Origin of the sequence: Pantoea phyllosphaerae (assembly GCF_051025595.1) — a bacterium.
Lineage (GTDB): Bacteria > Pseudomonadota > Gammaproteobacteria > Enterobacterales > Enterobacteriaceae > Pantoea.
Genome location: NZ_JBPFDE010000004.1, coordinates 113514 through 227457, shown reverse-complemented (window position 1 = coordinate 227457; position 113944 = coordinate 113514). Strand labels below are relative to the sequence as shown.

Annotated in this window: 109 protein-coding genes and 3 tRNA genes (2 of these 112 only partly in view); 53 read left to right on the top strand and 59 right to left on the bottom strand. The window is 58.9% G+C overall.

Annotated features, from left to right (window positions below; genetic code table 11):
• From ubiU to ACR6A7_RS08090, 3 genes are all read left to right on the top strand, one after another.
• Positions 1–66, top strand: partial view of a ubiquinone anaerobic biosynthesis protein UbiU gene (gene ubiU / locus ACR6A7_RS08100; RefSeq protein ID WP_434124312.1) — the end only. 930 nt of this gene lie to the left of the window's left edge; the window shows 66 of its 996 coding nt (coding positions 931–996); the start codon falls outside the window, past its left edge; its stop codon occupies positions 64–66.
• 10 nt (positions 67–76) lie between these two features.
• The gene (locus tag ACR6A7_RS08095; RefSeq protein ID WP_434124311.1) at positions 77–958 is read left to right on the top strand and encodes a U32 family peptidase; all 882 of its coding nucleotides are present in this window, start codon (positions 77–79) and stop codon (positions 956–958) included.
• Between the two features lie 116 nt (positions 959–1074).
• On the top strand, positions 1075–2085 hold the full coding sequence (locus ACR6A7_RS08090; RefSeq protein WP_434124310.1) for a luciferase-like monooxygenase: 1011 nt from the start codon (positions 1075–1077) through the stop codon (positions 2083–2085).
• A gap of 18 nt (positions 2086–2103) precedes the next feature.
• Here ACR6A7_RS08090 and ACR6A7_RS08085 read toward each other — a convergent pair whose 3' ends face one another.
• Positions 2104–3006, bottom strand: a complete 903-nt coding sequence (locus ACR6A7_RS08085; RefSeq protein ID WP_434124309.1) for an AraC family transcriptional regulator — start codon at positions 3004–3006, stop codon at positions 2104–2106.
• A 179-nt stretch (positions 3007–3185) separates the two neighbouring features.
• Here ACR6A7_RS08085 and ACR6A7_RS08080 point away from each other — a divergent pair, with 179 nt between their 5' ends.
• A complete protein-coding gene (locus tag ACR6A7_RS08080) occupies positions 3186–3932 on the top strand; it encodes an SDR family NAD(P)-dependent oxidoreductase (protein WP_434124308.1) in 747 nt (248 codons plus the stop codon).
• A gap of 54 nt (positions 3933–3986) precedes the next feature.
• On the opposite strand, the gene ACR6A7_RS08075 is transcribed toward ACR6A7_RS08080, so the two are convergent.
• The 17 genes from ACR6A7_RS08075 to rlmE form a co-directional block, all read right to left on the bottom strand.
• Positions 3987–5876 carry a DEAD/DEAH family ATP-dependent RNA helicase gene (locus ACR6A7_RS08075; RefSeq protein ID WP_434124307.1) on the bottom strand — a complete coding sequence of 630 codons (1890 nt, stop codon included), beginning with the start codon at positions 5874–5876 and terminating at the stop codon, positions 3987–3989.
• A gap of 16 nt (positions 5877–5892) precedes the next feature.
• Entirely contained in the window at positions 5893–5949 is a 57-nt protein-coding gene (gene yrbN / locus ACR6A7_RS08070) for a protein YrbN (RefSeq protein WP_100229640.1), read from the bottom strand.
• A 104-nt stretch (positions 5950–6053) separates the two neighbouring features.
• Positions 6054–6938, bottom strand: coding sequence for a lipoprotein NlpI (nlpI, locus tag ACR6A7_RS08065; RefSeq protein ID WP_033749316.1), 885 nt, complete (start codon positions 6936–6938; stop codon positions 6054–6056).
• A 131-nt stretch (positions 6939–7069) separates the two neighbouring features.
• Complete coding sequence (gene pnp, locus ACR6A7_RS08060; RefSeq protein ID WP_434124306.1) at positions 7070–9205, bottom strand: polyribonucleotide nucleotidyltransferase; 2136 nt, start codon at positions 9203–9205, stop codon at positions 7070–7072.
• A gap of 307 nt (positions 9206–9512) precedes the next feature.
• Complete coding sequence (gene rpsO / locus ACR6A7_RS08055; RefSeq protein ID WP_033749314.1) at positions 9513–9782, bottom strand: 30S ribosomal protein S15; 270 nt, start codon at positions 9780–9782, stop codon at positions 9513–9515.
• Between the two features lie 118 nt (positions 9783–9900).
• Positions 9901–10845, bottom strand: a complete 945-nt coding sequence (gene truB / locus ACR6A7_RS08050) for a tRNA pseudouridine(55) synthase TruB (protein WP_434124305.1) — start codon at positions 10843–10845, stop codon at positions 9901–9903.
• Positions 10845–11252, bottom strand: a complete 408-nt coding sequence (gene rbfA, locus ACR6A7_RS08045; protein ID WP_033749639.1) for a 30S ribosome-binding factor RbfA — start codon at positions 11250–11252, stop codon at positions 10845–10847. Before rbfA ends, truB begins: the two co-directional genes overlap by 1 nt.
• 65 nt (positions 11253–11317) lie before the next feature.
• Entirely contained in the window at positions 11318–14005 is a 2688-nt protein-coding gene (gene infB, locus ACR6A7_RS08040) for a translation initiation factor IF-2 (RefSeq protein ID WP_434124304.1), read from the bottom strand.
• A gap of 17 nt (positions 14006–14022) precedes the next feature.
• The gene (nusA, locus tag ACR6A7_RS08035; protein ID WP_434124303.1) at positions 14023–15510 is read right to left on the bottom strand and encodes a transcription termination factor NusA; all 1488 of its coding nucleotides are present in this window, start codon (positions 15508–15510) and stop codon (positions 14023–14025) included.
• A 24-nt stretch (positions 15511–15534) separates the two neighbouring features.
• A complete protein-coding gene (gene rimP, locus ACR6A7_RS08030) occupies positions 15535–15987 on the bottom strand; it encodes a ribosome maturation factor RimP (protein WP_033749310.1) in 453 nt (150 codons plus the stop codon).
• A 209-nt stretch (positions 15988–16196) separates the two neighbouring features.
• A tRNA-Met gene (locus ACR6A7_RS08025) sits at positions 16197–16273 on the bottom strand.
• Positions 16274–16331: 58 nt separating this feature from the next.
• Positions 16332–16418 (bottom strand) — tRNA-Leu (locus ACR6A7_RS08020).
• A gap of 48 nt (positions 16419–16466) precedes the next feature.
• Positions 16467–16796 carry a preprotein translocase subunit SecG gene (gene secG, locus ACR6A7_RS08015; RefSeq protein WP_033749638.1) on the bottom strand — a complete coding sequence of 110 codons (330 nt, stop codon included), beginning with the start codon at positions 16794–16796 and terminating at the stop codon, positions 16467–16469.
• A gap of 216 nt (positions 16797–17012) precedes the next feature.
• Positions 17013–18347 (bottom strand): phosphoglucosamine mutase, encoded by a 1335-nt coding sequence (glmM, locus tag ACR6A7_RS08010; RefSeq protein WP_434124302.1) that lies wholly within the window; start codon positions 18345–18347, stop codon positions 17013–17015.
• Positions 18348–18354: 7 nt separating this feature from the next.
• Complete coding sequence (gene folP, locus ACR6A7_RS08005) at positions 18355–19188, bottom strand: dihydropteroate synthase (protein WP_434124301.1); 834 nt, start codon at positions 19186–19188, stop codon at positions 18355–18357.
• Positions 19189–19269: 81 nt separating this feature from the next.
• Positions 19270–21195, bottom strand: coding sequence for an ATP-dependent zinc metalloprotease FtsH (ftsH, locus tag ACR6A7_RS08000; RefSeq protein ID WP_033749306.1), 1926 nt, complete (start codon positions 21193–21195; stop codon positions 19270–19272).
• Between the two features lie 112 nt (positions 21196–21307).
• Positions 21308–21937 (bottom strand): 23S rRNA (uridine(2552)-2'-O)-methyltransferase RlmE, encoded by a 630-nt coding sequence (gene rlmE / locus ACR6A7_RS07995; protein ID WP_033749635.1) that lies wholly within the window; start codon positions 21935–21937, stop codon positions 21308–21310.
• Between the two features lie 126 nt (positions 21938–22063).
• On the opposite strand from rlmE, the gene yhbY reads away from it, so the two are divergent.
• Positions 22064–22357 carry a ribosome assembly RNA-binding protein YhbY gene (yhbY, locus tag ACR6A7_RS07990; protein WP_434124300.1) on the top strand — a complete coding sequence of 98 codons (294 nt, stop codon included), beginning with the start codon at positions 22064–22066 and terminating at the stop codon, positions 22355–22357.
• A gap of 121 nt (positions 22358–22478) precedes the next feature.
• On the opposite strand, the gene greA is transcribed toward yhbY, so the two are convergent.
• Positions 22479–22955 (bottom strand): transcription elongation factor GreA, encoded by a 477-nt coding sequence (gene greA, locus ACR6A7_RS07985; protein WP_103793785.1) that lies wholly within the window; start codon positions 22953–22955, stop codon positions 22479–22481.
• Positions 22956–23205: 250 nt separating this feature from the next.
• Between greA and dacB the strand changes: the two genes are divergently transcribed.
• Genes dacB through pmrB form a run of 3 tightly spaced genes read left to right on the top strand, consistent with a single transcriptional unit; the run spans position 23206 to position 26360 of the window.
• Complete coding sequence (gene dacB, locus ACR6A7_RS07980; protein ID WP_434124299.1) at positions 23206–24639, top strand: serine-type D-Ala-D-Ala carboxypeptidase; 1434 nt, start codon at positions 23206–23208, stop codon at positions 24637–24639.
• 3 nt (positions 24640–24642) lie between these two features.
• Complete coding sequence (pmrA, locus tag ACR6A7_RS07975; protein WP_434124298.1) at positions 24643–25305, top strand: two-component system response regulator PmrA; 663 nt, start codon at positions 24643–24645, stop codon at positions 25303–25305.
• Positions 25302–26360, top strand: coding sequence for a two-component system sensor histidine kinase PmrB (gene pmrB, locus ACR6A7_RS07970; protein ID WP_434124296.1), 1059 nt, complete (start codon positions 25302–25304; stop codon positions 26358–26360). Before pmrA ends, pmrB begins: the two co-directional genes overlap by 4 nt.
• Here the strand turns inward: pmrB and ACR6A7_RS07965 are convergent, their stop codons facing one another.
• Positions 26361–28595: a TonB-dependent siderophore receptor gene (locus ACR6A7_RS07965; RefSeq protein ID WP_434124295.1), complete on the bottom strand. Its 2235-nt coding sequence runs from the start codon at positions 28593–28595 to the stop codon at positions 26361–26363.
• Positions 28596–28871: 276 nt separating this feature from the next.
• On the opposite strand from ACR6A7_RS07965, the gene fes reads away from it, so the two are divergent.
• The 3 genes from fes to ACR6A7_RS07950 are packed head-to-tail and all read left to right on the top strand — an operon-like array spanning position 28872 to position 34264.
• A complete protein-coding gene (gene fes, locus ACR6A7_RS07960; RefSeq protein WP_434124294.1) occupies positions 28872–30083 on the top strand; it encodes an enterochelin esterase in 1212 nt (403 codons plus the stop codon).
• A gap of 40 nt (positions 30084–30123) precedes the next feature.
• On the top strand, positions 30124–30342 hold the full coding sequence (locus tag ACR6A7_RS07955; RefSeq protein ID WP_434124293.1) for an MbtH family protein: 219 nt from the start codon (positions 30124–30126) through the stop codon (positions 30340–30342).
• Positions 30335–34264, top strand: a complete 3930-nt coding sequence (locus ACR6A7_RS07950; protein ID WP_434124292.1) for an enterobactin synthase subunit F — start codon at positions 30335–30337, stop codon at positions 34262–34264. Before ACR6A7_RS07955 ends, ACR6A7_RS07950 begins: the two co-directional genes overlap by 8 nt.
• Positions 34265–34435: 171 nt before the next feature.
• On the opposite strand, the gene ACR6A7_RS07945 is transcribed toward ACR6A7_RS07950, so the two are convergent.
• The 3 genes from ACR6A7_RS07945 to fepD are packed head-to-tail and all read right to left on the bottom strand — an operon-like array spanning position 34436 to position 37199.
• On the bottom strand, positions 34436–35236 hold the full coding sequence (locus ACR6A7_RS07945; protein WP_434124290.1) for an ATP-binding cassette domain-containing protein: 801 nt from the start codon (positions 35234–35236) through the stop codon (positions 34436–34438).
• On the bottom strand, positions 35233–36213 hold the full coding sequence (gene fepG, locus ACR6A7_RS07940; RefSeq protein WP_434124289.1) for an iron-enterobactin ABC transporter permease: 981 nt from the start codon (positions 36211–36213) through the stop codon (positions 35233–35235). Before fepG ends, ACR6A7_RS07945 begins: the two co-directional genes overlap by 4 nt.
• Complete coding sequence (fepD, locus tag ACR6A7_RS07935) at positions 36210–37199, bottom strand: Fe(3+)-siderophore ABC transporter permease (protein ID WP_434124288.1); 990 nt, start codon at positions 37197–37199, stop codon at positions 36210–36212. Before fepD ends, fepG begins: the two co-directional genes overlap by 4 nt.
• A gap of 144 nt (positions 37200–37343) precedes the next feature.
• On the opposite strand from fepD, the gene entS reads away from it, so the two are divergent.
• The gene (gene entS, locus ACR6A7_RS07930; protein ID WP_434124286.1) at positions 37344–38594 is read left to right on the top strand and encodes an enterobactin transporter EntS; all 1251 of its coding nucleotides are present in this window, start codon (positions 37344–37346) and stop codon (positions 38592–38594) included.
• On the opposite strand, the gene fepB is transcribed toward entS, so the two are convergent.
• On the bottom strand, positions 38589–39554 hold the full coding sequence (fepB, locus tag ACR6A7_RS07925; protein WP_434124285.1) for a Fe2+-enterobactin ABC transporter substrate-binding protein: 966 nt from the start codon (positions 39552–39554) through the stop codon (positions 38589–38591). The genes entS and fepB overlap by 6 nt on opposite strands.
• 177 nt (positions 39555–39731) lie before the next feature.
• Here fepB and ACR6A7_RS07920 point away from each other — a divergent pair, with 177 nt between their 5' ends.
• From ACR6A7_RS07920 to ACR6A7_RS07900, 5 genes are read left to right on the top strand one after another with little or no spacing between them, the layout of a single operon-like run.
• Positions 39732–40910, top strand: coding sequence for an isochorismate synthase (locus tag ACR6A7_RS07920; RefSeq protein WP_434124284.1), 1179 nt, complete (start codon positions 39732–39734; stop codon positions 40908–40910).
• 10 nt (positions 40911–40920) lie between these two features.
• On the top strand, positions 40921–42537 hold the full coding sequence (locus ACR6A7_RS07915) for a (2,3-dihydroxybenzoyl)adenylate synthase (RefSeq protein WP_434124283.1): 1617 nt from the start codon (positions 40921–40923) through the stop codon (positions 42535–42537).
• Between the two features lie 17 nt (positions 42538–42554).
• The gene (locus tag ACR6A7_RS07910) at positions 42555–43406 is read left to right on the top strand and encodes an isochorismatase family protein (RefSeq protein ID WP_434124282.1); all 852 of its coding nucleotides are present in this window, start codon (positions 42555–42557) and stop codon (positions 43404–43406) included.
• The gene (dhbA, locus tag ACR6A7_RS07905; RefSeq protein ID WP_434124281.1) at positions 43406–44164 is read left to right on the top strand and encodes a 2,3-dihydro-2,3-dihydroxybenzoate dehydrogenase; all 759 of its coding nucleotides are present in this window, start codon (positions 43406–43408) and stop codon (positions 44162–44164) included. Before ACR6A7_RS07910 ends, dhbA begins: the two co-directional genes overlap by 1 nt.
• A 3-nt stretch (positions 44165–44167) precedes the next feature.
• Positions 44168–44584, top strand: coding sequence for a hotdog fold thioesterase (locus tag ACR6A7_RS07900; protein WP_434124280.1), 417 nt, complete (start codon positions 44168–44170; stop codon positions 44582–44584).
• Between the two features lie 39 nt (positions 44585–44623).
• Here ACR6A7_RS07900 and cgtA read toward each other — a convergent pair whose 3' ends face one another.
• The 3 genes from cgtA to rplU all read right to left on the bottom strand — a co-directional run bounded on the left by cgtA (position 44624) and on the right by rplU (position 46611).
• A complete protein-coding gene (gene cgtA, locus ACR6A7_RS07895; protein WP_434124279.1) occupies positions 44624–45796 on the bottom strand; it encodes an Obg family GTPase CgtA in 1173 nt (390 codons plus the stop codon).
• Between the two features lie 230 nt (positions 45797–46026).
• The gene (gene rpmA / locus ACR6A7_RS07890; protein ID WP_006121751.1) at positions 46027–46284 is read right to left on the bottom strand and encodes a 50S ribosomal protein L27; all 258 of its coding nucleotides are present in this window, start codon (positions 46282–46284) and stop codon (positions 46027–46029) included.
• Between the two features lie 15 nt (positions 46285–46299).
• Entirely contained in the window at positions 46300–46611 is a 312-nt protein-coding gene (rplU, locus tag ACR6A7_RS07885) for a 50S ribosomal protein L21 (protein ID WP_033749281.1), read from the bottom strand.
• Positions 46612–46867: 256 nt separating this feature from the next.
• Here rplU and ispB point away from each other — a divergent pair, with 256 nt between their 5' ends.
• Together ispB and ACR6A7_RS07875 are read left to right on the top strand one after the other, a co-directional pair.
• Positions 46868–47839 carry an octaprenyl diphosphate synthase gene (gene ispB, locus ACR6A7_RS07880; RefSeq protein ID WP_033749280.1) on the top strand — a complete coding sequence of 324 codons (972 nt, stop codon included), beginning with the start codon at positions 46868–46870 and terminating at the stop codon, positions 47837–47839.
• A gap of 249 nt (positions 47840–48088) precedes the next feature.
• On the top strand, positions 48089–48391 hold the full coding sequence (locus ACR6A7_RS07875) for a helix-turn-helix domain-containing protein (RefSeq protein ID WP_434124278.1): 303 nt from the start codon (positions 48089–48091) through the stop codon (positions 48389–48391).
• A gap of 62 nt (positions 48392–48453) precedes the next feature.
• On the opposite strand, the gene murA is transcribed toward ACR6A7_RS07875, so the two are convergent.
• From murA to mlaF, 7 genes are all read right to left on the bottom strand, one after another.
• A complete protein-coding gene (gene murA, locus ACR6A7_RS07870) occupies positions 48454–49713 on the bottom strand; it encodes a UDP-N-acetylglucosamine 1-carboxyvinyltransferase (protein WP_434124277.1) in 1260 nt (419 codons plus the stop codon).
• 66 nt (positions 49714–49779) lie between these two features.
• Positions 49780–50037, bottom strand: coding sequence for a BolA family iron metabolism protein IbaG (gene ibaG / locus ACR6A7_RS07865; RefSeq protein WP_033749277.1), 258 nt, complete (start codon positions 50035–50037; stop codon positions 49780–49782).
• Between the two features lie 115 nt (positions 50038–50152).
• On the bottom strand, positions 50153–50458 hold the full coding sequence (gene mlaB, locus ACR6A7_RS07860) for a lipid asymmetry maintenance protein MlaB (RefSeq protein WP_033749276.1): 306 nt from the start codon (positions 50456–50458) through the stop codon (positions 50153–50155).
• Positions 50459–50460: 2 nt separating this feature from the next.
• A complete protein-coding gene (gene mlaC, locus ACR6A7_RS07855) occupies positions 50461–51093 on the bottom strand; it encodes a phospholipid-binding protein MlaC (protein WP_434124276.1) in 633 nt (210 codons plus the stop codon).
• A 13-nt stretch (positions 51094–51106) separates the two neighbouring features.
• Positions 51107–51649 (bottom strand): outer membrane lipid asymmetry maintenance protein MlaD, encoded by a 543-nt coding sequence (mlaD, locus tag ACR6A7_RS07850; RefSeq protein ID WP_434124275.1) that lies wholly within the window; start codon positions 51647–51649, stop codon positions 51107–51109.
• A 4-nt stretch (positions 51650–51653) separates the two neighbouring features.
• Complete coding sequence (gene mlaE / locus ACR6A7_RS07845; RefSeq protein ID WP_033749272.1) at positions 51654–52436, bottom strand: lipid asymmetry maintenance ABC transporter permease subunit MlaE; 783 nt, start codon at positions 52434–52436, stop codon at positions 51654–51656.
• A gap of 4 nt (positions 52437–52440) precedes the next feature.
• Positions 52441–53256: a phospholipid ABC transporter ATP-binding protein MlaF gene (gene mlaF / locus ACR6A7_RS07840; protein WP_033749271.1), complete on the bottom strand. Its 816-nt coding sequence runs from the start codon at positions 53254–53256 to the stop codon at positions 52441–52443.
• 225 nt (positions 53257–53481) lie between these two features.
• Here mlaF and ACR6A7_RS07835 point away from each other — a divergent pair, with 225 nt between their 5' ends.
• The 11 genes from ACR6A7_RS07835 to npr all read left to right on the top strand — a co-directional run bounded on the left by ACR6A7_RS07835 (position 53482) and on the right by npr (position 61473).
• Positions 53482–54462, top strand: coding sequence for a calcium/sodium antiporter (locus tag ACR6A7_RS07835; protein WP_434124273.1), 981 nt, complete (start codon positions 53482–53484; stop codon positions 54460–54462).
• Between the two features lie 17 nt (positions 54463–54479).
• Entirely contained in the window at positions 54480–55466 is a 987-nt protein-coding gene (gene kdsD / locus ACR6A7_RS07830) for an arabinose-5-phosphate isomerase KdsD (protein WP_434124272.1), read from the top strand.
• Between the two features lie 13 nt (positions 55467–55479).
• Positions 55480–56046: a 3-deoxy-manno-octulosonate-8-phosphatase KdsC gene (gene kdsC / locus ACR6A7_RS07825; protein WP_434124271.1), complete on the top strand. Its 567-nt coding sequence runs from the start codon at positions 55480–55482 to the stop codon at positions 56044–56046.
• Complete coding sequence (gene lptC / locus ACR6A7_RS07820) at positions 56043–56621, top strand: LPS export ABC transporter periplasmic protein LptC (protein ID WP_434124270.1); 579 nt, start codon at positions 56043–56045, stop codon at positions 56619–56621. The genes kdsC and lptC overlap by 4 nt, the downstream gene beginning before the upstream one ends.
• On the top strand, positions 56590–57138 hold the full coding sequence (gene lptA, locus ACR6A7_RS07815) for a lipopolysaccharide ABC transporter substrate-binding protein LptA (RefSeq protein ID WP_033749266.1): 549 nt from the start codon (positions 56590–56592) through the stop codon (positions 57136–57138). The genes lptC and lptA overlap by 32 nt, the downstream gene beginning before the upstream one ends.
• Before the next feature lie 5 nt (positions 57139–57143).
• Positions 57144–57869 (top strand): LPS export ABC transporter ATP-binding protein, encoded by a 726-nt coding sequence (lptB, locus tag ACR6A7_RS07810; protein WP_033749265.1) that lies wholly within the window; start codon positions 57144–57146, stop codon positions 57867–57869.
• A gap of 47 nt (positions 57870–57916) precedes the next feature.
• Positions 57917–59350, top strand: coding sequence for an RNA polymerase factor sigma-54 (gene rpoN, locus ACR6A7_RS07805; protein ID WP_434124269.1), 1434 nt, complete (start codon positions 57917–57919; stop codon positions 59348–59350).
• Between the two features lie 21 nt (positions 59351–59371).
• Entirely contained in the window at positions 59372–59659 is a 288-nt protein-coding gene (gene hpf / locus ACR6A7_RS07800) for a ribosome hibernation promoting factor (protein ID WP_048784682.1), read from the top strand.
• A gap of 156 nt (positions 59660–59815) precedes the next feature.
• Entirely contained in the window at positions 59816–60295 is a 480-nt protein-coding gene (gene ptsN, locus ACR6A7_RS07795; protein WP_033749262.1) for a PTS IIA-like nitrogen regulatory protein PtsN, read from the top strand.
• Positions 60296–60349: 54 nt separating this feature from the next.
• Positions 60350–61204 carry an RNase adapter RapZ gene (gene rapZ, locus ACR6A7_RS07790; RefSeq protein WP_033749261.1) on the top strand — a complete coding sequence of 285 codons (855 nt, stop codon included), beginning with the start codon at positions 60350–60352 and terminating at the stop codon, positions 61202–61204.
• Entirely contained in the window at positions 61201–61473 is a 273-nt protein-coding gene (npr, locus tag ACR6A7_RS07785) for a PTS phosphocarrier protein NPr (RefSeq protein WP_434124268.1), read from the top strand. Before rapZ ends, npr begins: the two co-directional genes overlap by 4 nt.
• Positions 61474–61476: 3 nt before the next feature.
• On the opposite strand, the gene mtgA is transcribed toward npr, so the two are convergent.
• Positions 61477–62196, bottom strand: a complete 720-nt coding sequence (gene mtgA, locus ACR6A7_RS07780) for a monofunctional biosynthetic peptidoglycan transglycosylase (protein ID WP_434124266.1) — start codon at positions 62194–62196, stop codon at positions 61477–61479.
• A gap of 883 nt (positions 62197–63079) precedes the next feature.
• Complete coding sequence (gene arcB / locus ACR6A7_RS07775) at positions 63080–65422, bottom strand: aerobic respiration two-component sensor histidine kinase ArcB (protein ID WP_434124265.1); 2343 nt, start codon at positions 65420–65422, stop codon at positions 63080–63082.
• An 848-nt stretch (positions 65423–66270) separates the two neighbouring features.
• Between arcB and gltB the strand changes: the two genes are divergently transcribed.
• Together gltB and ACR6A7_RS07765 are read left to right on the top strand one after the other, a co-directional pair.
• Positions 66271–70740 (top strand): glutamate synthase large subunit, encoded by a 4470-nt coding sequence (gene gltB / locus ACR6A7_RS07770; RefSeq protein ID WP_434124264.1) that lies wholly within the window; start codon positions 66271–66273, stop codon positions 70738–70740.
• A 54-nt stretch (positions 70741–70794) separates the two neighbouring features.
• Positions 70795–72213: a glutamate synthase small subunit gene (locus ACR6A7_RS07765; protein WP_434124263.1), complete on the top strand. Its 1419-nt coding sequence runs from the start codon at positions 70795–70797 to the stop codon at positions 72211–72213.
• Between the two features lie 51 nt (positions 72214–72264).
• Here ACR6A7_RS07765 and sspB read toward each other — a convergent pair whose 3' ends face one another.
• From sspB to zapE, 5 genes are all read right to left on the bottom strand, one after another.
• Positions 72265–72750: a ClpXP protease specificity-enhancing factor gene (sspB, locus tag ACR6A7_RS07760; RefSeq protein ID WP_434124262.1), complete on the bottom strand. Its 486-nt coding sequence runs from the start codon at positions 72748–72750 to the stop codon at positions 72265–72267.
• Positions 72751–72753: 3 nt separating this feature from the next.
• Positions 72754–73395: a stringent starvation protein SspA gene (sspA, locus tag ACR6A7_RS07755; RefSeq protein WP_033793297.1), complete on the bottom strand. Its 642-nt coding sequence runs from the start codon at positions 73393–73395 to the stop codon at positions 72754–72756.
• A gap of 327 nt (positions 73396–73722) precedes the next feature.
• A complete protein-coding gene (gene rpsI / locus ACR6A7_RS07750; RefSeq protein WP_031375459.1) occupies positions 73723–74115 on the bottom strand; it encodes a 30S ribosomal protein S9 in 393 nt (130 codons plus the stop codon).
• 15 nt (positions 74116–74130) lie between these two features.
• Complete coding sequence (gene rplM, locus ACR6A7_RS07745) at positions 74131–74559, bottom strand: 50S ribosomal protein L13 (protein ID WP_033793286.1); 429 nt, start codon at positions 74557–74559, stop codon at positions 74131–74133.
• 228 nt (positions 74560–74787) lie between these two features.
• Complete coding sequence (gene zapE / locus ACR6A7_RS07740; RefSeq protein WP_434124261.1) at positions 74788–75915, bottom strand: cell division protein ZapE; 1128 nt, start codon at positions 75913–75915, stop codon at positions 74788–74790.
• A 176-nt stretch (positions 75916–76091) separates the two neighbouring features.
• Here zapE and zapG point away from each other — a divergent pair, with 176 nt between their 5' ends.
• The 3 genes from zapG (at position 76092) to degS (ending at position 79133) form a co-directional block, all read left to right on the top strand.
• Positions 76092–76493, top strand: coding sequence for a Z-ring associated protein ZapG (zapG, locus tag ACR6A7_RS07735; protein WP_033749631.1), 402 nt, complete (start codon positions 76092–76094; stop codon positions 76491–76493).
• Positions 76494–76602: 109 nt separating this feature from the next.
• On the top strand, positions 76603–77973 hold the full coding sequence (gene degQ / locus ACR6A7_RS07730; protein ID WP_434124259.1) for a serine endoprotease DegQ: 1371 nt from the start codon (positions 76603–76605) through the stop codon (positions 77971–77973).
• Positions 77974–78065: 92 nt separating this feature from the next.
• A complete protein-coding gene (gene degS, locus ACR6A7_RS07725) occupies positions 78066–79133 on the top strand; it encodes an outer membrane-stress sensor serine endopeptidase DegS (protein WP_434124258.1) in 1068 nt (355 codons plus the stop codon).
• A 179-nt stretch (positions 79134–79312) separates the two neighbouring features.
• Here degS and epmA read toward each other — a convergent pair whose 3' ends face one another.
• Positions 79313–80290, bottom strand: coding sequence for an elongation factor P--(R)-beta-lysine ligase (gene epmA, locus ACR6A7_RS07720; RefSeq protein WP_434124257.1), 978 nt, complete (start codon positions 80288–80290; stop codon positions 79313–79315).
• Positions 80291–80424: 134 nt separating this feature from the next.
• On the opposite strand from epmA, the gene ACR6A7_RS07715 reads away from it, so the two are divergent.
• A complete protein-coding gene (locus tag ACR6A7_RS07715) occupies positions 80425–80949 on the top strand; it encodes a lipocalin family protein (RefSeq protein ID WP_033749248.1) in 525 nt (174 codons plus the stop codon).
• Positions 80950–80982: 33 nt separating this feature from the next.
• Here the strand turns inward: ACR6A7_RS07715 and ACR6A7_RS07710 are convergent, their stop codons facing one another.
• Both ACR6A7_RS07710 and efp read right to left on the bottom strand, forming a co-directional pair.
• A complete protein-coding gene (locus ACR6A7_RS07710) occupies positions 80983–81117 on the bottom strand; it encodes an entericidin A/B family lipoprotein (protein ID WP_033749247.1) in 135 nt (44 codons plus the stop codon).
• Positions 81118–81336: 219 nt separating this feature from the next.
• Positions 81337–81903, bottom strand: a complete 567-nt coding sequence (gene efp, locus ACR6A7_RS07705; protein WP_033793280.1) for an elongation factor P — start codon at positions 81901–81903, stop codon at positions 81337–81339.
• A 41-nt stretch (positions 81904–81944) separates the two neighbouring features.
• On the opposite strand from efp, the gene epmB reads away from it, so the two are divergent.
• From epmB to ACR6A7_RS07680, 5 genes are all read left to right on the top strand, one after another.
• Complete coding sequence (epmB, locus tag ACR6A7_RS07700) at positions 81945–82973, top strand: EF-P beta-lysylation protein EpmB (RefSeq protein ID WP_434124255.1); 1029 nt, start codon at positions 81945–81947, stop codon at positions 82971–82973.
• Positions 82974–83033: 60 nt separating this feature from the next.
• On the top strand, positions 83034–83657 hold the full coding sequence (locus ACR6A7_RS07695) for a response regulator (RefSeq protein WP_434124254.1): 624 nt from the start codon (positions 83034–83036) through the stop codon (positions 83655–83657).
• Positions 83654–86758, top strand: a complete 3105-nt coding sequence (locus ACR6A7_RS07690) for an ATP-binding protein (RefSeq protein WP_434124253.1) — start codon at positions 83654–83656, stop codon at positions 86756–86758. Before ACR6A7_RS07695 ends, ACR6A7_RS07690 begins: the two co-directional genes overlap by 4 nt.
• 101 nt (positions 86759–86859) lie before the next feature.
• Positions 86860–87294 (top strand): DUF1090 family protein, encoded by a 435-nt coding sequence (locus tag ACR6A7_RS07685; RefSeq protein ID WP_434124252.1) that lies wholly within the window; start codon positions 86860–86862, stop codon positions 87292–87294.
• Between the two features lie 61 nt (positions 87295–87355).
• On the top strand, positions 87356–89461 hold the full coding sequence (locus ACR6A7_RS07680; protein WP_434124250.1) for a fimbria/pilus outer membrane usher protein: 2106 nt from the start codon (positions 87356–87358) through the stop codon (positions 89459–89461).
• Positions 89462–89504: 43 nt separating this feature from the next.
• Here the strand turns inward: ACR6A7_RS07680 and ACR6A7_RS07675 are convergent, their stop codons facing one another.
• From ACR6A7_RS07675 to ACR6A7_RS07660, 4 genes are all read right to left on the bottom strand, one after another.
• Entirely contained in the window at positions 89505–89858 is a 354-nt protein-coding gene (locus ACR6A7_RS07675; protein WP_434124249.1) for a DUF4156 domain-containing protein, read from the bottom strand.
• Positions 89859–90053: 195 nt separating this feature from the next.
• Positions 90054–91703 (bottom strand): chaperonin GroEL, encoded by a 1650-nt coding sequence (groL, locus tag ACR6A7_RS07670; RefSeq protein ID WP_103793737.1) that lies wholly within the window; start codon positions 91701–91703, stop codon positions 90054–90056.
• Positions 91704–91748: 45 nt separating this feature from the next.
• Positions 91749–92042, bottom strand: a complete 294-nt coding sequence (locus tag ACR6A7_RS07665; RefSeq protein ID WP_033749242.1) for a co-chaperone GroES — start codon at positions 92040–92042, stop codon at positions 91749–91751.
• 235 nt (positions 92043–92277) lie between these two features.
• The gene (locus ACR6A7_RS07660; protein WP_434124248.1) at positions 92278–92736 is read right to left on the bottom strand and encodes an FxsA family protein; all 459 of its coding nucleotides are present in this window, start codon (positions 92734–92736) and stop codon (positions 92278–92280) included.
• Between the two features lie 347 nt (positions 92737–93083).
• Here ACR6A7_RS07660 and aspA point away from each other — a divergent pair, with 347 nt between their 5' ends.
• From aspA to ACR6A7_RS07630, 6 genes are all read left to right on the top strand, one after another.
• Entirely contained in the window at positions 93084–94520 is a 1437-nt protein-coding gene (gene aspA, locus ACR6A7_RS07655) for an aspartate ammonia-lyase (protein ID WP_033793295.1), read from the top strand.
• A 101-nt stretch (positions 94521–94621) separates the two neighbouring features.
• Entirely contained in the window at positions 94622–95923 is a 1302-nt protein-coding gene (locus tag ACR6A7_RS07650; protein ID WP_434124247.1) for an anaerobic C4-dicarboxylate transporter, read from the top strand.
• A gap of 78 nt (positions 95924–96001) precedes the next feature.
• On the top strand, positions 96002–96316 hold the full coding sequence (gene cutA / locus ACR6A7_RS07645) for a divalent cation tolerance protein CutA (RefSeq protein ID WP_434124246.1): 315 nt from the start codon (positions 96002–96004) through the stop codon (positions 96314–96316).
• Positions 96292–97992, top strand: a complete 1701-nt coding sequence (locus tag ACR6A7_RS07640; protein WP_434124245.1) for a protein-disulfide reductase DsbD — start codon at positions 96292–96294, stop codon at positions 97990–97992. The genes cutA and ACR6A7_RS07640 overlap by 25 nt, the downstream gene beginning before the upstream one ends.
• A 53-nt stretch (positions 97993–98045) precedes the next feature.
• Positions 98046–98627 (top strand): division control transcriptional repressor DicD, encoded by a 582-nt coding sequence (gene dicD / locus ACR6A7_RS07635; protein WP_434124244.1) that lies wholly within the window; start codon positions 98046–98048, stop codon positions 98625–98627.
• A gap of 107 nt (positions 98628–98734) precedes the next feature.
• Positions 98735–98810: transfer RNA gene (locus ACR6A7_RS07630), tRNA-Phe, on the top strand.
• Positions 98811–99052: 242 nt separating this feature from the next.
• Here the strand turns inward: ACR6A7_RS07630 and ACR6A7_RS07625 are convergent.
• The 3 genes from ACR6A7_RS07625 to ACR6A7_RS07615 all read right to left on the bottom strand — a co-directional run bounded on the left by ACR6A7_RS07625 (position 99053) and on the right by ACR6A7_RS07615 (position 101597).
• A complete protein-coding gene (locus ACR6A7_RS07625) occupies positions 99053–100222 on the bottom strand; it encodes a Gfo/Idh/MocA family protein (protein WP_434124243.1) in 1170 nt (389 codons plus the stop codon).
• A 10-nt stretch (positions 100223–100232) separates the two neighbouring features.
• Positions 100233–101156, bottom strand: coding sequence for a TIM barrel protein (locus ACR6A7_RS07620; protein WP_434124242.1), 924 nt, complete (start codon positions 101154–101156; stop codon positions 100233–100235).
• Between the two features lie 135 nt (positions 101157–101291).
• Complete coding sequence (locus ACR6A7_RS07615) at positions 101292–101597, bottom strand: hypothetical protein (protein ID WP_434124241.1); 306 nt, start codon at positions 101595–101597, stop codon at positions 101292–101294.
• A 296-nt stretch (positions 101598–101893) separates the two neighbouring features.
• On the opposite strand from ACR6A7_RS07615, the gene ACR6A7_RS07610 reads away from it, so the two are divergent.
• Entirely contained in the window at positions 101894–102925 is a 1032-nt protein-coding gene (locus ACR6A7_RS07610; RefSeq protein WP_434124240.1) for a Gfo/Idh/MocA family protein, read from the top strand.
• Between the two features lie 21 nt (positions 102926–102946).
• On the top strand, positions 102947–103831 hold the full coding sequence (locus ACR6A7_RS07605; protein ID WP_434124239.1) for a sugar phosphate isomerase/epimerase family protein: 885 nt from the start codon (positions 102947–102949) through the stop codon (positions 103829–103831).
• Between the two features lie 4 nt (positions 103832–103835).
• Here the strand turns inward: ACR6A7_RS07605 and ACR6A7_RS07600 are convergent, their stop codons facing one another.
• The gene (locus tag ACR6A7_RS07600; RefSeq protein WP_434124237.1) at positions 103836–104849 is read right to left on the bottom strand and encodes a Gfo/Idh/MocA family oxidoreductase; all 1014 of its coding nucleotides are present in this window, start codon (positions 104847–104849) and stop codon (positions 103836–103838) included.
• A 98-nt stretch (positions 104850–104947) separates the two neighbouring features.
• Between ACR6A7_RS07600 and ACR6A7_RS07595 the strand changes: the two genes are divergently transcribed.
• The 3 genes from ACR6A7_RS07595 to ACR6A7_RS07585 all read left to right on the top strand — a co-directional run bounded on the left by ACR6A7_RS07595 (position 104948) and on the right by ACR6A7_RS07585 (position 107228).
• Positions 104948–105967, top strand: coding sequence for a LacI family DNA-binding transcriptional regulator (locus tag ACR6A7_RS07595; protein ID WP_434124236.1), 1020 nt, complete (start codon positions 104948–104950; stop codon positions 105965–105967).
• Between the two features lie 89 nt (positions 105968–106056).
• Positions 106057–106923: a glutathione-dependent disulfide-bond oxidoreductase gene (gene yghU / locus ACR6A7_RS07590; protein WP_434124235.1), complete on the top strand. Its 867-nt coding sequence runs from the start codon at positions 106057–106059 to the stop codon at positions 106921–106923.
• Positions 106924–106934: 11 nt separating this feature from the next.
• Positions 106935–107228, top strand: coding sequence for a DUF1330 domain-containing protein (locus ACR6A7_RS07585; RefSeq protein WP_033793244.1), 294 nt, complete (start codon positions 106935–106937; stop codon positions 107226–107228).
• A 224-nt stretch (positions 107229–107452) separates the two neighbouring features.
• Here the strand turns inward: ACR6A7_RS07585 and ACR6A7_RS07580 are convergent, their stop codons facing one another.
• From ACR6A7_RS07580 to ACR6A7_RS07560, 5 genes are all read right to left on the bottom strand, one after another.
• Positions 107453–107767 carry a DUF5862 family protein gene (locus ACR6A7_RS07580; RefSeq protein ID WP_434124234.1) on the bottom strand — a complete coding sequence of 105 codons (315 nt, stop codon included), beginning with the start codon at positions 107765–107767 and terminating at the stop codon, positions 107453–107455.
• Positions 107768–107963: 196 nt separating this feature from the next.
• The gene (locus tag ACR6A7_RS07575) at positions 107964–108278 is read right to left on the bottom strand and encodes a DUF5862 family protein (protein WP_434124233.1); all 315 of its coding nucleotides are present in this window, start codon (positions 108276–108278) and stop codon (positions 107964–107966) included.
• Between the two features lie 88 nt (positions 108279–108366).
• Positions 108367–108729, bottom strand: a complete 363-nt coding sequence (locus tag ACR6A7_RS07570; RefSeq protein ID WP_434124232.1) for a DUF5862 family protein — start codon at positions 108727–108729, stop codon at positions 108367–108369.
• Positions 108730–109081: 352 nt separating this feature from the next.
• Positions 109082–110173: a YncE family protein gene (locus ACR6A7_RS07565; RefSeq protein ID WP_434124231.1), complete on the bottom strand. Its 1092-nt coding sequence runs from the start codon at positions 110171–110173 to the stop codon at positions 109082–109084.
• Between the two features lie 127 nt (positions 110174–110300).
• The gene (locus ACR6A7_RS07560) at positions 110301–111218 is read right to left on the bottom strand and encodes a LysR family transcriptional regulator (protein WP_434124230.1); all 918 of its coding nucleotides are present in this window, start codon (positions 111216–111218) and stop codon (positions 110301–110303) included.
• A gap of 86 nt (positions 111219–111304) precedes the next feature.
• On the opposite strand from ACR6A7_RS07560, the gene ACR6A7_RS07555 reads away from it, so the two are divergent.
• A complete protein-coding gene (locus tag ACR6A7_RS07555; protein WP_434124229.1) occupies positions 111305–112381 on the top strand; it encodes a tartrate dehydrogenase in 1077 nt (358 codons plus the stop codon).
• Here the strand turns inward: ACR6A7_RS07555 and ACR6A7_RS07550 are convergent.
• Both ACR6A7_RS07550 and ACR6A7_RS07545 read right to left on the bottom strand, forming a co-directional pair.
• On the bottom strand, positions 112378–113706 hold the full coding sequence (locus tag ACR6A7_RS07550; protein ID WP_434124228.1) for a glycoside hydrolase family 28 protein: 1329 nt from the start codon (positions 113704–113706) through the stop codon (positions 112378–112380). The two genes, ACR6A7_RS07555 and ACR6A7_RS07550, sit on opposite strands and share 4 nt — an antisense overlap.
• Before the next feature lie 103 nt (positions 113707–113809).
• Positions 113810–113944, bottom strand: the 3' end of a protein-coding gene (locus ACR6A7_RS07545) for a carbohydrate ABC transporter permease (RefSeq protein WP_434124227.1). The gene runs 681 nt beyond the window's last position; only the last 135 of its 816 coding nucleotides appear in the window; its start codon lies beyond the right edge, outside the window — the gene reads right to left on this strand; the stop codon is at positions 113810–113812.

Below are 113944 nucleotides of genomic sequence, written 5' to 3'. Positions count from 1 at the left end.
GCGCTTGATGAGCTCTCCGAAGGCTCGCAGACCACGCTTGGCGCTTACCACCGTGAATGGCAATAAGGAGAAGAGAATGCAATACGCAATCGGTCCGGTGCTGTGGTACTGGCCGACAGAGCAGCTGGCGAGCTTTTACCAGCAGGCGGCGAGCAGCAGCGCGGATATCATCTACCTCGGTGAAGCGGTGTGCAGCAAACGGCGCGCCACCTCGTATCAGCGCTGGATGGAAATGGCGCGCGAGCTGGCGGCCAGCGGCAAGCAGGTCGTACTGAGCACGCTGGCGCTGCTGCAGTCGCCTTCGGAGCTGAAAGAGCTGAAGCGCTACGTCGATAACGGCGAGTTTCTCATTGAGGCCAACGACGTCGGCACGGTGAATATGGCGGCCGAGCGCGGTCTTCCCTTTGTCGCCGGGCCAACGCTTAACGTCTATAACGTCGAAACCCTGCACCTGCTGGTAAAAGAAGGAATGACGCGCTGGTGCATGCCGGTGGAGATGTCGCGCGACTGGCTGCTGCAGCTGCTGCAGCAGAGCGAGGAGCGCAACATCCGCAGCCGGTTCGAAGTCGAGGTGCTGGGCTACGGCTATCTGCCGCTGGCGCTCTCGGCGCGCTGCTTTACCGCCCGCGCCGAACATCGCGCCAAAGACGACTGCCAGACCTGCTGCATCAACTACCCTAACGGACGCCGCGTCCACTCGCAGGAAGGTCAGCAGGTATTTGTGCTGAACGGTATTCAGACCATGAGCGGCTACTGCTACAACCTCGGCAACGACCTGGCTGGCATGCGCGGCTGGGTCGATATTCTGCGTCTGTCGCCGCAAAGCACCGCGACGCTGGATGAGATTGCCCGCTTCCGCGCTAATGAAGAGGGGCTGTCGCCGTTAATGATGGCCAACAGCAATGACTGCAACGGCTACTGGCGTAAAGTGGCCGGCATGAGGCTGCTGACATCCTGAAAGGCACATACAGGCTAGCCGCCTGCCTTTGTTAGCAGTTTTAATATGGGCATTATTACGCAATACTGGTCGGTGCAGGTTAATCATCACCTGCGCCATACCCAACTGGAGTGCCCATGTCTGATAAAAAACCCCTTCGTCTTTCCGTGCTGGATCTGGCGCCGATTCCACAGGGTTCTACCCCGCGCGATGCCTTTCATACCTCGCTGGCGCTGGCGCGTCAGGCGGAAGCGTTGGGCTATGAACGTTACTGGCTGGCCGAGCACCATAATATGACCGGCATCGCCAGCGCGGCGACCTCGGTGCTGATCGGCTATCTGGCGGCCAACACCACGACGCTGCATCTGGGATCGGGCGGCATTATGCTGCCAAACCATGCGCCGCTGGTAATCGCCGAACAGTTCGGCACCCTGGCGTCGCTCTATCCCGGCCGCATCGATTTAGGCCTCGGCCGCGCGCCGGGCTCCGACCAGCGCACCATGATGGCGCTGCGTCGCCACCTCTCCAGCATCCATGCGGACACCTTCCCGGATGATGTTCAGGAGCTGCTTAACTGGTTCGACGCTGACGAAGATGCGCAGCCGCCGGTTCAGCCTGTGCCTGGCCTGGGCATGAAGATCCCGGTCTGGCTGCTTGGCTCCAGCCTCTACAGCGCACAGCTCTCGGCGCAGCTCGGCCTGCCATTCGCCTTTGCGTCGCACTTCGCGCCCGATCAGCTGTTCCAGGCGCTGCATCTCTATCGTGAAAAATTCCAGCCTTCGGCGCGTCTGGACAAGCCGTACGCCATGGTCTGCATCAACGTTGTCGCCGCCGACAGCGAGCGCGACGCGCGTTTCCTGTTTACCTCGCAGCAGCAGCAGTTTATCAACCTGCGCCGCGGCAAGCCGGGCCCGCTGCCTGCGCCGGTGGAAAACATGGATAATCTGTGGTCGCCGTCGGAACAGTATGGCGTGCAGCAGGCGCTGAGCATGTCGCTGGTGGGCGATGCCGATAAAGTGCGTCACGGCCTGGCCGGGCTGATGCGCGAGACTCAGGCGGACGAGATTATGGTCAACGGCCAAATTTTCGATACTGAGGCACGTCTGCGCTCCTTCGCCATTGCGATGGAAGCGGCCCGCTCGCTGTAAACGCTTCTGCGGTGGGCGCTACGCTTCCGGCCCCACCGCCAGCTGGCGCACGTCGCGCGCGGGAGATCGGCCGTAAAAACGGCTGTACTCCCGGCTGAACTGCGACGCGCTCTGGTATCCCACGCGATAGCCCGCCGTTCCGGCATCCAGCTTCTCTATCATCATCAGCCGTCGCGCCTCGTTGAGACGCAGCTGCTTCTGATACTGCATCGGCGTCATTGCGGTGACCGCTTTGAAATGATGGTGCAGCGAAGAGGCGCTCATGCCGACGCTGCTGGCAAGCCAGCCGATTTTCAGCGGCTGTTGAAAATTCTCCCGCAGCCAGCGCGCCGCGCGCGCCACCTTGTTGCCCGGCCGCTCCGCCAGCGCCATATTGAGGATGCGGCCCCCTTCCGGACCGGTCAGCAGACGATAGAAGATCTCCTGCTCGATAAGCGGCGCCAGCGCGGCGATATCCTGCGGCTGATCCAGCAGGCGAATCAGACGGATAACCGCATCCACTAGCAGCGGCGACACTTTGTGTGCCGCGATGCCGCGCTCGGTGCGCGCTTCCACCAGCGGCGAAGTGAGCGGAAACGTTTCGAGATAGCGCATCAGTCTCTCTTCGTTTATTGCGATGCCGATGCCAAGGTTCGGCTTCTCAGGCGTGGCGACCGTGACGCAGGAGCGTACCGGCATATCCATCGTCACCAGCAGCAGATCGCCGGGGCCGTAATGAATGATCTCCTCCCCCATCCGCAGCGCTTTTCCGCCCTGCGCCACCAGCGCAAAGCTGGCCCATTGCGCATGATAGGTCGGTTCGGACGGCCGGGAGCTACGGCCGAAAAAGAGAAAATCAATCGCACTGTCGTGACGGCCATCGTCGGCCGCATGACGCGCGATAAGCTGCGCCAGAAGCGCCAGCTGCGCCGGTTCCGCCATATCCTCTCCTTAATCTCCGCGAGTGAGCTGTGGCTGATATGTTACCCGAAGCGGTAACGAACGCAGCCGCCTCGCCGCCAGATTTGCAGGATCGTGCAAGAGACTTGCAGGATTGCGCTACCGCCCATTCGGCCTGAAAGCGCATATTTTGCACACGCATACGCAGGTGGAGAGACAAAATGAAAGCACTTGACGGAAAAATTGCGCTGGTGACGGGCGCCTCAAAGGGCATTGGCGCAGCGATTGCTACGGCGTTCGCTGCAGCTGGCGCGCGCGTAGTGGTCAACTACCGCCAGGATGAGGTGGGCGCGGCAGATGTGGTGAGCGACATTCGCACCCTGGGCAGCGAAGGGCTGGCGGTGCAGGCAGATATTTCCCGCGAAGCGGACGTCGAGCAGCTGTTCGACACCACGCTGGCCTGCTTTGGTGCGCCCGATATTGTGGTCAATAACGCCGGTCAGTTCCATCACGGCGAGTTTAGCGCCCTGAGCCTGCTGGAGATGCAGCAGCAGCTTAACGTGAATCTGCTGGGTACGCTGCTGGTTTGCCAGCAGGCGGCGCGGCGTTTTCCGCCGCACGGCGGCTGCATCATCAATCTCAGCGCGCTCAACAGCCAGCAGAGCACGCCGGGCTCTGTGCTCTGGGCGACCACCAAAGGCGCGATCGATACGCTGACGCAGGGGCTGGCGCGCGAGCTGGGCCCGCGCAATATTCGCGTTAACGCGCTGGCGCCGGGCATCATTATGACGGAAGGGCTGCTCTCCGCGAAGAAGCTCAATCCGCAGCTCAAGGCGCAGTTACTGGCGGCGACGCCGCTTGGGCGTTTCGGCCTGCCGGAAGATGTGGCGCAGGTGGCGCTGTTTCTCGCCTCGGAAGAGGCGGCCTATATCAGCGGCGAGCGTGTGCTGATTGCGGGCGGCGCGTAAGGCAAAAAAAAGGGAAGCCCGGAGGCTTCCCTTTTTATCAATCAGCGAGGCTGATTAGAACTCGCGACGACGCGGCGCTGCAGCAGCGCCTTCTTCGCGACGCGGACCGCGACCGCCTTCACGGTTGAAGCTGCGTCCGCCTTCACGACGCTCGGAAGAGAAACGACGTCCGCCTTCGCGACCACCTTCACGGTTGCCGCCGCCACGACGCTCGCCGCCGAAATCACGGCCGCCGCCGCGGCGTTCGCCGCGCGCTTCGCTCTGCTGCTGCGCATCGCCCAGCAGCTGCATATTCATCGGTTTATTGAGAATACGCGTGCGGGTGAAGTGCTGCAGGATATCGCCCGGCATGCCTTTCGGCAGCTCGATAGTTGAGTGGGTGCCGAACAGCTTGATGTTGCCGATGTAGCGGCTGCTGATGTCGCCTTCGTTGGCGATAGCGCCGACGATGTGACGCACTTCAACGCCGTCATCACGGCCCACTTCAATGCGGTAGAGTTCCATTTCGCCAACGTCGCGACGTTCGCGACGCGGACGATCGCCGCCTTCACGGTTGTCACGCGGGCTGCGACGGTCATCACGACGGTCGTCACGATCGCGGAACTCACGACGCTGCGGACGCGGCGCGTCCGGCTGGACGATCAGCGGGCGTTCGCCCTGCGCCATTTTCAGCAGCGCGGCGGCCAGCGTTTCCATATCCAGCTCGTCCTGCGGAGAGAGTTTCTCCAGCAGCGCACGATACTGGTCCAGATCGCTGCTTTCCAGCTGCTGCTGTACGCGTGCGGCGAATTTCTCCAGACGACGGGTGCTCAGCAGTTCGGCATTCGGCAGTTCCACTTCTGGAATGGTCAGCTTCATGGTGCGCTCAATGTTGCGCAGCAGACGACGCTCGCGGTTCTCGACGAACAGCAGTGCGCGACCCGCACGACCGGCACGGCCGGTACGACCGATACGGTGAACGTAAGACTCAGCGTCCAGCGGAATATCGTAGTTAACGACCAGGCTGATGCGTTCCACATCGAGACCACGCGCCGCAACGTCGGTAGCGATCAGGATATCGAGGCGACCATCTTTCAGGCGCTCCAGGGTCTGCTCACGCAGTGCCTGGTTCATATCGCCGTTCAGCGCGGCGCTGTTGTAGCCGTTGCGCTCCAGCGCTTCAGCCACTTCCAGCGTCGCGTTTTTGGTACGCACAAAGATAATAGCGGCATCAAAATCTTCCGCTTCCAGGAAACGCACCAGCGCGTCGGTTTTACGACCGTACGCCGTCCAGTAAGACTGGCTGATGTCCGGGCGCGTGGTAACGCTAGACTGGATGCGCACTTCCTGCGGATCTTTCATGAAACGTTTGGTGATGCGGCGGATCGCTTCCGGCATGGTCGCTGAGAACAGCGCGGTCTGATGACCTTCCGGGATCTGCGCCATGATGGTTTCAACGTCTTCGATGAAGCCCATACGTAGCATTTCATCAGCTTCGTCCAGCACCAGGCCACGCAGGTTAGAGAGATCCAGCGTGCCGCGTTTCAGGTGGTCGAGCAGACGACCCGGGGTGCCGACTACGATTTGCGGGCCCTGACGCAGCGCGCGCAGCTGCACGTCATAACGCTGGCCGCCGTAAAGGGCCACAACGTTGACACCACGCATATGTTTAGAGAATTCGGTCATCGCTTCGGCAACCTGAACCGCCAGCTCGCGGGTCGGCGCCAGCACCAGGATCTGCGGTGCGCGAAGAGAAGGATCAATGTTGTTTAACAGCGGCAGCGAGAACGCTGCGGTTTTACCACTGCCGGTCTGCGCCATGCCCAGTACGTCACGGCCCGCCAGCAGGTGAGGAATACACTCAGCCTGGATCGGAGAAGGCTTAACATAGCCCATGCCGTTCAGTGATTCGAGGATGTCGGCGTTCAGGCCCAGGTCAGCAAAAGTGGTTTGGATATCAGTCATGTAGTACACGTGCCTCTTAGATTGCGGCGGCCAGTCTACATAACTCGTCGTGAAAATTTTCAGTCATTTTCATCAAAAAGTGTGAACCGGCTCAAATTAGAAGTTTTGACGAACAGAAAAGCCCTCATCCTGAAGATGATGACTTTACAGGTAGTTCAGGCAATAAAAGTTCGTCAGCTATTGCTGGTCAGATTCTGATAAATCGTCTTGTGTCTGGCCGAGTTGCGCCAGTTCCAACAATGCGTATCGGTGTTCAACAAAGTTATTGACGTTGTTGGCCACCGCCAGTTTGAACAGCGCTTTCGCGTTGTCCTTCTCCCCCAGACTTAGGTAGTGCTTACCTAAATAGAAGTTGGTTTCACTGAGATGTTCAGCGAGCGAGGTGTTATCCGTTGCGTCTGCCTTGAGACGTTCCATCAGCGTGCTTTCACTGATGTCGCCAAGGTAGAATTCGACAATGTTCCATCCCCATTGATCGCGGGCCGCTTTGTCGTAACGCTGCTGCAGCGCAACTTTCGCCTTATCAGCATCCATCTCACGTTCGTCGAGATAGAGCCACAGGCTGCGGAAAGGATCGTTGGGATCGTCTTGATAAAACGCCAGCAGATCATCTTGCGCTAACTTGTATCGACCGCCGTAATAGAGGGCGATACCACGGTTTAAATGCGCATAATTGTAAGTTGGATCAAGCTCAAGTACAGAATCAAACGCTTCATAGGCAGCATCAAAATTGCCTGCCTGCGTTAAATATATGCCGAGATAGTTAAACACTTCCGGCATATCTGGTCTTATAGACAGCGCTTGCGAGAAATCGTTCCGCGCGAGTGCTCTCAGACCGAGACTATCATACAACACTCCGCGCTCATATAATAGCTGTGCGCGTTCATCATCGGTAAGGGCGCGACTGGCAAGAATTTGTTCCATTCGCGCCAGAATCACTTCCTGCTGCAGTGTGGGCTGTAGAGGTACTGCAAGAACTTCGTTCTTACGCCAATTGGAGTTGCTGCATCCTGCCAGCGTGATAGCTGTCGCAACAAAACACCAGCGCAAAAAAGGCTTCATTTCCCACTCCCGAATACAAACATTAGGACAACGCTCCTGTTATCCGCCTGCTGTGCACAAGGATTCCCGCCCTCGCGATGACACAAACGCCTCTCCCATCCGCAATGGGATAAGGAGAGGCAAACAGGGAATTACTCTGCGTCTGGCGCGCTGGTCACGGCAGCTTCTTCGCCCTGAGGCTTAGACTCTGTCGCTTCTTTGATGCTCAGACGGACGCGGCCCTGACGGTCCACTTCCAGTACCTTAACCGGCACTTCCTGGCCCATCTGCAGATAGTCGGTCACTTTCTCTACGCGCTTGTCCGCAATCTGAGAAATGTGTACCAGACCTTCCTTGCCGCCGCCGATGGCGACGAAGGCGCCAAAGTCGACGATACGGGTCACTTTACCGCTGTAAACACGGCCCACTTCGATCTCGGCGGTAATTTCTTCGATGCGACGAATCGCCTCTTTCGCCTTCAGACCGTCGGTCGCCGCGATTTTCACGGTGCCGTCGTCTTCGATTTCGATGGTGGTGCCGGTTTCTTCGGTCAGCGCACGGATCACGGAACCGCCTTTACCAATCACATCTTTGATCTTGTCTGAATTGATCTTGATGGTGTAAATGCGCGGCGCGAACTCAGAGATCTCTTTGCGCGGCGTGCTGATTGCCTGCTCCATCACGCCCAGGATGTGCAGACGCGCACCTTTGGCCTGATTCAGCGCAACCTGCATGATTTCGCGGGTGATGCCTTCGATTTTGATGTCCATCTGCAGCGCGGTGATACCTTCACGGCTACCGGCTACTTTGAAGTCCATATCGCCGAGGTGATCTTCGTCGCCGAGGATGTCAGACAGCACCACGAACTTCTCATCTTCTTTCACCAGGCCCATCGCGATGCCTGCAACGGCCGCTTTGATCGGCACGCCAGCATCCATCAGCGCCAGAGATGCACCGCACACGGAAGCCATAGAAGAGGAGCCGTTAGATTCGGTGATTTCAGAAACAACGCGTACGGTGTACGGGAACTCTTCCTGCTTCGGCATTACAGCCAGCACGCCGCGCTTCGCCAGACGACCGTGACCAATCTCACGACGCTTCGGCGAGCCGACCATACCGGTTTCGCCTACCGAGTACGGAGGGAAGTTGTAGTGGAACAGGAAGCTGTCGGTGCGTTCGCCCATCAGCTCGTCCAGGTTCTGCGCGTCGCGCGCGGTACCCAGCGTCGCGGCGACCAGCGCCTGCGTTTCGCCACGGGTGAACAGCGCCGAGCCGTGCGTGCGCGGTAGTACGCCGGTGCGCACGTCCAGGCCACGGATCATATCTTTTTCACGGCCGTCAATACGCGGTTCGCCGTTCAGGATACGGGTACGCACCACGTTCTTTTCCAGGCTGTGAACGATGTCGCCGATTTCAGCATCATCCAGCGTTTCGTCTTCAGCCAGCAGCGCAGCGATGGTTTCGTCTTTGATGACGCCAACCTGGGTGTAACGCTCTTGCTTGTCAGTAATGCGGTAAGCGTCGCTGATGCGCGCTTCAGCCAGGGCGGCAACGCGTGCGATCAGCGCGTCGTTAGCCGGCTCAGGCTGCCAGTCCCAGCGCGGTTTACCCGCTTCGGCGACCAGAGAATTGATGTTTTCGATAACGGTCTGCTGCTGCTCGTGGCCAAACACCACTGCACCCAGCATCTGATCTTCGGTCAGGATATCCGCTTCGGACTCAACCATCAGTACCGCGTTCTGCGTACCGGCAACCACCAGATCCAGACGAGACTGTTTGATTTCGTCAGCGGTCGGGTTCAGCACATACTGGTCGTTGATGTAGCCGACGCGCGCGGCACCGATCGGGCCGTTGAACGGCAGGCCTGACAGCGCCAGTGCGGCAGAGGCGCCGATCATCGCGACGATATCCGGGTTGACCTGCGGGTTTACGGAAACCACGGTGGCGATAACCTGAACTTCGTTAACGAAGCCTTCCGGAAACAGCGGACGAATCGGGCGGTCAATCAGACGCGCAATCAGGGTTTCGCCTTCGCTTGGACGGCCTTCGCGACGGAAGAAGCTGCCCGGGATACGGCCAGCCGCGTAGGTACGCTCCTGGTAGTTCACGGTCAGCGGGAAGAAGTCCTGACCGGGTTTGGCTTTTTTCTGGCCAACAACGGTAACAAATACAGCGGTGTCGTCCATGCTGGCCATAACGGCTGCGGTGGCCTGGCGCGCCATCATGCCGGTTTCCAGCGTGACGGTATGCTGACCATATTGGAATTGACGTACGATCGGGTTCAGCAAAATGAATTCCTTAACTTCGGGGCAGCGCCTTTCTGGCGTGCCATGGATTACCGATCTTCAGTTGCATCCTCGCGACTAATGACAACCCTTAACCGAATCTGCGGTAAAGCCTCTCATTAGCCGCGCGAACCTCTGCAAACGAAGATCACTCACTGCAACAATACATGAGTTTGGTCCGGATTGCTGCGCATTGCTCGAAAAAAGGGGCCATAAAGGCCCCCTTTTCGTGAAACTCGCACGAATCTGATCGCAAGACGCGTTTTTTCGCAAACTCTCTGCGCTACATCCTTGATCAGATTCTTCAGACTTAGCGACGCAGACCCAGGCTTTCGATCAGGCTGGTGTAGCGTGCAACGTCTTTACGCTTCAGGTAGTCCAGCAGCTTACGACGCTGAGATACCATGCGCAGCAGACCGCGACGGCTGTGGTGGTCTTTCTTGTGCTCAGAGAAGTGACCCTGCAGGTGGCTAATCTGGGCAGTCAGCAGTGCAACCTGAACTTCAGTTGAGCCGCTGTCGTTAGCGCCACGACCGTATTTAGCAACGATCTCTGCTTTAGCTTCTACGCTTAGAGACATAATAAACTCCAGTAATAAATGAATGTATGGGCGCCGATCTCTAATTCAGCTACCCGCTTTAAAGCCGCGCTATTCTACTCTTCGCCCGAGAGCAACGCAAATACGACGTTGCGTAACGTTACGCCGGATACTCCACCACCAGGCGACGCGGCGCGACGCGTCCGTCAGCCGCGATTTCCGCCATGCCGATAAATTTATGCGCATCGCCTTCGGTAACGCGCACCAGCCCCTGCTGCGGCGCATCCGCTGCCTGAACCGGCATGCCCTGTTTAAAATAAGCGGCGACGGCGGAAGGCAGATTAACGATGGGAAATGCGTCCGCCGGGCTATCCATCGGCAGTAAAAGCGCGTCGAGCGGCGCGTAATCAGGTATTTCCGCCGCGTTTACCGTCGCCGCGACGGCCTGCAGCTGCTCCAGCGTCATCATCTTTTCGATCGGATAGCGCGCCACCTGCAAACGACGCAGCATAATGACATGCGCGCCGCAGCCGAGCTTCTCGCCCAGATCGTCGATAATGGTGCGGATATAGGTGCCTTTGGAGACGTGAATTTCCAGCTCCAGCTCATCGCCTTCCCAGCGAATAAACTGCAGCTCAAAGACGGTAATCGGACGCGCTTTGCGCGGCACGGTCACCCCTTCACGCGCGTACTCATACAGCTTTCGGCCTTGATACTTCAGCGCCGAAAACATGGTCGGCACCTGCATCGTCTCGCCGCGAAAGCTCTCCAGCGCCGCGTCGAGTTGATCCTGGCTAAAGGAGACCGTGCGCGTTTCGACGATATTGCCGTCGGCGTCGGACGTATCGGTGCGCTCGCCGAGGCGCGCAATGACGCGATAACGCTTATCCGAGTCGAGCAGATACTGGGAGAACTTGGTCGCTTCGCCGAGACAAATCGGCAGCATGCCGGTCGCCAGCGGATCGAGCGCGCCGGTGTGGCCCGCCTTGTTAGCGTTAAACAGACGTTTAACTTTTTGCAGCACATCGTTGGACGACGCGCCCTGCTGCTTGTCGAGCAGGAACACACCGTGGACGTCGCGACCGCGACGACGAGGACGACTCATCAGTCCTCCTTGTCATCTTCCGCCGGGTTTTCACCGCGGCGCTCGACGTCGTTTTTGATGACGTTCGACACCAGGTTCGACATGCGCATACCTTCAATCAGCGAATTGTCGTAGAAGAAGGTCAGTTCCGGCACGATACGCAGACGCATCGCTTTGCCGAGCAGAATACGGATATAGCCAGAGGCTTCTTTCAGCGCCTTCAGGCCATTTTTAACGGCCTCTTCGTCTTTGTCGTTAAGGAAGGTGACAAACACTTTGGCATACGCGAGGTCGCGCGACACTTCCACGCCGGATACCGTCACCATCATGCCAAGACGCGGATCTTTAATCTCGCGCTGCAGAATGATGGCAATCTCTTTTTGCAGCTCCTGCGACACGCGCTGCGGACGGCCAAATTCTTTCGCCATAATCATCTCTCCAAAATAATTCGGGAGGCCAGCGGCCTCCCAAATTGCAACACATCGCGTAATGCTTATTCGATGGTGCGCTTAACTTCGATCACTTCGAACACTTCGATCATATCGCCAACGCGAACGTCGTTGTAGTTCTTCACGCCGATACCACACTCCATGCCGTTACGCACTTCGTTGACGTCATCCTTGAAGCGACGCAGAGATTCCAGCTCGCCTTCATAGATAACCACGTTATCGCGCAGCACGCGGATCGGGTTGTGACGCTTGATGTTGCCTTCGGTAACCATACAGCCGGCAATCGCGCCGAATTTCGGTGACTTGAACACATCGCGCACTTCAGCCAGACCGATAATCTGCTGTTTGAACTCCGGCGCCAGCATGCCGCTCATCGCCGCTTTTACTTCGTCGATCAGATTATAGATGACGGAGTAGTAACGCAGGTCGACGTTTTCAGCATCGATGACGCGACGCGCAGAGGCATCGGCACGCACGTTGAAGCCGAGAATGATGGCGTTGGACGCCGCAGCCAGCGTGGCGTCGGTTTCGGTAATACCACCCACGCCCGAACCGATGATCTTCACCTTCACTTCGTCGGTGGAGAGTTTCAGCAGCGAGTCGGAGATCGCTTCCACAGAGCCCTGGACGTCGGACTTCAGCACGATGTTCAGCTCGGAAACTTCGCCTTCGGTCATGTTGGCGAACATGTTCTCCAGCTTCGCCTTCTGCTGACGCGCCAGTTTGACTTCGCGGAACTTGCCCTGACGGTAGAGCGCAACTTCACGCGCTTTCTTCTCGTCACGCACCACGGTCGCTTCGTCGCCCGCTGCCGGCACGCCGGAGAGACCGAGAATTTCCACCGGAATAGACGGACCCGCTTCCATGACTTCGCGGCCCAGCTCGTCGCGCATCGCACGCACACGGCCATATTCGAAGCCGCACAGCACGATGTCGCCTTTGTTCAGGGTACCTTCGCGCACCAGTACGGTAGCAACCGGACCACGGCCTTTATCCAGGAAGGATTCGATTACCACGCCGCTTGCCATGCCTTCGCGAATCGCGGTCAGCTCCAGCACTTCCGCCTGCAGCAGAATCGCATTCAGCAGGTCGTCGATACCGGTACCGGCTTTCGCAGAGACGTTGACGAACATGTTTTCGCCGCCCCACTCTTCCGGAATGATGCCGTACTGCGTCAGTTCGTTCTTGACGCGATCCGGATCGGCTTCCGGCTTATCGATTTTGTTGACGGCAACCACAACCGGCACACCCGCCGCTTTCGCGTGCTGGATTGCTTCGATGGTCTGCGGCATCACGCCGTCGTCAGCCGCCACCACGAGGATAACGATATCCGTCGCCTGCGCACCACGCGCACGCATCGCGGTAAACGCGGCGTGGCCCGGGGTGTCGAGGAAGGTGATCATGCCGTTGTCGGTTTCGACATGGTAAGCACCGATGTGCTGAGTAATGCCGCCCGCTTCGCCCGAGGCGACTTTGGTCGAACGGATGTAGTCCAGCAGCGAGGTTTTACCGTGGTCGACGTGGCCCATGATGGTCACAACCGGCGCGCGAGATTCCTGCGCGGCATCGGTATCGCGATCGCTCATTACCGCTTCTTCCAGCTCGTTCTCGCGGCGCAGGATCACTTTGTGACCCATCTCTTCCGCCACCAGCTGAGCCGTTTCCTGGTCGATGACCTGGTTGATGGTCGCCATGGCACCCATCTTCATCATCGCTTTAATGACCTGCGAACCTTTCACCGCCATTTTATTAGCCAGCTCGGCTACGGTGATAGTTTCGCCAATAATGACGTCGCGGTTAACAACCTGAGCCGGTTTGTTGAAGCCCTGCTGCAGTGCGCTTGGCTTGCGGTGTTTACCGCCTTTGCCGCCACGAATCTGCGCGCGCGCTTCTTCGCGATCGGTTTTGGCTTCAGAATGCTTGTTGCCTTTCTTCGCCGGACGCGTCGCTTTAGCTGTGGTGCGCGCGCGTGCGCGACCCGCTTCTACCTGACGGTCGTTCTCGTCTTCCGCCTGACGGGCATGAGTCGAGGTAGTGACGTGATAGTCGCCTTTATCCTCTTCTTCAGGTTTTTCCCACTCAGCTGATTTTTCTTCAGCCAGGCGGCGCGCTTCTTCAGCGACGCGGCGCGCGTCTTCTTCGAGCTTACGGCGCGCTTCTTCTTCCGCTTTACGCTTCAGTTCAGCCGCTTCGGCTTCGCGACGGGCTTTGTCGGACTGCGCAGCCTTGGTCATATCGTCGGTTTGATGATTCGTCACTTTTTCTTTTTCCGCTGCTTCACGCTTCGCCTTTTCAGCGGCTTCGCGCTTGGCTTTCTCTTCGGCTTCACGTTGCGCTTTTTCTTCAGCTTCGCGACGGGCTTTTTCTTCAGCCTCGCGTTGCGCCTTTTCTTCCGCTTCACGCTGAGCCTGGGCTTCTGCTTCTGCCTGTTCAGCTTCCGCATCACCTTTCACGTAGGTGCGCTTTTTGCGGACTTCGATTTGCACCGATTTACTTTTACCCCCGGTGCCTGGGATATTCAAGGTACTGCGCGTCTTACGCTGCAATGTTAACTTGCCAGAGCCGGTCTGACCATGCTCGCGATTGAGGTGAGACAATAAAGTTTCTTTCTCTTGCTGCGTGACCGCGTCGTTCTCCGACTTGCGGATCCCTGCGTCAGCAAATTGCTGAACCAGGCGATCGACCGGGGTCTGAATCTCTGCGGCCAGCGATTTTACGGTTACATCTGTCATGCTGTTCCTTCCTGTTATTACGCGTCATCGCCGAACCAGCAGATATTTCGCGCGGCCATAATCAGCGCGCCGGCTTGCTCATCATTCAGCCCTTCAATATCCGTCAGGTCGTCGACACCTTGCTCGGCGAGATCTTCCAGCGTGCAAACGCCTTTCGCCGCCAGGCGGTACGCCAGCGTACGATCCAGGCCGTCGAGATTCAGAAGATCCTCAGCGGGCTCCTGATTACCACGGCTCTCTTCTTTCGCCAGCGCCAGGGTGGTTAACGCATTTTTGGCTCGTTCGCGCAGGGCTTCTACGGTCTCTTCGTCCAGACCATCAACGTCCAGCAGCTCGTTGATCGGCACGTATGCCAGCTCTTCCAGCGAAGAGAAGCCCTCTTCCACCAGTACGGTGGCGAACTCTTCGTCGATGTCGAGATGTTTAGTAAACATATCAATAGCAGCATGCGCTTCGGCCTGGTGTTTCGCCTGCAGATCATCGACGGTCATCACGTTCAGCTCCCAGCCACTCAGCTGGGAAGCCAGACGCACGTTTTGGCCGTTACGGCCGATCGCCTGAGCCAGATTGCCGGCTTCAACAGCGATATCCATGGTGTGGTTATCTTCATCAACCACGATTGACGCCACGTCGGCCGGAGCCATGGCGTTAATAACAAACTGCGCCGGGTTGTCGTCCCACAGCACGATATCGATACGCTCGCCGCCCAGTTCGCTGGATACAGCCTGGACGCGCGCGCCGCGCATGCCGACGCAGGCGCCGACCGGGTCGATGCGTTTATCGTTGGTTTTCACCGCAATCTTAGCGCGTGAACCCGGATCGCGAGCTGCCGCTTTAATTTCAAGCACTTCTTCGCCGATTTCCGGCACCTCGATGCGGAACAGTTCGATCAGCATCTCTGGCTTAGAACGGGTCACGAACAGCTGCGCGCCGCGCGCTTCCGGACGGACGGCATAAAGCACGCCGCGAATACGGTCGCCCGGACGGAAGTTCTCACGCGGCAGCATATCTTCACGCAAAATCACCGCTTCGGCGTTGCTGCCGAGATCCAGGGTGATGTTGTCGCGATTCACTTTCTTCACTACGCCGGTGATGATCTCGCCTTCATGCTGGCGGAACTGATCGACCACCATCGCGCGCTCAGCTTCGCGCACTTTCTGCACGATAACCTGCTTCGCCGTCTGGGTGGTGATGCGGTCAAAGGTGACCGATTCGATCTGATCTTCAACGTAATCGCCCAGATTGAACGCTTCATCCTCGAAGCGGGCTGCCTCCAGCGTGATCTCGCGCGTCGGCTGCGTTACTTCTTCTACCACTTCCCAACGGCGGAAGGTGTCGAAGTCGCCGCTTTTGCGATCGATGCTGACGCGAACGTCAATCTCTTGCTCGTATTTCTTCTTGGTTGCAGTTGCCAGCGCGCTCTCCAGCGCTTCGAAGATTTTCTCACGCGGCAGGGCTTTTTCGTTAGAAACGGCTTCTACAACAGCTAAGATCTCTTTGTTCATCCTGGTTAGCCTCAATCCGGACTTTTAAAAGTGGGGGACCAGGTTCGCTTTCTGAATATTACTCAGCGCGAACACCTCGTCTTTACCCTCAACGGTCACCGTCACCATCTCGCCGTCGACCGACTTGATGATGCCCTGCCATTTACGACGGTTTTGTACCGCCATACGCAGGACCAGACTGACTTCTTCGCCTGTATACCGCACGTAGTGTTCTGCAGTAAACATCGGGCGATCCAGTCCCGGTGAGGAGACTTCAAGGTTGTAAGCCACGGTGATGGGATCTTCCACATCCAGCACCGCGCTTACCTGGTGGCTGACATCCGCGCAATCATCGACATTGATGCCATCTTCACTATCAATATAGATGCGCAGGGTTGATGTGCGACCACGAACGAATTCGATACCGACCAGTTCGTAGCCGAGCGCTTCTACCGGAGCCGATACCAACTCTGTCAATTTTTGCTCTAATGTGGACAAGCCCACCCCCAAGACATAAAAAAAGGGCTTAATAGCCCAGTGTTGCGATTTCCTGATAACAAAAAACCCCGAAAATTCGGGGCTTTTTGTGACTGGACCCTGTACGCCGCTAAGCGGCTCGGCACCGTCCAGAAGAATTTTTTTCAAAACTCGCTGCGATGCGTCCGTCGATGCACACAGTATATTTGAAAAAGAACTCTAAGGGAAAGTGGTTGCGGGGGCCGGATTTGAACCGACGACCTTCGGGTTATGAGCCCGACGAGCTACCAGGCTGCTCCACCCCGCGTCCGAAAACGTGACGAATGTTACGCTGATCTTGCGATATTTGCAAGTAAAACCAGATTTGGTACCGAGGACGGGACTTGAACCCGTAAGCCCAATCGGGCACTACCACCTCAAGGTAGCGTGTCTACCAATTCCACCACCTCGGCACTGTTCAGACCGCGACTTGAATCTGTCGCGTCGCAAGCATGACGAACTTATTTCGGGATATCGTTACCCGGCGTTGCCGGTTGTGCAGGCTGGGTCGTTGACTGCGCCGGCGCTGACAGATTTTCCCACTCGCTTCCTTTTGAAGTCTTATTGGTGTTCAGGTTACCCAGAACAAGGCTGATGATGAAGAACAGCGCCGCGAGAATGCCGGTCATGCGAGTCATGAAGTTACCTGAACCCGTAGAACCAAACAGCGTTGCGGATGCGCCTGCACCGAATGAGGCTCCCATATCAGCGCCTTTACCTTGCTGCAGCATAATCAAACCCACGAGGGCGATGGCCACAATAAGGAAGATAACTAAAAGAGCTTCGTACATAATCAACCTGTTTCCTTGCGCGATTACCGCACAGTTAAGCTTCAGCCAGTATAGATGGGCCGTGTCGTCATCACCCATCAGAAGCGGGTGTGAATACTAACCAAAGGCGCCCCCCTCTGCAAGGGTAATTTTCTTCGCTGCGATCGACTGCGGAAAAAAGCGCCATCCTGATGATTTTAACGGCGGATCGGCGTAAAACCGTCCGCCGTTTGCGCCTTAAACTGCTTTAACCTGCTCGGCGATACGATGCGCCAGCTCGGTGACCTGCGCTTCGTTTTCCCCTTCGACCATCACGCGAATCAACGGCTCGGTGCCCGATTTACGCAGCAGCACGCGTCCGCGTCCCGCCAGCGTCTTTTCCACCTCCGCCGTCACGCTTTTTACCGCCTCGTCTTCCAGCGGATCGCCGGTGCCGCTGAAGCGCACGTTGACCAGCACCTGCGGCAGCATCTTCATGCCGCTGCACAGGTCATGCAGACTCATATGGTTGCGCACCATTGCAGTGAGCACTTGCAAACTTGCTACAATGCCGTCGCCGGTGGTGGTTTTATCCAGCAGAATAACGTGGCCAGAGTTCTCCGCACCGAGACGCCAGTGTTTTTCCTGCATCTTTTCCAGCACGTAGCGGTCGCCCACTTTGGCGCGGGCGAAAGGAATGCCAAGCTGCTTCAGCGCCAGCTCAAGGCCCATGTTGCTCATCAGGGTGCCGACCACGCCACCGCGCAGCTGCCCCTGACGCAGCCCTTCGCGCGCAATGATGTAGAGGATCTGGTCGCCATCGACCTTCTCGCCCAGATGGTCAACCATCATGATGCGGTCACCGTCGCCGTCGTAAGCCAGGCCGATATCTGCCTTCTCCGCCAGCACGCGCTGCTGCAGCATGCTCAGATCGGTTGCGCCGCACGCTTTGTTGATATTCATGCCGTCAGGCTGAGTAGCGATGGCGACAACGGTAGCGCCCAGCTCGCGCAGCACGTTCGGCGCAATGTGGTAGGTGGCGCCGTTGGCGCAGTCGACCACGATTTTCAGGCCGTTAAGGCTGAGCTCGCTCGGAAAGGTGCCCTTGCAGAACTCAATATAGCGGCCGGCAGCATCTACGATGCGGCTGGCGCGCCCCAGCTCGGCGGACTCAACGCAGGTTAGCGGCTTCTCCATTTCCAGCTCAATCGCCTCTTCTACCTCGTCCGGCAGCTTGGTGCCTTCGGCGGAGAAGAATTTAATGCCGTTGTCGTCAAACGGGTTGTGCGACGCGGAGATGACGATGCCCGCTTCGGCGCGGAAGGTGCGCGTCAGATAGGCGATGGCGGGCGTCGGCATCGGGCCGGTAAAGGCGGCGGACAAGCCCGCTGCAGCCAGGCCCGCTTCCAGCGCCGACTCCAGCATGTAGCCAGAGATACGCGTATCTTTACCAATCAGCACTTTTCGTGAGCCGTGGCGCGCCAGCACCTTGCCCGCTGCCCAGCCCAGCTTCAGTACAAAGTCAGGGGTAATCGGCGCTTCGCCAACCTTGCCGCGAATGCCGTCCGTACCAAAATATTTACGATTACTCATGCCTTAATTATCCTTTTGCTCTCCGTGTCGCCTCGACAACGCGCATCGCTTCGACCGTCTCTTTAACGTCATGTACGCGAACGATCTGCGCGCCCTGCATCGCAGCGATCGTTGCGCAGGTCAGGCTGCCCGTCAGTCGCTGCGAAGGCCCGACGTTCAACAGCTGACCAATCATAGATTTACGCGACATGCCCACCAGCAGCGGCAGCCCGAAATGGTGAAAATGGCCAAGGTGGGCCAGCAGCTCATAGTTGTGGTTGAGATTCTTACCGAAACCGAAGCCCGGGTCGAGCAGCAGATATTCTTTTTTGATGCCCGCAGCCACGCAGCGCGCGATTTGGTCCACGAAGTAAGCATCCACTTCACTTACCACATCGCGATACTCCGGCGCCTGCTGCATCGTGCGCGGCTCGCCCTGCATATGCATCAGGCAAACCGGCAAATTAGCCGCCGCTGCCGCTTCCAGCGCGCCGGGTTCCGAGAGCGAGCGAATATCGTTGATGATGTGAGCGCCCGCTCGCGCCGCTTCGCGGATGACCTCGGCTTTTGAGGTATCAACCGAAATCCACACCTCGAAACGCTGTGCGATCGCCTCTACTACTGGAATAACGCGCGCCAGCTCCTCCTCAACGCTTACCTCATCCGCTCCCGGACGGGTCGATTCGCCGCCGACATCGATAATAGTCGCGCCCGCGTTAACCATTTCATTGGTATGCGTCAGCGCCTCGACCAGCGTGTGATGTTTTCCACCATCGGAGAAGGAGTCCGGCGTGACATTCAAAATTCCCATCACATGGGGAAACGACAAATCGAGATGGGTATCACGAGCGTACAACTTCATGGGGAAAATCTCCTCTGATGACCTGATTACGGATGTAAAAAACCCCGGACCAGCCGGGGTTTTTGCAAGGGTGAAACCCTGTTATTTGTCGAACTGCTCTGACATGGTGTTGCCAGGATTCGGCGTGCGCGGTTCATCGACCGGACGCGGCGCCTTCGGCGTGCCGTTGCTGTCGGAGTTGCTGCCCGGATCTTCCCAGCCTGCTGGCGGACGCACTTCGCGGCGCGCCATCAGGTCGTCGATCTGCGGCGCATCAATGGTTTCATACTTCATCAGCGCGTCTTTCATCGCGTGAAGGATGTCCATGTTCTCGCTCAGAATACGGCGCGCGCGCTGATAGTTGCTGTCGATCAGGTGTTTAACTTCCTGGTCGATAATGCGCGCGGTTTCGTCAGACATATGTTTCGCTTTCGCCACGGAACGGCCAAGGAACACCTCGCCCTCTTCTTCCGCATAGAGCAACGGACCCAGCTTTTCAGAGAAGCCCCACTGCGTCACCATGTTGCGCGCCAGGTTGGTGGCCACTTTGATGTCGTTAGAGGCGCCGGTGGAAACGTGTTCCGCACCGTAGATAATCTCTTCAGCCAGGCGGCCGCCGTACAGGGTAGAGATCTGGCTTTCCAGCTTCTGACGGCTGGCGCTAATGGCGTCGCCTTCAGGCAGGAAGAAGGTCACGCCGAGCGCACGTCCGCGCGGAATAATCGTGACCTTATGCACCGGATCGTGCTCCGGGACCAGGCGGCCGATAATCGCGTGGCCCGCTTCGTGATACGCGGTAGATTCTTTCTGCGCTTCCGTCATCACCATGGAGCGGCGTTCCGCACCCATCATGATTTTGTCTTTCGCTTTCTCGAACTCCACCATCGATACCACGCGCTTGTTGCCGCGTGCGGCAAAGAGCGCCGCTTCGTTCACCAGGTTGGCGAGATCCGCACCGGAGAAGCCCGGCGTACCGCGCGCGATAATACCTGCGTCGATATCGGTCGCCAGCGGCACACGGCGCATATGCACTTTCAGAATCTGTTCGCGGCCGCGCACGTCTGGCAGCCCCACGACAACCTGACGGTCAAAGCGGCCTGGACGCAGCAGCGCCGGGTCAAGAACGTCAGGACGGTTCGTCGCGGCAATAACGATAATGCCTTCGTTGCCTTCAAAACCATCCATCTCAACCAGCATCTGGTTCAGGGTCTGTTCACGTTCATCGTGACCGCCGCCTAAACCTGCGCCGCGCTGACGACCGACGGCGTCGATCTCATCGATAAAGATGATGCAAGGAGCGGCTTTCTTGGCCTGTTCGAACATGTCGCGCACGCGAGATGCGCCGACGCCCACGAACATTTCCACGAAGTCAGAACCCGAAATGGTGAAGAACGGCACTTTCGCTTCACCCGCGATCGCTTTTGCCAGCAGGGTTTTACCGGTACCCGGCGGGCCCACCATCAGCACGCCTTTGGGAATTTTACCGCCCAGCTTCTGGAAGCGGCTCGGTTCGCGCAGATACTCGACCAGTTCGCCTACTTCCTCTTTCGCTTCGTCACAGCCTGCCACGTCAGCGAAAGTGGTTTTGATCTGATCTTCCGTCAGCATACGGGCTTTACTCTTGCCAAAGGACATTGCGCCTTTGCCACCGCCGCCCTGCATTTGACGCATAAAGAAGATCCACACGCCAATCAGCAGCAGCATTGGGAACCAGGAGATGAAGATCGAAGCCAGCAGGCTCGGTTCTTCCGGCGGTTCGCCGACTACTTTGACGTTTTTGGTCAACAGGTTATCGAGTAACTTGGGATCGTTGACAGGAATGTAGGTCGTGTATTTATTACTGTCTTTCTTGATTACGTTAATCTCACGCCCGTTAATACGTGCCTCGCGGACCTGATCCTGGTTCACTTCCGACAGGAAGGTTGAATAATCAACCCTACGGCCATTCGACTCGCTGGGCCCAAAGCTCTGGAATACTGACATCAGCACGACCGCGATGACTAACCAGAGAATCAGGTTTTTCGCCATGTCACTCAAGGGATTAACCTCATATTACAACGGTGTTAACAGACAGCGTAGGGTACTATATATCCTTCATACATGGAATCGCGGCTGGTGGGCTGCAACTTCATCAATTGGGCTATAGTTTGCGCCCTGTCGCCACAATGTACACTTCGCGCGAACGAGATCGCGAAGCGTCCGGCTTACGAATTTTCACTTTCGTAAACAGGGAGCGAATTTCCCGCAGGTATTCATCGAAGCCATCTCCCTGAAACACTTTCACTACAAAACTGCCGCCCGGTGCCAGGATATCCCGACACATTTCGAGCGCCAGTTCAACCAAATACATCGACCGGGGAATATCGACTGCCGGCGTCCCGCTCATGTTGGGCGCCATATCCGACATGACCACCTGCACTTTTTGATCGCCGACGCGATCGAGCAGCGCTTTGATCACCGATTCTTCACGAAAATCGCCCTGAAGGAAATCGACGCCGACGATAGGATCCATCGGCAGAATATCGCAGGCGATAACACGTCCCGAAGAGCCAATCTGCTGGACAACATACTGCGACCAGCCGCCGGGTGCCGCCCCCAGATCTACCACGGTCATACCGGGTTTGAAAAGCTTGTCACCCTGTTGTATTTCATCAAGTTTAAACCAGGCGCGCGAACGCAACCCCTTTTTCTGTGCCTGAAGCACATATTTATCGCTAAAGTGTTCCTGTAACCAGCGGCTGGAGCTGGCCGAACGCTTTTTACCCGTCATAATTTTCTCAACTAAATCGTCATCGCAGCGAGAAACCTGCACGCAATGGGTTGCGTTGATTTGGTGATAACCCCGAGATGGCGGTAGAATGAACCGTTTTCAATCCCTGAGTAAGCAAAAAATACGATGAATCTAAGTACCAAACAAAAACAGCACCTGAAAGGCCTCGCCCATCCACTGAAACCGGTGGTCATGATCGGTGGCAACGGCCTGACCGAAGGCGTGCTGGCCGAAATCGAATCCGCGCTGGAACATCACGAACTGATCAAGGTGAAAATCGCCTCGGAAGACCGTGAAACCAAACAGCTGATCGTTGAGGCTATCGTGCGTGAGACCAACGCCGGCAACGTGCAGGTGATCGGCAAAACGCTGGTGCTGTATCGCCCTTCTAAAGAGAGCAAGATTTCTCTGCCGCGCTAACGGCGTCGCCGGGCAACCGGCCAGAGAAAGTGCCATGCTCCCGCATGGGTTAAAAGGCCGCATCGCGGCCTTTTCCATTCTTTACATAATGCTTCGACGCTTTTCAAAGCGTAGCTCTCTCTTAAAGGTATTCCACTTTAAGAATTTCATACTCAACATCGCCGCCCGGGGTTTTGATGATGGTCACATCGTCCACCTCTTTGCCTACCAGACCGCGCGCCATCGGCGAGTTGACCGAAATCAGATTTTGCTTAAAGTCCGCTTCGTCGTCGCCCACGATGCGATAGGTCGACTCTTCGTCGGTATCGGTGTTGAGCACGGTAACGGTCGCGCCAAAGATCACGCGGCCATTGTTCGGCATGGTGGTGACGTCAATAACCTGTGCGTTGGAAAGCTTGGCTTCGATCTCCTGAATACGGCCTTCGCAAAACCCCTGCTCTTCGCGCGCGGCGTGATACTCCGCGTTCTCTTTCAGATCGCCGTGCTCACGTGCTTCAGCGATTGAGGCGATGATGCGCGGGCGTTTAACGGTTTTCAGCTCATTCAGCTCTTCGCGCAGCTTTTCGGCGCCCCTTAACGTCATCGGAATCTGATTCATTTAAGCTCCTCGCTCTCTTTCCTGTTTTAACGGCGTCATCCTGACCAGTGTCCACAGAAAAACCGGTTCTGCAGGGCCTGACCCTCGTTTTGCAAATAAAAGAATCCTGACCCGGAAAAGGTTCCAGGCCAGAACAGGATTTTGCATTTTGATACGTATTTTAACCCAGAGTTCCCTGCGGGTCATCGTTTACTTTCCACCGTAACGGGACGTAGTATTGACGGCTTCACCTGCCAGTTACCGCGAGATTATGCGATTTTCACGACTTGTTACCGGACTAACCTGTGCGTTTATGCTGCAGGCACAAGCAGCGCCCGTAGATGAATACATGCAGTATTTGCCGGATGGCGCCAATCTGGCGCTGATGGTGCAGAAAATAGGCGCCAGCACCCCCATAATCGATTATCACGGCAAACAGATGGCGCTGCCCGCCAGCACCATGAAGGTGATTACCGCGCTGGCGGCGCTGCTGGAGCTGGGCGGCGACTACCGCTTCCAGACCACGCTGGAAACCAAAGGCGCCATCAGCGACGGCACGCTAAACGGCGATCTGGTCGCGCGCTTTGCCGGCGATCCGACGCTGAGCCGTCAGGATCTGCGCAATATGGTCGCTATGCTCAAAAAGCAGGGCATCACCCATATCAAAGGCAACCTGGTGATCGACACCTCGGTATTCGCCAGCCATGACATGGCGCCAGGCTGGCCGTGGAACGATCTGACGCAGTGCTTTAGCGCGCCGCCGGGCGCGGCGATCGTCGATAAAAACTGCTTCTCCGTTTCGCTCTACAGCGCCAGTACGCCAGGCGAAACCGCCTTCGTGCGTATCGCCTCTTACTATCCTGCCCATATGTTCAGCCAGGTACGCACCCTCGGCCGCAACAGCGGAGAAGCGCAGTATTGCGAGCTGGACGTGGTGCCGGGCGAGCTCAACCGCTATACGCTGACCGGCTGCATGCGCCAGCGCGCTGAGCCGCTGCCGCTGGCGTTCGCCGTACAGGATGACGCCGCCTGGGCTGGCGAAATCCTGAAGCAAGAGCTGCGTCAGGCCGATATCGACTACAGCGGGCACCTGGTACGCCAGACGCAGGTCACGTCACCGGGCACGGTGCTGGCGTCAACCCAGTCCGCGCCGCTGCATTCGCTGTTGCGTACTATGCTGAAAAAGTCGGACAACATGATTGCCGACACGGTGTTCCGCACTATCGGCCATCACTATTTCAACGTGCCGGGCACCTTCCGCGCCGGATCGGACGCTATCCGCCGCATCCTGCGCGAGAAAGCCAACATTGATTTAGGCAACAGTATTCAGGTGGATGGATCGGGGCTGTCGCGCCACGATCTCATCGCGCCGGACACCATGATGCAGGTGCTACAGTACATTGCGAAAAACGATGCGACGCTCGATTACATCTCTATGCTGCCGCTGGCGGGCCACGACGGCACGCTGCAATATCGCGGCGGTCTGCACGAAGCGGGCGTAGATGGCAAAGTGTCGGCGAAAACCGGCTCGCTGCAGGGCGTCTATAATCTGGCTGGCTTTATTACCACCGCCAGCGGCGCGCGCGTCGCCTTTGTACAGTACCTGTCGGGCTATGCGGTGCCGCCACAGGATCAGCGCACGCGACGCATTCCGCTGGTGCGTTTCGAGAGCCGTCTCTATCGGGATATTTATCAGAACAACTAACGCATGAAAATATTGATCGTTGAGGACGATGTACTGCTGCAGGGCGGCCTGAGCCAGGCGCTGGGCAGCCAGGGTTACGCCGTTGACTGCGCCGGGAGCGCCGCCGAGGCGGACGGGCTGCTGCACAGCGCGCAGTACAGCCTGATTGTGCTGGATCTCGGCCTGCCGGATCGCGACGGCGGCGATCTGCTGCGACAGTGGCGGCGAGCGGGCGTCGATCTGCCGGTGCTGATCCTGACCGCGCGCGACGCGCTCAGCGATCGCGTCGAGGGGCTCGACGCCGGTGCCGACGACTACTTGATCAAGCCGCTGGCGCTGGCGGAGCTGCAGGCGCGCGTGCGTGCCCTGATCCGCCGCTATCAGGGCCACAGCGACAACCTGCTGCGCCAGGGCGATCTTACGCTGAACCTCTCTTCGCAGCAGGTGCTGCTGGAGAACCAGCCGCTCGACGTCACGCCCAAAGAGTTCGCGCTGCTGACGCGCCTGCTGATGCGCATCGGACAGAATGTGCATCGGGAAACGCTGCAGCAGGATCTCTACAGCTGGCAGGATGATACCGGCTCTAACACGCTGGAGGTGCATATCCATAATCTGCGCCGCAAGCTGGGCAAAGACCGCATTAAAACCGTGCGCGGCGTCGGCTATCGACTGGAGAACCGCGAATGAACAGCATGCGTCAGCGCCTGCTGATTATGCTGGCGCTGATTCTGCTTACCTGTCAGATCATGAGCGCCTTCTGGCTGTGGCACGAAAGCCGCGAGCAGATCAGCTTTCTCGTCAACGAAACCCTCTCCGCCAAGGCGCGCAACGATCGCGTCGAAAATGAGATCCGCGAAGCGATCGCCTCGCTGCTGCTGCCTTCTGTCGTCATGGTCGGCCTGACGCTGGTGCTCTCGTTCTGGGCGATTAGCTGGATCGTGCGTCCGCTGCGCGCGCTGCAGACCAGCCTGGCGCAGCGCTCCGCCGACAATCTGACCCCGCTCGCCATTCAGTCCGATATGGAAGAGGTGGTGGCGGTAACCGGCGCGATTAACCAGCTGCTGGCGCGCCTCGATCACACGCTGCAGCAGGAGCGGCTGTTTACGGCGGACGCCGCGCATGAGCTGCGTACCCCGCTCGCCGGGCTGCGCCTGCATCTTGAGCTGCTGCAGCAGCAGGGCGTGCCGCACAGCGAAATGCTGGTGGCGCGCATCGATCAGCTGATGCATACCGTCGAGCAGCTGCTGATGCTGGCGCGCGCCAGCCAGGCGCTGGCCAGCGGGCATGCGCAGGCTATTCACTGGCAGGCGGACATTTTGCAGCCACTGCAGCCGGAGATGCGCGAGCTGGTTGAACAGCGTCAGCAGCAGCTTATCTGGCCAGGCAACGCGGTGGCGGAAAGCCAGGGCGAACCGGTGCTGCTGCGTCTGCTGCTGCGCAATCTGCTGGAGAATGCCTCGCGCTATAGCCCAACGGAGAGCCAGATTGAAATCAGGCTCGAAGAGCGCGACAGCCAGATCGTGCTCAGCGTGATCGATGAGGGGCCGGGCATCGATCCCGACGCGGCGGAAGAGCTGACCAAAGCGTTTCGCCGTCGCGATCAGCGCTACGGCGGCAGTGGCTTAGGATTGAATATCGTGCTGCGCATTCTGCAGATGCACTATGGCGAGCTGAAGCTGATCAATCGCAGCGACCGCAGCGGGCTGATCGCCCGCTGCGTGCTGCCGTTACGGCTTAACTGATTAGAACCGCGTATTCAGGCTGACGTACCAGGTACGGCCTGATTCGTTATAGGTATTCGCGCCCGCGCCGTACAGATACGAGTTGGTGTTGGCGTTGCCGGTGGTCTGGGCATTGCCCTGGCGGTAGTGGCGCTTATCGAACAGGTTATCAATACCGAGCGTTACGCTGGCGTATTTATTGACGTCATAGGTGCCGCTCAGGCCGACTACCGAGTAAGGACTTACCTCGTCGGTGGCGCTGCCGGTGACCGCATTGCCTTTGTAGTCATACTTCTTCGGCACCTGCTTGCCGTACCAGGTGAGGGTGGTTTGCAGCGACAAATCCTGCGTCGCCTGCCAGCTCAGCGTGGAGTTGAGCGTATAGTCGGGAATAATCGACAGGCGATCGCCGGTCTCTTTATTCTTGCTCTGCAACATATAAGTGAAGTTGTTATTCCATGCGATGCTGTCGGTCACGGGGATATTCACCGTGCCCTCCAGCCCTTCCACCACCGCTTTCGGCACATTCTCCCACTTATAGATGTCGGTGGTGCCGTTCGAGGCTTTGCCGGACGGCCCATAGCCTGCTTCGATCTTGTTGCGATAGTCGTTGCGGAACCAGGTCAGACCCGCCTGATAGCCTTCATGCTTCCACTCCAGGCCAATCTCTTTATTAATGCTGTTTTCCGCTTTCAGGTCTCTGTTGCCCTGCAAATAGCAGGCGCCGGTGCTGGCGGCGCAGCCCTGTCCGTTGCTGTAGAGCAGATAGTTGGGGTTGGTCTGATAAAGGCTCGGCGCTTTATAGGCGCGGCCGATGCCCATCTTCAGCGTGAAATCGTCCCCTAAGCCCTGGGAAAGGTTAAGCGACGGGCTCCAGTTATCGCCGACGATCGAGTGGTGATCGAAGCGCAGGCTCGGCGTCAGCATGGTGCTGTCGGTCAGCTCCATATTGTCTTCGGCAAACAGCGAGAAGATTTCCGCCTGCGAGTACGGGCTGCGGCCAGAGCTGGAGATGCCTGGCACCGCCCCGTTCGAAGCCGCCTGGGTGGTCGATGAGGGATCTTTCATCCGCTGCTGGTTCCACTCGGTGCCGAGGGTGGCGGTCTGATTCACCAGCAGGTCGAACGGCACGCTGATCTCGCTGTGCAGCAGCACATCGTCCAGCTCGATGGTGTTGAAGCCGCTGTTGGAGAAGATGCCTTCGGTGCCGCCCGCCAGCCCTTCGTTGATGCGCGAGTTGCGGGTATTTTCATAGCGTGCATAGCTGTTGGTGCTGATGCCGTTATCCCAGGCGCCGGTCCACTTCACGGCAAAGTTCTGCCGATAGAGGCGGTTGGTCTCTTTGCCGTACAGGCTTTTCACCAGCGCGCTGGTGTTGGTGTTCTGGGTGTCGCCTGAATAGAGGTTACCCTGGCGGCTGTAGCCCGCCTGAAACTCCAGCGCCTGCATCGGCGCGAACGCCCAGCGCAGCAGCGCGTTAATATCTTTATTGACCACCCCTTCGCGCCCGCCCGGATAGCTGCCAGCGTAGGTGCCGGTGCGATCCGCCGCGTGTCCTTCGTTGATGTCGTAGGCGTCCGCCTGGGTTTTCGCCAGATTGCCGTAGAGTCGGAAGCTGACGTCGTCGCCCAGCGGCCCTTCCAGGCTGAAATTGGTGCGGCGCGTCGCGCCCTCGTCCTTATGCTCCGGCACGTTGTAGTAGGCGTTCCAGGAGCCGTGCCACTGCTTGTCGTCATACTTTTTGGTAATGATATTCACCACGCCGCCCGCCGCGCCGTTGCCATAGCGCACCGCTGCCGGGCCGCGAATCACCTCAATACGCTCGATCATCTCCGGCGGCACCCAGTTAGTATCGCCGCGCGTGTCGCGTTCGCCGCGCCAGCCGAGACGCACTGAGTTGCGGCTGGAGACCGGCATGCCGTCCACCAGAATCAGCGTATTTTCCGGCCCCATGCCGCGAATATCGATCTGGCGATTGTTGCCGCGCTGGCCGCTGGTGGAGTTGCCGGTCAGATTGACGCCCGGCATGGTGCGGATAATCTCCGATACGTCGCGCGCAGGCGGACGCTTTTTAATCTCGTCGGCGGTGATGGTGGAGACGCCCGGCGCCTGCAGGTTCTGCTGCGCCGCGCTGACCACCAGGGTATCGCCGACCTCGGCAGTTGAAGCGGTGCGGGCATCGGCAGCCTGTGCGCTGGTCGCGGCCAGGCCGAGTTCAATGAGAATGGCTAATGACAAACGGGATAATGTAGGCATTTTTTATATTCCTGGATTGCCTGCGGAAACCTCACCGTCTCCTGCGGGCGCGCCGGTAAAAGGGTCTTTCCTTGCGAGCAAGCATTCCAGCCGCGCCCAGGCTCTCCCTGGCGGAACATCCGTCTGACAACACAGGCTGATGAGGCTGGCGGAACGCGCGCGCTCCTTGATGTCGGAGCGGGAAACACCCTATTGCAAATGCAAATAATTATCAATAGTATTCTTCATAACATCTGCGCACCTTCAGGTGCGCCTGGCCCAGTAAATAAGCGCTCTATGACGTGGTTAACCAACGAAACCGGCAGTGAATCCTGGTGGCGAACATTACAGCAGCAGGGGCTTCCCTTAATCGAACCCGCCGAGCGCGGCGAATGCGGCGTCACCTTTTTCTGGCGCGATCCGCAGGGAAGTGAAGCCACCTCCTCTATCCGTCGCGTCTGGATCAATATCACCGGCGTCACCGATCATCACCAGCGTGCCGCGCCCCGCTCGCTCAGCCGCCTCCCCGGCACCGACGTCTGGTTCTGGCGCACCCAGTTGCCTGCCAGCTGGCGCGGCAGCTACTGCCTGATGCCCGACAGCGATCCCGCCGACTTTGCAGGCGAGCCAGATATGGCGACGCTGCGCGCCTGGTGGCGCGAAAAATTCCCTACCGCCCAGGCGGATACGCTGAACCCGCAGCGCGGCTGGGCGGGCGGGCGCGGCATGCACGTCTCGCCGCTGCATCTGCCGGACGCGCCCGATCAGCGCGTCTGGCAGGCGGTCGACAGCGGTCGCGCGCCCGCGCTGCCGCTTCAGCACCATATCTGGCAGAGCGCGCGCCTCGGCAATCGCCGTTCGGTGTGGATCTACGCCACCGGCGAGGCGCAGCCGACCGAACGTCCGCTGGCGCTGCTGCTGGACGGCCAGTTCTGGGCAAACAGCATGCCGGTTGCCTGGCCGCTGCAGCAGCTCACCGACGCCGGCGAACTGCCGCCGGCGGTCTACGTCATGATCGACATCATCGACCGCGAGCACCGCAGCCGCGAACTGCCCTGCAATCCCGACTTCTGGCTGGCCCTGCAGGAGGAGCTGCTGCCGCAGCTGCAGGGCTGGGCGCCGCATCGCGTCAGCGCCGCCGAGACGCTGGTGAGCGGACAGAGCTTCGGCGGGCTGTCGTCCGTCTACGCCGCGCTTAACTGGCCGCACTGCTTCGGCGGCGCCATCAGCCTCTCCGGTTCGTTCTGGTGGCCGGAGCGCGGCCAGCCCAACGGCAGGCTGATCCAGCAGCTGCAGCAGGGCGACTACCGTCTCGCGCCGTCGCGCATCTATCTGGAAGCGGGACGCCGCGAACAGCTGATATTCAAAGCAAACCAGCAGCTTCAACAGGACCTGTCCGCCGCTGGGCATCAGGTCGTTTTTCATCCGGTCGACGGGGGCCACGACGCGCTGTGCTGGCGCGGCGGGCTGCTCAATGGACTGAAAGCAATGTGGCAACATCTTCTTTAAATCGCCTGGCTAGCCCGACTGTTGCGGGCAGGAGACCGATATGCAACCTAATCCCTTTGACGATCCGCAGCAGGATTGTCTCGTGCTGATCAACGATCGCCAGCAGTACAGCCTCTGGCCCGCTTTTCGCGCCCTGCCCGCGGGCTGGCGCAGCCTCTTCGGCCCGCAGCCGCAGGCGGAGTGCCTGAGCTGGCTCAACGCAAACTGGCGCGATATCCGCCCGGCCCACCCGAGCGCAAACCGGAGCGACCATGTCTGAGACGCTGATGAACCCACGCCATACTGACCAGAAAATCCTGCCGCTGGTGGCGGCCCAGCCCGGCATCTGGATGGCCGACCAGCTGTCGCAGCAGACTAACGCCTGGGCGGTCGCGCACATTGTCGAGCTGCGCGGCGAGCTGGACAGCGCGCTGCTGAGCAAAGCGATCGTCGCCGGCATGCAGGAGGCGGATACGCTAAACATGGCGTTCGGCGAGCATGAAGGCGAGGCGGTGCAGTGGCCGTCGCCGCAAACCTTTACTCTGCCTGACATCGTCGACCTGCGTCAGCACGCCGACCCAGACGCCGCCGCGCACCAGCTGATACGCGTCGATATGGCTGGCGATCTGCGCGTGCTGAGCGGCGTGCCGCTGTGGCATCACCAGCTGATGCGGCTGGGAGAGCGGCGCTGGTTCTGGTATCAGCGCTATCATCATCTGGTGGTGGACGGCTTCAGCTTTACCGCTCTGACGCGCCGCATCGCCAACCTCTATACCGCCTGGATGCGCAACGACACGCCGGAACCGACGCCTTTTACCCCCTTCAGCGAGGTGGTGGAGGAGTATCAGCGCTATCAGGCGTCGCCGAACTGGCAGCGGGATCGCGACTTCTGGCGCGAAAAGAGCGCGCAGCTGCCGCCGCCCGCCTCGATCTCTCCCCTGCCGCTGGCCGGACAGCGCGCCAGCACCGCGCTGCTGCGCCACACTTTCTCACTGGATAGCGCGCGCTTTCAGACGCTGGTACAGCAGATGGACGTCAGCGCAGCCGACGCCGCCTTTGCGCTGGTGGCGCTCTGGCTGGCGCGCCTGAGCGGCCAGAATGATTTCGCCGCCGGCTTTATCTTTATGCGCCGCATCGGCTCGGCGGCGCTCTGCGCCACCGGGCCGGTAATTAACGTGCTGCCGATGGCGGTGCATTACGATCCCGCCCAGCCGCTCGCCGCGCTGGCGCAGCAGCTGGCCGCGGAGGTGAAAAAGATGCGTCGCCATCAGCGCTTCGACGCCGAGCAGGTGCAGCGCGACGCCGGACGGCTCGGCGACGGCGATCCGCTCTACGGCCCGGTAATTAACCTGAAGATGTTCGACTATCAGCTCGACTTCAACGGGGTGGAGGGGATAACGCATCAGCTCGCCTCCGGGCCGGTGCGCGACCTGGAGATTGCGATCTACCTCAGCGAACAGGGCGCGCTGACGCTGGAGCTGCTGGCGAATGCGGAACGCTATCAGGAAACCGCGCTGACGCAGCACATCAGCCGTTTCGATCTGCTGCTGCGACAGCTGGCGGCACAGCCGGATCGCCCCTGCGGCGAGCTGGATCTGCTGACCGAGGCGGAGCATCAGCAGCTGGAGAAGGTTAATCAGACCGCAATGGCGCTGCCAGCGGCCACGCTCGACAGCCTGCTGCAGGCGCAGGCGCGGCGTACCCCCGACGCCTCCGCGCTGGCGGACGATAGCCACCGGCTCAGCTACCGCGAGATGCGCCAGCAGGTCGAGGCGCTGGGCCAGCAGCTGATCGCCAGCGGCGTGCGGCGCGGCGATATCGTCGCCGTGGCGCTGCCGCGCGCGGTCTTTCTCTCGCTGGCGCTGCAGGCGATCCTCAGCGTCGGCGCCACTTACCTGCCGCTGGATACCGGCTATCCCGACGACCGCTTGCAGATGATGCTGGAGGATGCCGCGCCGAAGACGCTGATCGTCAGCCGGGCGCTGGCGTCGCGCTTCGCCGCCCTGTCGCCGGTTGCGCCGCTCTTCTATGACGCGCTGCTGCCCGATGTGGCCGCGCCTGCACCTGCGCAGCCGCCGCGCCCGCAGGACGGCGCCTATCTTATTTATACCTCCGGCTCGACCGGTCGGCCGAAAGGCGTGCTGGTCGGCCATGAGGCGATCGTCAACCGTTTGCTGTGGATGCAGGCGAGCTACCCGCTCGATGCCGCTGATGTGGTGCTGCAAAAGACCCCCAGCAGCTTCGACGTCTCGGTCTGGGAGTTTTTCTGGCCGCTGCTGACCGGCGCGCAGCTGGTGATGGCGCCGCCGGAGGCGCACCGCGATCCTGACGCGCTGCAGCAGCTTTTTGCGCGCTATCGCGTCACCACCACCCACTTTGTGCCCTCGATGCTGGCGGCCTTCGTCGCCTCGCTGCAGGACGGGGATGCGGTGGCGCGCTGCGCCAGCCTGCGCCGCGTCTTCTGCAGCGGCGAAGCGCTGCCGACCGATTTGTCGCGCCAGTGGGAGGCGCTGACGCAGACGCCGCTGCATAATCTTTATGGCCCGACCGAAGCGGCGGTAGACGTCAGCGACTATCCCGCCTTCGGCCCGGCGCTGGCGGCGGTAGAGGGCGCCAGCGTGCCGATCGGCTTCCCGGTCTGGAACACCGGCCTGCGCATCCTTGACGCGCGCCTGCAGCCGGTTCCGCCGGGCGTCGCGGGCGATCTCTATCTTACCGGCGTGCAGCTGGCGCACGGCTATCTCGATCGTCCCGATCTTACCGCCAGCCGTTTCGTCGCCGATCCGTTCGGCGACGGCACGCGCATGTACCGTACCGGCGACGTGGCGCGCTGGCTGGCGAACGGCGCGGTGGAATATCTGGGCCGCAGCGACGATCAGCTGAAGATCCGCGGCCAGCGCATCGAGCTGAACGAAATCGATCATGCGCTGGCGGCGCTGCCCGGCGTGCAGCAGGCGGTGACGCACGCGGTGGTGCTGGGCAGCGCCGACGCGCAGCAGGGCGACGCGCGCCAGCTGGTGGGCTATGTGGTGGCAGAGCGGCCGATTGACGCCGAGGCGATGCGCGCTGCGCTGGCGCAGCAGCTACCGGCGCATATGGTGCCGGTGGCGATCGTCGCGCTGGAGGCGCTGCCGCTCAGCAGCAACGGCAAGCTGGATCGCAAGGCCCTGCCGCTGCCGCAAAGCCGTACGGGCGAAGGCGGTCGCGCGCCGCTGCCGGGGCTGGAGACGCAGCTGGCTCAGGCGTTCGCCGCGCTGCTGGAACGCGATGCGGTCGGCGCGCAGGAGGATTTCTTCGCCCTCGGCGGCCACTCGCTGCTGGCGATGCGGCTGGCGGCGCAGCTGCGGCGCCAGCTGAAGCAGCCGGTTTCCGTCGGCCAGATTATGGTTGCCTCGACGGTGGAGAAGCTGGCGGCCCTGCTGAGCGATGCGCAGACCGCGCAGACCGCCGGTTTTGAGCCGGTGCTGCCGCTGCGCCTCGGCAGCGGACCCACGCTGTTCTGCTTCCATCCGGCGTCGGGCTTCGCCTGGCAGTTCAGCATTCTGCAACGTTACCTGGACGCGCGCTGGTCCATCGTCGGCATTCAGTCGCCCGACGCCAGCGGCCCGCTGAATCAGGCGACGCATCTGGATGAGGTGTGCGACGCGCATCTCGCCACGCTGCGGCAGCATCAGCCGCAGGGCCCTTACTATTTCCTCGGCTATTCGCTGGGCGGCACGCTGGCGCAGGGCATCGCCGCGCGGCTGGAGGCGCTCGGCGAAGAGGTGGCGTTCCTCGGCCTGCTTGATACCTGGCCGCCGGAGACGCAGAACTGGGATGAGCAGCGCGGCGAGAACCAGCTCGATCCGGCGGTGCTGGAGGAAGTTAACCGCGAGCGCGAGCAGTTTGTCGCCGCGCAGCGTCAGCAGGCGGGCGAAGGGTTAGAGGCGATGTTCGACGCCATCGAGGCCAACTACGCCAGCTCGGTGCGGCTGCTGGCGACGGCGCGTAGCGCGCGCTTCGGCGGTCGCGCCACGCTGTTCCTCGCCACCGAGACGCAGCAGCCGGGCCAGGATGCGCGTCGCGCCTGGGCGCCCTATGTCGGCGAGCTGGAGGTGCGGCCGCTGGCGTGCGCCCACGTCGAGATTATCTCACCGCGCATGTTTGAGCAGATCGGACCGCAGTTGCAGCAGTTACTGATGGTGTTTTCTAAAGGCAGCTGATTAGCTCGAAAAGTGGATGTTATGGCCCGGAGAGCAAAGCGTCCCGCGACAGGGATGTCGCGGGCCGAGCGAGCAGGGATGCGTAAAGCGACTTTGCGATCGGGCCATATCATCCGCTTTGGCACCTCTCTCCTAAGCCATCCCTATTCAGTGCGGTTGTTAGCCAGCGCCTCAGCTGCGCCCGCGTCCCAGCGGCACAATCATCGGCGTATGCGCCACCGGATCCTCAACGATAACGCAGCGCAGGCCGTAGACCGCCTCAATCAATTCCGGCGTAACAATCTCCGACGGCCTGCCCTCGGCGACAATCTGGCCGCTGCGCATCGCGATGAGATGCGTGGCGTAGCGGCACGCCTGATTCAGATCGTGCAGCACCACCACCAGCGTGCGGCCATGCTGCTGATTGAGATCCTGCATCAGCTCCAGCAGTTCGATTTGATGGGTAATATCGAGCCAGGTCGTGGGTTCGTCCAGCAGCAGCAGCGGCGTCTGCTGCGCCAGCACCATGGCGATCCAGACGCGCTGGCGCTGACCGCCGGAAAGCTGATCGACCGGCTGCGCGGCAATATCCGCCACGCCGGTTGCCTGCATCGCCTGCTGCACCGCCGCCTCATCCTCGTCGCGCCAGCGGCCGAACAGCGGCTGATGCGGATAGCGCCCGCGCGCCACCAGCTCGCTGACGCTGATGCCGGAGGGGGTCTGCGAACTCTGCGGCAGCAGGCCGAGACGCCGCGCCACCTCTTTAGTGGAGAGGCGCGAAATCACCTCGCCGTCGAGCAGCACCTGCCCCTGCAGCAGCGGCGCCAGGCGACTCAGCGCGCGCAGCAGCGTCGATTTGCCGCAGGCGTTGGGGCCGATGATCACCGTCAGTTCGCCATCCGGAATCGCGACCGACAGCCCTTCCGCCACAATCTTCTTCTCGTAGCCCAGCGTCAGCGCCTCGCCCTGCAGGCGCGCAATCCTCTCTGTCATTGGCGTCGCGCCTCCCTGACCAGTAGTGCAATCAAATAAAGCCCGCCAAGGCTGACGGTAATCACGCCGACCGGCAGCTGATAGGGCAGGAAAAGATGCTGCGCCGCATAGTCCGCCGCCAGCAGCAGCAGCGCGCCGCACAGCGCCGCCAGCGGCAGCGCGCCTTTGATGCCGCCGCACAGGCGACGAGCGATCTGCGGCGCCAGCAGGGCGACAAATGAAATGGGACCGGCCAGCGCGGTGGAGGCGGCGGTCAGCACCACGCCGAGCAGCATCAGCCACAGCCGGCTGCGCTCCACCGGCACGCCCAGCGCGCAGGCGGTGTCGTCGCCCATCTCCAGCAGGCGCATCCGCCGCGCCAGCAGCGCGGTCAGCAGCAGCGCCGCCGCCAGCACGGCGACCACCGGCGCGGTTTTCGCCCAGGTGATGCCGTTAAGCGATCCGGCGCTCCACAGCCCGGCGCTGAGCGCCGCCTCCAGCGAGGCGCTGATAATCAGCCAGCCGTTGAGCGCCATCAGCAGCGCACGCACGCTGATGCCGACGATAATCAGCCGGAAGGTCTCTACGCCGTTGCGCCAGGCGAACAGGTACACCACGCCAGCGGTCAGCACGCCGCCCAGCAGCGCCGCCAGCGTCATCGCCTCGCTGTTCTGCTGAAACAGCACCAGCGCCACCAGTACGCCGCTATAGGCGCCGGTATTGAAGCCGAGAATATCGGGGCTGCCGAGCGGGTTGCGCAGCAGCGACTGAAAAATTGCGCCGCTCACCCCGAGCGCCGCGCCGAGCAGCAGCGCCATCGCCACGCGCGGCAGTCGCCACTCCAGCACGATCAGCTGAAGGTTGCGCGCCCCCTCGCCGGTGACCAGCTGCCAGAGCTGCGCGCCCGTCACCGGCAGCGCGCCGCGCGTGACGCCGAAAAAGGCCAGCAGCGCGCAGGCCGCCAGCAGCCAGATGGCGTGCATCATTGCCCGACTCATACCTGCCCTCTCCCCAGCTTGCGGCGCACCAGCACGATCAGCATCGGCGCGCCGATCAGCGCGGTGACTACCGAGACGCGCAGTTCGCCCGGCACCATCAGGCGCCCCAGAATATCGGCGCTCAGCAGCAGGCAGGGAGTGATCAGCAGCGTGCCGGGCAGCATCCAGCGGTGGTCGTTGCCCCACAGCCAGCGGGCCAGATGCGGCGTCATCAGCCCGACAAAGGCGACAGGGCCGACGGCGGCCGTGGCGGCGCCGCTCAGCAGGGCGATAGCCAGCAGCCCGAGCAGCTGGGTACGCGCCACGCGCGTGCCGAGCGCCGTCGCCAGGTCGCCGCCCATGCTCAGGGTATTGAGCGCGCGCGCCAGCAGCAGCGCGATCAGCGCGCCGACCGCCACCGCTGGCCAGGTGGCGCGCAGCACGGCAGCGCTGCGAATATCCAGCGAGCCGCTGTGCCAGAAGCGCAGATGATCGTAAATATCGGGGTTAAGGAGAGACAGTCCGGATGTCAGCCCCTCCAGCACCGCGCCGAGCGCCACGCCAGCCAGGGTCAGGCGCACCGGATTAACGCGGCCGCCGCCGAGCGCGCCGGTCAGCGCCACCAGCAGCGACGCCAGCAGTGCGCCGACGAAGGCGAAGCCGAGCCAGTCGGCCGGCGAATCCGCGCCGAACAGGGCGATACCCAGCACCACGGCGAAGCCTGCGCCCGCGTTGACGCCGAGAATGCCGGGATCGGCGAGCGGATTGCGCGTCAGGCTCTGCATCAGCGCGCCCGCCAGCCCGAGCGCACCGCCCGCCAGCAGACCGGCAAGGGTGCGCGGCAGACGCGCTTCGCGCACGATAACGCAGTCGGCGCTGCCGCAGTGGGTCGTCAGGGCAAGGGAAACATCATGAATGGCGATCGATTTGGCGCCGAGCATCAGGCTGAGCGCGAGCAGGAGCAACAGCAGCACTCCTGAGGCGGCTATTGCGGAGAGTTGGCGCATAACGTTCCGAACCTTCACTGTTCACTGACGCAGCGAACGCGTCAATTTGATAATGATACTTGTTATCGTTATTACTCGTATTTTTGTATGTTACCATGATTCGCCTCAACCGTAGCGAGGAAAACCGCAGCAAAAGGCGACGCAATGAACAAACCCTCCCATCTCATCGATCTCAGCCTGTTGAAGACGCACCCCGCTTTTCGCGCCGTCTTTATCGCCCGTTTTATCTCTATCGTCGCGCTCGGCATGCTGGCCGTCGCCGTGCCGGTGCAGATCCAGCAGCTGACGCATTCGCCTGCGCTGGTGGGGCTTGCGGTCACCCTGGCAGGTGCAGGCATGTTCGTCGGACTGCTCACCGGCGGCGTGCTGGCAGATCGCTACGAGCGCAAACGGCTGATCCTGATTGCGCGATCCACCTGCGGCCTCGGCTTCGTGGCGCTGGCCGTTAACGCCTCGCTGCCGACCCCATCGGTCAGCGCGGTCTTTTTGCTCGGCCTGTGGGATGGCTTCTTCGGCGCAATCGGCGTCACGGCGCTGCTGGCGGCGACGCCAGCGCTGGTGGGGCGCGAAAACCTGATGCAGGCGGGCGCCATTACCATGCTCACGGTGCGCTTCGGCGCGATTCTTTCGCCCGCCGTCGGCGGCCTGGTGCTGGCGCACGGCGGCGCGGCGTGGAACTACGGCCTCGCCGCCCTGGGCACGCTGCTCACCGTGCTGACCCTGCTGCGGCTGCCCGTGATGCCGCCGCCGCCGCAGCCGCGCGAACATCCGCTGCGGGCGCTCGCCAGCGGCGTGCAGTTTTTGTTTGCCGCGCCGCTGGTCGGCATGGCGGCGCTGATCGGCGCGCTGGTAACCCTGGCGAGCGCGGTGCGCGTGCTCTACCCGGCGCTGGCGTCGCACTGGCAGGTCAGCCTCGATGAGCTGGGCCTGATGTACGCCGCCGTGCCGCTCGGCGCGGCGCTGGGGGCGCTGACCAGTGGGCGGCTGGCGCAGACGCCGCAGCCAGGCAAGGTGATGTTAGCCAGCGCCGTCGCCGCTTTCCTCGCGCTTGGCGCCTTCAGCCTGATGCCGCAGTTTGCCCTCGGCCTGGCCTGCCTGGCGGCGTTCGGCTACTGCAGCGCCGTTAACAGCCTGGTGCAGTACCAGCTGATCCAGTCGCTGACGCCCGATGCGCTGCTGGGGCGCATCAACAGCCTCTGGACGGCGCAGAACGTCACCGGCGATGCGATCGGCGCGGCGATGATCGGCGCGCTGGGGTCATGGCTGCTGCCGCAGCAGGCCGCCGCGCTGTTCGGTTTCGGCGCGGCGCTGCTGGGAGGCGTGATGTGGATGCTGATGGCGAAGCTGCGACGCTATCAACCGCCAGCGCCGACGCTGGCGGAAGAGGCGTCATGATTTAACAAACAGCTGCGCCAGACGCGTCAGCAGATGGCTGGCGCTGTAGTAGTCAAGACGGAAGGTGTCGGCCCCTAGCGCGTAAACCTGCTGCTGCTTCACCGCCGCGGTTTGCGCCAGGAAGGGGTTCTGCATCAGCTGTTTCGCCCCTTGCTCCTCCGCGGCGAACAGCAGGAAGGTATTGCCGTTCAGGCCGCTGGCGACGTTCTCGCCAGAGAGCTGAATAATATCTTTGCGCTGTCCCATACTGTGCGTCTGCTGCAGATCCGCAGGCGGCACGGCGAGCGTAAAGCCGAGCTGCTCCAGCAGCTTGCCCTGTGCTGATTCGCGGGTCCACAGGTTTACCGCGCGGCCGCCGCCGTTAAACACCATGGCGGAAACGGGCTGCGGCGGCAGCGTGATTTTCTGCTTCAGCGCCGCCTCCTGCGCATCGAACGCCTTCACGCGCGCCGCTGCCTCCGCCTCGTGGCCGGTCGCTTTGCCGAGCAGCGTCACCAGCTGCTGCCAGCTTTTATCGTCATAGTTCACTACCAGCGTCGGCGCGATAGCCGAGAATTGATCCACCAGCTTGAGCGCGGAGTCGTTGCCGGTCGCGCTGACGATAATCAGATCCGGCGCTTCGGCGGCCACCGCTTCGGCGCTCGGCTCGCCAATATAGAGCCGCTTGAGATTTTTACGCTTCGCGACGTCGCTCCACTGACGGAAAAAGCCCTTCTCGTCCGCCAGTCGGCTGCCCGGCGCGGTCGCCCCGCTGGCGATGACCGGCGCGTCGATCGCCAGCAGCGAGCCGGTCAGGGTGACGCTGGTAGAGACGATGCGCTGCGGCGCGTTCTCCAGCGTGACGCTGCCGCCGACGCTTTGCAGCGTGCGCGGCCAGCCGCCTTCCGCCCGCGCTTGAGGGTGAGCCAGCACGGTCATGAAAGCCAGCGCGGCCACCGTGGTAAAAATCCGCTTAAACATAAGATTCAGTCCACTTTTTACTGTAATCCAACCTTCTGTCACCTCTACGCATCACGCTGAGATCGCACGCTCACTGCCGCGAATTTATTGACACTCCAGCCTAATCAACGTAGGTTACAGAACCACAATACAAATGATAATCATTATTAGTTATCTTATCATTTATAGGTGAAAATTATGGTGGAAACGTTGACGTTTGGAAATCCCCTGCTTGAGGATTTCTCCGCGCTGTGCCGGGGATTTATCTTCACCTCCCCGTGGCGCAGTATCGCTACGCAAGGCTGCTACACCACGATCGCCGCGCCGGCGGTCGATGGCGACGCGCTAAACGGCGACTTTCAACAGCAGCTGCGACGCCACTTCGCATCGGCAAAAAAACAGGGCATCGCCCACCCAGTCCTGGTCGGCGCCATCCCCTTCGACGTCAGCCAGCCCGCCGCGCTGTTTATTCCGGAATCGCATCAGACTTTTAAGCGCGCCGATCTTCAGGCTGCGCTGCCCGCCGTTCAGGCGCCGCTGCCGCAGGTACGCCGCCGCGCCGCCATGCCGGAGCACGCGGTGTTTACCGCCATGGTGGCAGAGGCCGTGGCCGCTACGCAGCGCGGCGAGCTGGATAAAGTCGTGCTGTCGCGCCTGATGGATATCGTGACGGAGCAGCCGGTGGATATCGCTGCGCTGATGCAGCGCATCGTGGCGCAAAACCCGAACAGCTATCACTTTCACCTGCCGCTGCCGCAGGGCGGCTCGCTGGTGGGCGCCAGCCCGGAGCTGATGCTGCGTAAAGAGGGGCGTGATTTCCGCTCCTGTCCGCTGGCTGGCTCTGCGCGACGCGACGCCGACGCGCAGCGCGACAGGGCCGCGGGCGACGCCCTGATGCAATCAGCGAAAGATCGCCACGAGCATAAGCTAGTGACTGACGCGATGCGCGCGGTGCTGCAGCCGCGCAGCCGCCTGCTCTCGGTGCCCGCGACCCCTTCTCTGCTGACCACCGCCACGCTGTGGCATCTGGCGACGCAGATTGACGGTGAGGCGCTCGATGAGCAGGAGAATGCGCTGTCGCTCGCCTGTCTGCTGCATCCGACGCCAGCGCTGAGCGGCTTCCCGCACGCGCGCGCGCAGCAGCTGATCCAGACGCTGGAGCCGTTTGACCGCCGTCTGTTCGGCGGCATCGTCGGCTGGTGCGACGAGCAGGGCAATGGCGAATGGGTTGTGACTATCCGCTGCGGCACCGTGCACGGCGCGCGCGTGCGCCTGTTCGCTGGCGCGGGCATCGTGGCCGATTCGCAACCAGAATCAGAATGGCGCGAGACGGGTGTCAAACTCGACACCATGCTGCGCGCTTTTGGACTGCAATAAAGGAAATACCATGTCGATCCCCTACCATCGCTGGCCAGACGATCTGGCGGCGCGCTACCGCGAGAAAGGCTACTGGCTGGATGTGCCGATGACCGATATCCTGGCGCGCCATGAAAACAGCGACGCTATCGCCGTTATCGAAGGCGATCTGCAGCTGAGCTACCGTCAGCTGGCGCAGCGCAGCGACAACCTCGCCGCGGCGCTGCAGCGCCGCGGGCTGAAAAACGGCGACACCGCGCTGGTGCAGCTCGGCAACGTCGCCGACTTCTACGTCACCGTTTTCGCCCTGTTCAAGCTGGGCGTCGCGTCGGTCTACGCGCTGTTCAGCCACCAGCGCACCGAGCTGCAATCCTACGCCGCGCAGATCGAACCTGCGCTGCTGATCGCCGATCGCCGCCATGGGCTGTTCGCCGACGACCGCTTTATCGACGCGCTGTGCGCCGATTGTCCGTCGCTGCGGCAGGTGATCCTGCGCAACGACAGCCAGCCGGAAAACGGGCTGGAAGCGCTGATGGCGGAGGCCGCGAACGCTTTTCAGCCGACGCCGACCGCCGCCGACGAAGTGGCGTTTTTCCAGCTCTCCGGCGGTAGCACCGGCACGCCGAAGCTGATCCCGCGCACCCACAACGACTACTACTACAGCATCCGCGCCAGCGACGAGATCTGCGCGGTCACCGCCGACACGCGCTATCTGATCGCCCTGCCCGCGCCGCATAATTTTGCGATGAGTTCGCCTGGCGCGCTGGGCGTCTTCTACGCGGGCGGCCAGGTGATTCTGGCCGAGGATCCCAGCGCGACGAACTGCTTCCCGCTAATCGAAAAACACCAGGTCACTGACACCGGCCTGGTGCCGCCCGCCGTCAGCCTGTGGCTGCAGGCGATCCAGGAGTGGGGCAGCAACCGGGCGCTGGCGTCGCTGCAGCGGATGCAGGTGGGCGGCGCCAAACTGGGCGAGACGCTGGCGGCGCGCATTCAGAGCGAGATCGGCTGCCGGCTGCAGCAGGTGTTCGGTATGGCGGAAGGGCTGGTGAACTACACCCGGTTTGACGACGACGAGCGCACCATTCTCACTACTCAGGGCCGTCCGATTTCGCCGGACGATGAGGTCTGGGTAGCCGACGAGAATGGCGATCCGCTGCCGACCGGCGCCATCGGCCGCCTGATGACGCGCGGTCCCTATACCTTCCGCGGCTACTACAACAGCCCGGCGCACAACGCCGCCAGCTTCGACGCCGACGGTTTTTACTGCTCGGGCGATCTGATCGAGATTAATCCGCAGGGCTACATCACCGTGCAGGGACGCGAGAAAGATCAGATTAACCGCGGCGGCGAAAAGATCGCTGCCGAGGAGATCGAAAACCTGCTGCAGCGCCATACGGACGTGATCCATGCGGCTCTGGTATCGATGCATGACGAGCTGATGGGCGAAAAAAGCTGCGCCTTTATCGTCGCGCGCCAGCCGCTCAAGCCGGTGGCGCTGCGCCGCCATCTGCGCGAGCTGGGCGTCGCCGAATATAAGCTGCCTGACCGTATTACCTGCGTAGATGCGCTGCCGCTGACGCCCGTCGGCAAAGTAGACAAGAAACGCCTGCGCCAACAGCTTGCCGATCAACAAGCGCAAGCCTGACCTGTTCCGGAGATTTTATGGCTATTCCAAAACTGACCTCATATTCGCTGCCTGCCGCCGCCGAGCTGCCCGCCAACAAGGTGAAATGGGCGCTGGAGCCGCAGCGCGCCGCCCTGCTGATTCACGATATGCAGGCCTACTTTCTTAACTTCTGGGGCGAAAACAGCCCGCTGGTCAATCAGGTGGTGGAGAACATCGCCCGCCTGCGCGCCTGGTGCAAGTCGCAGGGCATCCCGGTGTTCTACACCGCGCAGCCTAATCAGCAGAGCGATGAGGATCGCGCGCTGCTGAACGATATGTGGGGGCCGGGCCTGAACAAACATCCCGAGCAGCAGAAGATTGTCGATGCGCTGGCGCCCGACGCCGAGGATCAGGTGCTGACTAAGTGGCGCTACAGCGCCTTTGTCCGCTCGCCGCTGGAGTCAATTCTGCAGGAGATGGGACGCGATCAGCTGATCATCACCGGCGTGTACGCCCACATTGGCTGTCTCACCACCGCGACCGATGCCTTTATGCGCAACATCCAGCCCTTTATGGTGGCGGATGCGCTGGCGGACTTTAGCCGCGAGGAACATATGATGGCGCTGACCTATACCGCCGGACGCAGCGGCAAAGTGGTGATGACCGCAGATGTGATGCCGCTGCCGCTCAGCAAGGAGGATCTGCGCGCGCTGGTTCTGCCGCTGCTGGAAGACGATGACGTGCCGGAAGATGATGAGAACCTGATCGACTACGGTCTCGATTCCGTGCGCATGATGGCGCTGGCGGCGCGCTGGCGTCAGGCGCATGGCGATATCGACTTTGTCAGCCTGGCGAAAAATCCCACTATCGACGGCTGGTGGGCGCTGCTGTCACGGGAGCCTGCATAATGAGCCAGCGCTTCGACTTCAGCGGTAAGCAGGTGTGGGTAACCGGCGCAGGCCAGGGCATCGGCTACTGCACCGCGCTCGCCTTTCACGCCGCGGGCGCGCAGGTTCAGGGCTTCGATCTGCGCTTTCACGACCTCGACTACCCTTTCGCCTGCCATACGCTTGACGTGGCCGATGCAGGACAGGTGAAAACGGTGTGCCAGCGCCTGCTGGCGCAGCAGCCGCGCCTCGACGTGCTGGTGAACGGCGCGGGCATCCTGCGTATCGGCGCCACCGACGAGATTTCCGCCGCGGATTTCCAGGCCTGTCTGGCGGTCAATGTAGGCGGCGCCTTCAATATGTTCCAGCAGACGCTGCCGGTATTTCGCCAGCAGCGTGCAGGCGCCATCGTCTCTGTCGCCTCTAACTCGGCGCACGCGCCGCGTATCGGTATGTCGGCCTACGGCGCCTCAAAAGCCGCGCTGCGCAGCCTGACCCTGACCGTCGGCCTGGAGATGGCACCCTATGGCGTGCGCTGCAATATCGTTTCGCCCGGCTCGACCGACACCGAGATGCAGCGCAGCCTGTGGCATACGCCGACCGCCGAGCAGGAGATGATCGACGGCTTCCCGGATCAATATAAGCTGGGGATCCCGCTGCGGAAGATCGCCACGCCGCAGGAGATCGCCCATAACGTGCTGTTCCTCGCCTCGGATCTCGCCAGCCACGTCGCGCTGCAGGATATCGTGGTGGACGGCGGCGCGACGCTGGGAGCCTGACCGATGGCGATCTGGAAACGCGAAACCGATCTCAACGCGCTGAACGCTATCGGTGAAAATTCGCTGGTGGCGCATATCGGCATCCGCTTTACCGCCATCGGCGACGATTACCTGGAGGCGGTTATGCCGGTCGATGCGCGCACCCATCAGCCGTTCGGCCTGCTGCACGGCGGCGCGTCGGTGGTGCTGGCGGAGTCGATGGGCTCGATCGCCGGCTATCTCTGCACCGAAGAGGGGAAAAGCGTGGTGGGCATCGAGGTCAACGCCAGCCATCACCGCCCGGTCTCCAGCGGTGAAGTGCGCGGCATCTGCCGTCCGCTGCATATCGGCTCACGCAATCAGGTGTGGCAGATTGAAATCCGCAACGCGCGCGGCCAGCTCTGCTGTTCGTCGCGCCTGACGGTGGCGGTGCTGGGGTAATGAAAAAGGGACAGCTTTCGCTGTCCCTTTTTTCTGGCATTAACGCTGGTAGATGATTTCGACGCCTTCGTCGTCATCTTCGTCCCAGTCGTCATCCCACTCTTCATCTTCTTCTTCAACCACGTTTTCCATCGCTTCACGGTGATAGTCATCCCACATGAACTCGACTTTCTCGGGTTTCTTCTCTTCTTCTTCCGCTTCTTTCGGGTTGGCGTTGATGAAGCTCATCACGTCCCAGCAGAGATCCTGCACGCCCTGACGGCTTGCGGCGGAGATAAGATAGTATTTCTCTTCCCAGCCCAGCGCTTCGGCAATCGCTTTAGCGCGCGTCTGCGCTTCCTCTTCGCCAATCACGTCGATTTTATTGAACACCAGCCAGCGCGGCTTGTTGAACAGCTTGTCGCTGTACTTCTCCAGCTCGCCGAGGATGATGCGGGCGTTTTCCACCGGATCGGACTCGTCGATCGGCGCGATGTCGATCAGGTGCAGCAGCACGCGGCAGCGCTCGAGGTGCTTGAGGAAGCGAATACCGAGGCCAGCACCATCGGCAGCGCCTTCAATCAGGCCCGGAATGTCAGCAACGACGAAGCTCTGCTCGCTGTCCATACGTACCACGCCCAGGCTTGGCACCAGCGTGGTGAACGGATAATCCGCCACTTTCGGCTTGGCCGCAGAGACGGCGCGGATAAAGGTCGATTTGCCGGCGTTCGGCAGGCCCAGCATGCCAACGTCGGCCAGCAGCATCAGCTCCAGCTGCAAATCGCGCTTCTCGCCCGGCGTGCCCATGGTTTTCTGACGCGGGGTACGGTTTACCGAGGATTTAAAGCGCGTATTGCCCAGGCCGTGCCAGCCGCCTTTAGCGACCATCAGCTTCTGCTCATGGCGCGTCATATCGCCCAGCGTTTCGCCGGTGCCCTGGTCGATCACGCGGGTGCCGACCGGCACCTTAACGATAATGTCCTGACCGCGTTTGCCGGTACAGTCGCGGCTCTGGCCGTTCTGACCGCGCTCGGCGCGGAAGGACTTCTCAAAACGGTAGTCAATCAGGGTATTCAGGTTCTCGTCGGCAACCAGATAGACATCACCGCCGTCACCGCCGTCACCGCCGTCCGGACCGCCTTTCGGAATATATTTTTCACGGCGGAAGCTGACGCAGCCATTGCCGCCATCGCCGGCAACCACCAGGATTGTCGCTTCATCAACAAACTTCATTTTCTTTCTCCGTCACACAATCGCCCGCGCGCCCCTACAGGGCTGCGAACGGGTCCGCCAGGGTCTGTCTGCGCCGACCGGCGGCGGATAAATCAGGACTGATTTACATCAGGCGTACATAAAGTGTACAGCAATACAGAACGACAGGTCGCAGAATGTAAAAAGCCCCGCAATGGCTGCGGGGCTTTTATTCGTGCGTTCAGACAGTCGCTGTCTGCGTCACGACAACCTTACTCAGCAACGATGCTGATGTATTTACGGTTGTTCGGACCTTTCACTTCGAATTTAACTTTGCCGTCTGCGGTAGCGAACAGGGTGTGGTCACGACCACAACCTACGTTGTTACCGGCATGGAACTTGGTGCCACGCTGACGAACGATGATGCTACCTGCCAGAACAGATTCGCCACCGAAACGTTTTACACCCAGACGTTTTGCATTGGAGTCACGACCGTTACGAGTCGAGCCACCAGCCTTTTTATGTGCCATTTGTCAGATCTCCTCTTAAGCGCTGATGCCAGTAATTTTCACATCAGTGAACCACTGACGGTGGCCAGCCTGCTTACGGTAGTGCTTACGACGACGAAACTTAACGATTTTAACTTTCTCGCCACGACCGTGAGCAACGATTTCAGCTTTGATAACGCCGCCTGAAACCAGTGGCGCGCCGATTTTCACGTCTTCGCCATTTGCGATCATCAGCACCTGGTCAAACTCAATGGTTTCACCGGTTGCGATGTCCAGCTTTTCCAGGCGAACGGTCTGACCTTCGCTTACTCGGTGTTGTTTACCACCACTTTGGAAAACCGCGTACATATAAAACTCCGCTTCTGCGCATGCCTTTCGTTCATCAGGCGGCGCGATAAATATTCACAATAGGGCGCGAATTCTACGCAAATCTCCAGCAGAAGACAAGAGCACTTTGCACTCTCTTGCAGAAAAAAAACACAGGCCGATCGCAAACGTTTCTCATCCGGAAAATTCAAGTACAATCAGTAACAGATTACCTGAACTCAGGCTGGTTAAAGCACGTACCATGAGCCGTTGAAACGAGTCAAAGCTGAACAGACGAATGAACTTAGAACAAATTAATGAATTAACCGCGCAGGATATGGCGGCCGTCAACCAGACCATCCTCGACCAGCTGAATTCCGAGGTCTCGCTGATTAATCAGCTTGGCTATTACATCATCAGCGGCGGCGGCAAGCGCATCCGTCCGATGATCGCTGTGCTTTCGGCACGCGCGCTAGGCTACCAGGGCGAGCTGCACGTCATTAACGCGGCGCTGATCGAATTTATCCACACTGCGACGCTGCTGCATGACGACGTGGTGGATGAATCCGATATGCGTCGCGGCAAAGCGACCGCTAATGCGGCGTTCGGCAATGCGGCCAGCGTGCTGGTCGGCGACTTTATCTATACGCGCGCCTTCCAGATGATGACCAGCATGGGCTCGTTGCGTATTCTGGCGCTGATGTCCGAAGCGGTGAACGTGATAGCTGAAGGCGAGGTGCTGCAGCTGATGAACGTCAACGACCCGGACATCACTGAAGAGAGCTATATGCGCGTAATTTACAGCAAAACGGCGCGTTTGTTTGAAGCCGCTTCGCAGGCATCCGCTATTCTCGCCGACGCCACGCCGGCACAGGAAAAAGCGATGCAGGATTACGGACGCTTTCTCGGCACCGCTTTCCAGTTAATCGACGATCTGCTCGACTATAGCGCCGACGGCGCCACGCTGGGCAAGAATACCGGCGACGATCTCAGTGAAGGCAAACCGACCCTGCCGCTGCTGCATGCGATGCATAACGGCACGCCGGAACAGACGAAGATGATCCGCGAGGCGATCGAACAGGGCAACGGCCGTCATCTTCTTGAGCCGGTGCTCGCCGCCATGCAGCAGTGCGGCTCGCTGGAATGGACCCGCAAGCGCGCCGAGCAGGAAGCGGATAAAGCGATTGCGGCGCTCAGCGCGCTGCCGGAATCGCCCTGGCGCAGCGCGCTCGAAGCGCTGGCGCATATGTCTGTCCAGCGCGATTTCTGACTTCCCTTCGGAGCTGCCGCCGCAGCTCCGCTGTTTCCCCCTTCCCGCTTCACTTTTTTCCGAAAATGCATCACTTCTGTTGCCGCGCTTTTGCGTCAAGGCGCTCACTTCTCGCGACTGGCCCAAAAATTACTGGAAACAACAAGAAACTTTCTGGTATAAAAATTCCACAACATTCCAGATAAGAGAAAAGAGCACGGTCCCTCACTGCACTGGGAATATTCACGCAAGGAACAAGGAGAATGCGATATGCAAAAAAGGAGTGAAGACTGGCATCCCGCCGATGTAATTGCTGCGCTGCGCAGACGCGGCACGACGCTGGCGGCGTTGTCACGCCAGGCGGGCTTGAGTTCATCTACGCTGGCCAATGCCCTTTCGCGTCCCTGGCCGAAAGGAGAGTGGCTAATTGCGGAGGCAATTGACGTCCATCCCGCCGAGATCTGGCCAAGCCGCTACTACGATCCGCACACCCATCTGCTGCTGGATCGCAAAAAGCGTATTCGATCCCCCGCCGGAGACGAGAAGCGCAAGCAGGATCCCGCCAGCGCCTGAGGATCGAACAGGCAAAAAAAACCAGCCGCGCTGCCGTGGCTGGTTTTTTATTCGCGCGGCGTTTACTCAGCGCTCACGCGTTCAATCTGCGCGCCCATCGCCTTCAGTTTATCTTCGATGTGCTCATAGCCGCGATCGATATGGTAGATGCGATCCACCAGCGTCGTGCCTTCGGCGATGCAGCCTGCCAGCACCAGGCTCGCCGACGCCCGCAGATCGGTTGCCATCACCTGCGCGCCGGAAAGTTTTTCCACGCCGTGGCAGATGGCGGTATTGCTCTCAATTTCCGCGTGCGCGCCCATACGGATCAGCTCGGGAATATGCATAAAGCGGTTTTCAAAAATGGTTTCGGTGATGACGCCCGTGCCTTCCGCTACCAGGTTAAGCAGGGTGAACTGCGCCTGCATGTCAGTTGGGAAGCCCGGGTGCGGCGCCGTACGTACGTTGACCGCTTTAGGGCGTTTGCCGTGCATATCCAGGCTAATCCAGTCGTCGCCGGTTTCGATGTCGGCGCCCGCATCGCGCAGCTTCGCCAGAACGGCGTCCAGCGTATCCGGCTGGGTGTTGTGACAGAGCACTTTACCGCCTGAGATGGCTGCCGCCACCAGGAAAGTGCCGGTTTCGATGCGGTCCGGCAGGACGCGATAGACGCCGCCGCCCAGGCGTTCAACGCCTTCAATGGTGATCTTGTCGGTGCCTGCGCCGCTGATCTTCGCGCCCAGCGTAATCAGGAAGTTGGCCGTATCGACAATTTCCGGCTCGCGCGCCGCGTTCTCGATAATGGTGACGCCGGTAGCCAGCGTCGCCGCGCTCATGATGGTCACGGTCGCGCCTACGCTCACTTTATCCATCACGATATGCGCGCCTTTCAGGCGGCCGTCGACAGAGGCCTTAACGTAGCCCTCTTCCAGCTTGATTTCAGCGCCCAGCTGCTCCAGGCCCGTAATATGCAGATCGACCGGACGCGCGCCGATGGCGCAGCCGCCCGGCAGAGAGACCTGGCCCTGGCCGAAGCGCGCGACCAGCGGACCGAGCGCCCAGATAGAAGCGCGCATGGTTTTCACTAATTCGTACGGCGCGCAGAAAATATCGACCTTGCTGGCGTCGACGTGGACGGAGCCGTTGCGCTCAACTTTCGCACCCAGCTGGCTTAGCAGCTTCATTGTGGTATCGATATCGCGCAGCTTCGGCACGTTCTGGATCTCGACCGGCTCTTCAGCCAGCAGCGCAGCAAACAGAATCGGCAGTGCGGCATTTTTCGCCCCGGAAATGGTGACTTCACCACTCAGGCGGGTGGGGCCTTGCACACGAAATTTGTCCATTAACACGGCTCTCAATTAACTAAAGACGGGAAGAGCTCGCCAGCGGCGAGCGCCCATGATGAAGGCTCAAAAACCGTTAAGTTTACGGTCGCGCGCCCATTCAGCAGGGGTATAAGTTTTAATGGAGACAGCATGAATGCGGTTGTCGGCGATATATTCCATCAGCGGCGCGTAAACGGCCTGCTGTTTTTTCACGCGGCTCAGCTCGCCAAACATTTCACCTACGGCAATGACCTGAAAGTGGCTGCCATCGTTGCTCATCACATGGACTTCGTCCAGCGGCAGCGCTTTCATCAGCACGGCCTGAATTTCACTGTTTTCCATTGCTCATTACTTAAGTTGTAAAGAATAAAGGGTGACATCTTAGAGGAAAGCGGCGGACTCTTAAACATGCAAAAGCCCCTGCCAGAAACAGGGGCTTAAGAGTGTGGGAAAGCGGTCAGCTGCTTTTTTCCGCAGAAACAATAATCTGCTGAAGATTGTAGAGAGTAATCAGCGACTGCAATTTCTCGCTGATGCCGCTAAAACGCGGCGTGACGCCCTGAGCGCGGGCGATTTCGCGCAGGTGCACCAGCAACGCCAGACCGGCTGAGTCGACGCGCGCCAGTCCGGAAACGTCGATAATCTCTGCTTTGTCGATCAGCGTGTCACGCTGCTGCCAGAGCGCCAGCAGCGTATCGCGGTTCAGTTCGCCGTACAGCGACAGCGTGCTGGCGTCACGCTGCCAGCGTAATGACTCATGCATCGTTACTGTTTATCCAGCGTAATCGGCTGTGCCGCAGAGCTTTTCAGCTGTGCTGTCAGGCCATCAATGCCTTTGGTACGCAGCAAGTCGCCCCACTCGTTCTGTTTAGTGGTGATCATGCTGACGCCTTCCGCCACCATGTCATACGCCTGCCAGTTGCCACTCTGGCTGTTTTTACGCCACTGAAAATCCAGGCGAACAGGCGGACGACCGTTGGGGTCCACGATGGTGACGCGAATCGCAACGATATTCTTGCCGTCGAGCGGCTGCTCCGGCTGAATCTGGTAAGTCTGACCGTGATAAAGCGCCAGCGCCTGGCCGTAAGCCTGAGCCAGATAGTCGCCAAATGCGGCGAAATAGGCATCGCGCTGCGCTGGCGTCGCCTCACGATAGTAGCGGCCCAGCACCAGCGCGCCGGCGTACTTGATTTGCACATAGGGCAGCAGCTCCTGACGAACGATATCGCGCAGGTAATTAGGATTCTGCTTGATTTTTGGCTGCTCGTTTTTAAGACGCGTAAAGGTCTTGGCCGCCGCCTCATTCATCAGCTTGTAAGGATTGCTTTGGTCGACGGCATTTGCCGTGGCCAGCGGCGCAACCACCAGCATGGCAATCATCAGGAAACGTTTAAACATCGTTTTTTACCTCTCAGGGTTGAGCCGGGGCAGCAGGCGCACTCTCGTCGCCCTGCGTACCCTTGTTATCCGCATCGTTTTTCTTGTCACCGCTCTTGTACAGGAACTGACCTATCAGGTCCTCCAGTACCATTGCCGATTTGGTATCGCGCAGCGTGTCGCCGTCTTTCAACATCGCCGAGCCCAGCTCGGGATCGTCAAAGCCCAGATTCAACGCTAAAAACTGCTCGCCGAGTAAGCCCTGGGTGCGGATCGCCAGCGAGCTGGTATCGGAAATCTTGTCGGCGTACTCGTCGCTGATCGCCATGGTGACGCGCGGTAACAGCGTTTTAGGTTCCAGGGAGATATCAGTGACGCGGCCGATCACCACGCCGCCGATTTTAACCGGCGAGCTGACTTTCAGGCCGCCGATATTATCGAAGGTAGCGTAAAGCTGCCAGGTCGGCTGCGTGCCGAGCGACTTAAGATCCGCCACGCGCAGGCAGAGAAACAGCATCGCCACCAGCGCCAGAAGCATAAACACGCCAACCCAAATTTCGCTTTTTTTGCTTTGCATTGCATTAGTTCCCAAACATCAGTGCTGTCAGCACAAAATCCAGACCGAGTACCGCCAGCGAGGCGTGCACCACGGTGCGCGTCGTCGCGCGGCTAATCCCTTCAGAGGTCGGAATCGCGTCGTAACCGTTAAACAGCGCGATCCAGGTGACCGTCACGGCAAAAACGGCGCTTTTAATAATGCAGTTGATGACGTCAGTACGAAAATCGACCGCGTTTTGCATCGCCGACCAGAAAAAGCCGGGATCGATGCCTTTCCAGCTCACGCCGACCAGCGCACCGCCAGCGATGCCGACGGCGGTAAAAATTAGCGTCAGAAGCGGCATGCTGATAAAGCCCGCCCAGAAGCGCGGCGAGACAACGCGGCGCAGCGGATCGACCGCCATCATCTCCATACTGGAGAGCTGTTCGGTCGCCTTCATCAGGCCAATCTCCGCCGTCAACGCCGATCCGGCCCGGCCGGCGAACAGCAGCGCGGTCACTACCGGTCCCAGCTCGCGCAGCAGCGACAGCGCCACCAGCATGCCGAGACTGGTTTCCGCGCTGTAGGTGGTCAGCACCAGATAGCCCTGCAGCCCCAGCACCATGCCAATAAACAGCCCGGACACGACGATAATCAACAGCGATAAGACGCCGACGCTGTAAAGCTGTTTGATCAGCAGCGGCGTGTGTTTACGAAAGGCGGGTTTCCCTACCAGCGCGTGAAACAGCATTAAACCTGCCCGACCAAAGGTGGAGCAGGTATTGATTCCCCGGCGTCCTAATGACGCCAGCGCCTTTAACAACATTGGCTTACACTCTCCCTGAGCCGGTTAAGTCGGCAAGATAGTCCCCGGCGGCAAACCGGAACGGGACAGGTCCGTCCGCGATCCCATCCAGAAACTGACGCACGCGCGGGTCAGGGTTTTGCCGCAGCTCCGGTGTACTGCCCTGCGCAATGATTTTCTGGCCTGCCACAATATAGGCTCTGTCGGCGATGCTGAGCACCTCTGGCACATCGTGCGATACCACAATGCAGGTGAGGCCCAGCGAATGGTTGAGCTCGTCGATCAGCTTGACCAGCACGCCCATGGTAATGGGATCCTGGCCAACAAACGGTTCGTCAAACATGATGAGCTCCGGCTCAAGCGCGATAGCGCGCGCCAGCGCGGCACGCCGCGCCATGCCGCCAGAGAGTTCTGCCGGCTTCAGCTGCGCCGCGCCGCGCAGTCCTACCGCTTCCAGCTTCATCATCACCGTGCTGTGCAGCAGCGCAGCGGGCAGTTGCGTATGCTCGCGCAATGGCCAGGCCACATTTTCATATACCGTCAGGTCGGTGAACAGCGCGCCGGACTGGAACAGCATGCTCATCTTTTTGCGGGTTTCGTAAAGCTTCGCGCGGGACAGGCTGGGAATATTTTCACCACGAAACCAGATTTCCCCCCGATCGGGCTGCAGCTGGCCGCCAATCAGGCGCAGCAGCGTCGTTTTGCCTATGCCCGACGGCCCCATAATGGCCGTTACTTTTCCCTTTGGCACCGTCAGCGAAATATCGTCGAAAATCGGACGATCGCCGCGTGTAAAACTGACGCCACGAACCTCAACCAGGTTCGTTTCCTGTTGGTCCATTATTACCTCTTCTGTGGATCGGGCGTTATAAAGCCTACGATGGTAGCCTGTAATGCGCCAGTGCACGATAGCATTACAGAAACTTACCGCCTTCATTTGGCGAAAGCGGGCATAAAATTTACTTTTGCCGCTCAGACGGTCAAAATCAGCGCCTGTTTCTGATAACAGAAGCTGAAACCTGCCGCACAAGACGTGACGGCAACGCCTTTCATCCAAGGATTTTCCATGTTCGTAGCCGCTGCCCTGCTGATCGTTGGTTTGATTTTACTGGCTTATGGCGCCGATCGCCTGGTGTTTAGCGCCGCGATACTGTGTCGATCCTTTGGTATTCCGCCGCTGATCATCGGCATGACGGTCGTCAGTATCGGCACCTCGCTACCGGAGATGATCCTCTCTTTTTCGGCGGCGCAGCATGGCCAGATGGATCTCGCCGTTGGCACCGCGCTGGGTTCCAATATTACCAATATTTTACTGATCCTTGGCGGCGCGGCGCTACTGCACCCTCTGAATATCTACTCCAATCTGATCCGGCGCGAGCTGCCGCTGATGCTGCTGGTTTCGCTGCTCAGCGGCCTGATGCTGTTCGATAACTATCTGAGCCGCCTTGACGGCCTCGGCCTGATCGCCATCGCCATCGCCTATTTGCTGGTGGCAATCCGCTTCGCGCGCCGCGCCGAGCGGGACAATAGCGATACCCTGACACGCGAACAGCTCGCAGAGCTGCCGCGCGAAGAGAGCGGCAACACGGTAGCCTTTCTCTGGCTGGCGGTCGCGCTGATTATTTTGCCCATGGCGACGCGCATGGTAATCGACAACGCCACCGCCTTTGCCGATTATTTCGGCGTCAGCGAGCTGGTAATGGGCGCCACGCTGATCGCAGTAGGCACCAGCCTGCCGGAGCTGGCGACGGTGCTGGCGGGCGCGCTGAAAGGCGAGGACGATATCGCTATTGGCAATCTTATCGGCGCCAACATTTATAATATCGCCATCGTGCTGGGCTTACCGGCGCTGATCAATCCCGGTAGCGTGGACGAGCACGCCTTTGCGCGCGATTACTGGGTCATGCTGGCCGTCAGCGCGCTGTTCGCCCTGCTCTGCCTGCAGCGCCGCCGTCGCATTGGCCGCGTCGCAGGCGCTTTCTTACTCTGTGGTTTCATCGTCTGGGGCGCGCTTTTATGGGTTCAGCCCGCCTTCCTCGACGGATAACAAAGGACAGATTTGCCATGTCAACTCAGCTTTCAAACGCGAATTTCGACTTTCAGACGGCGGGAAAAGCGGTACTGCGCATCGAGCGTGAAGGTCTGGAGCAGCTGGACCAGTATATTAATGACGACTTTACCCGCGCCTGCGAGATGATCTATCGCTGCCAGGGCAAAGTGGTCGTCATGGGCATGGGCAAGTCGGGCCATATCGGCAAGAAGATGGCCGCCACCTTCGCCAGTACCGGTACCCCCGCCTTTTTCGTGCATCCCGGCGAAGCCAGCCACGGCGACCTGGGGATGGTCGGCCGCAACGATGTGGTGCTCGCTATCTCAAACAGCGGCGAGTCCAACGAGATTCTGGCGCTGATCCCGGTGCTGAAGCGTCAGCATGTGCCGCTTATCTGCCTTACCGGCCGCCCCGAGAGCGCCATGGGCCGCGCCGCCGACGTGCATCTGTGCGTAAAAGTCCCCCAGGAAGCTTGCCCGCTCGGGCTCGCCCCAACCAGCAGCACCACGGCGACGCTGGTCATGGGCGATGCGCTGGCGGTGGCGCTGCTGGAAGCGCGCGGTTTTACCGCGGAAGATTTCGCGCTGTCGCATCCAGGCGGCGCGCTGGGCCGCAAACTGCTGCTGCACGTCAGCGACATCATGCATAGCGGCGACGAAATCCCGCACGTGACGCGCGACGCCTCGCTGCGCGACGCGCTGCTGGAGATTACGCGTAAAAATTTAGGGCTGACGGTTATTGTCGACGATCTCATGAAGATCGAGGGCATTTTTACCGACGGTGACCTGCGCCGCATTTTCGATATGGGCATCGACTTTCAGAAGGCCACTATTTCGGAAGTGATGACGCGCGGCGGCATTCGGGTGCGCCCTAATATGCTGGCGGTCGAAGCGCTGAACCTGATGCAAAACAAAAACATTACCGCTGTGCTGGTGGCCGATGACGATCGTCTGCTCGGTGTGGTACATATGCATGACATGCTGCGCGCTGGCGTAGTCTGAACAGGAAATAAGAATGTCGGTAAATACTCCCCTGGTAGAAACCTGCTACGGCCCGGTCAGCGCGGAGGTGATGGCGCGCGCCGGTCAGATTCGCCTTCTGATTTGCGACGTCGACGGCGTGATGTCCGACGGCGTGATCTATATGGGTAATAACGGCGAAGAGCTGAAGGCTTTTAACGTGCGCGACGGCTACGGCATCCGCTGTTTGCTAACCTCTGATATAGAGGTGGCGATTATTACCGGACGCAACGCGCGTCTGATGGAGGATCGCTGCAAAACCTTAGGCATTCGTCATCTTTACCAGGGACAGTCCGATAAGCTTTTGGCCTATCGCGAACTTCTGGATAAACTGTCGCTTTCCGATGAGCAGGTCGCCTATATCGGCGATGACCTCATCGACTGGCCGGTGATGGCTCGGGTAGGACTGAGCGTGGCGGTAGCGGATGCGCATCCGGTATTGCTGCCGCGCGCCCATTACGTTACGCACATTGCAGGCGGACGCGGCGCAGTACGCGAACTTTGCGACCTGATTTTAATGGCGCAGAACAAATTTGAGGATGCCAAAGGGCAATCAGTATGAGTAAAAGCAGGCGTTGGATAACGCTGATTCTGGCCTTGATTGCGCTGGTGCTAATCGGCTGGAACCTGACCAGTCAGGATGAAAGCAGCGCGCCGGTCGCCGCTAACGACCAGGAGCCGACCTATACCAGCGCGAATTCGAACACCGTGGTCTACAACCCCCAAGGGGCGCTGGCTTACAAACTGGTGTCCGATAAAGTGACCTATTTCGCGGCGGATGAAGTGAGCTGGTTCGACAAGCCGGTTATGACCACCTACGACGAAAATAAAATGCCGACATGGTCGGTGCGCGCCGATAAAGCCAAATTAACCAAAGATCGTATGCTTTATCTGTATGGCCACGTCGAGGTGAATACCCTGACGCAGGATTCACAGCTGCAGCGCATCAAAACGGACAACGCGCAGGTCAACCTCATCTCGCAGGACGTGACCTCCGACGATCAGGTTACCTTGTTCGGGCGCGGTTTTAACTCTACCGGCATGAAGATGCGCGGGAATCTACGGACGAAAAACGCCGAGTTGATTGAAAAGGTCAAAACTTATTATGAAATTCAAAATGCACAACAACAGCCTTAAGTTTTTCCTGGTCGGCGCTCTGCTGGCGGCCAGCTTGCCCGCGCTGGCGGTGACCGGCGACTCGGACAAACCCGTTAACATCGACTCCGAAAACCAGGCGCTGGACCTGCAAGGCAATGTGGCGACCTTTACCGGCAACGTCATCGTGACCCAGGGAACGATCAAAATCACCGCCGATAAAGTGGTGGTAACGCGGCCTGGCGGCGACAGCAATAAAACCATCGTGGATGCCTACGGCAATCCTGCCACCTTCTATCAGATGCAGGATAGCGGCAAGCCTGTGCAGGGCCACGCCGCTAAGCTGCACTATGAGCTGGCGAAAGATTTTGTCGAGCTGACCGGCAACGCTTATATCGAGCAGCAGGACAGCAACATCAAAGGCGACCGTATAACCTATCTGGTCAAAGAGCAGAAAATGCAGGCCTACAGCCAGGGTCAGAGCAAGCGCGTCACCACCGTGCTGGTGCCGTCGCAGCTGCAGGACAAGAACGCTAACAGCCCGAAAAAGAGTAACTGATCGCTATGGCCACTTTAATCGCAGAAAATCTGGCGAAGGCGTATAAAGGCCGTCGCGTGGTGGAAGATGTCAGCCTGCAGGTGAAATCGGGCGAGATCGTCGGCCTGCTTGGCCCTAACGGCGCGGGCAAGACCACCACCTTCTACATGGTCGTCGGCATCGTACCGCGCGATGCGGGTCGCATCGTGATCGATGAGGATGATATCAGCATCCTGCCGCTGCACGCCCGCGCGCGTCGCGGCATCGGCTACTTGCCGCAGGAGGCGTCGATTTTTCGCCGCCTCAGCGTCTACGACAACCTGATGGCGGTGCTGCAAATTCGCGACGATCTCACCGAAGAGCAGCGTCAGGATCGCGCTAACGAGCTGATGGATGAGTTCCATATCGCCCATCTGCGCGACAGCATGGGTCAGGCGCTGTCGGGCGGCGAGCGCCGCCGCGTCGAGATTGCGCGCGCGCTGGCCGCTAATCCTAAATTTATCCTGCTGGATGAGCCCTTCGCCGGCGTCGATCCCATCTCGGTTATCGATATAAAAAAAATCATTGAGCATCTGCGCGACAGCGGGCTTGGCGTGCTGATTACCGACCATAACGTACGTGAAACCCTGGCGGTTTGCGAACGCGCCTATATCGTCAGCCAGGGGCGTCTTATCGCTCACGGCACGCCGAATGAAATTCTTGAAGATGAGCAGGTTAAACGGGTTTATTTGGGCGAAGAGTTCAGACTCTGATAAGGTGTCGTTAATACGATGTTTGCTTAGGAAATCCCGTCCTGAATATGAAGCAAGGTTTGCAACTCAGGTTCAGCCAACAGCTGGCGATGACTCCGCAGCTGCAGCAGGCCATTCGGCTGCTGCAGCTCTCTACGCTTGAGCTGCAACAAGAGCTGCAGCTGGCGCTGGAGAGTAATCCGCTGCTGGAACAGGCTGAAATGCATGAAGAGATCGACAGCCGCGACTATCAGGAAGATGAGGTGCTGGACACGCGCGAGGCGCTTGAACAGAAAGAGCTGCCGGACGATTTGCCGCTCGACGCCACCTGGGACGAAATGTATACCGCAGGCACCCCTTCCGGCACCGGTACTGACTATCAGGATGATGAGCTGCCGGTCTATCAGGGCGAAACGACTCAGTCGCTGCAGGATTACCTGATGTGGCAGGTAGATTTAACGCCCTTTACCGATACCGATCGCGCTATCGCCACCTCGATCGTCGACGCCATCGACGATACTGGTTATCTTACCGTTTCGCTTGAGGAGATCCTCGACAGCATGGGCGATGAAGAGCTGGCGCTGGATGAGGTCGAGGCGGTGCTGAAGCGTATTCAGCGCTTCGATCCGGTGGGGGTTGGCGCGCGCGATCTGCGCGACTGCCTGCTGGTGCAGCTTTCCCAGTTCGCGCCGACCACGCCGATGCTGGCCGAGGCGCGCCTGATCGTCAGCAATCATCTCGACCTGCTGGCCAACCACGATTTCCGCAGCCTGATGCGCGTCACCCGCTTCAAAGAAGTTGTGCTGAAAGAGGCGATGCTGCTGATTCAGTCGCTGGATCCGCGTCCTGGCCAGTCGGTGCAGACCGGCGAGCCGGAATATGTCATTCCCGATGTGCTGGTGCGTAAGGTCGGCAAGCGCTGGACGGTGGATCTCAACGCCGATAGCGTGCCGCGTCTCAGGATCAATCAGCATTACGCCGCTATGGGCGGCGCGGCGCGGAACGACAGCGACAGTCAGTTTATCCGCACTAATCTGCAGGAAGCGCGCTGGCTGATCAAAAGTCTGGAAAGCCGCAACGATACGCTGCTGAAAGTCACGCGCTGCATCGTTGAGCAGCAGCAGGCCTTTTTCGAACAGGGCGAAGAGTTTATGCGTCCTATGGTGCTGGCGGATATCGCCCAGGCCGTGGATATGCATGAGTCCACCATCTCTCGCGTGACCACGCAGAAATACCTGCACAGCCCGCGCGGCATCTTTGAACTTAAATATTTTTTCTCCAGCCATGTGAATACCGAAGGCGGCGGCGAAGCCTCTTCTACGGCGATCCGCGCGCTGGTGAAAAAATTAATCTCGGCGGAGAATCCCGCTAAACCCTTGAGCGACAGCAAGCTCACCACCATGTTATCTGAACAGGGCATTATGGTGGCGCGCCGGACCGTCGCTAAATATCGCGAGTCTTTATCTATCCCGCCCTCCAACCAGCGTAAACAGCTGGTTTGACCGAAATGAGAAGGAAGACCTATGCAGCTAAACCTCACTGGGCAAAACGTTGAAATCACTGAACCACTGCGTGAGTTCATCAATACGAAATTTGCCAAACTGGAACACTACTTCGATCGTATTAATCAGGTTTATATTGTTCTGAAAGTGGAAAAGGTCACTCAGGTTGCAGAGGCGACTTTGCACGTCAACGGCGGCGAGCTGCACGCCACGTCGGAAGCGGAAGATATGTATGCGGCGCTTGACGGACTGGTGGATAAACTCGCCCGTCAGCTCACCCGGCATAAAGACAAACTGAAAAAACACTAACCTTCACGCTTGCAGCGCGCCTGTCGCGCGCTCAGGGCGGTCAGGATGGGGCGGATTTACCGCCCCGTTTTGCCATCTGTGCAAGCGCCACGGGATACCGCGCGGCTGTTTAGCGCGGCAGGCCCGCGGCTCTGTGAACTCGCAAGTGAAACGACAATGAACAACGATCTGACACTGGAACTGAGCACCGTGCTGACGCCGGACTGTACGCGCAGCGGCGTACACTGCCAGAGTAAAAAGCGCGCGCTGGAAATTATCAGCGAGCTGGCAGCGAAGCAGCTTAATCTGCCGCATCAAACGCTGTTTGAAGCGATCCTGACCCGTGAACGCATGGGCAGCACCGGTATCGGCAACGGTATCGCCATTCCGCACGGTAAGCTGGAAGAGGACACGCTGCGCGCCGTCGGTGTTTTTATCAGTCTCGACCAGCCTATCGCATTCGATGCGGTAGATAACCAGCCGGTCGACCTGCTGTTTGCGCTGCTGGTGCCAGCAGATCAGTGCAAAACCCATCTGCACACCCTGTCTCTGGTCGCGAAACGCCTGGCGGATAAGACCGTGTGTCGCCGCCTGCGTGCGGCACAGAGCGATGAAGAACTCTACGCCATTATTACAGAAGCTCCAGAGGAGCAGTAACGCGCGCTGCGCTTTTACCGGCGTGCGCGCCGGTTTAAAACGGGAGAGAAGGTCATGGTGCTGATGATCGTTAGCGGTCGGTCAGGCTCAGGAAAGTCGGTGGCGCTTCGCGCGCTGGAAGATATGGGGTTCTACTGCGTTGATAACCTGCCCGTGGTGCTGCTGCCCGAGCTGGCGAATTCGCTGGTGGAGCGCAATATTTCGGCCGCCGTCAGCATTGATGTGCGCAATATGCCGGAGTCGCCAGAGGTATTCGAACATGCGCTGAACAATCTGCCGGATGCCTTTTCGCCGCAGCTGCTGTTTCTGGACGCCGATCGCAATACGCTAATCCGCCGCTATAGCGACACGCGCCGCCTGCACCCGCTCTCCAGCAAAAATCTGTCGCTGGAAAGCGCTATCGATGAAGAGAACGATCTGCTGGAGCCGCTGCGCTCCCGTGCCGATTTAATTATCGATACCTCTGAAATGTCGGTCCACGAGCTGGCCGAGATGCTGCGCACGCGCCTGCTGGGCAAGCGCGAACGCGAACTGACCATGGTATTTGAGTCTTTCGGCTTTAAGCACGGCATCCCCATCGACGCCGACTACGTTTTCGACGTGCGCTTTTTGCCCAACCCGCACTGGGATCCCAAACTGCGGCCGATGACCGGCCTCGATCGCCCGGTGGCGGCGTTTCTCGATCGCCATACTGAAGTACACAACTTTATCTATCAGACGCGCAGCTATCTTGAGCTTTGGCTGCCGATGCTGGAAACCAACAACCGCAGCTATCTGACCGTTGCCATCGGCTGCACCGGCGGTAAACACCGTTCGGTCTATATTGCCGAACAGCTGGCGGATTACTTCCGCTCACGCGGCAAAAACGTGCAGTCACGCCATCGTACGCTGGAAAAACGCAAATCATGACCGTCAAACAAACTGTGGAAATCAAAAATAAGCTGGGCATGCACGCGCGTCCGGCCATGAAGCTGTTTGAGCTGGTACAGAGCTTTGATGCCGACGTGCTGCTGCGTAACGAATCCGGCACCGAGGCGGAGGCCAGCAGCGTCATCGCCCTGCTGATGCTCGACTCGGCGAAAGGCGGCCATATTGAGATTGAAGCCAGCGGCCCGGAAGAGCGTCAGGCGCTGGCTGCCGTCATCGAACTTTTCGAGGCTGGCTTCGACGAAGAGTAAAGGCTAGTTGAGATGATGGCGCTGTAAAAAGCCTTCTCCACCTAGCTGGCGCATCTGGCGCATAATCCACTGCTGACGCTGCCGCACATAGCCTGAGGGGGCGTCAGCGCGAAAACGGATGGGGTTCGGCAGCACCGCCGCCAGCAGCGCCGCTTCCGACAGGGTTAATCGACTGGCAGGCTTGTGAAAATAGCGCTGCGCCGCCGCCTCCACGCCGAAGGTACCCTGACCGAACTCAGCGATATTCAGATAGACCGTCAGGATGCGACGCTTGGTCCAGACGGTTTCGATGCCGACCGTTAAACCCGCTTCCAGCCCTTTCCGCACCCAACTGCGTCCATCCCAGAGAAAGAGATTTTTCGCCGTTTGCTGCGACAGCGTCGAGGCACCGCGCATTCGCTCGCTTTCGCTGTCCAGCGCCGTTTCAATCGCGTCGACGTCAAAACCCCAGTGCTCGGGAAACTTTTGGTCTTCTGCGGCGATCACCGCCAGCGCCATCCAGGGCGATATGTCGTCATGCCCCGCCCAGTCGGCGTGCGCGACGTAATGAAAATCGCCGCGCAGCCAGGCACCAATTTGCCGTTCCGCCATTACCGCTGAAAACGGCACCGGCAGAAAGGAAAACAGAATAATTCCTGCGACCCAGATACCGACTACAGCGATCGCTGCGCCAGTAACAGCGCGCTTAAGGCGTTGCCAGCGCTTTCCTTTATTCTTGCTCATGCAATCTTCTCTTACCTGTTCCCTGCATTAATCAATTTCCGACGTGATGAAAGCCGCGTCTTGGTCAAAATCGCTGAAGAAGTGCCAAAAGATGCGCGTAAGATAACCGCCACCACGAGATTTTACCGCCAAAATATTAAAACAGATCCAGTGACATCAAGCACTTCCGCAAAAAAGGAATCGGTTCCATACCTGCTGCATGCTTATCCCTTTTTACGCCCTTTACTTAATTATTTGTGATAAGCGCCGCCTTGAATGATTCAACTTTCTAAACTGTGCCAGATTCCGCACTGTTGCGCTTTTCACCAATTGAAGCTAACGGTTACACAGCTGACAACTTTATGCCCTAAGTTTGATTTCCCGCATACTGGCTCAACCATTAAAACTGACGCGTCAACCGCTGTAAATTTACAGGACTCAATTCAAAACTGGAACTTTAAAGGCGCGCTTTCCAAAACGTTTTGGATAAGATTGAGATAAGTGCATTTTAAACCTTATATTTCATTGAGTTATCATGACTATGGCTACCAAAAACCGCTTTAAGCCTTTTTCCCTGGCTTAAGGCCATGTTCCGGTGGTTGCGGCTACCGAAAACCGCACAAAAAATGCAACAATTGGTCAAAATGAGCGCAATGCAACGCAGAAATTAATTCCTTACTTGACTGTGTTGCCAAATTAATGTTTTCTGTATTTAAACGCTGCTCAACATCACACATTTTAATGAATCTTTACCTGGTCATTGATGAATTTGCTAAGGTGATGGCAGACGTTAACCGATACCACGCTGCTGCATTTAAACGCCTCCAAGTAGAGCAACAGCGACTTTTTCCCTGGTGTTGGCGCAGTATTCGCGCACCCCGGTCTTCGACTGGGGTCATTTTTTTTAGCCCCCCTGGTTTTCTCTTTCCACCACCCAGTCGCGCAATACCTGAACATCATGGCGCCATTCGCGCTTGAGCTCTTCGACCCATTCTCCTACGTTGTCCCACCATGCCGGCAGCTCCGGGCTTTGAATCTGTTTAGCCACCTGCTGCAGGTGCTGTAGCCCAACCGATCCCGCCGCGCCTTTGATTTTGTGCCCCTCTTCCGCAATACCTTTCTGGTCGCGCGCCATCAAATTTGAATCGAGCACCTCCAGATAGCCAGGCATCATCTGTTCGAACATTGTCAGGCTCTGTGTAATCAGGCTGGGGCCCACTAGTTCAATATATTGTTCCAGCATAGGCACATCCAGCAGCGCGCGCGTCTTGCCATCGATTTCCGGGTGGTCAGCACCCGCCTCTTCGTTCTGATGATCCCAGAACTTTTTGATCATGGCGGTCAGCGCCGGCACGGAGAGCGGTTTGCTCAGCACATCGTCCATACCGGCCTCCAGATACTCTTTTTTGTCTTTGAGCACGTTGGCGGTGAGCGCCACCAGCGGCGGCAGGCTAGCGTCCGGATAGCGCTGATGGATAGCGCGCGAGACGTCGAGACCCGTCATATCCGGTAGCTGGATATCCAGCAGGGCGAGATCAAATTCCAGCGGATCAAACATCTCCAGCGCAGCCTGGCCGGTCATGGCGACCTCGACGCTGCAGCCAAGCTTCTCCAGCACTGAACGCGCCACGATCACGTTCAGTTCGATATCTTCCACCAGCAATACGTGCAGCGCTGGCAGCGGCATGCTGCTGTCTCTGCTGTCATCCTCTACCTCTTCGGCCACGCGCGGCGCCTTAATCAGTACGGTAAAGCATGAGCCCTGCCCCGGCGCGCTGCGTACGGTAATATCGCCGCCCATCGCCTGCGCCAGACGACGCGATACCGCCAGCCCGATGCCGGTGCCAGTCGCAGGCTTGCCGCCGTGCTGATCTTTTACCTGGTAATACATGGCGAAGATCTTGTCCTGCTCTTCCTGCGGAATGCCCTGCCCCGAGTCTTCAACCTCAAAGCGCAGCGTCTCGTTCGATTCATAGGCGACGCGCACCACAATTTCGCCCTGCTGGGTGAACTTCACTGCGTTGCCGATCAGGTTCCACAGGATCTGACGCAGGCGCGTGCCGTCGGCGCAAATCTTGTGCGGCAGCGGCAAATCAGGCGCCATCACGAACTTAAGCCCTTTCGGCTGCGCCAGCAGCCCGGAAAGGTTCTCCAGATCCGCCAGGAAGCCGGTGAAGTCGAGCGGCTGGTTATCCAGCTGCACCTTGCGGCGCTCGATCTTGTCGACCTCAATGACGTCATTGAAGATGTTGCCGAGCGTAATGGCAGAGACGTGAATGGTTTTCAGGTATTTCAGCTGCTCCTGATTGAGATCGGTATCAAGCAAAATGCGGCTCAGGCCGACAATGCCGTTAAGCGGCGTACGCAGCTCGTGGCTGATCGTAGAGATAAAGGTGGTTTTCTCCCGGCTGGCGTTCTCCAGCGCGTCCTGGTAGCGCTTACGCTCGGTAATATCGCGGCCAAAGCCCATCAGGCCGCTGCGTTTGCCGACGCGGTCGTAGTAGGGCACTTTACGAATTTCAAAACAGGCTTTGCGCCCGTCCGGGTACTGCAGCCACTGCTCATAAGTGAGCGATACGTTATGGCGGAAAACTTTTTCATCCGTCTCCAGCACTTTGGTAGCCGCGTCGTCGTCGTAGATATCGCGCGGCGTCAGGCCAATCAGCTGCTTTTCGCTTTTGCCGGTCAGCAGCTCCATAGCGCGGTTACAGCCGGAGAACTGCTTGTCGATATTGCGGTAGAACACCAGATCGGGCGAAGCGTCGAGAAAAGAGCGAAGAAATGAAGATTGCTGTTCCAGTTCGATCTGCGCCTGTTCGCGGCGTGCCATCTCCTCGCGCAGCTTATCCATTACCTGCTCGCGCGCCTGCTCCGCCTTGATACGATCGTTAATTTCCTGATTGAGCTGGGTGATGGTCTCTTTCATTTGCTGATTGAGCTCTAAATCACGGGTGCGCATCTCCTCCAGCTTATCCACCAGCCGCGACAGACGCTGACGGGACTCCTCCAGCTGATCGACCACCACCGAGAGAAAGTAAACCGCCCAGGGTGTAATCAGCAGCCCGAAGAACACCGAACGCACCACGTCGATGCTTTCGACATGGCCGCGCAGCACCATGGTCACCGCCATCTGTACCACCATCGCCAGCACCACCAGCGCCGACGCCAGCAGCAGCGAAAAACGCACCAGTCCCAGCTTAACCATCAAATCAACATAATACTGCGCCAGCAGGCGAATCTGTTTCATACGAACTCCCTGGAAAAGAACAGGTTCATCATAACGTAATTACGCGACTGATGGCGCGGCGAAGCGCCGGAAAACGCGCGTTATGCCCCGTTATGGTGCATCTGACGCCACGATTGCCGACGATGCCTGCGCTGGCGCTAAATCACTTGACTAATTGCACCAACCGAATAATCTGGAGGGCCGCCTGCTTCTCGGCGACTGTGATCCAACCCTCTCTTTTTCTTTATTGACAGCCTCCCGTTGTCCCGCCCCCCTTTTTTCATTTGAATAGAAATTCATTTTAATTGCGTGAATAGTCGCACGCAGCCTGATTAATTTTACTTATGGCGCTGGCTCATTTGCGGCAAAAAGGCTGTTATAAGAAAAACAGATACATGATGTGCGGGAAATCTGCTATTCAGCACATTCTGCTGTCAAAGCACATCAAACCAGCACGCCTAAGGGATATGACCGCTGCATGACAGTGAGACAGTTCACATTTCGGCCGGGCAGACGCAGTGGCCGATCACCGCTTTTTTCGCATTAAAGACGATAAAATTCATATATTTAATTGATAACTCCTCGCTAAAAAGACGACCAGGAATGCTATTTGACCTTATTCCGCTTTCCCGATAAGTTGGAAATCCGCTGGAAGCTTTCTGGACGGGTACTCAACTCGTCATATTTATGCAGTAACAGAGATTCCCCCTGTAACAAGACCACGATGCTTGTGACAACGACGCCAAAGGCCAGACAGATGGGGCGACACAGGAGTGCAGCGCACGATGCGCGCCAGCCTGTCGCTTAGCACTTTCTGCGCCCGTAGCCCGACCAAAGGGAATCCACAGAGCCTGGGGAGGTTCACTGAAATGTTGTATGACAAATCCCTTGAAAAGGATAACTGTGGTTTCGGCCTCATCGCCCATATAGAAGGCGAACCTAGCCATAAGGTAGTGCGTACCGCTATCCATGCGCTGGCCCGTATGCAACACCGTGGCGCGATCCTTGCCGACGGCAAGACCGGCGACGGTTGTGGTCTGTTATTACAAAAACCTGACCGCTTCTTCCGCGTCGTTGCGGAAGAGAAAGGCTGGCGCCTGGCGAAAAACTACGCCGTAGGCATGCTGTTCCTTAGCCATGATGAGGAAGAGGCTCAGGCGAGCCGCCGCATTGTGGAAGAGGAAGTGGTCCGTGAAACCCTCTCTGTGGTCGGCTGGCGCGACGTGCCCGTCAATCAGGACGTCCTGGGAGAGATTGCCCTCTCCTCTATGCCGCGCATTCAGCAGCTCTTTATCAACGCCCCGGCCGGCTGGCGTCCGCGCGATATGGAGCGTCGCCTTTATATGGCGCGCCGCCGCGCGGAAAAGCGTATCGAACAAACCGATGATAAAGCGTTCTATATCTGCAGCTTCTCAAACCAGGTCAATATCTATAAAGGCCTGTGTATGCCGGCCGACCTGCCTCGCTTCTATCTCGATCTGGCGGATCTGCGCCTGGAATCGGCTATCTGCCTGTTCCACCAGCGCTTCTCCACCAATACCGTGCCGCGCTGGCCGCTGGCGCAGCCGTTCCGCTATATGGCGCACAACGGCGAAATCAATACCATTGCCGGTAACCGGCAGTGGGCGCGCGCGCGCGCCTATAAATTCAATACGCCGCTGATCCCCGACCTGCAGAACGCCGGGCCGTTCGTTAATGAAACCGGCTCCGACTCCAGTTCGATGGACAACATGCTGGAGCTGTTCCTGAACGGCGGCATGGACCTGGTGCGTGCGATGCGCCTGCTGGTGCCGCCCGCCTGGCAGAACAACCCGGATATGGATCCGGAGCTGCGCGCCTTCTTCGACTTCAACTCCATGCATATGGAGCCGTGGGACGGCCCGGCGGGCATCGTCATGTCCGACGGCCGCTACGCCGCCTGTAACCTTGACCGTAACGGCCTGCGCCCGGCGCGCTACGTGATCACCAAAGACAAGCTGATTACCTGCGCCTCCGAAGTTGGCATCTGGGATTATCAGCCGGATGAAGTGGTGGAGAAAGGCCGCGTCGGTCCGGGCGAGCTGATGGTGATCGACACCCGTATCGGGCGCATCCTCCATTCGGCGGAAACCGACAACGATCTGAAGAGTCGCCATCCCTATAAAGAGTGGATGGAGAAAAACGTTAAGCGTCTGGTGCCGTTCGAAGATCTGCCTGACGACCAGGTTGGCAGCCGCGAGCTGAACGATCCGCTGCTGGCGACCTATCAGAAGCAGTTCGGCTACAGCAGCGAAGAGCTCGACACTATTATTCGCGTGCTGGGCGAAAACGGCCAGGAAGCGGTCGGCTCGATGGGCGACGACACGCCGTTCGCCGTGCTCTCCAGCCGTCCGCGCATTATTTATGACTATTTCCGCCAGCAGTTCGCGCAGGTGACCAACCCGCCGATCGATCCGCTGCGTGAAAACCATGTGATGTCGCTGGCGACCAGCATCGGCCGCGAAATGAACGTCTTCTGCGAAGCGGAAGGTCAGGCGCATCGCGTCAGCTTTAAGTCCCCTATCCTGCTGTGGTCAGACTTTAATCAGCTGACCACCATGGAAGGCGAGTACTATCGCGCCGACACGCTCGACTGCACCTTCGACCCGGCGACGCAAACCCTGGAACAGGCGATGCACGTGCTGTGCGATGAGGCTGAACGCATGGTGCGCGACGGCACCGTGCTGCTGGTGCTCTCCGATCGCGCCATCGGCGAAAACCGCCTGCCGGTTCCGGCGCCGATGATCGTCGGCGCGGTGCAGACGCGTCTGGTTGAGAAAAACCTGCGCTGCGACGCCAACATTATTGTTGAAACCGCCAGCGCGCGCGATCCGCACCATTTTGCCGTACTGCTCGGCTTTGGCGCGACGGCTATCTATCCCTATCTGGCCTATGAGTCACTGGCGAAGATGGTTGACAGCAACGTGATCGAAAAAGATTATCGCGCGGTAATGCTGAACTACCGTAACGGCATCAATAAAGGCCTTTACAAGATCATGTCCAAGATGGGCATCTCGACCATCGCCTCCTATCGCTGCTCGAAACTGTTCGAAGCGGTGGGCCTGCATGCCGATGTCTCGCGCCTCTGCTTCCAGGGCGTGGTCAGCCGCATCAACGGCGCCAGCTTCGCCGACTTCCAGCAGGATCTGACCAACCTGGCGAAACGCGCCTGGCTGCAGCGCAAGCCGCTGGACCAGGGCGGCCTGCTGAAGTATGTGCACGGCGGCGAGTATCACGCCTATAACCCGGACGTGGTGGGTACGCTGCAACGCGCGGTAGAAAGCGGCGAATACAGCGACTATCAGGCCTATGCGAAGCTGGTAAACGAGCGCCCAGTGGCAACGCTGCGCGATCTGCTGGCGCTGCAGCCAGGCACTGAATCCGTTCACATTGATGAGGTCGAGCCGACCAGCGAGCTGTTTAAGCGTTTTGACACCGCGGCGATGTCTATCGGTGCACTCAGCCCAGAGGCGCATGAGGCGCTGGCCGAAGCGATGAACTCGCTCGGCGGCTACTCTAACTCTGGCGAAGGCGGCGAAGATCCGGCGCGCTACGGCACCAACAAAGTTTCGCGTATCAAGCAGGTCGCTTCCGGCCGCTTCGGCGTGACGCCAGCCTATCTGGCCAATGCCGACGTGATTCAGATTAAAGTGGCGCAGGGGGCGAAGCCAGGCGAAGGCGGCCAGCTGCCGGGCGACAAAGTCACGCCGTATATCGCGAAGCTGCGCTACTCCGTGCCGGGCGTCACGCTGATCTCCCCGCCGCCGCATCACGACATCTACTCGATCGAAGATCTGGCGCAGCTGATTTTCGACCTGAAGCAGGTGAATCCTAAAGCGATGATTTCGGTGAAGCTGGTCTCTGAACCAGGCGTCGGCACCATTGCAACCGGCGTAGCAAAAGCCTATGCCGACCTGATTACCATCGCCGGCTATGACGGCGGCACCGGCGCCAGTCCGCTAAGCTCGGTGAAATATGCGGGCTGCCCGTGGGAGCTCGGCTTGGTGGAAACCCAGCAGGCGCTGGTCTCCAACGGTCTGCGGCATAAGATCCGTCTGCAGGTCGACGGTGGCCTGAAAACCGGCCTCGACATTATTAAGGCGGCGATCCTCGGCGCGGAAAGCTTCGGCTTCGGCACCGGTCCGATGGTAGCGCTGGGCTGTAAATATCTGCGTATCTGTCACCTGAACAACTGCGCAACCGGCGTAGCAACCCAGGACGACAAGCTGCGTAAGAATCACTATCACGGCCTGCCCTTCAAGGTAACCAACTACTTTGAGTTCATTGCGCGTGAAACCCGCGAGCTGATGGCGAGCCTGGGCGTGAAACGCCTGACTGACCTGATCGGCCGCACCGATCTGCTGAAAGAGCTGGACGGCTTCACCGCCAAACAGCAGAACCTGGATCTCTCGTCGCTGCTGAAAACCGCGACGCCAATGCCGGGCAAAGCGCTGCACTGCACCGAAGGCAGCAACCCGCCTTTCGACAAAGGCGAGCTGAATAAAGCGCTGCACGACCAGGCGATGCCGTTTGTAGAAGCGAGACAGAGCAAGACCTTCTTCTTCGACATTCGCAACACCGACCGCTCCGTCGGCGCGACGCTCTCCGGCGCTATCGCGGCGATCCACGGCGATCAGGGGCTGGCGGCGGATCCGATCCGCGCGCACTTCTCCGGCACCGCCGGTCAGAGCTTCGGCGTATGGAACGCTGGCGGCGTCGAACTGACGCTGACCGGCGACGCCAACGACTACGTCGGCAAGGGAATGGCTGGCGGCATGCTGGCAATCCGTCCGCCGGTCGGCTCGGCGTTCCGCAGCCACGAAGCGACCATTGCGGGCAACACCTGCCTCTACGGCGCGACGGGCGGCAAGCTGTTTGCCGCAGGCCGCGCGGGCGAGCGTTTCGCCGTGCGCAACTCGGGCGCGATTACGGTGGTAGAAGGGATCGGCGACAACGGATGCGAATATATGACCGGCGGCATCGTCTGCGTGCTGGGCCGCACCGGCGTTAACTTCGGCGCCGGCATGACGGGCGGCTTCGCCTACGTGCTGGATGAAGACGGCGAGTTCCGCAAGCGCGTCAACCCGGAGCTGGTGGAAGTGCTCAACGTCGACGAGCTGGCGATCCATGAGGAACACCTGCGCGGCCTGATCACCGAGCATGTACAGCACACCGGCTCCAGCCGCGGCGAAGAGATCCTCGCCAACTGGCCGCTCTGGTCGTCGCGCTTCGCGCTGGTTAAACCGAAGTCCAGCGACGTCAAAGCGTTGCTGGGTCACCGCAGTCGTTCCGCAGCCGAGCTGCGCGTGCAGGCACAGTAATAGTTTGCTCCGTCCGGCGCGGCCCGCCGGACGGGATAGCCGTAAGAGGTTACGATGAGTCAAAACGTATATCAATTTATCGACCTGCAGCGCGTTGACCCGCCAAAGAAGCCGCTGAAAATTCGTAAAATTGAGTTTGTCGAAATTTATGAGCCCTTCTCTGACAGCCAGGTAAAGGCGCAGGCCGATCGCTGTCTCTCGTGCGGCAACCCTTACTGCGAGTGGAAGTGCCCGGTTCATAACTACATTCCTAACTGGCTGAAGCTGGCGAACGAAGGCCGCATTATCGAAGCGGCGGAGCTGTCGCATCAGACCAACAGCCTGCCGGAAGTGTGCGGACGCGTCTGCCCGCAGGATCGTCTGTGCGAAGGCTCTTGCACCCTGAATGATGAGTTTGGTGCGGTCACCATCGGCAATATCGAGCGCTACATCAACGATAAAGCGATGGAGATGGGCTGGCGTCCCGATATGTCGCACGTTAAACCGACCGGCAGGCGCGTGGCGATTATCGGCGCGGGTCCGGCGGGCCTCGCCTGCGCGGACGTGCTGACGCGCAACGGCGTCAAAGCGGTGGTTTACGATCGCCATCCGGAAATCGGCGGCCTGCTGACCTTCGGCATCCCGTCGTTTAAGCTGGAAAAAGAGGTGATGATCAAGCGCCGCGAACTCTTTACCGGGATGGGCATTGAGTTTCAGCTGAATACAGAAGTGGGCCGCGACGTGCAGATGAGCGACCTGCTAAACAGCTATGACGCCGTCTTCCTGGGCGTCGGCACCTACCAGTCAATGCGCGGTGGTCTGGAAAACGAAGATGCGCCGGGCGTCTATGACGCGCTGCCGTTCCTGATCGCCAACACGAAGCATACGATGGGCTTTGCGCAGCAGGAGGAACAGCCTTACATCAGTATGGAAGGCAAGCGCGTCGTGGTGCTGGGTGGCGGCGATACCGCGATGGACTGCGTACGTACCTCAATCCGTCAGGGTGCGACGCACGTTACCTGCGCCTACCGCCGCGACGAAGCCAACATGCCGGGCTCGAAGCGCGAGGTGAAAAACGCGCGTGAAGAGGGCGTGGAGTTCCAGTTCAACGTGCAGCCGCTGGGCGTCGAAATCAACGCCAGCGGTCGCGTCAGCGGCGTCAAAGTGGCGCGCACCGAGATGGGCCAGCCGGATGCGGCAGGACGTCGCCGCGCGGAAATCGTGCCGGGCTCCGAGCATGTGCTGCCCGCAGACGCGGTCGTCATGGCATTCGGCTTCCGTCCGCACAAAATGGAGTGGCTGGCCGACTTCAGCGTAGAGCTGGACGGTCAGGGACGCATTATCGCGCCGGAACAGGCTGAAAGCGCCTTCCAGACCAGCAACCCGAAAATCTTCGCCGGCGGCGATGCGGTGCGCGGTTCAGATCTGGTGGTGACGGCGATTGCTGAAGGGCGTAAAGCCGCCGAAGGCATCATGGACTATCTGGAAGTGTAAGGTTCACACAGCAACAAAAAAGCCGGCTATCGCAGCCGGCTTTTTTACAGGTTATTTCACCACCCGCAGCGACGGGCGATTGCCGCGCGGCGGCGGATCGTCATCCGGTGAGGGATCGTCTTCGCTGGCGTCGTCCGGGCGGTCGCCATCGATCACAGACATCACCGGATCGACCGGCGTCTCTTCGACCTCCTGCGCACCCAGCTCGTAGGCGGGTTCTGGCTCAAACATCGTGCCCGCGCCGTTTTCACGCGCGTAGATTGCCAGAATAGCGGCCATCGGCACGGAGACCTGGCGCGGCACGCCGCCGAAACGCGCGTTGAAGCGCACTTCGTCGTTACCGAGTTCCAGGTTGCCGACCGCACGCGGCGCAATATTCAGCACAATCTGTCCATCGCGCGCGTATTCCAGCGGCACCTGAACCCCTTCCAGATTGATGTCGACCACCAGATGCGGCGTAAGCTGGTTGTCGAGCAGCCAGTCATAGAACGCGCGAAGCAGGTAAGGACGGCGGGCTGAGAGTTGCGACATTTCCATAGGTTAGCCCCGGGCTTGCAGGCGCATTTCACGTTCCGCTTCCGTCAGAGAAGCGAGGAAAGAGTCACGCTCAAATACGCGATTCATATAGCCTTTCAGCTCTTTCGATCCAGCGCCAGCCAGATCAATGCCCATTGACGGCAAACGCCACAGCAGCGGTGCGAGGTAGCAGTCCACCAGGCTAAACTCTTCGCTCATAAAGAACGGCGTGCGGGCGAACAGCGGCGCAATCGCCAGCAGCTCTTCGCGCAGCTGTTTGCGTGCGGCTTCCGCTTCCTGGCCGCTGCTTTTTTCGATGATGTGCATCAGGCTATACCAGTCCTGCTCGACGCGGTGCATCATCAGACGGCTTTCGCCGCGCGCAACCGGATAGACCGGCATCAGCGGCGGATGCGGGAAACGCTCGTCCAGATACTCCATGATGATACGGGATTCATACAGCGTCAGTTCGCGATCTACCAGCGTCGGCACAGTGCGATACGGGTTGAGGTCAATCAGATCCTGCGGCAGGTTATCCATTTCGACCTGCTCGATCTCTACACTAACGCCTTTTTCAGCCAGTACGATGCGTACCTGATGGCTGAAAATGTCAGTAGGACCGGAAAACAGCGTCATTACCGAACGTTTGTTGGCAGCGACAGCCATGAAAACCTCCAAGTTTGTTCACAAAAAGTTACTGCGAATAGCCAACCACACGGCGACTCACCTGCTCAATCGTTCGCTCACAGCCCGCGTTAGATCTGTCTTTCCGACATCCTGAGGGTTGACCGACATCACACGCCGACTGATGGGCGCAAAGTGACACAGAGTTTACCAGATTTTGGGCAGCTTGTGGGCGAGGATTCGAGATTTGCGGGGAATTTGCGAGCAGCGCGGGGGTTTTACGCGTTTTTTGACGTGATGGGCCAGGAAATAAAAAACCCGCCGAAGCGGGTTTTTTGTGCCAATCGCAGCAGCCGAAGCCGCAAACAATTAACGCTTGGAGAACTGCGGACGACGGCGTGCTTTACGCAGACCGACTTTCTTACGTTCAACCTGACGTGCGTCACGGGTAACGAAGCCCGCTTTACGCAGTTCAGCACGCAGAGATTCGTCGTACTCCATCAGAGCGCGGGTGATGCCGTGACGGATCGCACCTGCCTGACCAGAAATACCACCACCTTTAACGGTGACGTACAGATCGAATTTACCAACCAGGTCCAGCAGCTCCAGCGGCTGACGAACGACCATGCGGGCAGTTTCGCGACCGAAATACTGCTCCAGAGAACGTTGGTTGATAACGATGTTGCCACTGCCCGGCTTGATAAATACGCGAGCGGTAGAGCTTTTGCGGCGACCAGTGCCGTAGTTTTGAGTTTCAGCCATTGCCTGTAATCCCGATTAAATGTCAAGAACTTGCGGTTGCTGTGCCGCATGGGTGTGCTCGTTGCCCGCGTAAACTTTCAGCTTACGGAACATTGCACGGCCCAGCGGGCCCTTCGGCAGCATGCCTTTAACCGCGATTTCAATCACACGCTCAGGACGGCGAGCAATCATCTCTTCAAAGGTCGCCTGTTTGATACCACCGATGTGGCCAGTGTGGTGATAGTAAATCTTGTCAGTACGCTTGTTGCCAGTAACGGCGACTTTGTCAGCGTTCAGAACGATGATGTAATCACCAGTATCAACGTGCGGAGTGTATTCCGCTTTATGCTTACCACGCAGACGGCGCGCCAGTTCAGTCGCCAGGCGACCCAAGGTTTTGCCAGTTGCGTCAACAACATACCAGTCACGCTGTACGGTTTCTGGTTTAGCTGTAAAAGTTTTCATCGAAAAGCTTACCCAAATTAAGTTACACGTTGGTGAAAACCCAAACGCTTAAGTAAACGGTTGAGGCTCACACGACCATTTTGACCAGCAAGCCCACCCCTTCGGATAGAGTTACCGGAGCACAACGGATTCGGGAAATAAATCCAGTTGCTGTAACGTGGGGTCGCAAGATTATAGAGAAGTCGATTGCAAAAATCGAACCCTATTTGATCTTTTTCTTGCGCGCCCTTAAGGCAGATGCGGCAGCCGCAGATACTCCTCGCTCTGCATCTCCTGCAGGCGCGACAGGCAGCGCTGATACTCAAATTTCAGTCGCGTACCCTGATAGATTTCGAACAGCGACGTTTCCGCCGCGACCACCAGTTTGACGTGGCGCTCGTAGAACTCATCCACCAGCGCCAGAAAGCGGCGCGCCTGATCTTCGGTTTTATAAATCATTACCGGTACGTCGTAGAGCAGCACGCTGTGGAAACGGCGCGACAGCTCAATATAGTCATGCTGGCTGCGCCCTTCTCCGCACAGCGTCAGGAAGTCGATCGCCAGCACCCCTTCGCTGACGCCCAGCGTCGCCATCTGGCGGTGGTTAATCTCCAGCACCGGCGCATCATCGCGCGCGCTGCCCGCCAGCGCCTTAAACATGCGCTCCATTTCGGCGTGCGTCGCCTCGTTCAGCGGCGAGTTCCACAGATGCGCCGAGGTCAGGGTGCGCAGCCGGTAGTCAATGCCGGCATCGACGTTCATCACGTCGCAGTGCTGTTTAATTTGCTCAATTGCCGGCAGAAAACGCGCGCGCTGCAGGCCGTTGCGGTAAAGATCGTCTGGCGGAATGTTCGAGGTTGCCACCAGCGTAATGCCGCGCGCGAACAGCGCTTCCATCAGGGTGCCGAGCAGCATGGCGTCGGTAATATCTGAGACAAAAAACTCGTCGAAGCAGAGAATGTCAGTTTCGGCTTTAAAGCGGTCGGCGATAATGAGCAGCGGATCGCTCTCTCCCTGCAGCTGGGTTAGCTCTTCATGCACGCGCAGCATAAAGCGATGGAAGTGCAGGCGCAGCTTGCGGTTGCCAGGAATAGACTGAAAAAACAAATCCATGACCCAGGTTTTGCCGCGTCCTACGCCGCCCCACATATAGAGGCCGCGCACCGGCGCCTGCACGTCGGTTTTCTCTTTGCCCATCAGTCGGGAGAGGCGGCCAAATAGTCCTTTGCCGCTGGCGGGCGGTTCGGGCTGACGCGCGAGTAAGGCCCGCTGAACGGCGTCCAGTCGGGTGATGGCATCGCGTTGTACATCATCGGGTTTAAAGTCGCCCTGCGACAGCGCTTGCTCATAGCGCGCAAGCGGAGATGAGGTTTGCATTGGTTCTCTCAGAATCCCTGAAAAGGTCTTATTCACAGATCGGTTGATGAAAAAAAGGCCGCTCTACACTAAGGCATGCCGCCTCAGAGTTCCACATCCATAAGATTAACGGGTATAGTGACTATTATTGAAATGGTGGATGCCCTACAAACAACGGAAATTACATGGGAGTCATTATGACCTGGGAATACGGGTTAATTGGTTTAGTCATTGGCATTATTGTCGGCGCGGTTGCCATGCGTTTCGGTAATAAAAAACTGCGCGAGCAGCGCAGCATGCAGTACGAGCTGGAGAAGTCCAAAGCAGAGCTGGCGGACTACCGCGAAGAGCTGACCAACCACTTCGCGCAGAGCGCCGAGCTGCTGGACAACATGGCGCGCGATTACCGCCAGCTCTATCAGCACATGGCGAAAGGATCGAACGATCTGCTGCCGAACCTGCCGGGCGAGAAAAACCCTTTTGCCTATCAGCTGACCGAAGCGGAAGCGGATAACGATCAGGCACCCGTCCAGATCCCGCGCGACTACTCCGAAGGCGCCTCTGGCCTGCTGCGTGGCGAACGCGCCGCGCGCGACTAGTCTTATTGGGGCGTAATCCGGTTGCGCCCCGCATTTTTGCGAACCCAAACCCTGAATCAGCTGTCACATACGTTTACTCCCCACTTTTCGCAGCGAGAGCGTTCTAGCAATGAAAAAACAAGCACGTCTGTTAAGCGCATTAGCCTTGAGTATCGGAATGAGCCTGGCCGCCACGCCTGCGGCGATGGCGACCTTGCCCGCGCAGATTCAGGGCCAGCCGTTGCCGAGCCTGGCGCCGATGCTGGAAAAAGTGTTGCCGGCGGTGGTCAGCGTCCATGTTGAAGGCACGGAAACCGCCAGCCAGGCGCAGGATATTCCGGAGCCGTTAAAACGCTTCTTCGGCCAGGGGCCTGGCGGCGATCAGGCACAGCCGTTCGAAGGCCTGGGCTCCGGCGTGATTATCGACGCCGCTAAAGGTTATATCCTGACCAATAACCACGTGGTCAACGGTGCGGACAAAATCAGCGTGCAGCTTGGCGACGGCAGCGAATATGACGCGAAGCTGATCGGTCATGACGAACAGACCGATATCGCGCTGATTCAGGTCGAAGGGGCGAAAAACCTGACGCAGGTGAAAATCGCCGACTCCGATCAGCTAAAAGTGGGCGACTTTGCGGTGGCGATCGGCAACCCGTTCGGGCTGGGTCAGACCGCGACCTCCGGCATCATCTCTGCGCTGGGTCGCAGCGGACTAAACCTCGAAGGGCTGGAGAACTTTATCCAGACCGACGCGGCAATTAACCGCGGCAACTCCGGCGGCGCGCTGGTTAATCTCAACGGCGAACTGATCGGCATCAACACCGCGATTCTGGCATCGAGCGGCGGCAATATCGGCATCGGCTTTGCGATTCCGAGCGACATGGCGATGAACCTGGCGCAGCAGCTGATTAAATATGGCGAAGTGAAGCGCGGTCAGCTCGGCATCAAAGGCACCGAGATGACGGCGGATATCGCCAAGGCGTTTAACGTCGATGCACAGCGCGGCGCGTTCGTCTCGGAAGTGCTGCCGCAGTCCGCCGCGCAGAAAGCGGGCATCAAGTCAGGCGATATTATCACCTCGATTAACGACAAGCCGATCACCAGCTTTGCCGAGCTGCGTGTGAAAGTGGGCACGACCGCGCCAGGCGAGAAAGTGAAGCTTGGCCTGTTGCGTGACGGCAAGCCGCTTTCGGTAGAGGTGACGCTGGAGCAAAGCGCACAGTCCACGGCCAGCGCGCAGCTCATGTCCCCTGCGCTGCAGGGCGCGATGCTGAGCGACGGCGCGACCAAAACCGGCGACAAGGGCGTGAAGATCGACAGCATTGAAAAAGGCACCCCGGCTGAGCAGGTCGGTCTGCAGAAAGACGATGTGATTGTCGGCGTTAACCGCACGCGCGTCACCAGCCTGGCTGAAATGCGCAAAGTGCTGGAAGGCAAACCGCCGGTGCTGGCGCTGAACGTGGTGCGCGGCGACGAGTCTATCTACCTGCTGCTGCGTTAATTCCTGCTACAGGCGAACAACACAAGCGCGTGTTTGTTCGCCTTTCTCGTGCTATTCTGCCCTGCGATCTCCCCCTGGCGTAAGTTAACACCATGTTTCCTAAACTTTTGCGTTCAGTGGTGCTGGGCCTGATTGTCGCCGGCATTTTGCTTGCGGCCCTGCCCGCACTGCGTATGGGCGGCACCAGCGCCCTTCTCGACCGTGACGACAGCGAAGACCAGACGCCTTTCAGCTTTAACGCCGGCGTCCGCCGCGCCGTGCCTGCGGTGGTCAACGTCTACAACCGTAGCGCCCACGGCGGCAATAATAATCGCGGCATCACTACGCTCGGTTCCGGCGTGATCATGAACGCCAAAGGTTATATCCTGACCAACAAGCATGTGATTAATAACGCCGATCAGATTATCGTGGCGCTGCAGGATGGGCGCTTTTTTGAGGCCAATCTGGTCGGCTCCGACGCCATGACCGATCTGGCGGTGCTGAAAATTACCGCGTCCAGCCTGCCGGTGATCCCAATTAACCCGCACCGCGTGCCGCATATCGGTGACGTGGTGATGGCGATCGGCAACCCTTATAACCTCGGACAAACCGTTACGCAGGGCATTATCAGCGCCACGGGCCGCGTCGGCCTGAGTTCATCAGGACGCCAGAACTTCCTGCAGACCGACGCCTCAATCAACCAGGGCAACTCGGGCGGCGCGCTGATTAACTCGCTGGGCGAGCTGATGGGCATCAATACCCTGACCTTTGATAAAAGCAATGACGGCGAAACGCCGGAAGGCATTGGCTTCGCCATCCCGACCGCGCTGGCGAGCAAGATTATGGATAAGCTGATCCGCGACGGCCGCGTTATCCGCGGCTATATCGGCATTACCGGACGCGAGCTGCCTGCGCTGCACAACCAGGGCAGCGGCATCGATCACGTGCAGGGCATTATCGTCAGCGTGGTGACGCCGGACGGACCGGCGGAAAAAGCGGGCATCCAGGTCAACGACGTGCTGCTGAGCGTGAACGGCAAGCCAGCCCTCTCCGCGCAGGAGACGATGGATCAGGTGGCGGAGATCCGCCCAGGCTCAGTGATTAAAGTCGAAGTGCTGCGCAACGATCGGAAGCTGACGCTGCCGGTGACCATTCAGGAGTTTCCCGACAGTGGGAATTAACCGAACGTCTTTCCGGCCGCACCGGCATTAAAACGCGGGTAGCGGGAACCGAAGAGCAAAGCGTCCCGCGACAGGGATGTCGCGGGCCGAGCGCGCATGGATGCCTTGAGCGACTTTGCGATCGGTTCCCGCTACTCGCGTAATCGCCCTGCCCAGAAGAAAGCGTCCCGCTATCTTGTTTAGCTGCGATCCACCGGAAAAGCGATAACCTCGCTCAGCGAATCCGCCTTCAGCGCCAGCATAATCAAACGATCCACCCCCAGCGCCACGCCGGAACAGGCGGGCATGCCGTGCGCCAGCGCATCCAGCAGATAAGTGTCGACCGGATGCTGCGGCAGTCCGCGCGCCGCGCGCCGCCGGTTATCCTGCTCAAAGCGCTGACGCTGCTCGCGGCTGTCGGTCAGCTCGCGGAAGCCGTTCGCCAGCTCAACGCCTTTATAGTAGACCTCGAAACGCTCCGCGACGCGGTGATCCTCGGTGCTGATTTCGGCCAGCGCCGCCTGGCTGGCGGGAAAATGATAAACGAAGGCTGGCTTATCGATGCCGATCTTCGGCTCCACGCCCAGCATAAACAGCAGCATCAGCAGGGTATCGCGATCCTCTTCGCGGTTCGCCAGCTCGCCCTCGCCCAGCTTCTCCGCCGCTTCGCGCAGCTGCGCTTTATCGGCCGATAGCGGGTCGAGATCGAGATAGCGAATAAATGCCTGCTGGTAGGAGAGCGACTCCGCGCTGTCGCACTCCAGCACCTGCTGCAGCAAATCGTCTACCTCGTTCATCAGGCGATACATATCGTAATGCGGGCGATACCACTCCAGCATGGTGAATTCAGGATTATGGTGGCGCCCCGCCTCTTCATTGCGAAAACAGCGGCTCATCTGATAGATGGGCCCGCTGCCTGCCGCCAGCAGACGCTTCATATGATATTCCGGGCTGGTCATCAGCCAGAGATCGCGTCCCTGCGTCGCGCCGGGACCGACAAAGCGCGTCTGAAAGGGCACCAGATGGATATCGGTGACGGTCGCCTGGCTCATCGCTGGCGTATCGACCTCAAGGACGCCGCGATCGGCAAAGAAACGTCGAATTTCCGCGAGAATAGCGGCACGTTTCAACAAATTGGCAATGGGTGCGCTCGGCTGCCAGCTTGCCGTTTCGCTCATGGTGATGACTCCTTATACAAATAAGGGGTGGAAGTCTACCTGCATTGTTTCCGGCAGACAATCAGCCGTCCTGAGCCAGAGAAAAATCGCAGCGGCAACTATACTTACTCTGTTCAACCACAAAGGAATCGCTTATGTCCCCATGGAAAACCTTCATCGCAGGCCTGGGCTCAATGCTGTCAGTAGCCTGCTCTACCACGCCGCCGAAAAACGTTACCGTCGTCGAAGGGTTCGACAGCCAGCGCTATCTTGGCACCTGGTATGAGATCGCGCGACTCGATCACCGCTTCGAGCGCGGCCTGGAACAGGTCACGGCGACCTACAGCCCGCGCGACGACGGCGGCCTTAAGGTGATCAACCGCGGCTACAAACCGCAAAAGCAGAAATGGCAGGAGAGCGTAGGTAAGGCGTACTTTACCGGCGACCCGCAGCGCGCCGCGCTAAAAGTCTCTTTCTTCGGCCCCTTCTACGGCGGCTATAACGTTATCGCGCTGGACAAGGATTACCGCTATGCGCTGGTGTGCGGTCCGAATCGTCACTATTTATGGATTCTCTCGCGCACGCCGCAGCTGGATGAGGGCGTGAAGCAGAAGCTGGTGGAACAGGCGCGGCAGGCCGGTTTCCCGGTCGAGGATCTGATTTGGGTTAAGCAGAAATAACCGGTACGACAGGATCGTACCGGCTTGAAGATATTACTGCGCGGTACGCTGAATAGCCTGGCCGCCCGCTTCTACGTCTTCGCCGACACCACGCGTGGTATTACAGGCGGACAGCAGAGAAGAGAGCACCAGCACTGAGAAAATCGCAACAATACTTTTCTTTAACATGGCAATATCCTTTTTGTGGTTGCAGTCAAGTACAGCGCTTTAAGCATAGACCGCTTATGGCTAAACGTACTGAAACACACCGAAAAAAGGTTATTGGGCGGAACGCTTTGCCGCGCACGGAATGGCGCAGCAGGGTGGATATCATCTTCGTCGCGGCCATGAAAAGTCTTGCAGGCGCGCTGAGATGAAAAAGGCGCATCTCAGGATGCGCCTTCGCACTTATTTTACGCGTGAAACGTATTCGCCAGAGCGGGTGTCCACTTTAACCACTTCGCCAATCTGAACGAACAGCGGCACTTTAACCACGGCGCCGGTCGCCAGTTTAGCAGGCTTGCCGCCGGTACCAGCGGTATCGCCCTTCAGGCCCGGGTCGGTCTCAATCACTTCCGCTTCGATAAAGTTCGGCGCCTGAACGGCGATGGCTTTGTTGTTCCACAGAGTAACGATACACTCTGCGTTGTCCTGCAGCCACTTCTGCACGTCTTCCAGCACTTTCGACTCAACCTGGTACTGTTCGAAGGTTTCCGGATGCATAAAGTAGAAGAAGTCGCCGTCGTTGTAAGAGTACTGCAGCGTCATATCAATAACGTCCGCGCCTTCAGCCGAATCGGTAGACTTGAAGGTTTTCTCAACGCGCGTGCCGGTCAGCAGACGACGCATTTTAACGCGTGCGAATGCCTGGCCTTTACCTGGCTTAACAAACTCGCTGGATTCGATGGCGTAAGGTTCGCCTTCGAACATGATTTTAAGACCGGAACGAAAATCGTTGCTAAGATAAGTCGCCATAAAGGCCCTCTGTAAATATTGAACTGGTAATAGCCAAAAAAATGGCACACATTGTAACCCTAAAAACCCCTTCCAGAGAAGATTGGTTGCAGCAACTTGCTGATGTTGTCACCGAACCTGATGAATTATTGCGACTTTTAGGCCTTGAACACCATGCGGAACTGGCCGCTGGTCGCGATGCCCGTCAGCTTTTCGCGCTGCGCGTGCCACGCGCCTTTATCGCGCGCATGACGCCTGGGGATGCGCAGGATCCTCTGCTGCTGCAGGTGCTTACTCAGCGCGAGGAGTTTGTCCAGGCTCCTGGCTACAGCGCCGACCCGCTCGACGAGCAGAGCAGCGTGGTGCCGGGCTTATTGCATAAATACAGAAATCGCGCGCTCCTGCTGGTCAAAGGCGGCTGTGCGGTTAACTGCCGCTACTGCTTCCGCCGACACTTTCCCTATCAGGATAACCCTGGCAATAAGCGCAGCTGGCAAACGGCTATCGACTATATCGCCGCCCATCCTGAACTGGACGAAATCATCTTCTCCGGCGGCGATCCGCTCATGGCGAAAGATCATGAACTGGCGTGGCTGATTGAGGCGCTGGCGCAGATCCCCCACCTCAAACGACTGCGTATCCACAGCCGCCTGCCGGTGGTGATTCCGGCGCGCATTACGGACGGGCTGTGTCGGATGCTGGCGGAAACGCGCCTGCAGGTATTGATGGTGACCCATATCAACCATGCGCAGGAGATCGACGCTTCGCTGGTCGCCGCGATGCAGCAGCTGAAGCGGGCCGGCGTAACCCTGCTTAACCAGAGCGTGCTGCTGCGCGGCGTCAACAACGACGCTCAGGCGCTCGCCAAACTCAGCAACGCGCTGTTCGATGCGGGCATTCTGCCCTACTACCTGCACGTTCTGGATAAGGTGCAGGGCGCAGCGCACTTTTACGTTTCCGATGAAGAGGCGCGCGCGCTGGTACGCACGCTGCTGACGCAGGTGTCCGGCTATATGGTGCCGAAGCTGGCGCGAGAAATTGGCGGCGAGCCGAGCAAAACGCCGCTCGACCTGCAGCTGCGTCAGGAATAGTATTTCCAGCAGCGGGCAGCAACCCGCTTTTAACAGGCGCTCACAAACAAGGATGTATGTATGCCAAAGATACTGGTGGTCGATGATCATCCGGCTATCTGCTTTGCTGCAAAAGCAGTGCTGGAACATGAAAAAGATTTTGAAGTTGTTACCTCGCATGGTGGCCAGCTATTGAATCTCATTCGCCAGCATGCGCCGCAGCTTCTTATCCTGGATATTGCGCTGGATAACGAGGACGGCCTGCTGCTGATTCCGCGCATTCGTCAGCATTATCCTGAATGTAAAATATTAATTCACAGTGGTTTATCTGTTCATCTCTATGCCGAGCGAGCATTACGTGCGGGCGCTGAAGGTTTTATCAGTAAGCAAACCTCGCTAAATGATTTGCTCCCCGCATGTCATTTAATTCTGAAGGGCTATGTTCTTTTTCCTGCGCAGAGCTTTACCTTGCCGCATACCGTAAAATATGGTGACAGACAGGCATTTCTCGCCGCGCTGTCTAATCGCGAGCTGGTTGTTTTGCGTCTTTTTCAGGAAGGCAAAACCAATAAAGCTATCGCAGAGCAGCTAACGCTAAGCCACAAAACGATCAGTACCTACAAGGCGCGCATTCTGGATAAAAGCGCAGCGACTTCATTTGACCAGCTGATCGTCTGGCTGCAAGGGGATTCACACGCTAAATGAGAATCCTTGTACTGCTTATGCTGCTGTGGTGCGCGGTTTCGCAGGCTAAGGAGAATCGCGAACTGCTGGCCCATACGTCGTTTTCCCTTAGCAATCCTGGCCTGAGCCAGCGGGAATGGCAGTGGATAAATAGTAGAAAGACGCTGCGATATGCTGCATGGAGGCCGGTTAAACCCCCTTTTGAGCTTATTTCCGGACGTCAGGACTATAGCGGCATCGTTGCCGACTACCTGGGCATTATCACAGCCAGCCTGCACATTCCTGTAACGATAACGTTTTACGCCAGTAAAGAAGAGGCGCTCCAGGCGCTGAAGCTGGGTACAGCCGACATTATTGCTTTTGCTCAGCCCGTCTCATCCTTTTCTGGTCTGACGCTCAGTCGGCCCTGGACGTCGTCGCCGTCGGTCGTCGTCAGCCGGAGCAAGCATAAGCAACAGGCTGGCAGCGCGCTGCGAGTCGGCATTGATCAAGATGATGCTCGTTTGACTGAGAAAAAAAACGATTTTCCTGCCGCTCGCTGGATTCCTTTTAAATATCCGCGTCAGGCGCTTGAAGCGCTGGCATTCGGCAACCTCGATTTTTATCTTGGCAGCCAGGTCACGACGCAGTACCTGATTAATCTGGAAAATTTGCAACAGCTGGATGTACAGATACGCAGCAATGTTCCCCCACTGACGTTCTCTTTTGCCGCTATACGCGAACAGCGTACCTGGATCACCATCATCGATAAATTGATGGCGCATATCCCGCAAGCTACGCATCTGGAAATTCAGCAACGCTGGGGAGGTGACAACTTGCGCCATAGTCAGTCTCCTGCGCTACTAAGCTCGCTGGAAAAAAAGTGGCTGAGCCAGAATCAGCGAATCAACGTTGTTGTTCCTGAAAACAACTTTCCCGTTAGCTATTTTGATCGTCGCGGTCAGTTAAAAGGCATTGTTGCTGATTTACTGGCATTGATGCAGCAGCGTATCGGCGTTGAGTTTGTCATTAACCGTAAGCCCTACCCGGCTGATGCTCTGGCGTCGGTGAAGAAAGGTGAAAGTCAGCTTATGGCCGCAACGTCACTGTATAGTGCCCAGCAGCACGACCTGCTGACCTCACGCGTGCTGCTCTACTCATCGCGCGTTCAGGTTGTCCGCCGCCAGGCGCTGTCTGCGGGCATCCCCCGGCGTCTGGCTTTTTTGTATGGCCAACAGAACGAGGACAAATTGCATCAGTACTACCCCGGCAGCCAGCTCACAGGCGTGCATAGCTGGCGACAGGGGCTGGATAAGATCGTTAAAGGAGAAGCGGATGCGATGGTCATGCCGCTAATTATCGGCGGCCCCCTGGTCGCCGAACACTATGACCGACAGCTGAAGATGACCCAAGGTCAGTGGTCTGAACCGCTGCGCATGGTAATGGCAACCGCCAAGAATGACTATACACTGGCCAGCATACTGGATAAGACGCTGATGAGCCTGCCGCCTGAAGAGTTGAATGCGATTATCAGTAAACGCCGCAAACCACCCGCCCCCCTCACCCGGGCCGGAATTCCTAGCGCCGTTCCCGCGTGGCTGCCGCTAGTGACAATGCTTCCTTTCCTCGGTATTGCCTGCTGGCTGTTCTGGCTATGGCGGCAACAGCATAAAGCGCTCCAGCTGGCTCATCAACGCGCGCAACAGCAAAGTACCTTTATAACCATACTGAGCCATGAAATGCGTAACTCTGTCAGTGCGGTCAATGGCGTACTGGAGCTATTGCGCCAGCAGCTGCCTTTTGAGAGCACCGAACAGCTGTCGTTGCAAATCGCACATGAAGCCGCAGGATCGCTACTCAGCCTCACTAATGACATGCTGGACCTCACCCGACTGGAGACGAACCGGCTGATTTTACGACCTGAGGCTCTGTCGCTACGCGCGCTGCTTGAGTCTGTTGCAGCGGTCTACGAACGTATCGCGTGTCAGAAAAAATTGCGGCTGCGGCTACTGCTCGATACAACGCTGAACCGCAAAGTGCTGGCCGATCCGATTCGCCTGCGGCAAATTCTGGATAACCTGCTTGGGAATGCAGTGAAATTTACTCACAGCGGCGATATCAGGCTGGAGACGCAATGTAATGTCATATCAAATAACAGGCTCCACCTGACGGTATACATAAAAGACAGTGGCGAAGGAATGGATGAGGCCACCTGCCAGCGCCTGTTTCATCCTTTTACACAGGGGACACAAACAGGAAATGTGCAGGGAAGCGGTATGGGACTCTATATTTCCCGTTCTCTGGCACGCATGATGGGCGGTGATATCCAGCTACAAAGCCGGCCGGGAGAAGGCTCGGTATTTAGCCTGACTCTTCAACTCATTATGTTAGACGAACCTGACTTCGACATTCCAGCCGCCGTCCTCCCTACCCAACTGGCAGCCAGCAAAGAGCAAAAGCTGTGCATACTTATCGTTGATGATCAACCCGCAAATCGTTTTTTGCTGCTGCATCAGCTGCGCTGGTTGGGTCATGAGGCGATTGAGTGTGAAGAGGCCAGCCTTGCGGGCGAGCTGGTGCAGCAGCATCATCCGCAGCTAGTGATCACCGATCGCTGTATGCCGCAGCAGGGCGGATTTGAACTGACCCAAAACCTGAAAAGTCGCTGGCCTGAGCTGATTATTTGGGGTATTTCAGCGGAGTGGGAAGCGCCAGCCCTGGAAGCTGCGGCTGAGGCTGGCATGACGGCCTGTTTATCCAAACCGTTAACGCTGGAAATCTTACAGCAGCATCTCTCCTGCCTGGAGCAACCGGCGCCCAAACTCTGGTCGCCTGCAGCGCTCCCCTCTGCGCTTCTTAACGACGCTAACCTGACCCCGTTTCTCATGATGCAAATCAGTGCGCTGGATGAAGCGCTTGGCCACATCGCCAGCTGGCAGCGTAGCGGTCAGCCTGAGTTATCTCCGACGCTGCACCGTTTATATGGCGGCATGGTATTGCTTGGCGCAACGAGAATAGCCTCTCTTTGCCAGCGTCCCTATAGCCAGCCTGAAGAGCTGGATGAGCTAATTGAAGCCGCACAGGCATTGCGTCAGGAGCTGAGCAGGACTACAAAACATAGCGACAATCCTACAGCAAAGTGAGTCGGCTCGTACATTGAGCCGCCTCGTCCTGCCTCCTATTATCTCGCTCACCAGAGGACGCCAGGGTGGCCCTCGGAGCGAACTTAATCAGGAGCATGACGATGAAAAAATCAACGGCTGTAGCACTCACTCTTATTATGGCAATGGGCGCGGCGAGCGCGGCGCAGGCGTCGGTGGCATACTGTACTGCTATCAACAGCGCCAAACTGAAAAAAGAAATCAGCATGGCGACGAAATTTGGCAACACAGCCAAAGCCGCTGCGCTGGAACAAGCGCTGGCGAACATTGAAACTACCTGCGCCGCAAAAGAGCTGAGCGAAGCCCAGCAGAAAGTCACCAAACTGGAGAAAAAGCTGGTTAAAGCGCAGGGCGATTTAGCTGAAGCGCAGGCGGATTTGCAGAAAGCTCAGGCTCAGGGCAAAACCAGCAAAATCGTAAAATACCAGAACAAGATTGCTGAAAAACAAGCCAAAATTGAACAAATCACGGCTGAGCTGGAACAGGCGCGCGCGACGCTCGCATCGCTGAATAGCTAATCCCCCGCGTTCGACTTGTCAAAACGGAAGCTATCGCTTCCGTTTTTTATAATTCATGAGAATGGCACATCTCTTCCTCTTACTTTGCCTGCTCTTTTGCAGCCTGCCTGCCTGTGCTGAAGAAAAAACAGACCTTTACGTTAACCAGCATTACAAAGGCAGGATCACGCTTAAACAGGTGAAGCGGCGTCCCTGTCTTACGCGTGAACTGCTTGAAGAGTGGGGCATCACGTCGACAATGTCAGATCAACCCATCTGGACATCACAGGGTTGTCTGAACCCGCAATCTCCTGCCCTCGCCGGCCAGATCTTTCGCTATCGACCTGAACTCCACATGCTGATCCTGACGCTGCCGGAAGAATGGTTCACGCCGCAGTCCGGCGGTGTTACGACCAGCCGCTGGGATGACGGTATCAATGCCCTATTTACCAGCTATAGCCTGAACGTTGATCGTGAGCGTGCATTGAGCGAGTGGGATGAAGGTGGAGAAAGCATGACGCTGGATTTTAGCAGCGGTCTCAATGTTGGTCCCTGGCGACTGCGCTACAAAAACAATATCTGGCGCGATCCCAGCGATCACGGTTCCAGTACGCGATCGATGGCGCTGTGGCGTAGTATTACACCGCTGCGCGCCCGCTTTACCCTTGGCGATACAACCTCTTCTGATGCCATATTCGCTTCCCTTCCGATGCGAGGCATATCGCTGGTCAGCGATGAAAGTATGTATCCTGCTAGCTGGCGACGTCAGGCTCCCTGGATAACCGGTTATGCGCGTTCAGAAGCCACCGTGACGCTCTACCAGGGCGGGATGCAAATTTATCGTACTCAGGTTAATCCCGGCCCCTTCACGATTTATGACTACCTTCCCACAACCAGCAGCACCAGCTCCACTATCACTATGCAAATTGAAGAGAGCGACGGAACTGAGCATACGCGTTTGCTCCCCTGGGTTTCCTTGCCAAACCTGGTGCATAAAAACGTGGTCAAATATGAGGCACTGGCGGGACACTATCGCCCACAATATAAAAACACCTTGCCGCAGCCAGCTTTCTGGCAAGGAACGGTTTCCGCCGGTTTAGCTGAAAATTTAACACTTTTTGGCGGCTTTCAGTCTTCGGCCGATTACTACAGCGTGGCGAGTGGTGTGGGGGTAAATATAAGAACCGACAGCACCCTGTCGCTCGACGTGACGCACGCTGTTGATAGCGGAAAAAACACACCGGCCACGGGCTCAATCTGGCGGCTACGATATGCGAAAGCCTTTTTTGCCGATAGTTTGAGCCTGAACGGCCTGGCTGCCTACTATCCGGCGGGAGGGCATTTTCATACGCTGGGCGAAAAAATCAGTCAGACAAATTATACCAGCGCCAGCCTGGACAACCGGCGCTGGCGGGCTGAACTTAATCTCAGCCGTCATTTTTCAGAAGATTCAACGCTTACGGTTGGCTGGGCACAGCAGTCAGGACTCGCGCCGGGCAGCCATACCAGAAGCGCCTCTCTTGATTTCAATACGCTCTGGCAAGACATAGACATCAGTCTGAGCGTCAGCCATAGCCGCTACGGCCATGCTTCAGCCGAAAACAGCGTAGAGCTGAGTTTAAGTTTTCCGCTCTCTTTCGGTTCCAGTTACCTTACGGCCAGCCATGTTACGAAACTGGAGCGCGCAGGTGCGGTAACACAAGGCGTTGAGCTGGATGGTACTTCCTTCAAAGATTTCAGCCTGCGATACGGTATGGGTGCCTATACGACGCGGAAAGGCAACGAGAGTCTTACCGGTAACCTGGGATACAGATATAACGCAGGGGAAGTCAATTTCAGTTTTGAAAATGGCAGCAGACAGCGGGCCCTCCACGGCGACTTAAGCGGTAGCCTGGTATGGCATGACGGGGGCATCACGGCCGGTCAAACGCTGGGAGAGACGATGGCGCTTGTGTCCATGCCGCCAGCAGCGCACGCCGGTGTCTACAATCAGTTCGGCAGTACCAGTGACGCTCAGGGCAACCTACTGGTCAGTTACATGACTCCCTGGCGCGTCAATAATATTTCTCTTGATACGTCAGGCGTGAGAAAAGAGATGACGTTTGAGGTCAGCAGACTGGAGGTGGTCCCAACGCTGGGTGCCATCGTACGGGCGAACTTTGTGCCAGCTCCCCCCATCACCCACTAGGCAGAAAAAATGTGGCACCAGCAAAACAGGTGCCATCTTAAGGCTATTTAGCCGGGCACTTATAAACCTGCCCGTTCATTTTGCTGTCCAGAGGCGCGAAAGCGGACCACATGTTTTGCGTTGGGCTGGTGGCACCGTAAATCACATTGCCGCCCATTTCCGCCGCGCGGTTGCGCAGATCGTTGGCTGCGCCGCGCAGCGAGCTGCCCTCGCCGCCGGAACCGCTTAGCCAGTTACTCTGTGAACCGGTGACATTACCCAGAAGCTGACAGTCGCTGCCCGGTTGTTGATCGGTGAAGGTGACACGTTCGCCGCCAGCGCTCAGCTGATGAGAGCTGCTACATCCCGTCAGCAACAAGGTACCGACCGCCAGTCCGAGCAAGAGGTTAATCCGCATTGTAATCCCCATTTATTATCATCAGTATCGGGCGGCAGCGTAGCAGAAAAGTATCTCTTTTTTCTGAACATTCATTGCCCTGAGCCCGCAAAGCCGAAGGTTTGCGCCCTTACTTATACCCTTTTCATCTGCAAAAGAAAAACCCCCGACCGTTTCCGATCGGGGGTTTTTCAGAGAGCAAAAGCGTCAGGGCAATTACATCATGCCGCCCATACCGCCCATGCCACCCATGCCGCCTGCGCCAGCACCTAAATCAGGCGCGTCGCTTTTCGGCAGGTCGGTCACCATGCACTCGGTGGTGATCATCAGACCAGCAACAGAGGCCGCGTACTGCAGCGCAGAACGGGTCACTTTGGTTGGGTCCAGGATACCGAAGTCGATCATGTTGCCGTATTCTTCAGTCTGCGCGTTGTAACCGTAGTTGCCGTCGCCCGCTTTCACGTTGTTAGCGACAACAGACGGCTCTTCGCCGGCGTTAGAAACGATCTGACGCAGCGGCGCTTCCATTGCGCGCAGCGCAACTTTAATACCGACGTTCTGATCTTCGTTCTGACCACGCAGATCGGCCAGCTGTGCTGCAACGCGAACCAGCGCTACGCCGCCGCCTGCTACCACGCCTTCTTCTACCGCAGCACGGGTGGCGTGCAGGGCATCTTCAACGCGGGCTTTCTTCTCTTTCATTTCAACTTCAGTGGCTGCGCCGACTTTCAGAACGGCGACGCCGCCTGCCAGTTTCGCTACGCGCTCCTGCAGTTTTTCTTTGTCGTAGTCAGAGGTCGCTTCTTCGATCTGCTGACGAATCTGGGTTACGCGGCCCTGAATCGTCGCCTCTTCACCCACACCGTCGATGATGGTGGTGGTGTCTTTGTTGATCACAACGCGTTTTGCCTGGCCCAGATCTTCCAGCGCCGCTTTTTCCAGCTCCATACCGATCTCTTCAGAGATAACGGTACCGCCAGTCAGGATAGCGATATCCTGCAGCATCGCTTTACGACGGTCGCCGAAGCCCGGCGCTTTCACCGCAGCCACTTTCACGATGCCGCGCATGGTGTTGACCACCAGCGTTGCCAGTGCTTCGCCTTCAACATCTTCAGCGACGATCAGCAGCGGTTTGCCAGCTTTAGCAACGGCTTCCAGCACCGGCAGCATTTCGCGGATGTTGGAGATTTTCTTGTCAGCCAGCAGGATGAACGGTGATTCCAGTTCAACTGCGCCGGTTTCCGGCTTGTTGATGAAGTACGGAGAGAGGTAGCCGCGGTCAAACTGCATACCTTCAACCACGTCCAGCTCGTCCTGCAGACCGGTGCCTTCTTCAACGGTGATCACGCCTTCTTTACCCACTTTTTCCATCGCCTGGGCGATCAGGGTGCCGACGCTCTCATCGGAGTTAGCGGAAATGGTGCCGACCTGAGCGATAGCTTTAGAGTCTGAGCAAGGCACAGACAGCGCTTTCAGCTGCTCAACCGCGGCGACAACGGCCTGGTCGATACCGCGTTTCAGATCCATCGGGTTCATACCCGCAGCCACGGCTTTCAGGCCTTCGGTGATGATTGACTGAGCCAGTACGGTTGCAGTGGTGGTACCGTCGCCTGCTGCGTCGTTCGCTTTAGAGGCAACTTCTTTCACCATCTGTGCGCCCATGTTTTCGAACTTGTCTTCCAGTTCGATCTCACGCGCTACGGACACGCCATCTTTAGTGATGGTCGGTGCACCAAAAGATTTATCCAGAACCACGTTACGGCCTTTCGGGCCCAGGGTAACTTTTACTGCATCTGCCAGTACGTTCACGCCGCGCAGCATTTTTACGCGAGCGTCATTACCGAATTTTACGTCTTTAGCTGCCATTTCAATTGTCCCTTAAATTCGTTTCGTTCAGTGAGTTCCGCGTAATTACGCTTCAACAATCGCCAGAATGTCGCTTTCAGAGATGATCAGCACTTCTTCGTTGTCGATCTTTTCGGTTTTCGCACCGTAGCCTTCGCTAAAGATCACCAGATCGCCAACTTTAACGTCCAGCGGCTTCACTTCACCGTTTTCCAGGATGCGACCATTGCCCACGGCCAGAACTTCGCCACGGGTTGATTTGCCTGCTGCAGAGCCGGTCAGAACGATGCCGCCAGCAGATTTAGCTTCAACTTCTTTACGCTTGACGATAACGCGATCGTGCAACGGACGAATTTTCATTAGATAGCTCTCCTTTGAGAAGTCCAATCATTCAGTTTTTGGGTTGAACGCCGGGCTGCAGGGCTTCCGGCCTCGTGGTGCAAGAGATAGGGGCGGCTAAAATGGCTTTCAAGGGCACCAGGACAATTTTTTTACCTGACGATGACAACTGCCCATTTTTTGCGCGAAGGGCCGCTTCACCCCTGGCCCATAAAAAAAGCGCGACCCTCAGGTCACGCTTTTTTCTGCGCCGCGCTTAACGATCGCGGCGATCGTCATAGCCGATGCGATCGCTATCCTTGCGTTCATACTCGCCGTCTACGGTAAATCCGCTGTCCGGGCCAGCGCCTGGCCCGCGCCAGACGCGCAGGTGCGGCATCAGCTTCAGGGTCAGGTGTTTTTGCACCGGCGGCAGCAGCAGCAGCAGGCCGAGGAAGTCGGTAAAGAAGCCAGGCAGCAGCAGCAGAAAACCCGCGATGATCAGCGATACGCTTTTAATCATCTCTTCAGCTGGGCTCTCGTTACGCGCCAGCTTCTCCTGCATCAGCATAAAGTTTTTCATGCCCTGGTTTTTCACCAGCGACACGCCGATCGCCGAGGTGAAGATCACCAGCAGCATGGTCAGCAATACGCCCAGCGCGTGTGCCACCTGAATAAACAGGGTGATTTCAATCCAGGCGAGCGCAAAAATAATGATTAACGGTAACCAGCGCACCGTATTCTCCTTTTAGTCGGGCTGCTCTGCGTCAGGCAGGCAGCGGAAAATGCCCTATCAGACGGCATAGCCATGAGATGGGCCTGCCGCAACGCTAATTCAACCGCTGTTTTCAAATATTTACAGTGGAGTTAAATTTGTGCGTCATCTCACATATCGCGGTTATTGCAGCGATAATTGATGCAGGGACACGTAACCAGGCTCGCGCTTTAGCCCGGCGACAGCATATGATCGTGCGCGCCGGGGACGAGGCGGATACACTGTCGGCTCCGGCTTTCCACGACAAATTAACACATCACCTGTGATGGATGGCGCCAGCGCAAGCGGCCAATAACAAGAAGGTTATCATGGCGAACAACATTCGTATCGAAGAAGACCTGCTAGGCATGCGTGAAGTCCCCGCCGATGCCTACTACGGCGTTCATACTCTGCGTGCGATTGAAAATTTCCGTATCAGCAACAGTAAAATCAGCGATATCCCCGAATTCGTCCGCGGTATGGTCATGGTGAAAAAAGCCGCCGCGCTCGCCAATAAAGAGCTGCAAACCATTCCGCGCAATATCGCCAACACCATAATTCAGGCCTGCGACGAGGTGCTGAACAACGGCAAATGCATGGATCAGTTTCCGGTCGACGTCTATCAGGGCGGCGCGGGCACCTCGGTCAATATGAACACCAACGAAGTGCTGGCCAATATTGGGCTGGAGCTGATGGGCCATCAAAAAGGCGAATACCAGTTCCTCAACCCGAACGATCACGTCAATAAATGCCAGTCCACCAACGACGCCTATCCCACCGGCTTTCGCATTGCGGTCTACAGCTCGATCCTGAAGCTGCTGGACGCGATCAAAGAGCTGGGCGAAGGCTTTGAGCGCAAGGCGGCCGAGTTTGAGACCATTCTCAAGATGGGCCGCACCCAGCTGCAGGACGCGGTGCCGATGACGCTCGGCCAGGAGTTCCATGCGTTTCACGTGCTGCTGAACGAAGAGACGCGCAGCATTCTGCGCACCGCCGAGCTGCTGCTGGAGGTGAATTTGGGCGCCACGGCGATCGGCACGCGCCTCAACACGCCGGACGGCTATCAGCAGCTGGCGGTTCAGCGTCTCGCCGAGGTGAGCAATCTGCCGGTGGTGCCGGCGGAAGATCTGATCGAAGCGACCTCCGACTGCGGCGCCTACGTGATGGTGCACTCGTCGCTGAAGCGTCTGGCGGTCAAGCTGTCGAAAATCTGCAATGACCTGCGCCTGCTCTCTTCCGGCCCGCGCGCGGGCCTCAACGAGATCAATCTGCCGGAACTGCAGGCAGGCTCTTCAATTATGCCTGCCAAGGTCAATCCGGTGGTGCCGGAAGTGGTGAACCAGGTCTGCTTCAAGGTGATTGGCAACGACACCACCTTAACCATGGCGGCGGAGGCGGGTCAGCTGCAGCTCAACGTGATGGAGCCGGTGATCGGCCAGGCGCTGTTCGAGTCGATCAGCATCCTGACCAACGCCTGCTACAACCTGCTGGAAAAATGCGTTAACGGCATCACCGCCAATAAAGCGGTGTGCGAAGCCTATGTCTTCAACTCTATCGGCATCGTCACCTACCTTAACCCGTACATTGGCCATCACAACGGCGACATCGTCGGCAAGATTTGCGCGGAGACCGGTAAAAGCGTGCGCGAGGTGGTGCTGGAGCGCGGCCTGCTGACCGAAAGCGAGCTGGACGATATCTTCTCGGTGCAGAACCTGATGTACCCGGTCTATAAGGCGCGTCGCTACACCGACGAAAACGAACAGTAGGTCAATTTTCACAATGATAAAAAAGGCGCGCTGCGATCAACACGGCGCGCCTTTTTATTTGGTACATAACCGGCTCTTTTCTCACTCTTATGAGGTGACGAATGATCGTCGTTGAATTAGCGATCGTCCTGCTGGCGATCTGGTTGGGCGCGCGTCTGGGCGGTATCGGTATCGGATTCGCGGGCGGGCTGGGCGTGCTGACGCTGACGCTGATCTGCGGGCTAAAGCCCGGCGCCATCCCCTTTGACGTGATTGAAATTATTATGGCGGTGATCGCCGCCATCGCCGCGATGCAGGTCGCGGGCGGCATGGATTATCTGGTCAGCCTGGCGGAACGACTGCTGCGTCGCCATCCGCGCTACGTTACGCTGCTGGCGCCGCTGGTAACCTATATGATGACGCTGCTGGCGGGCACCGGCCATACCGCCTTCTCAACGCTGCCGGTCATTGCCGAAGTGGCGAAAGAGCAAGGCGTGCGCCCGTCGCGCCCGCTCTCTATCGCCGTGGTCGCCTCGCAGATTGCCATTACCGCCTCGCCGCTCTCCGCCGCGGTGGTGTTCTTCGCCTCGCTGCTGGAGCCGCGCGGCGTCGGCTATATCGCCCTGCTGGCGATCGCCATCCCCTCGACGATGATCGGCCTGTTTCTCGCCGCGCTGGTCACCAACTTCCTCGGCAAAGAGCTGCATGAAGACGAGGTCTATCAGGCGCGCCTCGCCAAAGGCGAGGTGAAGCTGCGCGGGGCGAGCCGCTATGAAGAGAAGCCTGGCGCCAGACGGTCAGTGCTGCTGTTTCTGGTCGGCATCATCGCCGTGGTGCTCTACGCTACCGCCATCAGCGACGGCGTCGGCCTGATTGCCGATCCGCCGCTGCCGCGCAACGAGGCGATCGTGGTGTTTATGCTGACCATCGCCACGCTGATCTCGCTGAGCTGTAAAATCGACACCAGCGCTATCCTCAGCGCCAGCACCTTCAAGTCGGGCATGAGCGCCTGCGTCTGCGTGATGGGCGTCGCCTGGCTCGGCGATACCTTTGTCAAAGCGCACATCGGCGAGATCCAGCAGCTGGCGGGCGACTTGCTGCAGCAGGCGCCGTGGTTGCTGGCGGTGGCGCTCTTTTTCGCCTCGATGCTGCTCTATTCGCAGGCCGCCACCGCCAAGGCGCTAATGCCCGCCGCGCTGCTGCTGGGCGTATCGCCCCATACCGCCATCGCCTCCTTCGCCGCCGTTTCCGCGCTGTTCGTGCTGCCGACCTATCCGACGCTGCTGGCAGCGGTGGAAATGGACGACACCGGCTCGACGCGCATCGGCAAATATGTCTTTAACCACGCCTTTATCGTGCCGGGGGTGCTGGCGATTGCGCTGTCAGTACTATTCGGCTTTTTGATCGGCGGCCTGGTGCTGTAGCGCGGTTACAACCGGTAAAACCTGAGGTGCGGCGAGCGTGCTATTATCCACGCTTTCCGCAACAGGAGGAGCAACGCGATGAACGCCGTTGTCATTCTTTGTACCGCGCCAGATGAAGCCTGCGCGCAAAGGCTCGCCGCCCTGGCGCTGGAGGCGAAGCTCGCCGCCTGCGTCACGCTGCTGCCCGGCGCCACGTCGCTTTACGTCTGGCAGGGCACGCTGGAGCAGGCCAGCGAAGTTCAGCTGCTGCTAAAAAGCAGTACGACGCACCAGCAGGCGCTGATGGATCTGCTGAAGCGCGAACATCCCTTTGAGGTGCCCGAACTGCTGGCGCTACCGGTTCAACATGGAGACAGTGAATATTTGTCATGGCTGCACGCATCTCTTGCCTGATCGCCTTTGCGCTGGCGCTGTTTATCGCGCTGCCGACCCAGGCGTCAATTTTCTCCCCTAACGCCAGCAGCCGCTTTGTCCCTGTGGACCAGGCGTTTGCTTTCGATTTTAGCCAGCAGGGCCGGCAGCTGACGCTCAGCTGGAAGGTCAAAGAGGGCTACTACCTTTACCGTCAGCAGATTCATGTCAGCGCGCAGCAGGCGCAGATCGCGCCGGTGACGCTGCCGCCAGGGCAGCCGCATGAGGATGAGTTCTACGGCAAAAGCGAAATCTATTCGCAGGATCTTCAGGTGCCGGTGCAGCTGCGCCAGGCCGCCAGCGGCGCCAGCCTCAGCGTGACCTGGCAGGGCTGCGCGGCGGCGGGCTTCTGCTATCCGCCCGAGACGCGCACCATTCCGCTGACGCCGGTGGCCGCAGGTGCGACATTGCCAGCGCCCAGCGTCTCGCCCGCGCCAGCCGCGCCGCTGCCCTTCTCGCCGCTCTGGGCGCTGCTGATCGGCATCGGCGTCGCCTTTACCCCCTGCGTGCTGCCAATGTATCCGCTCATCGCCGGCATTATTCTCGGCGGCCAGCGCAGCGGCTCCCTGCTGCGGCTGTTTAGCCTTGCCTTAATTTACGTGCTGGGCATGGCGCTCACCTATACGCTGCTGGGCGTGGTGGTCGCGGCGGCTGGCCTGCGCTTTCAGGCGGCGCTGCAGCATCCTTATGTGCTGATCGGCTTGTCGCTGATCTTTATTCTGCTGGCGCTGTCGATGTTTGGCCTGTTCCAGCTGCAGCTTCCCGCCAGCGTCCAGACGCGGCTGACGTTATGGAGCAACCGCCAGCAGGGCGGATCGCTGCCCGGCGTTTTCCTGATGGGCGCGCTGGCGGGGCTAATCTGCTCGCCCTGCACCACCGCGCCGCTCAGCGCCATTCTGCTTTATATTGCCCAGAGCGGAAATCTCTGGGCAGGCGCCGGCACGCTGTGGCTCTACGCCATGGGCATGGGCCTGCCGCTGATCGTGGTCACGTTGTTCGGCAACCGCCTGCTGCCGAAAAGCGGGCCGTGGATGCAGACAGTCAAGCAGGGTTTCGGCTTCGTGATCCTGGCGCTGCCGGTATTTTTGCTGGAGCGCGTACTGGGCGATGTGTGGGGAGTGCGGCTCTGGAGCGCGCTAGGCGTCGCCTGTTTCGCCTGGGCTTTTTGCAGCAGCCTGCGCGGCCAGGGCGGCAGATGGCGACTGGTGCAGATAGCGATGCTGGCGGCGGCGCTGATCAGCGCGCGCCCCTTGCAGGAGTGGGTCTGGGGGACGCCCGCCGCGGCGCAGACCGCAGCGCAGCTTCCCTTCCAGCATATCGCCTCCGCGCCGCAGCTGGACGAGGCGCTGCGGCAGGCCAACGGCCGCGTCACCATGGTCGACCTTTACGCCGACTGGTGCGTCGCCTGCAAAGAGTTCGAAAAATATACCTTTAGCGATCCAGGCGTGCGTGAGGCGCTCGGTCGTTACCAGCTGTTGCAGGCGAACGTCACCGCGAATAACGCCACGGATAACGCGCTGCTGCAGCATCTTCAGGTGCTCGGCCTGCCGACCATTCTGTTTTTCGATGCGCAGGGCCGCGAAATTCCCGGCTCGCGCGTGACGGGCTTCCTCAACGCAGAGGATTTCCGCGCGCATTTGCAGAATCGGGCGCGTTGAACGACACTGGAATCCCCCGCCTCAGGCGGATGCGTAAAGAGAGGAGACGTCATTTGCAGCGTGAACAGGTACTCGAGCATGCGTTGAACGTGCTCGAAAAAAATGGACTGGCGGCGACGACGTCATTACTGCCGCAGCTGGCGGCCAGCAGCGACATGACGCTGACCCAGCTGGAAGCGCTCTGGCCCGACAGCGACGCGATGCTTTACGATGCGCTGCGCTATCACGGGCAGCAGATCGACACCTGGCGGCGTCAGGTTTTGCTCAGCGAGCAGCTTGACGGCGAGCAGAAACTGCTGGCGCGCTATCATGTGCTGAGCGAACAGGTGCAGAAAGGCCGCTTCCCCGGCTGTCTGTTTATCGCCGCCTGCAGCTTTTATCCGCAGCCGGATCAGCCGGTGCATCAGATTGCCGAACAGCAGAAACAGGCCTCCTGGCACTTCACGCACAGCATTCTGGTGGAGCTGGGGCTGGATAATCCAACGATGGTGGCGGACCAGCTGGAGCTGATTCTGGAGGGCTGCCTCAGCAAGCTGCTGGTGAAGCGTAACGTGCAGGACGTGGCGACAGCCAAACGTCTGGCAGAAGATGTGCTGCGCATCGCGCTGTGCCGCGCTAACGGCGCGCTGGCCTAGGTTTTTGCCGCTTCTGCCTGAAAAGCAGGCAATCAGTCACGTTTTCCCGCTTTTTTACTGGAAAGGCGTTGACGCGAAGCGGCCATTACGGTTTAATGCGCCCCGTTGCCCGAATAGCTCAGTCGGTAGAGCAGGGGATTGAAAATCCCCGTGTCCCTGGTTCGATTCCGGGTTCGGGCACCACAAATTAGAGAACCCAGCCTTATGGCTGGGTTTTTGCTTTTGTGCGGAACCCGTCATCGAACCGGTTCGATGTCCTCGCCGCGTCCTGCGGCTCGCCCTGCGGGTTGCCGCGCAGGCGCGGCAAAGCAAAAATGCTCCCGGCATTTTTGTCTGGGTTCGGGCACCACAAATTAGAGAACCCAGCCTTATGGCTGGGTTTTTGCTTTTGTGCCCTTCTTCACTTATCTCAACGTTCCGCATGGCTAACACTCGATCCAGACTGCGCCCGCCTCCGCCGACTTGACGCACTGTTCCACCCAGCGCACGCCCGCCAGCCCGGCATGAACGTCGGGATACCAGAAGCTTTGCAGGAAGGCGGCGTCGCCGCGAGCGCTGGCGGCGAAGGCCTGCGCGAAGCGGCGATAGAGATTCGACCAGGCGTCGAACAGCCCTTCGCTATGGCCGCCGCCGATGCGATCCTCTTCCAGCGCGCGCGGTGCCAGGTAAGGCATACCGCGCTCAAGAATGCGCACCGGCTCGCCCTGCACTTCGTAGCGCAGCTGGTTGGGCTGTTCGTCCCACCACTCCAGACTCGCCTTCGCGCCGACGATACGGATTTTCTGGCCGTGCATCGACCCGCAGTTGACCGCCGAGGCCCAGAGCGTGCCGACCGCGCCGTTGTCATACTCCATCATCACAAAAGCATTATCTTCCAGCGGCGCGCGCGTGGCGACAAAGCTCTGCCGGGCGCAGAGCAGGCGTTTGACCTTTAGCTGCGGCGCCATGGTCTCGGCAAGGAACAGCGGGTGGGTTGCCAGATCGCCCAGCACATAGCTGGGGCCGACGAAGCGGGGATCGACGCGCCAGCGCGTGCTGGCATTTTGCAGCTCAACCGCCTCATGGTGAAAGCCGTGAGCGAACTGCATGTTGACGATGCGGATCTCGCCCAGCATCCCTTGTGCGATCATCTCCCGCGCCTGTTGAATCAGCTGATGTCCGGCATAGCCGTAGGTCACGCCGATCAGCTTGTTTTTCTCCGCGCATAGCCGTTCCAGCTCGTCTGCCTCTCGACTGGTAAAGCAGAGTGGCTTTTCACAGACCACATGCAGCCCGGCGTTGAGCGCCGCGCGGCAGATGGCAAAGTGGGTGTTATTGGGCGTGGCGACGGAAACCGCTTCGATGCCATCTTCGCGCGCCGCTTCGGCGGCAAACAGCGTCTCGTAGTCGGGATAGCAGCGGTCGGCCGCGACGCCCAGCGAGATGCCGAAGGCACGGCCGCGCTCGGCATCGATATCAAAGGCGCCCGCCAGCAGTTGAAAATTGTTGTCGCGCAGCGCCGCCGAGCGGTGAATATAGCCAATCTGGCTGGTGCCGCCGCCGCCGACCATGCCCCAGCGCAGGGCGCGATCTACCGCTTTTGTACCGTTAATCATCGTCCTCTCCTTAAAAACCCACGGATTTGAGATAATTCAGGCTGGCGCTGACGTCGCGCAGACTGGTGCTGGCCTGGCGCGGATCGCGCTCCTGTTCCAGCGTGATCCAGCCCTGGTAGCCCTGTTCAGCCAGAAAGGCGCGTACCGCCGGATAGTCGATTGCCCCCTGCCCAATGGGGCACATTACCCCTTCGGCGCAGGCGCTAAAAAAATCGAGGCCGCGCGCCAGCACATCGCGCCAGACCGCATCATTGACGTCTTTGAAATGGAGATAGTCGATGCGATGCCAGTAGTGCCGCAGCGCGGCGATGGGATCCATGCCCGCATAGTAAAGATGCCCCGTATCGAGGCAGAGCCCGGCGACCTCATGCGGAATATCCCGCACCAGCTGCGCCAGTTCGTCGGCGAACTCGATGCTGCCGCCCGCATGCGGATGGATCACCGGCCGTACGCCATAGTCGCGCCAGGCGATCTCGCTGATTTGTGTGATATGGCGCATCAGGCGCTGCCAGTCAGCCGCCCCGAGGCGCGGCGCGCGTTCAGACTGGCCAGCCAGCCGGGCGCGCTCGGGGTTGCCGAAGTCAATGATGACCAGATAGGGCGCGGGCGCGTTGTTGCCATGGTTTTTTTCAGCGGTGGGAATGCGGGACAGGGTGTGGCACAGCTTACGCGTCAGGTCGACCATCGACGGGAAATGCGCCTCGCTGACCAGGTCGTCAAACAGCGTGGCGGCGACGATCGAGAGGCCGTACTGGTTCAAGGCGCGGCTGAGTACGTCAGGGTCGCCAGGCAGATAGCGCCACGGGCCCAGCTCTATACTGCGGTAACCCGCCTGCGCCGCTTCGCGCAGCACCGTCTGCCACGGCGGCAGAAAGGGGTTATCGGGATTATCGACGCCCCAGCTACAGGGCGCGTTGGCGATATGGATGGTCACGATAGCTCTCCAGGCAGGGACATCTGCCGCGAGTATCGAATATATTTTCCATATCAAACAACCATGGAAGTTTTATTCTTTGATAGCGATCATAGTAATTCTTATCCTCAAAATGAAGGAAATTTATCATTTAAATCAGTAATTAACTGATTTATATATTTTCTCCGATGATAAGCTCGAAGAGCAGAATGATCCGTCGCGCTCGTTCTGACGCTCAGCGCAAAGCCGCACCGCGGCGGTCATTATCTCAATGTTATCACGCAGCATCAGGGTGATGCTCCCGTCGGTAAGCGCCAGTTCACCTTCCTGCAGCGGCCCGTGACGCATTAGCATCACTCTGCGCCGCACCGGTTCGCGCAGCGATTGCGCCGCCTGCTCAACCGCATCGATGCCGTGGGTAACGAAAAACGGCTTGATGTCGGCAGGCGCGTGCGGCCGCAAGAGACCTCGCGCTTTCGCTATCCTGACCGCTCAAGCGCGCCTGCCTGACCTTTTGATAAAACAGCGCGCGCATAAATTTGATCCTCTTCGCATAACGAAACATTTATTCCTAAATGATTTTCATTCGGAAAAAACATTTGCTAGAAATCCTCCTCGATCCGCCATCGGTAAGGCTGATGGAATTCCATCAGTAAAAGGTTAGAGAGGGCAGCCTCAGGCTTTCTATAGTGAAAGCCTGACGGAGGCAGCGGCACGCCGCAGCTGGCCATTAACAGACTAAAAAATATGGAGTTGTTATGTTTCCCTCTACCCTACCTGCTCCGCGCCTGCCCGACGCGCACCACATCCCTGTGCTGCGCTGGGGTATTGTCGGCCCCGGCTGGATCGCCGATCGCTTCGCCAGCGCCCTGTGTCATCACACCCATCAGCAACCGGTCGCGGTTTCATCGCGCAGCCATGACAAGGCGCAGGCGTTCGCCGACAAATGGTCGATTCCCCATGCGTGCGGTGGCATTGATGCCCTGCTGGCACGCGATGACGTCGACGCGATCTATATTGCTACGCCGCATAACCACCATTTCCCTGACGGCCTGCGCGCGCTGCAGGCAGGGAAACATGTGCTCATCGAAAAGCCGCTGGCGCTCAACGCGCAGCAGGGCGAAGCGCTGCAGCAGGCGGCTCAGCGCGCGCAGCGGCTCTGTATGGAGGCGATGTGGTGCGACTTTGCGCCGAAATATGACGTCATCCGCCAGCTGCTGGCAGATGGCGCGCTGGGCGACGTACACAGCCTGATCGCCGATCACGGCGAATTTTTTACCCCGGATCACCGCATTTTCAACCCCGATCTTGCCGGCGGGCCGATGCTCGATCTCGGCAGCTATCTGATCGCTTTCAGCATCCTGGTGGGCGGCGCGCCTGAACGTATCGTCGCGCAGGGCGAACCTGCGCCGGGCGGCGTCAACGGCCAGACCTCAATGCTCTTTACCCATGCGCGCGGCATGCAGTCGGTGCTGCACACCACGCTATTCAGCAACACGCCGGGCACCGCGGTCATCGCGGGACGCGACGCCACGCTCTACCTTGACGGTCAGTTCTATGCGCCGGGCAATTTTTGCCTCGTCTCCAGCGATAAGCGCCAGACGCTGCACTGGGAAGAGTCGGCGAATCGCTATCAGCAGCTCAGCCATGAGATTGACCACTTTGCCTGGTGCGTTGGTCAGAGCCTGACAGACTCGCCGGTGCGCTCGCTGGCGACCTCGCTGCTGACGCTGCGCGCAATGGATGAGACGCGTCGGCAGATCGGCGTGGTATTCAACGAAGAACGCTAACTAAAGCCAGGAGTCATAAAAATGAAAATCGCTTTTGACGTGGATGTAATCAGAGATATGGGCATTACCCGCATGGTGCATCAGGTAGCTGAATGGGGATACCGCTATATCGAGCAGTCGCCTCATCCGCAGATCAACCCTTTCTATAAACACCCAAAAGCCAGCCGCGAAATTATGCGCGAATATAAAAACGCGCTGAATGCGACCGGCGTGGAGATCTCGTCGTTTATTGTGGTTTATCGCTGGTCCGGTCCGGACGAGCTGCGTCGTCAGGCGGCGGTAAAGAACTGGAAGCGCATGATTGAGATTGCTGTGGAGATGGGCGTGCAGGTGATCAACACCGAGCTCTCCGGCAACCCCAACGAGCCTGAGATTTGCGAAGAGATGTTCTACCGCTCGATGGAGGAGCTGCTGCCGATTTTCGAACGCGAAAATATCCGCGTCGAAATCCAGTCGCATCCGTGGGATTTTTGCGAAAACAGCAACGAAACCGCCGACATGGTGAAGTCGTTCCGCAGCGACAACGTGAAATATCTCTACAGCGTGCCGCACACCTTTTTCTACGACAACGGCAAGGGCGATGTGCGACCGATGCTGGAGTATGCCGGTGATGATCTTTCCCATGTGCTGATCGCCGATACCATGAACCATACCAAGCACTGCCGCTATATCGTTAACCCGCCGGGCGTAGACGCGACTATCCACCAGCACGTCGGCGTCGGCGAAGGCGAGGTCGATTTCGATACGCTGTTCCAGACGCTGCGCGAAATGGACTTCGCCAACCGCACCTATAAAGTGGGCGGCGAATCCATTATCGCGTCCGCCCTGTTCGGCTATCCGGAGAAGATGAAGACGCAGGCGGTTGAGACGCGCGAGCTGATCGAGCGCGAGCTGCTGAGCCGATAGGCGATTATGCCAGCCGCTCGACCTGGACGAAGCGTCCGCTGGTCAGCGACTCGCACGCCGCCTCGGCAATGGCCTGCGCCTGCAGGCCATCCATCAGGCCAGGCAGCTCCGCCACCGTTTCGCCGCCAAGATGGCGCAGGAAGGCGTCAAGCTGAGCGTAGTAGGTATCACGCACGCGGCTGAACCAGTCCGGGAACAGCCCGGGCTGAGTGATGCCGCTTTGCTGATAAAGCGTCGCGCCGCGCACTGCCTGCGGCTCCGACGCCAGCATGCCTTGCGATCCCACCACGCTGATGCGCTCGTCATAGCCGTAAGCGGTACGTCGGGTATTATCGAGCTGCGCCAGCGCGCCGCGCGTCAGCCGCATAATCAGCACCGAGGTGTCGACATCGGCGAAGTCGCGTAGCGCAGGCTGTGCCAGCGCCGCACCCAGCGCACCGACGGTTTCAACCTCGTCGCCGGTCAGAAAACGCAGCAGATCGAAAAAGTGAATGGCCTGATCGCGCATCTGTCCGCCCGACGCGCGCAGATAGTCCAGAGGTGGCATTTCAGAGGCGCGGCACACCATCTGAATCAGCTCCGGCGCACCGATGGTGCCCTGCTGAAGCGCCTGCTTCAGCTGCTGGTGGCTGCGATCGAAGCGCCGGTTAAAGCCGACGGTGACCGGCACCTTCAGCGGCGCAAGGCTCTCCACTACCGCACGCGCCTTCGCCAGCGACAGATCGATCGGCTTTTCGCAGTAGACCGCCTTACCCGCGTTTACCGCCTGCGCCAGAAAATCGGCGTGCGTCGGCGTCGAGCTGGCGATCAGCACCATATCAATATCGTCGCGGTTAAGCGCCTCGCTGAAGTGGCCTGCGCGCGCATCATACCGCTGCGCCAGCGCCTCGGCGCGCGCCGCGTCGAGGTCGCACACCAGCGCCAGATGCGCGCCTGGATGCGCCGCCAGATTCGCCGCGTGCACCTGACCGATAAAACCGCTGCCAATCAGGGCAACGCGTTGAGTTACAGGGGACATTTCCGATCTCCTCTTCACAATTCGGGATAGCTGACCTTGTCAAAATAGCCCGTTCTGGCAGGCTGGCTGAATGCGGAAATTGATGGAATCCACTCAGCATGAAGCGAATGACGCTCAGTAAGCTGGCGCGTGCCGCCGGCGTTGGCGTAGCAACCGTAGACCGGGTGCTTAACGATCGCGGCGGCGTGTCGCCGGCGATGACCCGACGAGTGCTGGAGGCGGCACGTACGGCGGGGCTTAACCGTATCCTGCCGGAAGAACACCGCCAGCCGTGGCAAATCGAAGTGATCCTCAGCGGCAATGACGCCTTTTTCTTTCGCCAGCTGGCGCAGGATTTTCAGCAGCTGGCGGACGCGCTCGGCTATCGCCGGCTGCGCCTGCAGCGCACCTTTATCGCCGAGAACGCACCGGAGAAACTGGCGGCGCATATCCTCGCCAGCAGCCGCAAAATGGACGGGCTGATGGTCTTTGCGCATGAACATCCCGCCATTTATCAGGCGCTCAGCGACTGCAAAGCGCGCGGCGTGCCGGTAATCACGCTGGTTTCCGATCTGCCCGACGCCGATCGTCTGCTGCACGTGGGCATCAATCAGCTGCAGGCCGGGCGCACCGCCGGGCTAATGATGGGCAGCATGCTGACGCGCGCAGGCGAGGTACTGATGATCAGCGGTCGCGTCGACTATCGCGCCCATCGCCAGCGCATCGACGGCTTCCGCGACGTGCTGCAGCAGCGCTTTCCCCACCTGGCGCTGCGCGAAGCGCTGGCCGGTCTGGAGGATCGTACCCGTATCAGCAAGCTGCTGGAGAAGGCGCTGGTGACCTCCCCGTCGATTGTCGGCATCTACAATACCGGCCTTGGCAACAGTGAGATCTCCGAAGCGCTGGCGCGCCACCGCCGCGAGCGCGATGTGGTTTACATTACGCATGAGCTTTATGCCACCACACGCCGCCTGCTACAGCAGCGCACGCTGACCTTAACGCTCGACCAGAACACCCAGCGTCACGCCCAGCTGGCGCTGAACCTGCTGTTGCAAAAGCTGGAAAAAGGTGGCGATTTCGCTACCTATGCGGATGGGCGCGTCGATTTTATGCTCTACACCCAGGAGAACGTCGATTAGGGAACGCCAGCAGGGTTAAACCGCAATCATTCGCCCTGCTACACTCAGAGACGTCTGGCACATTCTCATCAACAAGGCGAACCCACACTATGTCGGAAAACAGTTATCAGCCCGCAACAGTCTGGAAATGGGATCCGGAAGCCAAAGGCAACGGCGCAAAAACCAACCGTCCCATCGCAGGCGCAACCCATGAAAAAGCGCTGCCGGTCGGCAAACATCCGCTGCAGCTCTATTCGCTCGGCACGCCCAACGGGCAGAAAGTGACGATCCTGCTGGAGGAGCTGCTGGCGGTCGGCGTCAAAGAGGCGGAGTATGACGCCTGGCTGATCCGTATCGGCGATGGCGATCAGTTCGGCAGCGGCTTTGTTGATATCAACCCTAACGCCAAAATCCCGGCGCTCAGCGACCATTCGGTGAATCCGCCGCAGCGCGTTTTTGAATCCGGCAGTATCCTGCTCTATCTGGCGGACAAGTTCGGCCACTTCCTGCCGGACGATCCGGCGGGCCGTACCGAAGCCCTGAACTGGCTCTTCTGGCTACAGGGCGCCGCGCCCTTCGTCGGCGGCGGTTTCGGCCACTTCTACCACTACGCGCCGGAGAAAATCGAATACGCTATTAACCGCTACACGCTGGAGACCAAGCGCCTGCTCGACGTGCTGGATCGCCGTCTGGCGGAAAGCCGCTTCCTTGGCGGCGACGCCTATACCATCGCCGATATCGCCACCTGGCCCTGGTTCGGCGGCCTGGTGCTAAGCAACCAGTATGGCGCGACCGAGTTCCTCGACGCGAAATCCTACAAAAACGTGGTGCGCTGGGCGCAGGAGATTGCCGAACGCCCGGCGGTGATCCGCGGACGCAAAGTGAACCGCGTGATGGGCGATCCGGCCGACCAGCTGCACGAGCGCCACGACGCATCCGATTTTGACACCAACACCGAAGACAAACGTCAGGCGTAAAGGAGCCCGCAATGAGCGCATATGTCATCTTTATTCGCGACAAAATTACCAATCCTGAAGAGTTCGCTATCTACGGCGAAAAGGCAGGCAAAGCGCGCGGTGACCACCCTATAACGCCGCTGGCGTTTTATGGTGCGCTGGAAACGCTGGAAGGGCCGGAAGCGGACGGCGTTGTCGTGCTGGAATTTCCGACGGTAGAAGCGGCGCACGGCTGGTATGACAGCCCCGAATATCAGGAAGCGAAACAGCATCGCCTGAAAGGTGCGGAGTACCGCGTGGTGCTGGTGCAGGGCGTAGAGCAGTAGCAGCGTATCGGTAATATGCCTGAATAAGCCGTAGCGGTCAGGCTGCGGCTTTCAGGCTAACCTGCAAAAAATAAAAAATCCGTAACGCTGGAAAGTTACGGATTTTATTTATTATATGCGCACGCTGACAGCTCTCTTAACAGCCTAAATAAAAATCCAGCTCATCAAACGAACAGACAATAAGACTGACGGACTATACATCTGTCGGCGCTTTAAGCCCGGTATTAAACGATCGCCGTGCTGCCGTTAGTACCATAAGTCTGACGGAAGTCAGCGGCATAGGCGGCAACGGTCTCTTTACCCCACAGCGCGCCCATCACGGCGCAGACAACCGGGCCGATCACGCCGCCCAGAATAGCCCCGACGCCTTGCGCGATAGGGCCAAACACTGCGCTACGGCTGGCGCTGCCGCCGACGGTCACGCCTGTCGCCAGGCCCTCAATAACGCCCCAGACGGCGCCTTCCACAGCATCGCCCAGCGAAGAGACCATTTGACCGCCGCTAACCGCGTCCATTTCAATCAGAGATAACTCACGCATGATAAAGTTCCTTTTATTTAAAGAGGATAAATAATAAAAATCTTTATTAAATGAATTTAATAAAGAGGGTGCTTCGCATTCTTTTTTAAGGCTGACAAAAGGCGACCAGCAAGCACGAATAAACAGTATGAATAAAATTTTAGCCTGAAGGAGAGCAGAATAAACAGAGCGCCTTTACGCTTAGCCAGAAGCGGCTTTAAACGATGGCCATGCTGCCATTGGTACCATAATTCTGACGGAAGTCAGCGGCATAGGCGGCAACGGTATCTTTACCCCACAGCGCGCCCATCACGGCGCAGACAACCGGGCCGATCACGCCGCCCAGAATAGCGCCGACGCCCTGCGCGACAGGACCAAAGACTGCGCTACGGCTGGCGCTGCCGCCGACGGTCACGCCTGTCGCCAGGCCCTCAATAACGCCCCAGACGGCGCCTTCCACTGCATCGCCCAGCGAAGAGACGAATTGCCCGCCGCTAACCGCATTCATTTCAATCAGAGATAATTCACGCATCATCAATTTCCTTATATTAATAAAAAATTATTGAGAGAAACTTCATTAAACCATTTTTAATGAAGAGGATATGGCGCAATATTTTCCGCTAGCTGGAATATTGCTTCCGGATATCAGCCGCATAGGCGGCGACCGCATCTCTCCCCACCATCGCCCCCATAATCGCGCCCGCTACAGGGCCAATGATACCGCCTAATATTGCGCCGACGCCCTGGGCGATGATACCGAACACGGCGTCACGACTGGCGCTTCCACCGACGGTAACGCCAGTTGCCAATCCGTCCAGTGCGCCCCAGACAATACCTTCAAAAAAGGCGTTGACCTCGTCGGCTGTTGCCGCAGCACCACCACTCACCGCACGAAGTTCATATTGCTCTAGCGTTCTCATTATTTTTACCTTGCTAATAAATTTAATTTTAAAGCACTGCAATTCCGGAAGTATAAACCCCATTGGCGCGATACCCTACCTCATCTATTTGCCGGAAAAAATAGTAAAAACATCCATTTTCAGGAAACATTTAACTATCGCACCTGAAATTTTCAGATAGCGTAAAATTAATTATAAAAACAGACTCTGTTAAAATTAATAAACACCCCAGCTTAACCTGCCGCCCTGTTTTTACTCATTAATATCGGCATAGCTTGTCGCGCTAAAAAATTATGCTTATATAACATCGCTGCTAATAATAGAATCTATTCAGGCAGGCAGAAAAAGAGAATATTTGTTAACTTCTGGCGAACAACTAGCCTGATAAATAGCGTTTAAAAATGAATAAGGCGGCCTGTGGCCGCCTTTATTAACGTCAGTTCAGCTGAATACGCGCCACGCTGTCTGGCCCTTTGCTGCTGTGATCTTTATTGAAGCCCTGCTTGATGGTGACATAGAGCGTCTGCCCATCCGGCGTGACCAGCAGGCTGTTAGGATGCCCCTCGAACGACCAGCTGTTTTTTACCGCATAGGTGGTAGCGTCAAGCTGCAGCACCTTTTGTGACTCACGCTGGCTGATATAAATCTCGTTGCGCTTCGCGTTGAATTTAATGCCCAGCGCGTCGCCGTCAATGCGTTTTATCACCCTGCCGCTGCGCTCGTCGAACACCAGCGTGGTTTTCGCTTTCGAATTGTCGGTGACAAACAGGCGCCCCGTCGCCGGATCTTCCGCCATATTCAACAGCAGATAGGCTTTGCCATCGCCTGGGGTCAGACGCTTCTCCATCTTATGGCTACGCGGATTGATCACCAGGATCTCGCCGCTGCCGTTTGCGGCGTAGATGCGATCCGTGACCGGCGAATAGATAATGCCGGTGACCCATTTGCCGGCGTTCTTGATGCGCGCTTTCAGCTTCATGGTCTGCGCGTCTACCACCCAGATTACGCCCGGATCGCCCACGCCGCCGATATAGAGCTGGTTGTTATGCAGGAAAATCTCGCGCGCGCCGAACGGGAAGCCCTTCTCATTGCGCTCGCTGAACAGGGTGCGCGCCAGCACTTTGCCTTTTGCCGGATCGATCTTCGAGACGCCGCCGTCCAGCGTGTTGGTCACGTAGAGCAGGCTGCCATCTTCGTTCATGGTCATGCCGAAGTTTTTCAGATCGGTGTAGCCTTTGCCGGTGGTCTCCAGCGTGGCGGGATCGAGCCGATAGATTACGCCTCCGCTGACATCCTTAAAGGCGTCGGCGCTGGCAACGTAAAGCGCGTTTGCGCCCGGCACGTAAGCCATCTCATACAGGCCGAAGCCGAGTTCGCGCTGTTTCACCGCAGAGGCGACAGGCTTCGCGGGGGCGGTGGCGGCGGGCGCCTCGGCTTTTTTCGCCGGTGCCTGACAGGCCGTCAGGCCGAAAGCGGCGGCGATCGCCAGAGCAAGCGCGGCGTTGCGTGGACGGAACAGAGATTTCATGCATGACTCCCTTGGGAAATGAGGCGCCTCCGTTCGGCTCAGCCACCGCGGCCGGCGCTCAAAAAGAATGAGAATCATACTCATTAACAATCAGACTGTAAACGTCAGCCTGAAGCGGCCATCCGTCTCACTGCGCCTGTTTTAACCGCGCCTGCAAAAAATCCACGAAGGCGGTAATACGCGCGGGAAGCTGCCGCTGCGCCTGCCATACCGCGAAAATATCACCGTCGGGCGCCTGCCAGTCGGGCAGCACGTGCAGCAAATCGCCGCGCTCAACGGCGTGCCGCGCATCCCACCATGAGCGCAGCAGGATACCGTGGCCATCCAGCGCCATGCGCATCGCCACCTCGCCGTCGTTGGTAAGCAGGCTGCCGCGCACCTTCTGGCTGACGCTCTCGCTGCCCTTCACAAAGCGCCACAGGGTGAAGTCGCCTTCATGCTGGCGCAGCAAAATGCAGTTGTGCTGCGCCAGCGCATGGATATCAGCTGGCAGGCCGCAGCGCTCGGCATAGGCGGGCGAACAGCAGAGAATGCGCGGGTTGGCGCGCAGCCGACGCGCCACCAGCCTCGAATCGGGCGGCTCCCCGACGCGCACGTCAATATCGACGTTAGCGTCAAGAAAATTGAGCGGCTGGCTGCTGAGCTGCAGCGACAGCGCCAGCTCGGGATGCAGCGCCGCAAACGCCGAGACGCAGGGCGCGACGTGGCGGCGGCCAAAGCCGAACGACGCGTTGATATTCAGCGTGCCACGCAGCACCTGGGTCTGGCTGCTCACTGCCTCTTCCAGCGCCGCCAGCTGATCGAGCAGCGGGCGCGCGCCGTCCAGATAGCGCCGCCCTTCCGCCGTCAGCTCCAGCCGCCGCGTGGTGCGCTTCAGCAGCTGCACGCCGAGCCGCCGCTCAAGCTGGCTGAGACGCTTACTGACCGCCGCCAGCGACAGGCCGAGATCGCGCGCTGCCGCCGTCAGGCTGCCAAGGGTGGCGATGCGCACAAAAAAGGCGAGATCGTCGGTGGATGTGCGGGATTCTTTACTTTGATTCAACATTGGCTTGCGTTTCAGGCTAATTATTTCCCAGTGATGCAAAGTTATACTGCGCAGACAATTCGAACATCAACCCTGTGAGGTGCCCTGTGTCTGAAAAAATCCATCGTATTGCCGTCATCCCCGGCGACGGTATCGGTAAAGAGGTGATGCCGGAAGGCATTCGCGTGATGAACGCGGCGGCAGAGAAGTTCGGCATTACGCTGCGCTGGGAGTGGTTCGACTTCGCCAGCGCCGACTACTGGCAACAGCACGGCAAGATGCTGCCCGACGACTGGTTTACGCAGCTAAAAACCTTTGATGCGATCTATTTTGGCGCGGTGGGCTGGCCGGCGATCGTGCCGGATCACGTCTCGCTGTGGGGATCCCTGCTGCAGTTCCGTCGCGAGTTCGATCAGTATGTCAACCTGCGACCGGTGCGTCTGATGCCCGGCGTTAAGGCGCCGCTGGCGAACCGCAAGCCGGGCGACATCGACTTTTACGTAGTGCGTGAAAATACCGAAGGAGAATACTCCAGCGTCGGCGGCACCATGTTCCCCGGCACCGAGCGCGAAGTGGTGATCCAGGAGACCGTAATGACGCGCGTCGGCGTCGACCGCATCCTGAAGTTTGCCTACGAGCTGGCCAACAGCCGACCGAAAAAGCACCTCACCTCCGCCACCAAATCCAACGGCATCGCCATCACCATGCCGTACTGGGACCAGCGCGTCGAGGCGATGGGCGAGCACTACCCGCAGGTCAGCGTCGACAAGTACCATATCGATATTCTTACCGCCAACTTCGTGCTGCATCCCGACTGGTTTGACGTGGTGGTGGCCAGCAATCTGTTTGGCGATATTCTTTCCGATCTCGGCCCGGCCTGCACCGGCACCATCGGTATCGCGCCCTCGGCCAACATCAATCCCGAACGCACCTTCCCCAGCCTGTTCGAGCCGGTGCACGGCTCCGCGCCTGACATCGCCGGTAAAGGTATAGCGAACCCCATCGGCCAGATCTGGTGCGGCGCGATGATGCTGGAGCACTTGGGCTATAAAGCGGCAGGCGACGCGGTGCTCGACGCCATTGAACGCACCCTGGCGCAGGGCGAATGCCTGACGCGCGATCTGGGCGGCGAAGCCAGCACCGACGCGCTCGGCGCGGCGATCGCCGCGGCGCTCAGCGCCTAGTCGATCGCGAAAAGTTCTGGATTCCAGCCTGGCGGTAGCGGTTCCGGCCGCTCAACCGCCAGGTGATGCCAGCGCAGATTCTCGACGCCGCGCGCAAAAAGCGCGGGCAGGCCGCCAGGATAGCGCGCCACGCCGAACGCCTCCCCGGTGGCAGGATCGAGCTTATAGGCGTTATCCAGCCCCATGCCGGTCGGCGCGTCGGGGTTGCACGGCGGCCGAATATCAAACTGCCCCTGCGCGCTATCGCGGCTGACCACCTGGCGCAGCTGCACATCGGCGATCAGCACGTCGCGAATGTCGCCCGGCCGGGCGGCGTGCAGGTTGATCGCCCCTTCCGCTACGCCACTCGCCTGCGTGAACTGCAGCTGCTCGACTCGCCCTGGCCGCACTGCCGGATCGCGCGGACGCACCGATACAAACAGCGGATCGGCCTTGCCCCAGTGGCACGGCGGCGCGTAGCGGCAGACAAAGGTCAGATGGCTGAAGAGCAGCCGCCGCATCGCGCCGCCGTCGCGCGACAGAATGCCGATACCGCGGTTGGAGTCAAACAGGGTGCAGTTGGTTACGGTGACATCCTCGATGTCGTCGAAGGTTTCAGTACCGATCTTAAAGGCGCAGCTGTAAGAGCGCAGCAGGCAGTTGCTGACGGTGATCTGACGCGCAGGGCGACGCAACGCGTCGGGTTTCAGGGTGGTTTTGATGCAGATGGCGTCATCCGCCGCGCTGAGGTAGCTGTTGCTGACAAACACCGCCTCGCAGCTGTCGATATCGAGCGCGTCGGTGTTGGGCATCGTCATGGCGTTGTCGACGGTAAGGCGATCGATATGCACATGGCGGCAGCTCACCAGATGCACCGTCCACATCGGCGCCTGTACGATGGTGATCCCCTCCAGCGTCACCTGCTCGCACGCTTCGAATACGATGATGCGCGGCCTGTCGGCGTGCGGCAGCCGGTAACCCTGCGCGTCGCGCTCGGCGGCGAACCAGATTTCCCCGTCGCCATCGATGCAGCCCTTGCCGCTGATGGTGAGATTGCGCTGCCCAAGGGCGTAGAGCAGCACGTTATGCGACTTTTCGGCGCTGCTCAGCGCCTGAAACGGTTGATAGTCAGCGCGTCGCTGGCTGGCGAGCAGCACCGCGCCTGCCTCAAGGTGCAGCTCAAAATGGGAAGGCAAATTCAGGCAGCCGCTGCGGTAGCGCCCGGCGGGCAGCGTCAGGCGACCGCCGCCCGCGGCGGCGATCTGGTCGATAGCGCGCTGTAACACCGCCGTGTCCAGGGTTTCGCCGTCGGCGGCAGGATGAAAATCAGCAAGGGAAAGGTGCATGATGCGGCTCCAGCAAAAGTGAGAGGCAGAAATTGCAGCACGCTACGGCGCGGCAAACCTTTCTCTCGCCGCCACTACGCCGTTTCGTGCGGGATATCACAGATTATTTGACGGCCCCCTCAGTGACGCCGCTAATAAACTTGCGCTGGAAAATCAGGAACACCGCCACCAGCGGCAGGATCACGATCATCGCGCCCGCCATCAGCACCGGAATGTCGATGGTGTTTTTGTTTTGAAA

Bases quoted from the DNA above. Each gene is read 5' to 3' on its own strand.
- mlaE (WP_033749272.1), bottom strand. From the start codon at position 52,436: ATGTTGTTAAAGGCGCTGGCGTCATTAGGACGCCGGGGAATCAATACC.
- kdsC (WP_434124271.1), top strand. From the start codon at position 55,480: ATGTCGGTAAATACTCCCCTGGTAGAAACCTGCTACGGCCCGGTCAGC.
- ACR6A7_RS07600 (WP_434124237.1), bottom strand. From the start codon at position 104,849: ATGTCCCCTGTAACTCAACGCGTTGCCCTGATTGGCAGCGGTTTTATC.
- ACR6A7_RS07605 (WP_434124239.1), top strand. From the start codon at position 102,947: ATGAAAATCGCTTTTGACGTGGATGTAATCAGAGATATGGGCATTACC.
- lptA (WP_033749266.1), top strand. From the start codon at position 56,590: ATGAAATTCAAAATGCACAACAACAGCCTTAAGTTTTTCCTGGTCGGC.
- dhbA (WP_434124281.1), top strand. From the start codon at position 43,406: ATGAGCCAGCGCTTCGACTTCAGCGGTAAGCAGGTGTGGGTAACCGGC.
- ACR6A7_RS07595 (WP_434124236.1), top strand. From the start codon at position 104,948: ATGAAGCGAATGACGCTCAGTAAGCTGGCGCGTGCCGCCGGCGTTGGC.
- ispB (WP_033749280.1), top strand. From the start codon at position 46,868: ATGAACTTAGAACAAATTAATGAATTAACCGCGCAGGATATGGCGGCC.
- ACR6A7_RS07675 (WP_434124249.1), bottom strand. From the start codon at position 89,858: ATGCGGATTAACCTCTTGCTCGGACTGGCGGTCGGTACCTTGTTGCTG.
- cgtA (WP_434124279.1), bottom strand. From the start codon at position 45,796: ATGAAGTTTGTTGATGAAGCGACAATCCTGGTGGTTGCCGGCGATGGC.
- ftsH (WP_033749306.1), bottom strand. From the start codon at position 21,195: ATGGCGAAAAACCTGATTCTCTGGTTAGTCATCGCGGTCGTGCTGATG.
- ptsN (WP_033749262.1), top strand. From the start codon at position 59,816: ATGAACAACGATCTGACACTGGAACTGAGCACCGTGCTGACGCCGGAC.
- yghU (WP_434124235.1), top strand. From the start codon at position 106,057: ATGTCGGAAAACAGTTATCAGCCCGCAACAGTCTGGAAATGGGATCCG.
- degS (WP_434124258.1), top strand. From the start codon at position 78,066: ATGTTTCCTAAACTTTTGCGTTCAGTGGTGCTGGGCCTGATTGTCGCC.
- mlaC (WP_434124276.1), bottom strand. From the start codon at position 51,093: ATGTTTAAACGTTTCCTGATGATTGCCATGCTGGTGGTTGCGCCGCTG.
- gltB (WP_434124264.1), top strand. From the start codon at position 66,271: ATGTTGTATGACAAATCCCTTGAAAAGGATAACTGTGGTTTCGGCCTC.
- groL (WP_103793737.1), bottom strand. From the start codon at position 91,703: ATGGCAGCTAAAGACGTAAAATTCGGTAATGACGCTCGCGTAAAAATG.
- sspA (WP_033793297.1), bottom strand. From the start codon at position 73,395: ATGGCTGTCGCTGCCAACAAACGTTCGGTAATGACGCTGTTTTCCGGT.
- ACR6A7_RS07650 (WP_434124247.1), top strand. From the start codon at position 94,622: ATGATCGTCGTTGAATTAGCGATCGTCCTGCTGGCGATCTGGTTGGGC.
- ACR6A7_RS07680 (WP_434124250.1), top strand. From the start codon at position 87,356: ATGGCACATCTCTTCCTCTTACTTTGCCTGCTCTTTTGCAGCCTGCCT.
- ACR6A7_RS07560 (WP_434124230.1), bottom strand. From the start codon at position 111,218: ATGTTGAATCAAAGTAAAGAATCCCGCACATCCACCGACGATCTCGCC.
- ACR6A7_RS07945 (WP_434124290.1), bottom strand. From the start codon at position 35,236: ATGACAGAGAGGATTGCGCGCCTGCAGGGCGAGGCGCTGACGCTGGGC.
- mlaB (WP_033749276.1), bottom strand. From the start codon at position 50,458: ATGCATGAGTCATTACGCTGGCAGCGTGACGCCAGCACGCTGTCGCTG.
- folP (WP_434124301.1), bottom strand. From the start codon at position 19,188: ATGAAGTTGTACGCTCGTGATACCCATCTCGATTTGTCGTTTCCCCAT.
- aspA (WP_033793295.1), top strand. From the start codon at position 93,084: ATGGCGAACAACATTCGTATCGAAGAAGACCTGCTAGGCATGCGTGAA.
- arcB (WP_434124265.1), bottom strand. From the start codon at position 65,422: ATGAAACAGATTCGCCTGCTGGCGCAGTATTATGTTGATTTGATGGTT.
- greA (WP_103793785.1), bottom strand. From the start codon at position 22,955: ATGAATCAGATTCCGATGACGTTAAGGGGCGCCGAAAAGCTGCGCGAA.
- ACR6A7_RS07580 (WP_434124234.1), bottom strand. From the start codon at position 107,767: ATGCGTGAGTTATCTCTGATTGAAATGGACGCGGTTAGCGGCGGTCAA.
- ACR6A7_RS07665 (WP_033749242.1), bottom strand. From the start codon at position 92,042: ATGAAAATTCGTCCGTTGCACGATCGCGTTATCGTCAAGCGTAAAGAA.
- epmA (WP_434124257.1), bottom strand. From the start codon at position 80,290: ATGAGCGAAACGGCAAGCTGGCAGCCGAGCGCACCCATTGCCAATTTG.
- ACR6A7_RS07585 (WP_033793244.1), top strand. From the start codon at position 106,935: ATGAGCGCATATGTCATCTTTATTCGCGACAAAATTACCAATCCTGAA.
- epmB (WP_434124255.1), top strand. From the start codon at position 81,945: ATGGCACACATTGTAACCCTAAAAACCCCTTCCAGAGAAGATTGGTTG.
- zapE (WP_434124261.1), bottom strand. From the start codon at position 75,915: ATGCAAACCTCATCTCCGCTTGCGCGCTATGAGCAAGCGCTGTCGCAG.
- entS (WP_434124286.1), top strand. From the start codon at position 37,344: ATGAACAAACCCTCCCATCTCATCGATCTCAGCCTGTTGAAGACGCAC.
- kdsD (WP_434124272.1), top strand. From the start codon at position 54,480: ATGTCAACTCAGCTTTCAAACGCGAATTTCGACTTTCAGACGGCGGGA.
- mlaD (WP_434124275.1), bottom strand. From the start codon at position 51,649: ATGCAAAGCAAAAAAAGCGAAATTTGGGTTGGCGTGTTTATGCTTCTG.
- ibaG (WP_033749277.1), bottom strand. From the start codon at position 50,037: ATGGAAAACAGTGAAATTCAGGCCGTGCTGATGAAAGCGCTGCCGCTG.
- lptB (WP_033749265.1), top strand. From the start codon at position 57,144: ATGGCCACTTTAATCGCAGAAAATCTGGCGAAGGCGTATAAAGGCCGT.
- fepD (WP_434124288.1), bottom strand. From the start codon at position 37,199: ATGCGCCAACTCTCCGCAATAGCCGCCTCAGGAGTGCTGCTGTTGCTC.
- ACR6A7_RS07710 (WP_033749247.1), bottom strand. From the start codon at position 81,117: ATGTTAAAGAAAAGTATTGTTGCGATTTTCTCAGTGCTGGTGCTCTCT.
- cutA (WP_434124246.1), top strand. From the start codon at position 96,002: ATGAACGCCGTTGTCATTCTTTGTACCGCGCCAGATGAAGCCTGCGCG.
- efp (WP_033793280.1), bottom strand. From the start codon at position 81,903: ATGGCGACTTATCTTAGCAACGATTTTCGTTCCGGTCTTAAAATCATG.
- ACR6A7_RS07550 (WP_434124228.1), bottom strand. From the start codon at position 113,706: ATGCACCTTTCCCTTGCTGATTTTCATCCTGCCGCCGACGGCGAAACC.
- dacB (WP_434124299.1), top strand. From the start codon at position 23,206: ATGCGATTTTCACGACTTGTTACCGGACTAACCTGTGCGTTTATGCTG.
- ACR6A7_RS08090 (WP_434124310.1), top strand. From the start codon at position 1,075: ATGTCTGATAAAAAACCCCTTCGTCTTTCCGTGCTGGATCTGGCGCCG.
- pmrA (WP_434124298.1), top strand. From the start codon at position 24,643: ATGAAAATATTGATCGTTGAGGACGATGTACTGCTGCAGGGCGGCCTG.
- rbfA (WP_033749639.1), bottom strand. From the start codon at position 11,252: ATGGCGAAAGAATTTGGCCGTCCGCAGCGCGTGTCGCAGGAGCTGCAA.
- infB (WP_434124304.1), bottom strand. From the start codon at position 14,005: ATGACAGATGTAACCGTAAAATCGCTGGCCGCAGAGATTCAGACCCCG.
- ACR6A7_RS07875 (WP_434124278.1), top strand. From the start codon at position 48,089: ATGCAAAAAAGGAGTGAAGACTGGCATCCCGCCGATGTAATTGCTGCG.
- ACR6A7_RS07685 (WP_434124252.1), top strand. From the start codon at position 86,860: ATGAAAAAATCAACGGCTGTAGCACTCACTCTTATTATGGCAATGGGC.
- ACR6A7_RS07610 (WP_434124240.1), top strand. From the start codon at position 101,894: ATGTTTCCCTCTACCCTACCTGCTCCGCGCCTGCCCGACGCGCACCAC.
- ACR6A7_RS08075 (WP_434124307.1), bottom strand. From the start codon at position 5,876: ATGACTGATATCCAAACCACTTTTGCTGACCTGGGCCTGAACGCCGAC.
- mtgA (WP_434124266.1), bottom strand. From the start codon at position 62,196: ATGAGCAAGAATAAAGGAAAGCGCTGGCAACGCCTTAAGCGCGCTGTT.
- zapG (WP_033749631.1), top strand. From the start codon at position 76,092: ATGACCTGGGAATACGGGTTAATTGGTTTAGTCATTGGCATTATTGTC.
- rlmE (WP_033749635.1), bottom strand. From the start codon at position 21,937: ATGACGGGTAAAAAGCGTTCGGCCAGCTCCAGCCGCTGGTTACAGGAA.
- ACR6A7_RS07565 (WP_434124231.1), bottom strand. From the start codon at position 110,173: ATGAAATCTCTGTTCCGTCCACGCAACGCCGCGCTTGCTCTGGCGATC.
- ACR6A7_RS07910 (WP_434124282.1), top strand. From the start codon at position 42,555: ATGGCTATTCCAAAACTGACCTCATATTCGCTGCCTGCCGCCGCCGAG.
- ACR6A7_RS08095 (WP_434124311.1), top strand. From the start codon at position 77: ATGCAATACGCAATCGGTCCGGTGCTGTGGTACTGGCCGACAGAGCAG.
- rpsI (WP_031375459.1), bottom strand. From the start codon at position 74,115: ATGGCTGAAACTCAAAACTACGGCACTGGTCGCCGCAAAAGCTCTACC.
- ACR6A7_RS07955 (WP_434124293.1), top strand. From the start codon at position 30,124: ATGCAACCTAATCCCTTTGACGATCCGCAGCAGGATTGTCTCGTGCTG.
- ACR6A7_RS07625 (WP_434124243.1), bottom strand. From the start codon at position 100,222: ATGATTAACGGTACAAAAGCGGTAGATCGCGCCCTGCGCTGGGGCATG.
- ACR6A7_RS07765 (WP_434124263.1), top strand. From the start codon at position 70,795: ATGAGTCAAAACGTATATCAATTTATCGACCTGCAGCGCGTTGACCCG.
- rpmA (WP_006121751.1), bottom strand. From the start codon at position 46,284: ATGGCACATAAAAAGGCTGGTGGCTCGACTCGTAACGGTCGTGACTCC.
- nlpI (WP_033749316.1), bottom strand. From the start codon at position 6,938: ATGAAGCCTTTTTTGCGCTGGTGTTTTGTTGCGACAGCTATCACGCTG.
- degQ (WP_434124259.1), top strand. From the start codon at position 76,603: ATGAAAAAACAAGCACGTCTGTTAAGCGCATTAGCCTTGAGTATCGGA.
- fepG (WP_434124289.1), bottom strand. From the start codon at position 36,213: ATGAGTCGGGCAATGATGCACGCCATCTGGCTGCTGGCGGCCTGCGCG.
- ACR6A7_RS07920 (WP_434124284.1), top strand. From the start codon at position 39,732: ATGGTGGAAACGTTGACGTTTGGAAATCCCCTGCTTGAGGATTTCTCC.
- ACR6A7_RS07695 (WP_434124254.1), top strand. From the start codon at position 83,034: ATGCCAAAGATACTGGTGGTCGATGATCATCCGGCTATCTGCTTTGCT.
- truB (WP_434124305.1), bottom strand. From the start codon at position 10,845: ATGAGTCGTCCTCGTCGTCGCGGTCGCGACGTCCACGGTGTGTTCCTG.
- ACR6A7_RS07575 (WP_434124233.1), bottom strand. From the start codon at position 108,278: ATGCGTGAATTATCTCTGATTGAAATGAATGCGGTTAGCGGCGGGCAA.
- ACR6A7_RS07900 (WP_434124280.1), top strand. From the start codon at position 44,168: ATGGCGATCTGGAAACGCGAAACCGATCTCAACGCGCTGAACGCTATC.
- ACR6A7_RS07915 (WP_434124283.1), top strand. From the start codon at position 40,921: ATGTCGATCCCCTACCATCGCTGGCCAGACGATCTGGCGGCGCGCTAC.
- secG (WP_033749638.1), bottom strand. From the start codon at position 16,796: ATGTACGAAGCTCTTTTAGTTATCTTCCTTATTGTGGCCATCGCCCTC.
- nusA (WP_434124303.1), bottom strand. From the start codon at position 15,510: ATGAACAAAGAGATCTTAGCTGTTGTAGAAGCCGTTTCTAACGAAAAA.
- pmrB (WP_434124296.1), top strand. From the start codon at position 25,302: ATGAACAGCATGCGTCAGCGCCTGCTGATTATGCTGGCGCTGATTCTG.
- sspB (WP_434124262.1), bottom strand. From the start codon at position 72,750: ATGGAAATGTCGCAACTCTCAGCCCGCCGTCCTTACCTGCTTCGCGCG.
- mlaF (WP_033749271.1), bottom strand. From the start codon at position 53,256: ATGGACCAACAGGAAACGAACCTGGTTGAGGTTCGTGGCGTCAGTTTT.
- rplU (WP_033749281.1), bottom strand. From the start codon at position 46,611: ATGTACGCGGTTTTCCAAAGTGGTGGTAAACAACACCGAGTAAGCGAA.
- ACR6A7_RS07835 (WP_434124273.1), top strand. From the start codon at position 53,482: ATGTTCGTAGCCGCTGCCCTGCTGATCGTTGGTTTGATTTTACTGGCT.
- ACR6A7_RS07950 (WP_434124292.1), top strand. From the start codon at position 30,335: ATGTCTGAGACGCTGATGAACCCACGCCATACTGACCAGAAAATCCTG.
- ACR6A7_RS07570 (WP_434124232.1), bottom strand. From the start codon at position 108,729: ATGGGGTTTATACTTCCGGAATTGCAGTGCTTTAAAATTAAATTTATT.
- npr (WP_434124268.1), top strand. From the start codon at position 61,201: ATGACCGTCAAACAAACTGTGGAAATCAAAAATAAGCTGGGCATGCAC.
- yhbY (WP_434124300.1), top strand. From the start codon at position 22,064: ATGAATCTAAGTACCAAACAAAAACAGCACCTGAAAGGCCTCGCCCAT.
- ACR6A7_RS08080 (WP_434124308.1), top strand. From the start codon at position 3,186: ATGAAAGCACTTGACGGAAAAATTGCGCTGGTGACGGGCGCCTCAAAG.
- ACR6A7_RS07690 (WP_434124253.1), top strand. From the start codon at position 83,654: ATGAGAATCCTTGTACTGCTTATGCTGCTGTGGTGCGCGGTTTCGCAG.
- ACR6A7_RS07715 (WP_033749248.1), top strand. From the start codon at position 80,425: ATGTCCCCATGGAAAACCTTCATCGCAGGCCTGGGCTCAATGCTGTCA.
- ACR6A7_RS07965 (WP_434124295.1), bottom strand. From the start codon at position 28,595: ATGCCTACATTATCCCGTTTGTCATTAGCCATTCTCATTGAACTCGGC.
- rplM (WP_033793286.1), bottom strand. From the start codon at position 74,559: ATGAAAACTTTTACAGCTAAACCAGAAACCGTACAGCGTGACTGGTAT.
- fes (WP_434124294.1), top strand. From the start codon at position 28,872: ATGACGTGGTTAACCAACGAAACCGGCAGTGAATCCTGGTGGCGAACA.
- rpoN (WP_434124269.1), top strand. From the start codon at position 57,917: ATGAAGCAAGGTTTGCAACTCAGGTTCAGCCAACAGCTGGCGATGACT.
- murA (WP_434124277.1), bottom strand. From the start codon at position 49,713: ATGGACAAATTTCGTGTGCAAGGCCCCACCCGCCTGAGTGGTGAAGTC.
- rpsO (WP_033749314.1), bottom strand. From the start codon at position 9,782: ATGTCTCTAAGCGTAGAAGCTAAAGCAGAGATCGTTGCTAAATACGGT.
- ACR6A7_RS08085 (WP_434124309.1), bottom strand. From the start codon at position 3,006: ATGGCGGAACCGGCGCAGCTGGCGCTTCTGGCGCAGCTTATCGCGCGT.
- glmM (WP_434124302.1), bottom strand. From the start codon at position 18,347: ATGAGTAATCGTAAATATTTTGGTACGGACGGCATTCGCGGCAAGGTT.
- rapZ (WP_033749261.1), top strand. From the start codon at position 60,350: ATGGTGCTGATGATCGTTAGCGGTCGGTCAGGCTCAGGAAAGTCGGTG.
- ACR6A7_RS07640 (WP_434124245.1), top strand. From the start codon at position 96,292: ATGGCTGCACGCATCTCTTGCCTGATCGCCTTTGCGCTGGCGCTGTTT.
- lptC (WP_434124270.1), top strand. From the start codon at position 56,043: ATGAGTAAAAGCAGGCGTTGGATAACGCTGATTCTGGCCTTGATTGCG.
- hpf (WP_048784682.1), top strand. From the start codon at position 59,372: ATGCAGCTAAACCTCACTGGGCAAAACGTTGAAATCACTGAACCACTG.
- fepB (WP_434124285.1), bottom strand. From the start codon at position 39,554: ATGTTTAAGCGGATTTTTACCACGGTGGCCGCGCTGGCTTTCATGACC.